Consider the following 87,060-nt stretch of genomic DNA (forward strand, 5'->3'; position numbering starts at 1 on the left):
CAAAGTCAGAAATCGAAGGAGACATTGGTGACTCTCACGTTGGGTTGCAAGCTCGCCTGATGTCTCAAGCATTACGAAAATTAACTTCCAATATTAACCGTACTAACACAGTAGTTATTTTCATTAATCAACTACGTGAAAAAGTCGGCGTAATGTTTGGTAGTCCAGAAACTACTCCTGGTGGTCGGGCTTTGAAGTTCTATTCAAGTGTTCGTCTACGAGTTAGTGGTGGAAAACAGTCTAAAGAAGGTCAAGAAGTTGTTGGTAAAGAAACCAAGATTAAAGTGGCCAAAAACAAGGTAGCTCCTCCATTTAAAGTAGTTCAAACTTTAATGAGCTTTGGTCATGGGATTGAACCAGTAGCTGACATGGTGAACTTAGCCGTTGAAAAAGATATCGTGAACAAATCAGGATCATGGTATTCATATGGCGAAGAACGTCTTGGTCAAGGACTTAACAAAACAGTAGCCAACTTAAAAGAAAAACCTGAAATGGTTGAAGAAATCACTCATAAAGTTCGAGTTGCTTATGGTATTGAAACCGAAGAACCAGAAAAGCCAACTAAAGATGAGCCTAAGAAAAAAGATACTAAAGAAGAATCTAAACCAGAAGCTGATGCTAAGGTTGAAGATCCAAAATTAGATATCTAATTTAAAATAACCTCTAACTGTTAAAATTACAGTTAGAGGTTATTTTTTACAATTTTATAAAATGATGCTGTTTCACTCGCCAAACTACTATGGCTACAATCACAGCCTTTACAATATCACCCGGAAAAAAGATTAAACAAGACCATAATGCTTTTTCAAGCGAAATGTGAGTAACTAATGATAATCCAATTCCTCCCATCAAATTCATTAATAGCATGCCACCGATTAAGTTGGCAACTATATAACCCATTAATTGATGCTTCCCATCGTTTAGCTGGACTAACGAACCAATCAAATATGTACAAAATGGCCAGCTAACTAAAAAACCAACCGTTGGACCAGCAAAAACAGCCATTCCACCACGAAATCCTGCTAAAAGCGGCATCCCAACTGCTACCAACAATAAAAAGATTATTACACTGATAGTGCCTAACTTTTTTCCCAATAAACAGCCTGCCAGCATGATTCCCATCGTTTGAAATGAGATTGGCACTGGAATTATCGGAACTGTAATGGGTGGTATTAAACCTAAAACAGCAATAATAGCAACCATCATTCCACAATAAGCAATTTCTTTTGTTTTCATTTTATTTTTCTTTCTCCTTTTAAATATATTTCTTAATTATCATTGAGAAGCAATCGTTTGCCAAATGATTTTTAACGAAATCCGATTAGAACAATGTTTTCAAATATACAAAATTGTAATCCTGTCACTTTTGTCATTTAATTGTTATCCTTTTCACCGCTAGGCAATATTGTTTGATACAATAAAGATAATTAAATAGCTGGGGTGCCAATAACGGCTGAGATTATACCCGTTGAACCTGATCTAGGTAATGCTAGCGTAGGTAATAAAGTGACATTCAGTTGTCTAATTACAACAAAAAACTTAGCCGTTTCCTTTTTAGGAGACGGCTTTTTATTTGGAGGAAGCTATTATGCCAAACATTGGAGTAAAAAACTTTTATTTTAAGTTTACATCCAATAAGAAACCAATTTTCAAAGATGTTAATGTTACTTTTCCAAGTAACAAATTGTCGCTTTTAACTGGTCCATCCGGATGTGGTAAATCTACTCTTTTAACTTTAGCGGCTGGATTGAGTGAGAAAGAAAATCAAAAGTGTGAAATTAAAGGGGAAATCATACTAGGATCAACTAATATCAAAAATGTTTCAGCCACAAAACGATCAAAATTAATTAGTATGATGTTTCAAGACCCAAATCAACAATTTGTCATGCAAAAAGTCGAAGAAGAAATCATCTTCGCTCTCGAAAATCTTCAAACACCTTCTCCTGAAATTCAAAAAAGAACTGATGAAGCACTTGCCTTTTGTGAAATTGAAAAATTGCGAAATCGTGAGATCATCACACTTTCAGGGGGTGAAAAACAAAAAGTAGTCCTTGCAACTCTAATTGCAATGAACTCAGATATTATTTTGTTAGATGAGCCATTTGCAAGTATTGATTTGGCTTCCAAACGCGATATCTTAAATAAATTAGTGCAATTAAAACAACAACAACATAAAACTATTGTAATTTCTGATCATGATTTGTCTGGTTATGCTGGGTTAGCAGATGATCTTTTTCAAGTCCATGAAGAACAAATTACAGAATTACCATTATCAGAAATGAACAGTCTCTTGAATAATTCTCATTCACCAAAAATTTCGTTTGCTCTTCCTAAGCAAAATAAGCCAAAAATTATTTCTTTAACAAATTATATTTTAAAAACTCCTGCCACTACACTATTAAATGCATCCAATTTTGCTTTTTATAATGGGTGCACGCTTCTGACAGGAGCAAGTGGAATTGGCAAATCATCCCTTTTTTATTCTATTAGTAAACTTAAAAAGTATCAGGGAATTATCACATTAGATGACAATAATATACAAAAAATTAAAAATAAAAAATATTATAAACAATTAGTGCTCGTGTTTCAAAATGCAGCAGACCAGTTTTTAGCAGTTACCATGCAAGAAGAATTAATGTTGGCACAGAAAAATGCATTAAGTGATTTTTGGACGAACGAAAAAATCAAACAAGCACTAGCTACCCTAAATTTAGATCATAAAATGGATCAGGTTGTTTATAGTTTGAGCGGCGGACAAAAGAAAAAATTACAAATCCTGTTAATGTTAATTAGAGATCCGCTAATTATGCTACTTGATGAACCATTTTCCGGTTTAGATGTTGCATCTATCAAACAAGTACAAAATCTAATTCAAACTAGTTTTCTAAATCGCGGTCATTCTACCATCGTAATTAGTCACCAAATCTATCAGTTTAATGACTTTTTTAATTATCACGTTAATTTCGCCAATCAAGAATTGCAGTATAAGGAGGACCTGGAATGAATCCAGCATTAAAGTTATTATTAGTTTTCATAATTGCATTTGAAATTTCTTTTTTAACCAACATTTGGCTTAATTTATTTTTAATTGCTGCATCCCTAATTTACCTTTTCTGGCACCGAGTTCATTTTAAAACGATTGCTATTTTTAGTCTGATTGCATTTGTCCCAGCCGTGGGAATCTTTCTCTCCCAACTATATTATGGCAGCCACGGACTTTATATGGGGATGGTCCTTTTTACTCGTCTTTATGCCTATGTCTACTTGGGACTAAGCTTTTCATTAACCACCTACATCGTTAGCTTAGCCCAAGCCCTAGAACAAAATTTTCATGTGCCCGCTAAATTTGTCTACGGCGTTCTCGCAGCTATCAATCTAGTCCCCCGTTTAAAATACGAAATTCAGATTATTCGCGCCAATGGAAATATGCGTGGTGAACAATTAAATCCATGGAAACCAACTTTATATTTTAAAGCGCTCTTAGTTGCCTTACAATGGTCAGGAGACCTGTCACAAGCTATGCAATCTCAAGGTTTTGTTGAAAATCAACCACGTACTTTCATTACCAAAGTCGTCATTAGTAAAAAGGACATGCTAATCTTTATTGGAATTCTAATAATTGTCCAGATTTTAGCATTTTCAATTTAAACGAGGTACAACAATGAATTATAAATATCCAGATCAAGAAGCATATCAATTTGTTTGTAAATCTTTGAAAAATCATGGAATTACCATCAGAACCATCTCACAACTTGCCTATAATTTGCAAAAACAATATAGTAACGTTCCTTCACTAACACAAATAGACGAAATTACTAAAACAGTCTTACACAAACGAGAGGTCTTAGATCATGCGTTAGTGGGTTTAGAGCTCGACACTTTAACTAATCAGCATCAATTACAAGAACCATTAGCTAGCATTATTCGTCATGATCTCGGTGTTTTCGGAGTTGATGAAGTTTTAGCGCTTCCAATTGCGACCGTTTATGGAACCATCGGTATGACTAATTTCAATGAAATTGATCTTAATAAACCAGGAATCATCAGAAAATTAGACCATGATTCTCAACATGTTACTACTTTTATTGATGATTTAGTGGGAGCACTAGTGGCAGCAGTATCTGCTAAACTAGCCCATGCTGATTCATAATTCTCTCCAACAAAAAATGACTTCTGAAAAAATCAGAAGTCATTTTTTTAAATTTATTTTTCAATCAAATGAGTTCGTTCTAACAATTTAGCAATTGCCATGGTCAAAACTCCACTAAAGAGAAAAACAGAAATCAAACTAACCACAAACAATGCTGCAATCATGCCAAAACTGAAACCAGCATAATCATGTTTAATTAGTTCCCAACCAAACGTTACCACCGTTGTTGTAATAACTGATAAAGTCATACCAAACCAGTTGTATTTTTTATAGCCAGTAAAAGCAAAACCTAGTTCAGATCCAAATCCTTGAACTAAACCAGAAATTAAAGTAGCTGCTCCCCAAATACCGCCAAGTAGCATTTCTACGACAGCCCCAAAGAATTCAGCTAATAATCCAGATCCAGGAATGCGAATTATCATTAATGCTAATGGTCCACCCATCGTCCAAAAACCAATCAAAATTGCATTGGTAAATGGAGCTAAGCCTAACGGTGTCAATATAGCAGTTAGTGCAGTATAAATTGGATCCATTACCCAAAATACTAACCCACATACAACTCCTATCAAAGTTACCATAATGATGCTTTTTAAATGCCAACTCTCAAGCCATTTTTTCATGTTTTTCTCCTCTAAAAATATAATTTTCCAAAATAAAAAGTACCCAACCATGAGCTGAGTACTTTAGAAAATCAATTTTATAATTGTGAAAAACACAATCGTTAATTATCTAAATTGGATAAGTTTCCTGCGATAGTTTTGACTATATCAGGTTCAATGGGTTTAATCTCAGCTCGTGGCACCCCAACTTAATATTTTTATAGTTCCATTATAACATACTAACAGAAGATAACAATCTTACTTATCATCTTTATCAAATACTTTACTGCCAATATAATAAACAATCGCAACGATTGCCATTGTAATAAAAGTTGCTCCAATCGTATCTTTAATTATATTTAGATTTTTAATCAAAAGATAGAAAATAACTCCAATAATTAGCGCTGCTAATGCGACCAAATTAAATCCATCATGATACCAAAGTTTACCATTGGCATCAGATAAATCAGCAACCGTGTAATGATTACGGTTCAAAATAAAATAATCAATTATCATAATTGCAATGATAGGTCCTAACAACATGCCAGTATAATCTAAAAAGGCAATAAACGAAGCTAAGAAACTCCCGCTAATCAAAGGAACTAATGTTAATAGCATTGATAAAATCGTAATAATCATCAAAGCATTGTTAAAGCTAACCTTATGAAAAACATTTTTAAATGCTGAAGCTCCTGCTTGAATGTTAACGGCATTGGCAGTCATACTCGTCAAAACAATAACAATCATAGCAATAAAGCCTAAACCTAATTTGTTAGCAATAATACTAGGATCAGAATTATTGGCATCATAAACACCAGAAGTCATTGCAACACTAATCGTGGTACAAATCCCAATTATAGTAAAACTTAGTAAGCCTAACATTGCACCCCAATAAGGAGCACTGATAGCGATATGTTTTTTACGGGTAAATCGAGTAAAATCTGCTCCACCCATAACCCAGCCTAAACTGGCAGCAGCAATCGTATCAACTCCAACTCCAAATGGCATCTTTTCATTAGCAGGCAAACGATAATGAGCTAAATCAGATAATGACACATTTTTGAAAACTACAATTGTTTCTAAAACCACAAAAATAATTACTAAGATAACTCCAATTCGTTCTACTAATTGAACCGAACGTTGACCCGCAATGATACTCAAAACATGTAACACACTCATCACTAAGATTCCGACAATAATCCCAAAGTTACCACCTGGATGACCAAACAATGCCCATCCAAAGAAACTATGGAAAATAAATGCCAAAGAAGTAGCAGCAATAAATGTATTAACTGCTGTCCAACCTAGAAATAATGTGATGTTAATCAATGTAGGAATAATACTCCCACGAATCCCAAATGATCCACGGGAAAGGACCGTGGTCGATGCACCAGTTTCGTAACCAGCATATCCCATCATGCTCAAGAAAATATAAGCAATCAGTCCTCCAACTAAAGTTGCACCAAGTCCGCCTATCAAACCACAAGCGGCAATTACTCCACCAATAAACCACGTTCCATTATTGGCATTAGCACCAAACCAAGTAGCAAACATATCCCAATAAGTCATATTTCGTTCGCTATCCGGGATAGGTTTAAAAGCATATTTACTATTATTCAATATAGTTTCCTCCAAAATATTAACATTTTGTTTCCGTTTTATATCAATAATCGTTTTTTTAAGTATAACAGAATTGTGCACAAGTTAAAAGTTGAAAAATAAACCTAATTTCTAAAGTCAGTTTCAACAATTATTTAGATTAGTAATGTTATAATTAAGCTGCTAAATTGTTTAGCATGTTCTTTGAAAATTACATTAGAAGGAGGTAACTCTCATGACGATTGAAGAACCGTTTTATAAGAGTCAAAGTATCGGGATGGTAAAGATTGGCATTCGAAATGATCGCGGTCAGATTATTGCTAACGTTATTGGTAATGATGTAATCGAGATTAATGATAAAGTTAGTCGTGCTATCGTAACTGGCCCTGACCGATTAGGTCGTTATGCAATTGGTTCCTATGTTTATTTTATTACCAAACGTAAAAATAAATATATTGCTATTTCCAATACCGAAGCTAATCAAAGTGTGACTGAATAAGAAAGTCCTAGAGTACAAGTTAATGTACTCTAGGACTTTTTTAATACTTGCGTTTAAATCCGTTTTTAACTTTTTCCCATTCACTACCAGTATTTTCAGCAACTTTTGTCAATAATTTTTGAAGTTGCAGTCGTTCTGTCTTCGATAATCCAGCTATAACTTGTTGGGCTGAATATTCATTTTCACATGCAATAAAGTTCGCTGCCTGTTCCCCTTTTTGAGTCAAATTAAACTGTTTTTGTCGTTTGTTATTTTCATTAAATTTGCCTACGATTAATTGTTCATCAAGCAGCTTTTGCATGGCACGCGATGCAGTAGTTTTGTCAACTTTTAATAATTCCGTCAATTCTGCCTGAGTGATGCCTGGATTTTCTGCAATTCGATTAACATACTGAAATTTTCCTTTAGTTAAACCAATCGTTTTAAATTCTTTATTAGCAATTGATGATAAACCGTGTTCAATTTCAGTAATTAGTTTTAAAATATCAACTTCTGCCATTTTATTTAATGCTCTTTTCCATTAAATAATCGGTTTGCGGATCATCACCGACCACAAATGTATGTTGACCGATGCGTTCAAACCCTTGAGTTTGGTAAAAGGCAATTGCTTTTGGATTGCCTTCCCACACTCCCAACCAAAGGTTATCTTTCTGTTTTTGTTTAGCAATTGATTCAGCAACTTCAATTAATTTTTTACCTAATCCATGACGTTTAAAAGCTGGCAAAATATAAATTCTTTCTACTTCCAAACTATTACTACTTACATTATCACTTTGTGCCTTATCAACGTTTAGTTTTAAATAACCAGCTAGTTGATGATCAATGTAGCCAAAATAGAAAAATGACTTGGGATTATTTAACTCTTTTGTTAATTTATGATTACTATATGCTTCATCAAGATATTTAGTTAAGTCCGCCTCCGTATTTGCAGCACCAAATGTATCAGCAAAGGTAAGTCGGCTAATTTTTTGTAATTCAGCTAATTGTGCTAATGAAATTTTTTTAATTTCAAGTTGCCCCATATTTATCACCTCTTAGATTCATTTTAATTTAAGTTAGGTTGCAAATGCAACAAAAGTTAAAATATATATAATCGATAAGTTAACCGATATTTAGTTAAATAACAATACTCTAATATATAAAATAATAAAAAAGAGCTCCATAATCATTAGAGATTACGAAACGCTTTTTATTATTAATTCAAATTAATCTTCCTTTTTCTTTTTGAAACCATTTAAACCAAAGATTCCTAAAACTGAAAGTAAGAGTGCACCAATCATCTCTAACAAACTATTATCCTTGTCTTGACCAGTTTGTGGCAAAGCAGTTGCTTTATTAGATGTAGAAGTGGTTGGAGCTGTTTCAGTCGTGGTAGTTTGAGCTTCATCGCTTGATGAATTAACGTGATGCGTATTTCCATTGTTTTCTGAAATCTCAGGTGTTACTTCATTAGATTGATTGTTAGTTTTAGTTGCAGGAAGATTGCTTCCATCATTAGGCGAAGTCGTTGGTTCAGTAGGAGACTGAGAACCATTGTTACCATTATCATCAGTCGGTTTAGTTGGTTCAGCTGGATTTTGAGAACCATTTCCGTTGTTATCAGTTGGAGGAACTACCGGATTATCCAATTGATGGTAAACGACTTGAATATTCTTGTTTGCTGGCATAAATTCACCACTGACCATAATCTGCTTGGTAGTATAACCTGCAATTATTGGGCTAGCAACGTTATATTTACTAGCAACTTTACCTTGAATCGTTTTTTCAGGAGCTAATTGATTACCATTTTGATCGACATAAGTGATGGTAACAGTTGAAACTACATCTTTTTTGTAAATCAAAGTTATTATTTGCTCATCTTTAGTATATTGACCACTAAGGTTCCCCATAGTTTTTTCATAGGTGTAGCCAGTAATTTCAACTGGATTAAGATGGTAATAACTGCCGATTTTACCAGTTAAGATTTGCATCGTCTTAATTTCATTACCTTGTTCATCAACATATTTAACCGTTACAGTTCCATTGATCACTGGGGTAGTTTTTGCTTGATAAACCAAGGTAATATTTTGCGCTGTATCAGTATATTGTCCTGTTAAATTACCTTCTGCTTTTACATAAGTATAGCCATCAAGCTGTTTGGGAGTGAATTGATAAGCAGTACCGATGGTTCCAGTTAGACTGGTGGAGTTGGCAACCAGATTTCCGTTCTCATCAACATAATTAATGTTAACGATCCCGTTAGTTACCGGAGTATTTTTTTGATAAACAAACGTTACTGTTTGAGCATCTTGTCCATAAATCCCGGTCGCATTCCCTTCTGTTTTTACGTAAGTATAACCAGTAATGTTAATGGGACTTTCTTTAAATTTACTACCAAAAGAACCACTGTTAGTTATCGGTTCGGCAATTTGATTGCCATTTTCATCAACGTAGTTTACGTTTACTACGCCAGTCCCAACCGGTGCGTTTTTCTTGTAAACCAAAGTAACATTTTGAGCCACTGGGGTAAATTGACCAGTTAAATTACCTTCATTTTTCTCAAAGGTATATCCAGTGATATCAGGAGGGGTAATCTCATAACTAGAGCCAATCTTTCCACTCATGGAAGTGTTACTTTGAATCGGATTACCATTTTCATCTACATAATGAACATTAACTACTCCCTTAGTATAAGGATTTACATATTGATAGAATAATGTCACCCACTGTGGATTGTATCCATAAATTCCGGTTAGATTATTAGATGCTCTGAGATAGTTATAGTTCTTAACTTGTTGAACCAAAATATCATAGTTAGCACCAATGTATCCGCTCATGGTTGCTGGAGGTAATATAAAGATCCCCATTGGATTTCCCTGATTGTTTACTTGTTCATACTGTACATTGATCACTCCAGTTGGAGTTTGATAGTAAGGCAAGTTGATGATTCCATTTTGCGTAAAAGTCCCAGAAACGGGTGATTCTCCACCATAGGTGTACTTGTGATCTTCAATTTGATATTCAGGATTTAAACTATAATCCGAACCATAAACACCAGTAATTGTGGTTGTTTTCAGGATTTGATTATCATGATGTTCATCAACGTAATTAATAGTCATAGTAACTTCGTCAGGGGCAACTGTGACATTTACACTTTGATTAGCATTGTTATTGAAAGTATATGATTTATCTCCACTAATATAATGATAACCATTAGGAATATTATTTACAGTGGAAACTTTATCCCCAAATTTTCCACTTAAGTTTGAAATTCCCACTTTGGTTCCATCAGCAGTTACATAGTTTACAGTGGCTGTTTCATCGTTAGCAAAGTATTTTACATCAATCGTTTGATCTTGGCCCGCAATAATTTTTTCATTAACTTCTCCAGGATTAGGAGTATACCCATTTACTTGGGGACTTATAACATCAACATTAGTATTATCAGTAGTATTCCAAGCATTCCATTTAATATTGCCTGTTAATGGGTCTCTACCACCAGTTCTAGTGAAAGTAGCTTTTTGAGTCTTATCTGCTAATCCAAGAACTGGATTTCCATTATCATATTCGTAATGAATTGTATAAGTAGTAGTAGTTTGATCCGTAACTAATTCATTTTCATAAACAACCACATTAATAGTTTTGTATGAAGTTAAATTCTTAGAATTAGTAGTTTTATAAGTAACTGTATAGGTTCCAGTTTGATGATTAACAAGGGCATTTTCTAATGAACTATCATTATAAATTTCAATTTTATCTTTATCATAACCATCTTGAACATCATTAACACTTACTCCGTCCATCAAGAAATTTGACAAATCATTAATATCAAATTCACTGACATTAATCTTTTTGTCATCAGCATTGATGGTTGGGAAAAAACCATGATTATTATTATTTTCATAGACAAACGATTGATCAATAGAATTATTAGAATCTGTCTTTTGATCATCATGATAGCCAAAATTAACACTGTAGGTTTCGGCTACATTTGGTGCAATGAAATTATCAGTAAATTGCATATATTGAATAGCTGGTCCATTTGGAAAAATAATACTCAATTTGGCATCATCATTATTAATTTGATTCAAATTAACTTTAACTCCAGGTAACAATTGATTTAATTCATCTAATGTAATCCATTTTCCAGCAGCTGTCCCTGCCCAACTTAAAGCATAAATAGAATCAGATTGGGGAAGGCCGAATCGAAGTCCATTCAGATCAAAAGAAGCACCAGAACCTTTAACTTCAACGGTCCATGTTCTCCCAGTTAAAGTATTAAAGGAATCTGATGGTGCACCATTAGTCGGATAAATCACATTACACCAACTGGGTTCATCACCTTTACTTGGATCATAAATAGTTAAAGAATAAGTCCCCCCAATAGAGTCATTTGCAGAAGCCCCAGTATATGGACTAACAGTCGCATAATTTAATCCTGAAAGCATTGATGGTGCTTGAGTTCGATTTGGAGAAACGTTATTAGGTACCGGAACATATCCATAATAAAATTTATTTAATTCATAAGAATTCTTATCCTGTTGAAAAAATTCAGAAAAATTAACTCCACATGTGTTAGGGGCAGATTGAAAAGGTACATTTAAAGTAAATGAAAAACTTCCAGTAGTAAGAGAAATTTGCTTGTCAAAAATGTAATCTGCTGTCCCATCATCTTTATTTACTGACCAATGACCATATTCGTCTCCACCAGTAACTAAAATTTTGTTCCAATTTATGGCTTGCTTCATTAAAGCATCACTACCAGCATCTTCACTGTTAGCAATGTTAAATTTTATTTGATCACCTGGATTAATATATGCATCTGTATTAGTTACAACGACATTAGTTATGACACTCAATGTTCCAAACTGATTAAAATTATTATTTTGTGGTTTAGCTAATTCATTGCTACTAATATCTATCCCATTAGGTAAATTATCATTTTGAGCTGCCAAAATAACATTTTTGTTCTTTTGATCATCAGTTGTCACATGTGTATTAGCAATTTGAGCATTGCTAGAATTAGGTTCTTTTATATTATTATTTGATGCTGCATCATTTTTTGAAACAGTAGTTTTAGAATCGTCTTTACTATCATCTGATAAGTCACTTGTAACATTGTTTTGCTTAACACTATCATCAATAGTATTAGATTGATTTATATCATTTTCTGAAGTAGAAGTTTTGTCATTTGTTGTGTTTTCTTTTTCTTGAGAAAAAATATTAGCATTATTGCTATTTTTAGATACATTAGTATTATCTTGTGTTTTGTTTTGATTAGGTGAAGCAACATTTGTTGTTTGCTGAGAATTATCAGTTTTACTTTGATTAGGAACTGATGAAGTATTAGATACATTATTATCTGTTTCTGGCTTATTTGTTACCACTGATTTTGTAAAGCCAGTATCACTATTTGGAGTAGTGGCGTTATTAGTTTTGTTTTGTTGTTCGTTAATATCAGAATGGGAAGTTGTGACAGGAGCATTATTCACATCTGGTTTATTATCAGTAGTTTGATTACTTGTATTTACTTTATTAACATCAGTAGCTTTGATATTATTTGTGTCTTGATTTGCAGATTCTTGTTCACCATTTTTTTCATTAGTAATTGTATCACTAGCATGAATATTGATATCGGTTCCGACAAATAACCCAGTTCCAAGCGAAAAAGTTGCAATAGCTGAAAAAAGCCAAATTTTACCAGCCTTATACATCTTAAAGTGCAACTTTGTTGGTTCGTTACTCTTAGTATTTAACATACCTACTCCTCCTAAAAATTCAAACAACATTTATTAGACTTAAAATATCACTTAAAAATCAAAATAGTCAAAGTCTGACTTGAACAAAAGATTTACTTATAGTGATGATATCGGTTTATTTACAATAACATTAACTATCTTTTTTTCAATTGCATTTAATTTATGAATCTTCAGATAGGTTAACGATACATATAAATATGGCAACTCATTATCTTTTAACTCCAAAAAAGATGTCTCAGAATTACTTTTATCAAATCCGAGGTTCCCAATTATCAAAGAAAAACCTTCATCGTTTGCAACTAGTTGTTTTATCAATGACAAATTGTTAATAGAATAGCCAATCGGTGGGTAAACATTATAATCTTTTTCTAATTTTTCAAATACTTTCCTTTGAAGCGTATTATTTGGCATACCAATGAATGGAATATGAGCAAGTTCTTTAAAATAAACTGAACTTTTGGCTGCCAAAGGATTATTGTTACTAATAACAATCTTAAATTTATATTTACCTATTACTTCAGAATGAAGTTCACTTTCTTGCAAAGGGGATATTGATTCTACAAGCGAAAGTGGAATAGTGCCATCTTTTAACTGTTTCAATAGTTTATAAGATGGAGACTCGACAGGATCGATTCTTATTGAGGTACTATCTAATTCAGAAACCAACTTAGAAAAATAAAACAATTTAATTAAAGGTGGCATACCAATGCTGACTTTTGAGTTATTTAATTTATCAATTGTTCCATCAATCAAATTCATTTGCTCTGTTATTATTTTTACATGTTTATGTAATTCTTCTCCCAATGCAGTTAGTTCAACTCCTGCAGGATTCGTTAAATGAACAAACAGCGGTGATCCACAATATTCTTCTAACCGTTTTATACCTTGTGAAACTGATGGTTGTGAAACTTTATAAAAATTTGCAACTTTACTGTAAGTTTTTAGTTCAATTAGTTTTTCAAAATACTTTAAATTTTGTAATTTCATAACATCTTTTTTCAAAATATTGGTTTGTCCTCAAAAAATCAAAGTAACAATATTAAACTCAAAGTATCAATACATACCCAAAATAGTCAAACTCTAGAACAGATAAACGATTTAGTTATAGTTGGATATTGAAAAATATATAATTTTATACTATCTAAAATATTTTGCAAAACATTTTTGAAAATCAAACAATAACTCAAAAGTCAACTTGGATATTTTCCCTTAATTAGTTACTGCTAATAAAATGAATAACTAATAATTACCATCAAACACATAAAAAGAAATTTAATTTATAATTTCAATTATTTATTTCTCAAAATTCCATAATGATTTTTCACCATTTAATGCTTTAACAACTTTACTTGCAGCACCATAAAATAGTCTACTCATACGTTCAACTATATTAATAGCAATATGAGGCGCTAAAAGTACATTTTTATTCTTTTAATCATCATCAGCTGAATAATCTTTTGGTTCATTTGTTTCTTTTTTTCGAACACAAAGAGAAAGACTATTTTTCCAAATTTTCATTAGTATAACATTAATATATAAATAAATCTTAAATTAAAATATAATTAAAAATAAATTGATTATAAAACCAAAAGGTCTCAATAAAGTTAGTTTTTGTCTAACTTTATTGAGACCTTTTGGGTATGAAAAAATATGATTTGAATTTTAAATTTTAAGTAACGATTGATTTGCTAACAGATACAAGTATTTTTCTGTTATTTTATCTTTTCTACCCAAAATATCCTGTAATGCTTTAGCATAAATATTAATTTGCCCTTCATATTGGGCTTTAATTTTTTCAATATCAGGACCGGGATTTTTAGGATTTACAAAACTCGTCTTATAATCAAAAATAATTGGTCCTTTGTCAGAATCATCCAAATATCCATCAATAATACCATGTACTAACAACTTTTGTTCAGAATCATTTTTAAATTCAGAAAATAATTGATTGGCATTAATAATTAATGAAAATGGTACTTCACGATGTAATCTCTCTGGATGAGTCAAAATTTGTTGACCAACATCAGTTTGATAAAATGCAACAATTGCATCAATATCAATCTTCTTAGCAACTTCTGGGGTTAATAATTTTTCATTAACTAACTTTGCAATTAACTCTTGGACAACATTACTATTCACTGGATGATAAACGTCAATTTTTTGTAAAACTAAATGAGTAGCCGTTCCAATATCGCTTGGACTTGGTGCCGCTACCGACTGCATAAATTTAGGCTGTGCAAACGTATCGTTATTATAACGGGTGTTTTTTAACACTAAATTATGAGTATCTGTCACACTTGCTAATTCAATATTATCAGGATCATCAAATTGTCGTTTGATTTCTGAAACTGACTGATAAGCAGTTGTTCGGGTTGCATCCGGATATTGATATTCAAAGTCCATAATTTTTTTAATGGATTCTGGATTAACTGACTCAGTTTTTAATTCATTTTTCGATTTAGTTGTATTACTTACAATTGTTTGCTGTAAATCATTTTTATCTAGAAATTCAATCTTAAAATCAGTATCATCGTTGTTTAAAAAATCAGTATCATTTGCTTGATTAAGTTCTTGATTAAAAAGTGGATGGCGTACGAGCGCTGGTCCAATCCAGTCCATAAAATTATTAGCCCCGCTTCGTAAAGATTCTTGCAAAACTAATGAATTACTTTGCGTTGCCTTATTCCAGCTTTCAACCATTTGCGTTTCACTATCTGTTTTACTGGTATGCTTCGCAATCCCGGTAATAATTAACTTTTGTTTAGCTCGAGTTAACGCTACGTATAGCTTCCGCATTTCTTCGGCTAGCATCCTTTTCTCTGCCAAATTAGAAATCGCTCGATATTGTAATGTTGGCATTTTTTCATGCCGTTTGACATTGTAGTATTGAATTCCAATTCCTAAGTCATCATCTAAATTAAAACTATTTCTCATATCCATGCGGTTAAAACCGTGAGTAGCGTCTAACAAAAAGACAACTGGATATTCCAAACCTTTACTTCCATGAATAGTTTTTACAGACACAGCATCTGGATTAGTTTCTACAGTTGCTTCCGCTAAATCTTCATCGCGGCCTTGCAACCGCTTTACAAATTGAACGAAAGCAAACAAACCTTTAAATCCATTTCGTTCGTATTCTTCCGCACGTTGATACAAAGCATGCAAATTAGCTTGGCGTTTTTTCCCTGCTGGCATCCCACCAACGTAATCCAAAAATCCAGTTTGATCATAAATATACCAAATTAATTCTGCTAGACTATGCATAACTGCATAATCCTTAAAATCTTGCAATTGAGTTAAAAATAAATCGACTTTTTGTAGCACAATGTTACCAAACTCAGTTGTTTCATGATCTCCGTAATGCTGTTTAAAATCCAAAACAGATTGGAAATAATTACCCATTCGTTGGGTAATCCGCAAATATGCCATCTGATTTTCATCCATTCCCACAATTGGTGAACGTAGTACTGCTGCCACTGGAATATCTTGAAATGGATTATCAATAATTTGCAGTAGCGAAATCATAATCTGAACTTCAGTTGTTTTAAAATAACTTTCTGATCCATCGATCGTAACTGGGATTTGATGATCTGCAAACAAATTTGAAATATCAAAGTTATTCCGCTTGGTAGAAGATAAAATGGCAATATCACCATATTGAATATCACGAGTTGTTTGCTTCTTACGATCATAAATTTGGAAATGATCTTGAATTAACTTATCAATTTTTTCGGCAACCATTTCAACCTGTTGCTGTTCATTATTCATTTGGTCACTGTTTTCCGTATCCAAATTTTGTTCATCATCTTTGTACAACATGATTTCCGTCTTCGAATCAATATCATCTGGATAATCACGTGCACCAAACTTCAAATTTGCATCGCCAGTATAATCAATTTCTCCCAAATTTTGATCCATAATCTGTGAAAAAACTAGGTTAGTAAAATCATCCACGTTTTTAACCGACCGGAAATTGTCAGGAAGAGTAATCAAAGTATTATTTTCGTCTTGCGGATACTTGGCAAATTTATCCATAAACATTTGAGGATCAGCTAACCGAAAACGATAGATAGATTGTTTCACATCACCCACCATAAACATATTTTCCTGTTTTGGATTTTTAATGGTCTTCAAAATGGCATCCTGCAAATGATTATTATCTTGATATTCATCTACCATGATTTCGTTTAAATATTGCTGAAAATCATGCCGAATATTTTGTCCCTCGTCACTATCACTAGTTAGAATCTGTAAGGCAAAATGTTCAATATCAATGAATTCATAAGCATGCTTTTTCTTTTTAGCAATTGCGTACTTTTGTCGAAAAGTTTGGACAACTTCGGTTAGTTTTTGGACCAATTTTTGCGCTGCTTCAATCGTATTGATGTTATCTTTTTCATCAGCAAAAAAATAATCATCTATTACTTTCTTTAAAATTGATTTAGCATTTTTACGAATATCAGTAATTTGTTTTTTAACTTCAAGCTGATCATCGTCTAAATCTTTTTTACTAATTGTCGGCATTCTTTTTTCCCATTGAAAGTCAACTATGCTGTGCCGAATATCATCCCAGGATAAATCCGAGGCAACTGTGGTTTTTAAATCCTGCAGACGTTTAATTTCTTTTTCTAAAAGTTCAACAATTTTAGCTATTCCAGCTTGATTAGCTTTATCCAGCATTTGTTCCCAAGTACTGAGCAATTGTTCAATTTTATTTTGAACTGCTGGCAACAAGTATTGACGATAGAGTTTACTGTGAGATAAATTACCGTCAATTTGATAAAAATTAACTAGGCGATTCAGCCATTGTTCTGGATTTTCATTTACATTGGCGAAGTCGTACAACTGCATTAAAACATCTGTAAGCCCGTCATCAGTCCGATCATTGGAAAAATTACGTGTTAATGCTGCAAAACTGCCATCCTGATCATCAGCATATAAATCTTCACGTACATCGCCCCACACATTATCTCGAATCATCCCTAATTCACTACGATCGGTTAGAATCCGAAAATCGGGATCTAGCCCAATTACATAATAATATTTTTTAACCAGCCACTGACAAAAAGCATCCATGGTTTCGATATGAGCCGTGGTTAATTTACGAATCTGTTGTAAATAAAATTGTTTTTGCTCTGGATCATGAGCTTCATTAACTGCTTCGTGCAAGGCGTCATTAATTCGATCCCGCATTTCTTTAGCAGCAGCATTGGTAAAGGTTACAATCAGCAACCGATCAACATCGATTCCATCATTAACTTTCCGCATTACTCGCTGGGTCAACACACTTGTTTTCCCAGAACCGGCTGAAGCTGAAACTAAGGTATTCCCTTGAAAATCTTCATTAATTGCTTGGGATTGTCCCGGCGTCCATTGTTTACTCATTTTTTTCACCTGCCTCCTTTCTTAATAAGTCCCAAATTTGTTGATCTGTTAATTTTTGAATTTCACGATAATTATTTTCTCTAAGCATTGGATCAAATTGCATTATTGCTTTATAAGGAGAATATTGAATTAGTGATTGTTTTTCGTATTTTGCCGGTGCTAACTGAATGTCGCCTGCAAAAATTCGTCTAGCTGCATTTTGAATCAAATGTTCTGTGTGGCGCAGCATCAAATGCAAATCATCTCGAGTAATTACTTTACTAGTGGCTTTCAAATCACCATTATTCTTAAAATCAAATGGATAAATTGCACTTATATCTCCATCGCCCATTTTTTCCAGCATCGATTTATCACTTACTAATAAACCGTTATATTTGTGCTTTTTTAAAAGTTCTCGTTCAATCTGTTTAGGTTCATTCCAATTCTTAACCTCACCTGGTTTCAAAATAGGATCAAAAATATGCAGATAAAGCGCTCCTGCTAGCTCGGCTTGCTCGCTATCACTCAAAGAAGTAATATTCTGCAAGACTGCATCTAAATAAGTCATCATCTGCATTGAAGTTCCATCATAAACTTCTGATAAATTAATATCCCGATTACCAGATTTATAATCTACAATTCCTAGATAATCAGTATCATCAACTTTCATTTCATCAATTCGGTCAATCCGTCCCTGGACATTAACTTGTTGACCTTTATCATTCAAATCAAAATGCAATGGTGCATATTTTTGCCCTGGGCCAAACGCAACTTCCGTTTTTTTCGGTCTCATGTTGACATGTTGTGCTTGGTTTCGCATTGTCAATGCCATTTGATTAACAGTTGCCACTAATTGACTCGTAATGTAACTCATACGTTGCGAACTTTTTAATATCTCATATTGATAGTTCACATCCGCTTCGATCATCTTAGAAGTGATTTCTGTAACCAACTCATGTACATCTTGATCGGTTAGGTCCGATAATTGAAGCTGCTGCTTATTAATTTCCTTTACAATTCGATCAAGTGCTTCATGATAAAACTGACCAGTATTAGCCGGACTAATCTCAAATTCATCCCGTTCACGCAATTTCAAGCCGTATTTTAGAAAATACTCATATGGATCAGTGTAAAATTCTTCCAGTTTGGAAATTGATGTCACAATGTCATTTCCATATAATCCAGAAATAATCTCTGGTCGCAGTTTTTTCGGACTATTTTGATAATCTAGACTACCTAAAAGATTCTTGGTTAAATCTCTGATTTGCCGATCCGAATGTTGTTCTAACTGTTGCTTAACCGTTTCCCAAGCGGAATTTAGCGGCTGTTTATTTTTCTTGCTAGCCAACGCTGCTTGAATCAAATACTTTAAAGATGTCCGATTAGAGCCTACATATTGACTAATATCCTTCTCTTCAGCAGTCGGACGCCCACTAAATTTTTCTGTTTTAATACCAAAATAATCCTGAATTCTTTTAACATACGGAGAAATCTGGTGAATTGTATCTGCACTATCGCCACCAAGGTTATAGGAAAAATAAAGTTCATCATCAGGATTTAAAAAGGTTAAGTAATCTTCGTATGGTTCCCCAACCATCATTGTTTCACTAGTATCAACCAAATACTGGTCGTCTTCTAAATTGGCATCCATCTGATCACGATCAGCATCATTAAATAAACTATTATTGTCGACTTTAGCCGGCATATTATTATCGTCGGCACCAATCACAAACGTAATCTTCTTATCATTTAGATGAATTCGTCCTGTTTCAGAAATCGTTACTTGGTCTAAGGTTGACGGAATTTGAGAATAGCTTGCTCCCACAAACCCGGCTTTCAATAAATCCAAAAAATCATCCATCACAAATTCATGATCACCTAAAACCGTTACATAATCATCTAATAATTGACAAAATTGATTCCAAACCTGTTCCGCTTGACCGGCTTCTTGTAGATTACCCGCTTCCGTTGCTTGAGATTGCCAATTTTTCAACTGGTCGGGAACTCCATTTTGTACCAAAAACTGATATAAGATTTTAACGGCTGCACGCCCTGTTTTGGCTTTATTTATTTTACGATAAAAAGGGGGCAAAGTATCTTTAACAAAATGACGAATCTGATTAATCTCAGCTGAGATTTTTTTGTTTTTGTCTACAACGATCCCAGTTTCTGTATCCAATGCTGCCGCATATAGCCAGTCTTCTTGCTGCAGCCAGCGCTTTCCTTGATACCCATTTTTTAACACTAAATTTTCACACAAGGCTAAATAACGTCGATATTTTTTAATCGGCATAAATTTGCCACTAGCGTTTCGAGGAATTAGTAATTCTGACTTCAACAAGCCCATGATATCGTCGTAACGATAATTTTGTGCACGATTAGGTCGATAAATCGAAAAAAGATCATCTAATAACTCGACTAGCGGATGATCATCCATGTGTTTTTGAATATCTGTAAAGTAAGGCAATTGTTGCATCGAAAATATCGGGTCAATGATATTTTCGTATTGGTCTAGATGCCTAGCCACTACCAAAAAATCAGAATAACGATAATTACCAGTTGCTACTAATTGTCTAATTTTAATGGCTACCTGCATTAATTCATCAAAACTTGTATTAGTCTCAGTCACATGAATGTTGGAATTTTGCTCTTTAAACGCTGGAATTGGAGTTCCAACTTCGTTACTAGCAATCCAATAATCTTCTAGCTGTTTTAAACCAGGGGTAAGTTCTCGAGGACCAGCATATTGATCTGTCAAGACCTGTGAATTTTTGCGAGCATATTGGTATAGATAATAATATAACTTCCCTGATTGATAGAAAAAGTCAGTTTCATTAGGAATTTCTTGATCATATTTATGATCCAAATTAAGATCCATCACCACATGAGATCGCTGAATCAGGGTTTGAATAATTTGTAGTTCTTGAGCACTAAAATTTTCAAAATTGCTAAAGTAAAAATGCATCTTGGAAATTTCTGCTGCTGGTAATTCTAATAAATATTGATTCAACATTTCAAAAGTTGCGGCGTTATAAATGTATTGACCATCCGTCTGCTGCAAAAACTCACGATAAATTAAACTAATATCGTGTAACTTGCTTCGAAGTTCTGGATTAATGACATTAGCTTCTAAATCCGCCATGCGATTCAAATCATCAGGGCTAACATTTCCTTGTTGTAATTCTGAGATTTGATCTGCAACTTGTTGGATAAATCCAGCTTGTTTGCCTTCACCACGATAAATAGTTAAATTTTCTTCGTTGTCTTCAATAATTTGATAAATAATCATATTGATAGCCGTTTGTGATAACTGTGGCAACTGATAATCGGGATGACTATGCATAAAATACCAAATCAAACGGGAAAAAGAAAAAATCTGTACCTGATTTTGTGCATAAGTCTTATTATCATTCACATTTAATCGTTTCAAAGTATTTAATTCAGACTCAAACTTTACGTTATTAGGAACTACGTAAAAAAATTTGTCATTTGGTTCCTGCTTAATCCCAGTTTGTAGATTATCAACTACTTTTTCAAAATGATTATCACTAGCTTTACCCAAGATAAATTGCAGTGTCATATTTTCTCCTAACTATCTTCTAAAAGCGCGACTGACTGATTGATAAATTTATTTTGTATAATAGATTGAAACACAAAATCAGATACTGTTTCATATGAAACATTTCCATTTGGGACTGGTTTCCCTTCATTAATAATGTAACCAGCTCCAATTTTCTTAACTACTAAATTAACTAACCGAAAAATTGTGTAGGGAATTTCTGCCTCATCAATAATCTTGATGGCATAGCGCTGCTCACGTAAATATTCGGCAACGTCTTTTATCCCCGGATAATCAAGTTTTCCAGTAACTTCATTATCAATGCCCGCAGTTGAAAGCATAATAAAGTGTTCAATTTTAATCTGTTGTTCTCGAACTGCATCAAATAATTCTTGGATTGCCAAATCAACATCCTGAGGTCCGATAAAAGAAACAATAATACTAGTTTTAGGGTCTAAATTAAGATAAGTTGCAGATGCTGTAAAATCTTTTTGGTTAATCTGGGTTACGTTATATTGCTGTTTTTCATTTAATTTTTCAACTGTCATATCAGCCGCAGGATTATTTCCTAAAATTAAAACCGATTTCTTCATTATAAAATAAACACCTCATTTAATAACTTTATTTTAACATTGAATTCTACAAAAAATATAAAGTTCGGGTTTGAAATATCATGTAGCTCGTTGTATTATTAATAAGTAATATATTTACACAATTACGAACAATACATATCTAAGGAGATTCGTATGACTGACAAAATTGCTTCATTTTTCCATTTTAAAGAATTAGGAACTAATTATCGCACTGAAATATTAGCCGGTATTACGACTTTCATCTCAATGGTTTACATTCTATTTGTAAACCCGAACGTTCTCGGTGCAACTGGAATGGACAAGGGAGCAGTCTTCACTGCCACAGCCTTTACTTCCGCTTTTGGATGTATGCTGATGGGGATTTTAGCTAACTATCCGTTTGCCCTGTCTGCTGGTCTAGGAATTAATGCCTTCTTTGCCTATTCAGTTTGTATTGGAATGAAAATTCCTTGGCAAACTGCCATGGCTGGAGTTTTCATCGCTTCAATCTTATTTATTATTTTAACAGCGATGAAACTACGAGAAAAAATCATTAATTCAATTCCTACTGATTTAAAAGCAGCCATTGGTGGCGGGATTGGTTTATTCATTGCCTTTTTGGGTTTCAATAATGGTGGAATTGTGGTTGCTAATAAAGCAACTTTAGTTAGCTTAGGTTCATTAACTACTCCAACTACCATGTTGACAATTTTTGGACTAATTGTCACTTTGTTCTTAATGAGTGCCAGAGTACCTGGTGCTATCTTTATCGGAATGGTTGCTTCTTCTGCCGTAGGAATGTTTACTGGGTTGATTAAATTACCTACTGCCGTTGTAGCAGGAATTCCTAGTATTAAATCAACTTTTCTAGTTAGTCTTTTCAACGTCGGAAAAATTGACACCCCTCAACTATTTGTAGTTGTATTAACCTTCTTATTGGTAACTTTCTTTGATACTGCTGGAACTTTGATTGGGTTGGCTGAACAAGCTGGTTACATGAAAGATAACAAAATGCCGCGAGTTGGTCGTGCTTTAGCTGCTGATTCAACCACTATGTTGCTAGGCTCATTACTGGGGACTTCTCCTACCAGCGTGTATGTTGAATCATCTGCAGGGATCGCCGTTGGTGGTCGTTCTGGTTTTACTGCAATAGTTACTGGAATTTTGTTCATTTTGGCAACTTTCTTCTCACCATTGCTAAGTGTAATTACCAGTCAAATTACTGCTCCAGCTTTGATTATCGTTGGAGTCTTAATGGCTAAGTCACTTGCCCAGATTAACTGGAACAAGTTTGAACTGGCTGCTCCTGCATTCTTAATTGCAATTGGAATGCCTTTAACTTATAGTATTTCGGATGGGATTGCACTTGGTTTCATTGCCTATCCAATTACGATGATTGCCGCTAAACGTGGTAAGGAAGTTGGCTGGATGATGTATGCTTTAGCCATCATCTTCATTATCTTCTTATGGGTTTTAAAAGATTAATTAATTTATAAAAATAGAGTCGTCTAATTTCTTCATTAGACGACTCTTTTATTTTGCAATATTATTCTTCTGGATTTAATTCTCCACCAGCAATCGCATCTAGCATTGGGCGAGATGGAATGAAATATAATGTTCCTGTTTTCAAGGTGGAAAAAGTTAGCAAAAAGTCATTCATATCAACCATTTGTTGTAACATACCTTTAGTAACACTCCAGTGTCTAGCATACCCCATAAAGTAAGTTCCAGTTTTATCACTTGCTGGATCTGAAAATGGTACATTCATTCGTACAATTTTATTTTCATCACCAGTATTAGAGGCCAAATTATGCGCATTTTCATATTTATCGTCATCATCTAACTCTAAATCAGAAAACTTCTTTCGACCAACTGCCTTATCTTGGTGCTCAACCGGCATTTTATTCCAAAAATCCATATCATGAATCCATTTTTGTGCAAATAAGTAGGAACCATTGATAAATTCTGGATCTTCGTCACCAATAATTGCATAGGGAGCTGCATCTTCAACTTGGGGAGCTTCCGTTCCATCAATATAACCAATAATCGCACGACCCTCGAGATAACGGAATCCTTTGACTTCGTCTAAAACATGCGTGAAATCCTTTAAAAATTCACGATATTGGGAAACAACTTCATACACCACTGCTTGATTTTTAGCACGAATGTGCAAAAAGAGATCCCCGTCAGTTGCTGGCATGGAATATTTGGGTCCTTTAACTCCTGCAAAATCTTCAAGTTCTTTCGGCTTCTTTGCTTTAGGAAAAAGATATTCCCAAGCTTGATTACTAAAACCAATCGCAACCCGCAAATCAGCTTTTGGTTGTCGAATCCGCATCGAACGAATGATTGCCTGGGAACGATCTGCAAATTCTTGAATGCCAGCTTGAGCTTTGGCTTGATCATCGCGATTTAAAGCTAGTGAAACAAAGTCAACATTTTCACCAACATCTTTCCAAACATCTTGAGCCTTTTCTGGTTCCATTTTTAGTGTCATTGCTATTTCCACCTCATTTTATTAATTATTCAATTATAATTATAACAAACAATTCTAAAGTTATTAAAAATTAATCTAATTAATACAACTAAAATATCATCATATTATTAGATTTATATATTAATTTTTTATTAACGGCATTTCCCTATATAGTACGGTTGGCTTTATATAATTTCCTTTTATAATAAACAGTTTGGCGACTAATCCCCAATAATTTAGAAATTTCACTATTACCAATTCCTTGTTCAAACATTTCAATCATTTTTTTAGCTAAAATTCTTCCTTGAGGATTATTAGAATTTAAAGAATATTTAGCAGTTCCACCTGTATATACTCCATTTTTTTTAGCAATTTCAATTCCTTGTCTTTGACGCTCTTTTATTTTTTGACGTTCAGCTTCTGCTTGGTACTTATAAATTTCAATAATTAAATTATTCAAAAGAGCCTTTAAGTTTGGATCAGCAACTCCATCAAATGACGGTAAAGATAAAACTCTAAAGGTAGCTTGTTTTTCTCTAACTTTATTCATAACACTAGTAATATCGTTATTATTACGACCTAATCGGTCTAAATCTAAAACTACAATTTCATCATTAATATGAATGATTTTTAATAATTTTTTTAATTCTGGCCTATCTAAATTTTTCCCTGAAATCTTTTCCTTGTAAATACACTCACAGCCATCTTGTTTTAAGGCCATAATTTGTCGATCTAAATTTTGACTTTCCGAACTTACTCGAGCATAACCAAATTTCATCTGAATAACTCCTAACAAAAAAATTTTTTTTACACCCATTTTTTACGCGCATTTAATTATACATGAAATGTTTATAAATATAGATGACATCTGAATTTAAAACCAAATTAAAAAGTGTACCCCATCTGTTTTATCAGGGTACACTTGATTTTTACATATATAAACTAGATTAATTACATAATAATATTGAATTTGTCATTTTGTCAAATGATATTTATTAGCTTTTAAAATAACAAAAAGATTAATTCTAATACGAAAAGAGGACTTACATATTGTAAGTCCTCTTTTCTATTCATAAATTATATTACTACAATTTATTATTTATCTTCCTTTTTCTTTCTGAATCCATCTAAGCCGAAGAATCCAAGAATTGAAAGTAAGATTGCACCAATGATACTCATCAAACTACCAGTAGCATCTTGTCCAGTTTGTGGTAAAGCAGCCTTCTTAGGTTCTTCAGCTGGCTTAGCAGCTGGGGCTGGAGTTTCTGCTTGAGCTGGTGCAGCTGGTTCTCCTGGAGTTTCTGGTTGAACCGGTGCAACTGGTGTACTTGGTTGTTCTGCAGGCTGTGCAGGAGTTTCAGGTGTGCTTGGAGTTACAGGAGTTGCTGGTTCTTCATTTTTAACGTAGTGAATTGGAGTATCTTCACCTAAATGATCATGATCAATTGGGTAAGGAGTTCCTGGAGTCAACTTATTACCATTCTTATCAACTGGTGTGTAACCAGGGATATCAGGAATAAGTGGATTACCAGCTTCACTAGGGTTATCTGGGTTATTTGGATAGATGATTGGAGTTGATCCTGGAACATCTGGCACCAAATGACCTAATGCATGGTAGAGAACTGTTACTTCAGAGTTAGATGCATCAGCATTGACTGTTTCAGCACCAACTTTAGGAGTGTCAGTATAGTAACCATTAATTACTGGAGAGTTAACGGCACTGAAGGTATCGTTAACTGGAGTCCAGTTACCATATGAAATGATTTTACCAGTTACTTCATCAAAGGTAGCATCACGACCAAATTTAGTTGATTCAACTACATCTTTAGCAACGGTATTACCTTGATCATCTTTGTAATGAATAGTTCTAGTAATATCTTTAACTAGGTCTTTTTCACCAGTTCCATCTGGATATTTAGGTCCAGTTGGATTATCTGGATCAACAGGTTGTCCTGGTGTACCTGGATTGTCAGGAGTTACTGAACTGGTCTTGTGTTTCAAGACAACCGTAAAGGTTGGATCATCAGTAGTAAATGTGTAATCACCTGGGTAACCGTCGGTTACTAATTCATAACCTTTAGCTTCCAAAGCAGCGATTTCATCTTTAGTACTGTAATCGGACTTAGTTCCAAACTTACCGTCTAAAGTATCACTCTTAATAATACTATCGTTGTTATCTTGATCAACATAGTCAACGTGGGCTTGTTCAGCATTGGCGTGGTAAGTAACAGTTACATTACTATCACTATCATCGGCAGTGGTAGCTGCTTGGCCAACAACTGCTTGATCAGGAGTAAAGCCGGCGATAGCTGGAGAATCAACTGCGGCATAGTTAGAATCAGTTGAAGTCCACTTACCAGTTTCAATGATCTTACCAGTTACTTCATCAAAAGTAATTTCTCTTGTGTACTTAACTTGTTCAGTAACATCTTTAGAAGCTTCGGTTCCATCTGCATATTGGTAGTGGATAGTTCTAGTAATGTTCTTAACTAAGTCTTGTTCACCAGTTCCATCAGGATACTTAGGTCCGTCTGGATTATTAGGATCAACAGGTTGTCCTGGTTTACCAGGATCATCTGGGTTAACAGTCTTGTGTTTGTGTTTCAAGACAACCGTAAAGGTTGGATCATCAGTAGTAAATGTGTAGTCACCTGGGTAACCGTCGGTTACTAATTCATAACCTTGAGCTTCCAAAGCAGCGATTTCATCTTTAGTACTGTAATCGGACTTAGTTCCAAACTTACCGTCTAAAGTATCACTCTTAATAATACTATCGTTGTTATCTTGATCAACATAGTTAACGTGGGCTTGTTCAGCATTGGCGTGGTAAGTAACAGTTACATTACTATCACTATCATCGGCTGTTGTAGCTGCTTGTCCAACGACTGTTTGATCAGGAGTAAAGCCAGCGATAGCTGGAGAATCAACTGCGGCATAGTTAGGATCAGTTGAAGTCCACTTACCAGTTTCAATAATCTTACCAGTTACTTCATCAAAAGTAATTTCTCTAGTGTACTTAACTTGTTCAGTAACATCTTTAGAAGCTTCGGTTCCATCTGCATATTGGTAGTGGATAGTTCTAGTAATGTTCTTAACTAAGTCTTGTTCACCAGTTCCATCAGGATACTTAGGTCCGTCTGGATTATTAGGATCAACAGGTTGTCCTGGTGTACCAGGATCATCAGGGTTAACTGTTTTGTGTTTGTGTTTCAAGACAACTGTAAAGGTTGGATCATCAGTAGTAAATGTGTAGTCACCTGGGTAACCGTCGGTTACTAATTCATAACCTTGAGCTTCCAAAGCAGCGATTTCATCTTTAGTACTGTAATCGGACTTAGTTCCAAACTTACCGTCTAAAGTATCACTCTTGATAATACTATCGTTGTTATCTTGATCAACATAGTTAACGTGGGCTTGTTCAGCATTGGCGTGGTAAGTAACCGTTACATTACTATCACTATCATCGGCAGTGGTGGCAGCTTGTCCAACGACTGCTTGATCAGGAGTAAAGCCAGCGATAGCTGGTGAATCAACTGCGGCATAGTCTGGATTAGTTGATGTCCACTTGCCAGTTTCAATGATCTTACCAGTTACTTCATCAAAAGTAATTTCTCTGGTGTACTTAACTTGTTCAGTAACATCTTTAGAAGCTTCGGTTCCATCTGCATATTGGTAGTGGATAGTTCTAGTAATGTTCTTAACTAAGTCTTGTTCACCAGTTCCATCAGGATACTTAGGTCCGTCTGGATTATTAGGATCAACAGGTTGTCCTGGTTTACCAGGATCATCTGGGTTAACAGTCTTGTGTTTGTGTTTCAAGACAACCGTAAAGGTTGGATCATCAGTAGTAAATGTGTAGTCACCTGGGTAACCGTCGGTTACTAATTCATAACCTTGAGCTTCCAAAGCAGCGATTTCATCTTTAGTACTGTAATCGGACTTAGTTCCAAACTTACCGTCTAAAGTATCACTCTTAATAATACTATCGTTGTTATCTTGATCAACATAGTTAACGTGGGCTTGTTCAGCATTGGCGTGGTAAGTAACAGTTACATTACTATCACTATCATCGGCTGTTGTAGCTGCTTGGCCAACAACTGCTTGATCAGGAGTAAAGCCAGCGATAGCTGGAGAATCAACTGCGGCATAGTTAGAATCAGTTGAAGTCCACTTACCAGTTTCAATGATCTTACCAGTTACTTCATCAAAAGTAATTTCTCTTGTGTACTTAACTTGTTCAGTAACATCTTTAGAAGCTTCGGTTCCATCTGCATATTGGTAGTGGATAGTTCTAGTAATGTTCTTAACTAAGTCTTGTTCACCAGTTCCATCAGGATACTTAGGTCCGTCTGGATTATTAGGATCAACAGGTTGTCCTGGTGTACCAGGATCATCTGGGTTAACAGTCTTGTGTTTGTGTTTCAAGACAACCGTAAAGGTTGGATCATCAGTAGTAAATGTGTAGTCACCTGGGTAACCGTCGGTTACTAATTCATAACCTTGAGCTTCCAAAGCAGCGATTTCATCTTTAGTACTGTAATCGGACTTAGTTCCAAACTTACCGTCTAAAGTATCACTCTTAATAATACTATCGTTGTTATCTTGATCAACATAGTTAACGTGGGCTTGTTCAGCATTGGCGTGGTAAGTAACAGTTACATTACTATCACTATCATCGGCTGTTGTAGCTGCTTGTCCAACGACTGTTTGATCAGGAGTAAAGCCAGCGATAGCTGGAGAATCAACTGCGGCATAGTTAGGATTAGTTGAAGTCCACTTACCAGTTTCAATGATCTTACCAGTTACTTCATCAAAAGTAATTTCTCTAGTGTACTTAACTTGTTCAGTAACATCTTTAGAAGCTTCGGTTCCATCTGCATATTGGTAGTGGATAGTTCTAGTAATGTTCTTAACTAAGTCTTGTTCACCAGTTCCATCAGGATACTTAGGTCCGTCTGGATTATTAGGATCAACAGGTTGTCCTGGTGTACCAGGATCATCAGGGTTAACTGTTTTGTGTTTGTGTTTCAAGACAACTGTAAAGGTTGGATCATCAGTAGTAAATGTGTAGTCACCTGGGTAACCGTCGGTTACTAATTCATAACCTTGAGCTTCCAAAGCAGCGATTTCATCTTTAGTACTGTAATCGGACTTAGTTCCAAACTTACCGTCTAAAGTATCACTCTTGATAATACTATCGTTGTTATCTTGATCAACATAGTTAACGTGGGCTTGTTCAGCATTGGCGTGGTAAGTAACCGTTACATTACTATCACTATCATCGGCAGTGGTGGCAGCTTGTCCAACGACTGCTTGATCAGGAGTAAAGCCAGCGATAGCTGGTGAATCAACTGCGGCATAGTCTGGATTAGTTGATGTCCACTTACCAGTTTCAATGATCTTACCAGTTACTTCATCAAAAGTAATTTCTCTAGTGTACTTAACTTGTTCAGTAACATCTTTAGAAGCTTGAGTTCCATCAGCATATTGATAATGAATTGTTCTAGTAATGTTCTTAGTCAAGTCTTGTTCGCCAGTTCCATCTGGATATTTAGGTCCATCTGGATTGTTAGGATCTACTGGTTGTCCTGGTGTACCAGGATTATCAGGGTTAACTGTTTTGTGTTTGTGTTTCAAGACAACTGTAAAGGTTGGATCTTCAGTAGTGTAAGTGTAACCATCAACTGGGTAACCGTCGGTTACTAATTCGTAACCTTGAGCTTCCAAAGCAGCAATTTCATCTTTAGTACTGTAGTCTGCCTTATCACCAAACTTACCATTTAAAGCATCACTGTGTAATACAGCATTGTTATCATCTTGATCAACATAGTTAACTGTTGCTTTTTCATTGTCAGCCACATAAGGAACTGGAGTATCTTTTCCTGGATCATTTGGATCAATTGGGTAAGGAGTTCCGGGTTTAATTGGATTACCGTCTGGATCTAATGGTGTATAACCAGGATAATTAGGAGTAATTGGTTCTCCAGCCTTGGTAGGATCATCTGGATCATTTGGATATGGTACTGGTGTTCCACCAGGAACTTCTGGAATCAAATTACCTAACTTGTTATAAATAACTAACTTAGTTTGATTTTTACCTTCAGTGACTTGTCCACTAGCTGTTTTCTGATCTGCATAATATCCAGTTACTACTGGAGAAATTGCGCTAACATTAACATCTTGGCCATCGTCAGGAATCCAATCTCCCCAAGTAGTTTCACCAGTTTCATCATTCTTGGTTCCATCACGATGGAAAGTAATTTGTTTTGTTACATCACTAACTGCATTACCGTTAGCATCTTTTAATACTGGTTGACCATCAGCGTATTGATAATGAATAGTTAAGGAACCGGTTCCTTTTTCACTAACTGGTTCGGAAACTCGTTTAACAACAACTGTATAAGCTAATGGTTTTCCACTATTGTAGTCTAAAGTAATTCCGTTATCAGGAACATCACTACTTACTAATGAATAACCATCTTTTTCCAAAGCTGCTAACTCATCTTTAGTTGAGTAGTCTTTATGTTCACCAATTTTACCATCTACATCATCTGTATGAAGAACTTTGTTTCCATCTTGATCTACATAAGTAATGGTAGCGGTTTGTTTGTCAACTACATATGGAATTGTTGTATCTTTTCCAGGATCATCAACTGGAACTGGAGAAGGATCACCAGGAGTTAATACTTTAGATGGATCATTAGGATCAATTGGAACATATCCTGGAATATCAGGAATAGTTGGTTGTTGTGCTTTAGTTGGATCATTAGGATCAATTTGATATGGTTCGTCATGTGAACCATTATCAATTGGATTTCCATCTTTATCAACTGGAACTAGTTTACCCAATGGAGCAACCTCAAATACAATATTACGTGATTGTGGAACATATATGGATCCTAAAGTATAATTTCCAAATCCTGGTCCATTAGTAATTACCCAAGTATATTGGCTAGTTGTTGGATCAAATTGATAATTAGCATCAATATGAATTATGGTAGGTCCATTATATGCAACTAAACCACCTTTACCATTATTTGCAGTTGGATCCCAAGTAGCACTTTTAACTGGTTGTCCATTAGCATCAAACAATTGAACGTCCATGCCACCATGATCATCAGTTTCAGTATAAGTCATGCTGTAACTCTGTTTATAGTGTTTAGTCCATTTAGTTCCTGGCACACCAAAGTTAGAAACAGTCCCTGAAGCATTAGCTGGTTTAGTAGAAATATAATAAGTAGTAGGGATTTCTGGAGGCATTCCAGTCACGTCATAGTGTTGTCCTGCCATTCCTTCATATGAATGTTCAGCCATTACTTCATTTGTGTTTTTATTAATCCAGGTAATCTTTTGCATAACTTTTTCAGGAACAAAAGTCGATGTCTGCCCAAATTTTGTATCAAAGTTTTTTTCAGGACTGTCGTAAGTCCATCCCTTATAGAAGTAATAACCGTCAGGATTTCCTGTCTTGGAATCATTTTCAATATCATCGGGGAAGTAGAAGCCAACATTTTCTTTATCCCATTTTGAATAGACTAAATTAGTAATATTTTTAGAATCGTAACTACTTCCAGAATTATTTAGAACTATGGTATCCAAGATATTGTTATTTTCATCTAATTCGTAATAATAAACAATTCCATCACCATTACGATCAGTTGAAACTATGATTGATTTAACTTTTGATTGTTCCCCATTAAAACGATTTACATCATAGTATCCAAAAGTATAATGTTGAGCATTTGGATCAGTCCAAGGAACACCAGCAGCAGCGTAATCTGGATCAGTAAATGTTACTTTCAATGGATCGGTAGCATCTACTGCTAAATTAGTTTCGGCTGCTTGGGTCTGACTTTGATTAGCATCTTCAGCTGCCTTTTGTGCATCATTTTCTGGTGCTACTTGGTTATCAGCAGCATTTTGAGTTTGATTGTTAGAATTTACATCAGCATCAGCAGTCTTATCTGGTTCAACTACTTGATTTTGTTGATCTGCATTATCTGATTTATTTTGATCTGTGTTTTTATCATCAGAATTTTGATCAGTAGCTGCTTTAGCATCAACTGCTTGGTTCTGATCTACATAACTATCATCAGCTTGGCTTTGATCGCTTGTTGACTTAGTTTGTTCAGTATTAGCTGCTTGGTTTTGATCAGCAGTTTTAGTTTCAGTATTTTGCTTACTATTATCTGCTTCAACGGCCTTGCTAGCATCAGCTTTTGGAGTGGCTGAAGTAATATCTTCTTGTTGCTTAGCATCATCAGTTTTATTTTGATTATTGTTAGTGTCATTATTTTGTTCAGGAGTGCTTACAGCACTCTTACTTTGATCTTGAGTAGCATCTGCTTGGGTAGTCGCTGCCTTTTGGTCATTTTTGTTACTTGTTGCTGCTTTAGTATCATCACTTGATTGTGAAATTACTGGAGCAGTTTTTGTTTCATTTGCTTGAACATTACTATCTTGGGCTTTATCTGTTGCACTATCACTAGTTGTACTAGTGGTATTTTGACTTTGAGTAGTACTTATTGCTGTATCAGCATGTACACTCTTCCCGTTTGATAGAAGTGTTCCACCGACAATTCCAGCTGTAAATGTGGTTACCGTAATGGCACCAAACAACCAGCGTTTGCCCGCTTTATACATTTTATAGTGGGTTTTATTTTCACTATTAAACATGTAAAGACCTACCTTCCATTAATTTTTTGAGTTACCAACAATTTATTTGAAAATATTTGTATAAATAATGAATTGAAACTTTATCTTTAAAAATATTAAAGAATTTACTTAAAAAGACGTAAAAAAAGGGTGTACCTAATCTGTACATTTATGATAAAAATCATCTTAAATATAACTATTAAAAATTAGTATTTTGGCGTTAACCCAATCATTTTAAGTGATAAGCTACATTGATTATCAACAAATTACTTTCCAAAACCCATTATATATGTTGATAGTATTATATGCAAAAATAATATATTTGTTTTTAATTAATAAATTGATTATTTAGTTAAATTTAACCACTTTTAAACATTAATTGTGATAAAAACATACTCTAAAAAGATGTTTTATGAGAAAACATTTATGAATTCAACAATTTAAAAATTAAATAGAAAAATACAAGCAAATTTTACATATTTATAAATTACTTTTTTAAAGTTCTTGACTTACTTTATTATTAAATTCAGTCAATTGATTAATAAGTACTTTGGCATGTTTATGCAAAATAATTCCAGCAGGAGTTAGGATAACTATATTATGTTTAGAATTATGAATGACTAATTCATGCCCTGTATCTTCCTCTAGTCGCCTAATACCCATTGAGATTGCTGGCTGACCAACATTAAAATAATCAGCAACACTACTAAAATTTTTTAATTCAATTAACTTTTCAAAGTATTCTAAATTTCTTACTCTCATTAATATCACCCCCTTTTTTCTACTTTCTACTTTAAGATATTAACCATTTGATTATATTTTATCAAGGTAGTAGTAACATGCATTTAAATCAATTAATAACATCAAAAGATAACAAATACAAAATGAAGTATTCCGTAAAAGATCTATTTTCTAACTTTACGGAATACTTCATTTTTATGTTTATAATTTTTTTAATTACAAATATCTGTTATCTTTTTTTCATATGTTCTTGTAATTGTTTAATGGTAATAATTGGAAGATTGTATTTAATTGCCATTAATTCCAAGTAGTCTTTGCGAGCCATACTACCATCCGGCATAATAATTTCACAAATTGCACCAACTTCTGGTTCATCAGCTAATTTAGCCAAATCAATTGCTGCTTCGGTATGTCCGTTACGAGCTAAAACACCACCATCATCGGCAACTAATGGAAACATATGTCCTGGATGCACAAAATCATTTGGCTTAGCATTTTTATCTGCTAATTTGTTAATGGTTGCAGTTCTGTCATAAGCAGAGACTCCAGTCGTAACGCCAGTAGATTCATAGTTACCATCTAAGGGAGTATAAAAAGAGGTTTTATTAATTTCGGTATTGTTTTCAACCATTGGTTTTAAATCTAGTTGATCAGCAATTGCTTTAGAAATTGGAGCACAAAGAAGTCCACGAGCATGTGTAATAATAAAATTAACACTCTCAGGCGTAATCGTGGCACCCAATCCGACTAAATCACCTTCATTTTCTCGATCTTCATCATCAGAGACAATTACTAATCCTCCATTTTTTAATCTTGTTATTACATCTTCCATCTTTGAATATTCCATAGTAGACTACTCCTTCGTATATAAATACAAATAATATTATTACCAATTAGATTACTTTTATATTCTACATTTAAAACGAACTATAATCAACACTAATTCTATAAACATACGTTTTTAATTAAAATATATTCATTTATATATTAAAAACAATGAAAAATACGCTTCAAAAACGAAATATGTGTTTTCATAAAAATAAAGAAGTCAGAATGACAAACTCATCATTCTAACTTCTTTATTAAAAAATTATTTAATCCTCTACTACATCTTCTTGGACATCTCGAATTTGTCTGCGTGAATAAGCAAAAACTGGAATCCCTATCAAGTAGCTGACTAACACAAAAATCAAGTATTGAATCCCAGCACAATAGGCAATCACTGACACTCCTATAATTGTAAACGTCGCAATCAACAATGATTTTAAATTATTTTTCAGACTAACTTTAAATAGATATAATGCGGAAAACAAATATGGCACAATAATTAATCCACCGACCATGGAAAGACAAAATTCAAAGGGATTTTTGAAAAAATGCATCGATATCATAATCAATTCAACTAAAATCACGGTTGCTAACAACGAATTAGTTGGTACTTTGGCACGATTTCGTTGTTTGAAAAACTGTGGAAAGGTGCCGCTTTCAGCCCCAATCGTTGGCATTTCAATTAAAACTACCATCCAACTGACCCAACTAGACAAAATAGCAATAATTGCACCAAAGGTCATAATTATCTTTCCAATCGGTCCCATCACGTACTGCATAATTGTTGAAGTGGAGATTCCAGCTAAATTACCGATTTCTCCATAACTCATTAATCCTAATGGCAAAATGGAAGTTAATGAAAATAATGCAATCGCAATTATAAAACCATTTTTGGTTGCTTTCCGTACTTCATGTTGACTTTTAGCTTTCCCTGCCAACACAATCCCGGATTCAATCCCAACAAATTCAAATAAAGTGGTTAACATTGCTCCCTTAACTTGGGAAAAGAGCGGTCCCCGCGATGAATCATGTAAATGACTAATCGTTTGATCAGCAAATGGATTCGTTGTAAAAGTTTTCCAATTCATCATGACAATCATGGTTACCACAAAAAAACCAATCACTAAAATTAAAATTATAATCCCTAGAATACTAGCAGTACTTGTCGAATTAATCCCTCTTAATAACAAAAGACTAATTAACCACAGCACAATTGATCCGGCCAAAATTGATAACCAACTATTGCTGCTAGTAAAGGTTTGCGGCCAAAAAGAACTTAAAATCGTCATCAATAAAATTGAATAACCTGCAACATCAAAAGCCTGGCAAATCCAATAACTCCAACTAACTAAAAAAGCAGCAAAATTACCAAATCCAGCTTCTGCATACTGGTATAAACCATTGGTAAATTGTGGTTCTTTTTCAGAAAGCAGCATAAAAGTCGTAACTAAGCTACCAATAATTAAGGTAGCGACTACCCAAGCAATAATTTGTGCAATCAGTCCGCCTTTAATCGCCATATTTTGCGGCAAATCATAAATTCCACCTCCACACATTGCGGAAACAATTAATGCCATTAAGGTAAATGAACCTACTCCCGGTTTTATAGACTTTTTCGGTTTCATGTTTTTAATTCTCCTCGCATTTTAATTACTCACAAAAAAAGAAGTAAACGCTACCAATTAGCAGCCATTTATTACTTCTAAATGCGGCATGATCTTCTTTAATCAGTAAACAATGGTTAAAAAAGACAAAAAACACCTTACCATAATTTTTAATTATTTGCCATTTTGCTTTACAAAAGCTGATCACTTGGATAATGATGTCCATGATGTTTTAAAACATGAGATCCATGATTGTAAGCCATCTCTACAATAGTAAGAATATGTGGATCTCTTAAACTATACAAAATTCTTTTTCCATCACGTTCTACAGATACTAACTGGTGCTTCTTCAATAATGATAGCTGATGTGAAACCGTCGATTGTTCTAAATCCAATTTTTTCACAATGGTGGAAACATCTAGCGCATTATTTTCTAATAGAAATAAGATTTTTAACCGCGTTTCATTACTTAACAATTTAAATATTTTACTAGTTTCTGCAATTTTATCCGCATTAATAATGCTTTCACCTCTTTTTAAAATAAATTCATAATAAAGTTGAATCCATGTTTAATCAAACCGCTATCAAACATTACATAAATTCCAATTACGATATAACAAATTTTCATTAAAATTTCGCCATATTTATCAATAATTAATTGAACTACTTCATTTTTTTCAATTAATTTCAACAATAACACAATTATTATAGTTAAAAATCCAATGTAGAATAATGTTTCCAAGAAAATTGGAAACGTTTCGCCTAATAGAACTGGTAGAAAAATTGAAAGATTACAACCAGCGCAAACTGATAAATAAGTTACTAAAACGATTATGATTGGCGACTTACTTTTAACATCAGCTTTTTCATCGTCATCACCCTTTAACGCTAAATAGATTGGAATAACCCCAAGTATCCCTAGAATCCATTCTGGTAAAAAACTTTCTAGTAATTTCCCTGCAAAGAAACTAAGACTTAGTAAAATGATATTTCCCAATAAATAGCCAATTATTACTTTAGATAATGGAAATAATTTTAGCAAAAATAAAAGCATAATAAAAAAATCTAGATTAACTGCTACAAACGTTAAAGTTAATAGTCCAATGTTCATTATATTAACCACCTTTCATATGAACATAATAACATATGTAACCAAAAAAATAAGCTGCTAATAATTAGCGGCTTATTTTTAGACTTAAATTAATTTGCTTTCTTTTAATAATTCCTCAATCCAAGTCCCCTTAACTTTCTTCAATAACAATTTTGCTCCTAATTTTTCTGTTATTGGTAAGTCCATTTCTTCCAATGTTTTTTGATCATTTAAATAGTACATGGCACTCATCAAAGTTCTAATATCAAAAACAGATGGATAGACTTCTGGAACAGTATGGTCAATCTTTAATAACTCATAAACAGCTTCGATAGCAGTTCGAACTGAATATTCTGTAGTAAAGACAACGTCTCTTGTACCTGAATCAGCAAAGTTACCAATGAATGCTAAATTAGTTGAACCTGCTGGGACAACATCTGGACGATCATCCGCAGTTCGCAACTGAAAATAACTAGTAATAAATGGCATGTAATCTGGAATTGCTTGAATATTCTTAATATCGGACATCTCTGCAATTTTATCTTCAGGAACTCCCAAATGATACAAAAGTTCTTCCGTCAATTCTTTTCCGGAACATTCAGGCATGCGCTTTTGGATATAATTACCTTTCGTATCTGAATATAAACCGTACAACCATAAAATTACTTCATCTTTTGGCTGACCTTTATAAGCAGGCTGGCGATGAATGGTAAAACTCATCCCCCAATTTGAATCGGTAATAGTAATAATTCCGCCAGTCTCACATTTATCATAATTAAATAACGGACGTTTAGTTAACTTTTCAATATAAGGAGCGATATCTTTGTTTTTCAAAGTTAATGTAGCACTGGTCTTCCATGCTTTTTCAGGAATAGTTTTACAAAAAACATCCGGATGTCCAAATCGACTATCTTGAGCAGCCAATTTTTCCCATAGTTTCCAACTTCCACCTAATGACTCGTTTGGAATTGGTGCTTCATCATGTGAGCCATAAGTAGTTGATTCTGTAATCGAACCATTAGTAACGAACACTAAATCCATTGGATCTACAGTAATGGATTTGCTTTTACCATTTTGAGTAAGATCAATCTTGTGAGCTGCAATTTGATCCCCATCATGTTTAACTTCTACATTTTCTACTTGAGTTTGATATTCAAAATTAACCTGATGATCTTTTAAGTAAGCTACTAAAGGTTCACTCATTGATTGATAATCATCATAACGGTTAAATTTCAAAGCAGTAAAATCAGTTAAACCATCTACGTGGTGAATAAAACGCATTAAATAACGACGCATTTCTGCTGCTGACTGCCATCTTTCAAAAGCAAACATAGTCTGCCAATCAGTCCAAAAGTTAGAAGCAAAAAAGTTGTCATCAAAAACATCTTCAATCGTTTTACCATCTAGTTTGCTTTCTGGAACCAACACTAAATCAATCATTTCTTTTAATGCTTTATAATCCAGAGTATATTCATTATCATTTTTAAGTTGTTGTCCGCGATTATGAATTAAACGACAGTTAGATTTGTTAGGATCTTCTTTATCTACATAATAATATTCATCTAAACAGCTTTTCCCTGGTTCATCTAAAGAAGGTACTGAACTATATAAATTCCACAAACACTCATAGTGATCTTCCATTTCTCGACCACCAGGTGATACATACCCGCCGTTAATATCTTTAAATGCTTCCAAAGATCCACTTGCCTGATCTTTTTCTTCAAAAATTGTGATATTTTTACCAGGCATATATCCATCTCGAATTAAAATCACTGCTGATGCTAATCCAGCTAAACCTGCACCCACAATGTAAGCATGACGCTTCTCCACCCCATCAGTTTTTTTAGGGTGTACCAAATTATAATAATTTCCTGTCGCATATTTAACCATTATTAATTGCCTCTTCTCAAAAGATTGTTCACTATTCCACAAACTAAACTTTAAAACAAAATCGCAATTAAAACAATTAAATAAATTGAAAAATAAGACATTTAAAGGAAAATTAATTAATAGGATAATTGCACACCTTATTTTATTAGTGGGGTGATGTTCCAATTATTTATTAGAATATAAAAAATCCCCGCCATTTAGCGAGGATTTATCCTCTTGCAACCAAACTTACTAATTGAATAATGCTCTTCCTTTTCAGTAATAAATCTACACCTCCTTCTTTAATATCTTGACTTTATTACTTAGAGTGTACTCTAAGTCAAGAAAAAAGAACTTTCATTAAAAATGAAAGTTCTTAAATCAATATAAATAGTTTCCTTAAAATATTAGTGCTTATATCTTTAAATTTAAAATAAGTTTAACTGTTAAATATCTATTATTCTTTATATAGGGATTAATATTTTTAGTTCTAAAAACAACTACGGTTAAATAAATATATTTTATCTTCATCTAAAAGTAACAATTCAATCAAGAATTAGTTTTAAGCGTTAATATTAATTATTAATTGAATTAGCTGGATTACCTACTACTAAATCATTATCAGGCACATTTTTAGTAACAATTGAACCTGCTCCCACAATTGCATTTTCACCAACTGTAACCCCTGGCAAAATGATTGATCCTGCACCTACCCAAGCATTCTTTTTAATATGAACTGACTTAGGAACAATATTTCTTCTTTGTTCGGGATCTTTGACATGGTTAACTGAAATTAAAGTTACTCGAGGACCAATTAAAACATGATCCTCAAGATAAATACCTCCAAGATCTACAAACATACAGTCAGCATTAACAAAAACATGATTACCTAAAAAAATATGTCCGCCAAAGTCAGTATTAAGCGGCTGACTTACCTCAGTTCCTTCTGGAACATCATAATTTAAAATTTCACTTAATATTTTCCTACGTTTAAGTTCATCAGGTTCCTGATTAAACTGAATTACTAACGAATTGGTGTAACGTTGAATTTTTTCTATTTCTCTAAATTCAGGATCATTAAAATTTAACACTTTACCTTCAAGGGCCCGATTAAAAATTTTATCTTTTTTTTGATTATTATTCATAATAGCTCCTTAAATGTTTATTGTATTAAATTCCTTGATCAGTTGGACGTACTAATATCTCATTAATATCAACATTGTCAGGCTGACTCATCATGAAGACGGCAATTTCTGCGATATCTTCTGGGTATAACCAGCCATTTTTAGTACTGTTATTAGCTGTTTCAATTTGTTCTCTAATCTTATCGTCATTAATAGTCGACATCAAGTTGGTATTTACCGCACCAGGTGAAACAATCCCAGTCTTAATTCCATTTTGATGCTGTTCTTGTCTTAAGCCTTCCATAATAGCACGCACTGCAAATTTAGAACCATTGTAAACAGCTGAACCAGGATAAACAACATGACCAGCTACTGAATCGGTTGCCATAATCAAACCGTTTCCTTGTTTCTTCATTTGTGGTACTGCTGCGACAATTCCATTTAATACACCCATAATATTAGTGTTTAAAATTGCTTGCCATTCTGCTAATTTTTTAGGATCATCAACCATTCCTTGTGGCATAATCCCAGCATTGTTATAAAGAACATCTAACTTGCCAAACTTTTCAATAGCTAGATCCACCAAAGCCTGTACATCTTCTGATTTAGTTACATCAGTCAATTTGTAAGCAAAGTTTTCTGGATGAGAAACTTCCATTGCCATCTTTTCTAATTTTGCTTGGTTACGCGAACCAACTACCACCTTAGCCCCTCTTTCAAGTGCTAATTTTGCGGTTGCTTCACCCATTCCTGATGATCCGCCTGTGATTACTACTACTTTATTTTTAATTGTCATTATAAATTCCCCTTTCAATTTGACTAAGCTAAATATAAACCTTAACGTTAAGGTTAAGTCAAGAAAGGAGCTTATAATTTATGAAAATTAAAGAAGTTAGTGAAATAACGGGTTTAACCGCAGTAACTCTTCGTTATTATGAAAAAAGCGGACTGATTGCACCAATTCAAAGAAAAAATGGAATTCGTAATTACACTGAAACAGACTTAGAAGCCATCAACTTTATCAAATGCATGAGAAGAGCAGGTCTTTCTGTTAAATCATTAGTTGAATATATGGATTTATTTAATCGTAATGAGGATACGACCAGTCTTAGAAGACAAATTTTAGCCACAGAACAACAAAAGTTAAAAAAGCAAATTAAAATCATGCAAAAATCTGTAAACATTATTGATCATAAGTTAGAATTATATGATCAAGGAGCCTTCAAAAACGTTCATTAAAATTAATTAGTTAAAACTTCTTTTTTAGTAATCATTATTTACCTTCTAATAATTTAATTATAAATAAAAAAATAACTGTCTAATAGACAGTTATTTTTAGTATAAATGGGCAGCCAAGGAATTGAACCTCAATCTTTCGGACAAAGGATCCGCTGCTCTAGCATTTGAGCTAGCCGCCCAGAACCCTACTTAATTATTCTAACATCTTATTAAAAAATTTCAACAATTGATTGGATAAACAACGTGAAAAGTTTCCAAAACCATTTTAGCGGTTTTTGGTTCAAACTGCTGTCCCATCTCTTGATATTCCTTAACAAAAAAATCTTGATGAACTTTTCTCCAATAACTTAGAGTTCGATCACCCTCACCTTCTTGATAAGCATGTTTTTCATTAACATCTAAATAATTACAGATTTTAACATCATCATTCTGAATGATACAAAATGGATCATCATTTCCATCTAAAATTACATCATATGCATTTTTAATAGGTAATGGTTCATCAGTTTCATACAAATCTAAGGCACTAGTAGTTGCAGTCTTAGTCCCAGTCAAAACCAAATGCGCTAATTTATCGGATTCAACGCCATATTGATAACTAGCTTGTAACTTGGCATCACTTGAAATTGCATGAGATGCTTTGGCTTGTTCAAAATACTCTAAAGGCGTCATCAGAAAATCCTTTGCATTGTTATTAGTGTCCTGCAGTCATCTTTATTCCAATAATACCAATAATTAACAATGCAATAAATACCCAAGTTATCATGGGAATTTGATCTTTGAAAAAGATTACTCCAACAATGATAGAACCAACAGCGCCAATCCCCGTCCAAACTGGATAGGCAATACTTAAAGGCAAATGTTTAACTGCTAAAGCTAGAAATCCAAAACTTAATATCATTCCTAAAATAGTAGTAATACTAAAAAATAAATTTGTAAAACCGTTACTTAATTTCATTGTAGTTGCCCAAACAACCTCAAATATTCCTGCAATTATCAAATAGATCCACGTCATTTTATTTATTCTCCTTAAAAAAATAAAAGCATCTATAAAGTTCTTCATTGACCTAATGAACTCCATAAATGCTTTCTCGCCCGGTGGCGATTAATATTAAATTATTTTAAATTGATAATACTAAATTAAATAATCAATGTCAATTAACTTTTGATTTCATCTAAATCTAGACCAAGTGCATTAGCCACTCTTGTGCCATAATCTGGATCAGCTTGATAAAATTGTCTTGTTTCTAAAACTTGAATCTCATGATTATCAACCGACCCAAGTCCTTTTTTAATCGTAGCAATTAATCGATCTTGTTCTTCTTTACTATACAAGCGATACAGATCTCCAGCTTGTGTGTAGAAGTCCTGGTCATAGGGTTTATAAGTGCCAGTTTCTCCATGAAGTTGGGCTGGTTTTACAGCTGCATTAGGATCTTCGACTGGACCGCCTTTACTATTAGGTTCGTAATTAACACCATTTCCTTGATGATCAGCCATTGCCCCATCTCGTTCATAAGTATGAACTTCATTTTTAGGCCGATTAACTTCTAATTGTTCAAAATTGGCACCTAAACGATATCGTTGCGCATCTTTATATCCAAATAATCGTCCTTGCAATAGTTTGTCTGGAGAAGCTTCAATTCCTGGGACTAAATTGGCAGGTGAAAAAGCGATTTCTTCCACTTCGTCAAAATAATTAGTTGGATTTTCATTTAAAGTAAATTCTCCAACTTCTTGTAGTGGATAATCATGATGAGAAACAACTTTGGTAACATCAAAAATATCATCGTGATAATCAAGTCCAGCTTGATAAGGAATGATTTGTACACAAACTTTCCAAGTTGGATAATTATGATTTTTGATTGCATCATATAAATCATGTAGTAAGTAATCTGTGTCTTCAGAAGCTGCTTTTGCAGCAACTTCATCAGTCATATTTTTGACTCCCTGCTGACTAATAAAGTGATATTTAACCCAAACCGCTTCACCATCTTTGTTAACCCATTTATATGTGTGACTGCCATATCCATTCATGTTTCGATAACTAGCTGGATTACCACGGTCACCCATTAAGTAAGTAACTTGATGTACTGATTCGGGTGAATGTGACCAAAAATCCCATTGCATTTCATCATCACGCATATGTGTTTGTGGATCTCGCTTTTGCGAATGAATGAAATCAGGAAACTTCAACGGATCATTAATAAAGAAGACCGGGGTATTATTTCCAACAATGTCATAATTACCATCACGAGTGTAAAACTTAAGTGCATATCCACGAACATCGCGAATTGTATCAGGATATCCAGCTTCTCCAGCAACTTGAGAAAAACGAGCTGCCATTGGTGTTTCTTTTCCAACATCATTAAATAAGTCCGCCTTGGTGTACTTGCTCATATCATGAGTAAGTTTAAAGACTCCCTTGGCTCCTGCACCTTTCGCGTGAACAACTCTTTCTGGAATTCGTTCCCGGTTAAAATGTGCTAGCTTTTCTAAAAGTTGATAATCCTGCATCAAAACAGGTCCACGAACTCCAGCAGTTTGAGAATGTTCATTATTAGCCCATGGTTGTCCGGCTTTAGTGGTTAATTTTTTTGTCATAGTAGTTGCTCTATCTGTCGTTATATTAATTGCATGCAATTTACAACTTCATTACATATCTGTTTATAGTCAATGTCAATATAAAGGCTCATATGAAAATAAAAGTTTTTGGAGGTTGCTTTGGATAATACTTAAACTGACTTGTTCCAGCAATATCCCATTTTTTTAAATAACGATATAAAAAAGAAGATAAATTCATTATGACTTTATCTTCTTCGTTTTTAACCTTTAATTTTTCGATAACTCTTCAATAATGCTTCTCTTAATGCAGGGTCATGAGCATAAATATATGTTCCATAAACTCCTCGTTTCATTAATACATTTAATGAGTTTAAAATAATTTGCTTTTTGATTCGATCAAATTCTTTCGGATTAGAAATATCTTTACGACGTTTGATAACTTCTGTATTAGTTTGTTTACTCAAATCAACCTTAATTTTATGATCTTCGGGATCTAAATAAATTGGCGGACCGATAATCAAACCTACATAATTTAAATCAAATCCCTGACAAGTATAAATAGAACCAACTTCATCAATACTCTTAGGAATTTCAGCCCAAGGGGTACTAGTATAATTATATTGATCCCACGGCATTTTAAAACCACCGCTTTCATAAATATAATGTTTACCACCATCGAGCGTTGAAGGATAACCAGTAGTTGAAACAATTCGCGATAATCCCACTTCATGATTTCGTTTTACGATTTCTTTTCGCATTGATTCAGCATCCGCATAAATCCGAAAGTCATAACCATCGTCTGCATCCTTCGGAATTGATAATAAATTACCCTCACTAAATTCATTCATCCAATGAACTAAATCAGGTTTAGCCGTAATCCTAAATTGATGTGTTAAATGATAACTTTCGTGAAAATATGGCTTTAAAATTTGATCAAGACACTTTTGATCCCAATAATTTTTCGTTTGAATCACTTGATGCATATCAAAAACTAAAATCACAACTTTACTAAGTTTAATAATCTCTTCTAATTGATTTTCACCATAGAAATTATTGTAATGATCTGGTTCTGACAATAACAAATGAGCTTCATCGACAATTACGACATCCGCTTTCTCATCCTTTTTCTTTAACTGATTAATAAAAGAAGTTGGACGCATAAAGTTTTTCTTTAGAATGTTATTTTCAGTACCAGCAATATTCTTATAAACTTTCAAAACTTCCGGATGATTAACTAAAAAGTAATTTTTCGTCCCGAATAGCCTATTATTTTTATCGTGAGCGGCTTGTTGTATATCAAAAAATAACTGACTCAAAATAACGCTTTTTCCAGTTCCGCAATCACCATAAATCGTAAAAATAGATGGTTTTGGCTGGTCAATTCGTTGATTAATAAATTTTTGAATTCTTTTAATTAATTGCTTTTGTTCGTCAGTTAAATTATGGAGATTTGGAGCCACTTTCTGTACTGCATCATTCTTGATTTCCACTTAGTTCACTCCTTCTAGCTTGAAAATGCCAGTTAATAAAGGCTAAAATCGTAATTCCTATTGCAATGATAAATAAGATTGTATAGTCAACGTGTCCTCCAAGCATCGTTTGATGCACAATTTCACCTGCAGAATGAGCTTGATTTTGATGAATTGCCAAAACTGAAGCTAAAATACTTGTTCCTAAAGAACCAGCATATTGCTGCAACATGTTAAAAATTGAATTAATATCAGCCGAAGCTTTGAGTGGTGCATTAGCTTGGGCATTTGAAATTGTATTTGAAAATGCCATGTTGATTCCAAGTCGTAATAATGTAAATAAAATAGTTAATTTAACGGGAGTAGCCCATGAACTAGAAATACTAAATAAAAATGTAGCAAAAGTTAAAACCAACATTCCTGTCAAAATTGGCTTAAAGGCACCCCACCGATCGTAGACCATGCCCGAGATTGGTGAAGTTATTCCACCCACAATCGATCCGGGTAATAAAATCAAACCTGCTGTTAAAGGCGTAACGTGTAAAACAATTTCTGCATAAATTGGAATTACAAAGGAAATTCCAATATTAATGAACATTAATAACATATAAGTAATTGCATCCATCGATACTGCTGGAATTTTCATCGGACTAAATGAAATCAGTTGCGAAACTCCATGATTATTGACATATAAAAAGAGTCCCAGCGTAATCAATCCAATTATAATCGGAGCAATACAACTAACTAAGCTGGTGTCTTTGGTACCAAAACGATTGGCAGCCCATACGAAAGAAAAAAATGTAATTGACATTAATGCCAAAGCGATAAAATCAAAATGTTTTTTAATTCCAAGCGGTTTAATATTGATATTTTTAATTCCAATCCAAAATGTAATTAAAGCAATGGGAAGCACCGCAACAAAAATAAAACGCCATGATAAGAGTGAAGACATTGCCCCACCATATGTGGGTCCTAAAGCTGGTGCTAGGGAAATTACCATTGAGGCAATCCCCACGTATGTTCCAGTTTTACGTCTTGGAACTGTGATGAAAATCACTTGATACATCATTGGCATCGACAAACCAGTTGCTCCAGCTTGTATCAAACGTCCGATTAGTAAAATCGCAAAATTAGGAGCAATCATACTCAAAAAATCACCAATGATAAATAACAATGCAGCAGCCATAAAGACTTTTTTTATTGGAAATTTTTTCAGTAAAAAGGCAGTAGTCGACATTGTAATCGTGGTTAATAATAAATATCCCGTGGTAATCCATTGAATTGTATCAAGTGGAACATTAAAAATTTTCGCTAATTCGGGAAAAGTAACATTCATGGATGTTTCCAATAAAACTCCAACGAATGATAATAAAGCTGTCGCCAAAATTGCTAGTTTACTTTGAGTAGAAACCTGTTCATTTTCATTCAAAACTAGAATCCTCCTGTAATCTAAAAAAGACGCAACATAGCGTCATCATAATATTTTAAAGATGTCATTTTGCTTAATTATAACATTTTTAATCAATTCTTGATTATTAGCTTTGGATGAAATTTACTCAATTTTTTTGAAAAATTTCTCAATTATCTATCGCAAGTAATTAAGAAGTTTGTTTTTATCCATAATTATCTCTTCGTGATATTATAAAGTTTTCTTTATTAGGAACAATTAATTATAAGGATTGTTTTTGCAAACTATAGTATATATACTTAATTAAGATATTTTTATATTAGTCACTAATTAAGGGAGAAATGAATTGAAAAGTAAGAAGCTTCTTATATCAGGTATTGTTGGTATTCTTGTAATTATTTGTGGAATTTTGATTTACGCTCATCATGATAGTACAGATAAAAATAAAGCCAACCATGATGTTAAAACTGAGAAAAAAACGAAAAAAGTTAATAAACACAAAAATTCTAAAAAAACAGATGATAAAGTTAACAAAAATGATTTAGATTCAAATAATGATGATAATTCATCAAGTTCTGATACAAATAATACTGAAAAAACAAAAACTGAACCAAGTAGTAAGAATAGTTCTAGCAAAAAAGAAAATAATTCTACCAAAAGTTCTAGTGTGACTGTAAATAATAATGGGAATTCTAAAAATTCAACAAATGGAAGTGCAAGTACTCCCGTTAATAATAAAACAAGTTCTACTTCACAAACTTATAATAAAAATAATGTAAATTCGCAAAGTACTAATTCAAGTTCAGAATCTAGTCAACCTGCCGCTAGTGCTCAGACCACTTCAAATGCTCAAAATGGAAACGTGGTTAATAACTCTAGTGAAGCAATTAATGTTTTAAAAAATTCACTTGGATATGATGATGATGTTTATTATGATCTTATATCTAGTTCAAATGGTGTATATGAAATACAAACAACTTCAAAAAGCATTCATAGTCAGGGTGGTAGTGGAACATTAGATAATTATCTTGTTAATAGTGATGGAACATATGAGTTAAAATCTTAAAAACAAAATATTATTCAAGAAGAAAAATTTATAAAAACAAACCGCCATCAAATTAATGATGACGGCTGTTTTTTAATTGAGCTCATTTTCTGAAAAATATCTTTAATTAATTTTGACTAAATTTCTTTTAAAATTATTTCCTTCAGCTATTTTTGTTATTTTATCCAATACTGTATTAAGAGATATTTCATCATAGTTAATTGATTCTACTATATTCCACTGATTAGATAATTTATCCCAAATGTATTCTTTTTCTGAAATAGGTATATTTACTGAATCTATACCGTATAAAGTTATATTTCTTAGAATAAATGGAAATATATTTGTGTTTAAATTTGATCCAGATACATTACCACAAATACTTATTGCACCATTGTATTTGATCTGTGGAAAAATATTTTCAATAGTTTTTTCTCCGATTGTGTCAATTACTAAGTCATATTTTTGATGATCTAGTAATTTATTCGTTCTAAGTGATTCATTTGTTATAACGTTTGTGGCACCTAATTTTTTCAACTCTTTTTCTTTGTTTAAAGACCTTGTAGCTAATGTTATATTTTTATATCCAAGCTTATTTAAAATCCTTACCGCAATACTTGCTACGCCACCTGAACCACCAGTTATTAAAATTTTTTTATCTTTATTTGGATTGTTTTTTATAAGTTTATTTATTGATAATCCTGCTGTTAATCCTGCCGTTCCATATAGCATAACTTCCCTAGGATTTAAATTACTAGGTATTTTGATAATCCAATTATCAGGAACAATAGTATATTCTTCTAAACCACCGTCAATGATTGTACCTAATCCATATCCAGTTACTAAAACTATATCTCCTTTTTTGAATTTGTTACTTTTTGATTCTGTGATTATTCCACTCAAATCAACCCCTGGAACAATTGGATAATTTTTAATTACCCCAGAATTTAGTTTAGTAGCTAACATATCTTTATAATTTAAATCAGAATACATATTTTGGATTATAACTTCATGATCATTCAATGGTCTCAATTTTTTGTTAGTTAATTTAACATCTATTGAATTACTTATTTTGTTTATAACAATTGCTTTATTTTTTTCCATAAAATATCCTTTTTTATTTTAAGAATTATCTATTCAATTAGCTTATAATATATAAATTTCACAAAGAAAAACATTATGAATATTCAGTTAAATAGGTTTAACTTTTCCCCATTTTACACAAATTTCCAAAAATAAAATCCTCGCAAATGTTGATTTACGAGGATTTTAAATTTTTTCTGATAATTATTTTTGAATAGTTGAATCAGATTCATTGTTAAACTTCATTAATAATGTTGAAAAATTTTAATTGTTTAATTTAACTATTAATGTCTAAAATGACGTGGTTTTCTAAGTTCATGCCAAGCAAATGCAATCCCTGCAATTGCTACTATGATAATTCCACTTACTATCCAAGGGATGACACTATGATGAGTTTTCTTTTGATCCTTTTTCTTAGTGCTATCACTATTCTTATCATCATTTTTATCTTTGTTTTTGTCTTTTTTATTGTTAGTTTTATTCTTCTTATCTACATTAGAATCTAAATTTTTATCTTGTTTATCATTAGATTTATTTGTATTACTTGCACTTACATTAGCTTTATTTTCATTATTATTCTTAGTCACGTTTTTAGCGTCAGAATTTGCAGTTACTTCATTTGTCTTAGTCGAACTTGAATTTTTGTTAGTTCCATTAGTAGCATTCTTATTCGTGCCAGATTTCGAATTATTAGAATTATTATCTTTATTTGTTCCGCTCGTAGAATTAGAAGTAGTGTTTTTATTAGAATTATTACTGCTTCCGTTTTTAGCTGGAGTTGTAGCTGTTCCTTTATTTCCAGTAGTACTAGTTGAACCATTAGAACTATTGCCAGATGATTTATAAACGATTGTCATACTTTCATTATGCGTGGCAGGATCACTACCACCAAAGACCATTTGGGGACCATAACTATCATTTTGACCATTTTCAATTTTAGAATAAGTGTATCCAGAAATGTTAGGAACTGATGCTACATATGTGCTTCCGGACTTACCAGTTGCTGTAGTAGATTGTCTAATCGTTTTCCCGTTTTGATCAACATAATTAACTGTAATTACGCCTTGATCATTGTTCTGTGAAGTTTGAGTATTTTGTGCATTAACATGTGTCAAGTTAGGTGCAATAATCCCAACTCCTAATAATGATGAACTAACTAAAAATATTGATGCCATTTTCTTAATATTCATGTTTTATACTCCATTCACTTGTTATTAAAGTAATCTAAGGTTCAATTCAAGTATAACATTTCACAATCAAAACAACCGTTAATCAGTAACAAATAACCATCCAAAGATTAGTTTGGATGGTTATTTTAATTTCTATTAATTATGACACCATTCGTCTATCAAACCATTTTGCTAGCAGTGACAAACTATAATTGACGATAAAGTATAACGCTGCTATCAAAACAAACATCGGAATCATGTAGTTTGGATTTTGTCCGTAAATTACTTGAGAACGAAACATCATTTCTGGAAGTACAATGGCAGTTGCCAAAGAAGTATCTTTTACTAAAGAAATAAACTGCGAAATCAAAGGTGGAATGGAACGTTTCAATGCTTGTGGTAATTCGATATACCATAATGTTTGCAAATTTGTCATTCCAGTTGAGAGTGCCCCTTCTTTTTGTCCTTGCCCAATTGACAACAAGCCGCCTCGAATAATTTCAGCAACCATCGTTGCCTCAAAAACAGACATAGCAACCACAGTGGCTGCAAAAGCATTTAACTCAACTCCCAATTTTGGCAGTGCAAAGTACGTAAAAAATATCAACAATAGTAATGGTAAATTTCTAATCGTATTAACTATAAATCGAACTGTACGGGAAAAATAAGGGATATCTTCATACAAAATAACCCCTAAAATTAATCCCACGAAAAAACTAATAATGATTGAAATCAGCGATACAATAATCGTGATTCCTAGTCCTCCCAATAGATAGTGTAGGTTGATTGAACTAAAGGCTCCACTCATTGTAATCTCCCCTTTCCTAATCTATCTTCGATTTGACGCATTACTGTTGATAACGGACCCGTAATCATTAGGTAAAAAATTCCCACAATAATATACGTATTAAACGGATCAAGATTTGCACCAGAGATTACATTCGCCTGATACATTAAATCAAATCCAGCCACAAATGATAGAATTGACGAATTTTTAACTAAATTAATAAACTGATTTCCTAACGAAGGGATCGCCAGTTTAAAACCTTGTGGCAACACAATATGAATCATAGCTTGCGTATAAGTTAAACCGTTTGCACGTGCCCCTTCCATTTGTCCTTCATCGACCGAATTAATCCCACCACGAATACATTCAGCAACGAAAGCAGAGGTGTATAAAATCAGTCCGATTGTTCCAGCCCAGAAACCAGAAATTTTAAAGTCTTTGGCGACCACAACATAGAAAAATAGTGTAATTACCAATAAAGGAATGTTTCTAAAGAATTCAACAAAGGCATTTCCAATAAATCTTAAAATCTTATTAGGTGCCAATTCCATAAGGGCAAAAATAGTTCCTAACAATAATGAACCGACTAACCCAATTAAGGATGACAAAATTGTAATCCAAAATCCATTTAAAATGGTCTGCCAGTTTTGCATAAAAATATTGATCATTTTGTCAAATCCCTCCAGTCTAGTCCAGGAATATTTGAGAACCATTTTTTAATCAAGCGGTTATAAGTGCCATTTTTGATAATTTCAGCCAAAGCCTTGTTAACTGCATTGTTTAACTGGGTCTGCCCTTTATCAACGCCTAATCCATAAGGCTGGTTGGTAAACGGTTTACCAACCACTTCAACGTTATTACTTTGCTGAGTAAAACCGTACAAAATTGCATTATCAGTGGTCATCGCCTGTCCTTGACCAGACTCCAAAGCACTAAACGCCTGTGAATTATCAGGCATCGCAATTAAATGAGCTTTAGGAGCAAATTTCTTGGTAGTATCCAAGGCGGTCGTTCCCATCACACCAATAATCGTAAATTTAGGATTATTTAAATCTTTAATACTCTTAATTCCCGAATTCTTTTTAACTAAAATTGATTGACCCGCAGGAAAATAAGGCTTAGAAAAATCAACGATTTTAGCACGTTCCGGTGTAATAGTCATGGAAGCGGCCACAGCATCAACCTGCTTATTTTTCAACAGTTGAATCTTCGAATTAGTAGTAACGGGGGTAAATTCTGACTTGATGTTCGTATGATTATCTTTTGCAATCTGCTTCGTAATGGCACGAGCAATATCTACGTCAAAACCTTCACTCTGACCAGTTTTCGGACTAATCAAACCAAATAAACGAGTATCACTTTTAACTCCCCAACGCATCACGTGTGTTTGTTTGATTTGTGATAAAGCATCGGTTTCCTTATTTTGCCGTTCACGAGCATTAATCCCTAGCATTAATCCACCAATCAAGATAATCACAAGAATTACAGAGGCAAACAAACCCATTCGTTTTAACTTTGCTTTACTCATAATGATTCACCTCATTTCTTAATGATGTTCAACTTGTGATAGAAATTGACGTGCTCGTTCTGTTTTAGGACGTTTGAAGAATTCATCGGTTGAAGAGTCTTCTAAAATTTTTCCATCAGCCATGAAAATCACACGATCAGCAACTGCCTTAGCGAAATCCATCTCATGAGTAACTACTAAGGTAGTCATGTCAGAATTCATCGCAATATCACGCATAACATTTAATACACTACCAACCATTTCGGGATCTAAAGCAGAAGTAGGTTCATCAAACAACAATACTCGTGGATCCATTGCCAAAGAACGAGCGATGGCAATCCGCTGTTTTTGTCCACCCGACAATTGAGCTGGATATTTTGCTCCTTGATTTGATAAATCAACTTTAGCTAACAATTCATCAGCAATTTTACGATTTTTATCTTTAGGACGTTTCAACACAATCTGTGGCGCCAACATAATATTTTCTAAAATCGTCTTATTGTTATACAAATTAAAATGTTGAAATACCATTCCAACATCCGTTCTTAATTTATTGACATTAGTATCTTTACTAGAAAGATCCATACCATCTACCACTAATTTTCCTTTTTGAATATCTTCCAAACCATTGATAGTTCGTAGTAAAGTCGACTTCCCAGAACCTGATGGTCCAATCAGAACCACAGTTTCTCCAGCATTAATTTTCAAATTAATGTCATAAAGAGCGTGAAAATCACCGTAATATTTTTCAACATCTTGAAATTTAATAATTTCCGCCATAAAATGTACCTCCTGTCTTTCTTAAAAATGCGTATTATAGGTTAACTGCAACTCTATAGTACAATCAAAGAAAGCACCATACTTCCTGTCACGTTATGTGACATCAGCCACAAATTTTAATTTCAAGCTAGCTAAATTAATTGCTTCAGAAAGGAACTTTTAAATGAAAAATAATACTAAAATTCGCTGTGCCTGGGCGAATACCGATGACGAGTTAATGCAGCACTATCACGACGAAATATGGGGCAAACCAGTCTACGACAACCAAAAATTATTTGAACTTTTATCACTAGAACTCATGCAGTCGGGACTAAGCTGGAAAACAATTCTGCATAAACAACAAAACTTTGAAAAAGCCTTTTATAATTTTGATTATCATCAGGTTACAAAGATGGAGAAGCAAATTCCTGATTTACTTCAGAATGCTGGTATTATTAGAAACAAACGTAAAATTAATGCTATTATTCAAAATGCAAAAATGATGGAAAAACTTGAAAAACAAGACACTAATTTCTCTGAACTAATGTGGCAGTTTGTAAAATACGAACCCATCATTAATTCAATTACAGATCATGCTGATGTTCCAAGTACCACTAAACTTGCAACTAAAATTAGTAAACAGTTAAAGTCAATAGGCTTTAGTTTTACTGGACCAGTTGTAGTTTATTCATTGATGCAGGCAAGCGGAATGGTTAATGACCATGAAAATGATTGTTTTGCAAAGTAAATTACTATGTCTTTAGTGCTACAATTAAAGTCATTAATTAATCACACCAAGGAGTGCTATTTTTGGAAAATTATAATGAAAATGACCTTGCCAAAATTTTTAAAGCTCTGTCAGATCCAAATCGTATTAAGATTTTAAAAATCTTAATTGAAAATCAAACTGAAATGACATGTGGAGAAGTTAGTTCGCACCTTAACCTCTCGCTTTCAACAGTTTCTTACCATTTTAAAATTCTACGTCATGCTGGATTAACTAAAATGCGTAAAGACGGTCATGAAAAGTACCTATCAGTTAATCAACCTTTACTAAATAAATTAAATTTAACCCCAGTAATTAATAAAGATTTCACGTTGAAATAATCGTGAAATCTTTTTTTAAACTTGCATCTTTTCATGAAATAGAATACTCTTAATTTAATTTCGATATATATCGAAATAAGTTTGAAGGAGGCTTTTATTTTGCAACGGAAAAAGAAATGGACTAAGAAAAAACTTTTAATTATTATTTCAGTTTTAATTGCTACTTTTATGACATCCGTAGAGACCACAATTGTGACTACTGCCCTACCGTCAATTTTAAGTAGTCTCCATGGCTTAGCACTTCAAAGCTGGGTCTTTGCCACCTATTTACTAACAACAACTTTGAGTACTCCAATTTACGGAAAACTCAGTGATCGAATCGGTAGAAACCCCATTTTTCTTTTTGGTTTAGCTGTTTTCACTCTAGGTTCAATGGCGTGTGGATTAGCAACTAATATTGAATTTTTGATTGCGGCTCGTGCTTTACAAGGATTTGGTGCTGGAGCAATTATGCCAATCACATTTACGCTGATTGCAGATACTTTTCCTTTAGAAGAACGCTCCAATATGATGGCTTGGAATAATACTGCTTGGGGAATTTCAGCTTTGATTGGACCAATTATCGGCGGCTTTATCGTTGATCAATTAAGCTGGCACTGGATATTCTTTATTAATGTTCCTTTAGGCATAATTGTCTTTATTCTGATTTACTTTGGCTATCGTGATCCAGTTCAACAAACAACTGCACTTAAAATGGACTACTTCGGTAGCACATGGTTAGCTTTGTTTTTAATTTCACTCTTAGTAACTTTACAACTATTAAGTGATCCTAAAGTTAGCTATTCATTTTTATTCATCGGTTTGATAATTATTGTAGTATCTTTAATTTTATTTATTCGTACAGAAAAAAATGCTAGCGATCCTGTTATACCGCTCAAGTTATTTAAATCATGGACTTTTTCTGCCCAGATACTGACTGCTTTGCTTTTGAGCGGCATTCAATTTGGTTTCCAAATTTACTTCCCAATGTGGCTTCAATCAATCTACAAAGTATCTGCCACTATTGCTGGTTTAGCAATTACTCCTGGACCAGTTGCCTGGTTAATCACATCGTTTTTTGTCGGAGCTTTGATTAAACATTTTGCTCCTAAATTTATCACGATTCCAATCGTAATCATTCAATTTGCCTTTTATCTCATCTTGGTATGTAGTTCAGTATCATTACCAATCATTTGGTTCTACGTTATTGCTGGAATAACTGGTGCCGGTTTAGGTGTCATAATCACTATGAATACCGTCGTTGCTCAAGCAATTGTACCTAAAGAAAATGTTGGAGTAGCTTCATCGATGATTACTTTAGGTCGGACTCTCGGACAAACTGTAATGACTGGGATTTTTGGATTTGTATTTAATCTGACTCTCAATCTTGAACATCATCACCATCCAGAAATTAACTCCAAATTATTAAATAGTGTAATTTCTTCTAAAAATGCTTCATCCATCCACTTATCAGGCGAAATAGTTAAAGAAATTAATCAAATTTTATTGACAGCCTTTCACAACGTCTTTTATTTAACGCTAGCATTATTTGTTATTATCATTATTGTAAATATATGCGATAAATTAAATAAACCAATTGTTATGAAGAGTAAATAAACTCTGTAAGATAAAAAAGTCCACGTAAAAATTAATTTACGTGGACTCTTTATATATTTACACTAATATCTAACTACATTTTTTACTTTTTAAAACTATAATCCCTGCTACCGTAGCTCCTAAAGTAACTTTTAGCCAGTTAGTTTTATTCGATTTTTGTTTTTTCATATATAACTCTTCTTATAGTAATGGTGATAATAAACGACTAAAGTGTTGCTTAAAGTTTAACCAAGCTGATTGATCGGCAAAAATTTCCTTCGTCTGTAACGTACTATCATCAATATTCTGTTGGAATATTTCTTCCATTTTATTAGCTAAGCCTTTATCGTAAACAAATGCATTACATTCAAAATTAAGTCCAAAACTACGATAATCAAAGTTCGCAGATCCAACTGAAACTAATTTATCATCAACCACAATTGTTTTAGCATGCATAAATCCATTGTTGTAAGCATAAACTTTTACACCTAACTCGGTTAATTGTTGTGTGTAATATTGAGTTGCTCGGTAAACAAACGGATGATCTGGCATATCTGGAGTAATAATCTCTACATCTACACCAGAATTAACAGCTACCTTAATTGCATCTAAGACAGATTGATCAGGAATTAAATAAGGAGTAGTAATTTTAAGTGATTTAGTCGCCATTTCAATTAACTTAATGTATCCCATTTTGATTTGTTCCATTGAAGAATCTGGACCACTAGAAACAATCTGCATAATAGCATTTCCATTTGTTTTAATTGGAGGATAATATTTAGCACTTTCTTTGGGATCATTTGGATCAATTCGTGACTTAATATCTGTTCCGTTCCAATCCAATAAAAATCTAGATTGCAATCCATACACTCCATCACCATGAATACGAATCATACAATCACGCCAGTTACCAAATTTAGGTACCCATCCCATATATTGATCACCAATATTCAATCCGCCAATATAACCGTATTTACCATCAATCGTTACTAATTTATGATGATCACGGAAATTAACTCTCATATCAAGCACATTAAATTTGTTGTGTAAAAATGGAAAAGCACGTCCACCAGCATCAATCAATGGTTTGAAAAATTTCTCATTAGTTCCCATTGAACCCCAAGCATCATAAATAACTCGCACATCAACTCCTTGTTTGGCTTTTTCAACCAAAACATCTAAGGCTTGATGTCCAATTTTATCAGCATAAAAAGTATAAAATTCGATATTAATCGAACTTTTAGCATTTCTAAAATCTTCAAATAACTGTTTGATAAAAGTATCTCCACCAGTATAAGTTTCAACTTCATTATGACCTAAAAGTGGAGCAGTATCTGAATTCATAAACATTTCTACTAATCCAGCAGATTCATTAACTAATTTGTTATTTGGATCAACTTTTTCGTCAAAATGACCTAATAATGATTTTTGCCGATTAATTTCAGAGGTTACTTGCTTTTTAGAACTACCTGATAATCGCAATAAACTGCTTTTTGGCAACCGGCGTCCAAAAAATGCATAAAACAAAAAACCAAGGACTGGTATAAAAATCAACACCAATAACCAAGCCCAAGTAGCCGCAATATTTCTCGGCTGCCTAAAGACAGTGATGATTGCTGCTGCAGCATTGATAATGATAATCGCTAAAATGATTGTTAAAATGATCTCCATTTTCTTCCTCCTCGGATTGTCTGTGTTGTATTAATAATAACTGATTTTAGTTAATTATGGGGAATTATTAGAATGATTTTTTTATTTAATTAGTTAAAAAATGAGGTTGTCAACAAATATTTTAAGTTTTAACATATGTGAATAGCTTTAAATAAATTTAATATTAATCAAGGTGATAATTTATTGACTAAAATAATTTTAGCAATTTTTATTTTTGTAATGACATTAATTTTTGTGATTTGGCAACCTAGAAAATTATCAATTGGATGGCCCACTACTATTGGTGCCATCACCGCTTTAGCATTAGGAATAGTTAATTTAAACGACGTTAATACTGTTATTGGAATTGTCTGGAATGCTACTTTAGCATTCGTCGCCATTATCATTATTTCACTTACTTTAGATGAAATCGGTTTTTTTAAATGGGCTGCTTTGCATCTTGCTCGGTTAGCTAACGGAAATGGAAATTGGCTCTTCACAGTAATAATTATTTTTGGCTCGCTGGTAGCTGCTTTTTTTGCCAACGATGGGGCTGCTTTGATTTTAACTCCCATCGTAATTGAAATTATGCGAGCTCTACAATTTGATAAAAAAGATACTTTCCCTTTTATCATTGCTTGTGGGTTCATAGCAGATGCAACTTCATTACCATTTGTAATAAGTAATCTGATTAATATCATTTCTGCTAACTTTTTTAATATTAGCTTTGGTAAATACGCTTTTGTTATGATAATTCCAGATTTATTTGCGTTAATTAGCAGTCTTGGAATTTTATACTGGTATTTCAGAAAAAATATTCCTAAACATTACAAAATTGATTTGATTAATAATCCAGCTGACGCTATTGTTAGTAAAAAATTATTTAAATTATCATGGTTGGTTTTGTTTATTTTATTAATCGGTTACTTCATAAGTGGACCATTAAACATTCCCGTTTCTCTTGTGGCACTGCCAATTGCATTGATATTTTTATTTATTTGTCATAAAAATCCCAAAATCAATGCTAAAAAAGTAATTAAAGGTGCTCCTTGGAACATTGTTATTTTTTCGATAGGAATGTATGTAGTAGTTTATGGTTTACAAAATATTGGTTTAATCAATATTTTGAGTACTATCATTAAATATCTCGCCAGCTTAGGAACAATAACAGCTAACTTAGGAATGGGATTTTTGGCAGCCTTACTCTCGTCAGTTATGAATAATTTGCCTGCCACGATGATTGATGCACTTTCAATCAAAGCAGCAGGACAAACTGGAATAATGCATCAAACGTTAGTATATGCTAATATTATCGGTTCAAATCTTGGTCCTAAATTAACCCCAATCGGTTCTTTAGCAACGTTAGTATGGCTCCAAGTTTTAAATAAACAAGGCATCAAAATTGGCTGGAAAAAATATTGTCAAATTGGTTTTGTGATTACTTTCCCCGTTCTTTTATTTACATTATTAGGACTATCATTATCGTTATTTATTTTTAAATGAGTTTTTCAGAAAGGGGTTATAGTTTTATGAAAAAAATTTATTTTCTCTGTACAGGCAACTCGTGCCGAAGCCAAATGGCAGAAGGCTTTTCTAAAAAATATTTTCCTAACAATTGGGAAATTAGAAGTGCAGGAGTAGAAACTCATGGACTAAATAAAAATGCAGTTAAAGTCATGGAAGAATGTGGGATTGATATCTCAAAAAATAAATCAAAGTTAATTGACTTAAATTATTTAAATCACTGTGATTTGGTAGTTACACTTTGTGGCGATGCTAAAGATAAATGCCCAATGACGCCACAAAGTGTTAAAAGAATCCATTGGCCTTTAAAAGATCCTGCTCAAGTTACTGTTAATAATCAGGAAATTTTGAAATCTTTTAGAAACTCTCGAAATGAAATAAATGATTTAGTAAAAAAGTTAGCTATTAAATTAAATACGCATAAATAAAAAATGATCCGTCAAAATTTAATTTGATGGATCATTTTTTATTCTGTAACTTGTATTAAAGTCAAATTACCATTAAATTGATAATTTGTGATTGGAGATGGCATGATAAAAGTATCACCTTTTTTAATTTGATATTCCTGTTTGTCATATGATAGCGTACCAGAACCTTCAATCACAACATTAATCGAATAATGATGATTGTGAATGTTAGTTTTTCCATCAACATTAATTCTTTTAAGCGTAAAATACTTTGAACGTAAAATACTGGTGATAGCTTGATTCTGCGTATCTTTGATTGGGTTGGTCATATCCTGACTAGGAGCAATATTAGGAAAATTAGTAACTGCAATCGCATCTTTAATATTTAAAGGACGCTGCTTCCCAGTTTCTGGATCAACTCGATCAAAATCATAAAAACGTAGCGTATTATCAGAACTCTGTTCAATTTCTAACGCTACGATTCCCGCTCCTAAAGCATGCAAGGTTCCTGCCGGTACATAAATTACATCACCTGGTTTAACTGAAATAGTCTTCAGAATTTTTTCTAATTGATGCTGTTTAATTGCATCTTTCATCTCGGTTGCAGTTTGAGCATTATGACCATAATAAGCCACCGAATCAGGCTTAGCATCCAAAATATACCAACATTCGGTTTTACCATTTGGCTCTGCAAAATATTTGTGGGCATTTTCATCATTAGGATGGACTTGAATGGAAAGATTTTCTTTAGCATCCAGCATTTTAACTAATAACGGAAATGTTTGACTTGAACGATGATTATTAAACAACTCTGGTTCATCATTCCAAACCTGTTTTAAAGTTTCACCTTTAAATTTACCACTGCTGATTTGAGATAAATCATTTCCATATACCGACGCCAGCCAGGCTTCACCAACATGATCTGTCTTGATTGGCAAATTAAATTCTTTCAGGTTCGTTCCGCCCCACATCTTTTGATGAAGAATTGGCTTTAAAAAAAGTGGTTCAATTTTATTTTCTGAACTCATGATTACAGACCTCTTGACTAATTAAATTTTCAAGCAAGACAAGTTTAACATGTAATCGCTTACATAGGTCTGTTTTAGCTTACTACAATAACTTTGTTTATTGTAATGAATCCCATGGTTCTAATACAATCGGAGCTTGTTTTAATACTTTCTGTTGTTTTTCTTTTAAATAGCTCTTTTTAACTACAACTTCATAAGTAAAGTCATCCATCCAGCTATCTGACATTACGAAATAACCTTTATCACCGATTTTTTCACCCCAACTATTTTCTACTTTCCATTTAGTTGGCTGATTGTTAATTAAGTCCACGCCTGTCAAAGTCATGGCATGCGTAACTTCCGCTTCATGATATTCAAGTCGCTCAGCCTTCGTCATCTGGGTATCGACTCCAAACAACTTATCCTGCAAATATAACTCACTATCCAAATATCCCTTTTGACGATCCATTTGTTGCAGCACATCGTTTCCAAACCACACTGTGTCGCCATCTTTAATTTGTTTAATTGCAGCTTCTTTCAATTCTGTCATTGGTGCATTCAAAAATTCAATCTGCATCCCGCCAACCACGTTATTTTGACTAGGCAATGAATACATTTCATCCATTTTCTTGTCGGGAGCATTGGTTAAGACAACAAAATCATTTAAATCAACCCCAATATACTTATCATAAAACTCTTTTGGAGTGAGTCCTTGATCTAAATGATATTGATGTTTATCATCCCGATATTCCAAGTCGAATTTTTCAGGTGGAACACCAACTGATTCAGCCGTAACCCGATAAATTTCCTGCATCATGGTTGATTTAGTCTTTAAAATTTCAGCATCCGTCGCTTGACCGTTCACTAAATTACGAAGTTTCATCCCATCGCGACGCATCTTACGATTCAAAAACATATCAAAATCACTTGTATTTTCGGTCACAGCTGTTTCTGGGAATGTTTCACGTGGAACAACACCATATTTTTGGACTAACGCAGCTGCCATTGCCCACTGTCCGCCGTCTTCACCTGGCCTGCTCAAATAAAAAGCAACATCACGGTCACTAGTTGGCCGTCCCGCTAAAGCAATCATCCGGTCGTAAAACATATTAGCTCGTTCAATTTTATCCCAAAAGAATAAATAACTTTGAGATAATTCAAAATCTTTTTTGTCATATTTAACTGCAAAACGATGTCGCAAAGTATTTAAAATTGAAAACAACCAGCAGCGTCCGCTATGCTTTTGATTAGAAACTTTGCCAGTATCAATTTCATTAGAAAAAGTATGATTTAGTTTACTAAAAACTTTAGCATTCGTAGCGGTTTTATTAATCCCATTGCTTAAAACAGCGTTGGTCACAATTTCTTGATCGGAACGTTTTTCTAAAGCATTTTTCATTTCTTGAATATCTGTTTGCGTAATTGGCTGATTTAATTCTGTCATAATCTAACTCCTTTTTGGTTTAACTGCTATTTTAGGCATTTATGCTCATAAAAACAAATAAAATCCAGCAACTTACATTGCTGGATTTTTTTAATTATTTTTAATAATCACGATCATTAACATTATCACGTTTTTGTTTGTCAGTACTCCATGGGAAAGTCTTAACAACTCCAATCACATGATCTTTAGGTACAAAGCCCCAGTATCGACTATCGTTAGAAACACTTCGGTGATCTCCTAAGACAAAGTATTGACCTTGTTTAACTTTCACAGCTCCCTTGTTCTTAGGCCAGTTATTTGAAAGTGAGTTAATATTCCAATTCCCAGGCTGATTATTATACTCGGTTCCCTGCTTTTGTTGGCTGCTGCTGATATAACTTTGATCAACTTTTTTACCATTAACCAACAAATCACCATTTTTAAATTCTACCGTATCACCTGGAAAAGCAACTACCCGCTTAACGTAGTCAGTTCCAGCGTTACCTAAAATTCGTTTCATTGGACTGTCATTTGATGGTGCATCGGGATCAAGTCCTGTGGCATTGAACACAATCACACTGCCATGCTTAATTTTAGATTGACGCCAGACCATAATTCGTTCGTTATTCTCTAAGTTAGGCTCCATTGATGGCCCATCAACTCGTGCCATGGTGAAAACAAATTGTTTAATCAACAAAGCAACTGCTAAGCCAATCACAATCGGAATTACCCAGCCTAAAATTCCTTTTAAGGTTTTCATTTATTCTCCTCATTTCTGTTTCATTATTCTTTAATTTTACCACTAATGAGAGAAATTCCGCTGTAAAAACTTTTCTTTTTGTGTATAAACCGTTTCATTCATAAATCCACTGGGACCATGTGGAATATCTTTGCTAATATGTAATTCAACATTTTCACTGCCAATTTTTTCTGCGACTTTAGCAGCTAAATTAACAGTTTGAATATAAGGAACTACACGATCTCCAGTTCCAGCATACATTAAAACCGGAACCATGACTTGATTAAGGTATGTAGCAGGATTAGCCATGGCATTTAACTGGGGAACGTCACTAGGACGATGAAACCCTAGCATCGCTCCTTCAAATGAGTCGGATTCTCCAGTTTCAGTGAATTTTGGTGTTTGTCCCAAAACTTCAAATTCTGGTTTCATCATAGCTAAATCGTAAGGTCCGTATGAAGCTATCACACCATTTACTTGACTTGAATAATTAAAATTTCCACCAAAATCGGTTTGTAACTCTCCGTCAGCTTCGGAAGCTGCTACTAACATCGCTAATTGTGCTCCAGATGATTCTCCCATCATAAACACATTACGTGGATCAAAATGATACTGAGTGGCATTCACCTTTACCCAGCGAACAACTGCTTTTAATTCATAAATTGGCGTTGTAAATGGTGCCATATAACTCAATGAGTAATTTGGACTTACGACTGCATAACCATGTTTTAATAAAGCTAATGCTCCATCTAGCTTACTGGAACTTTTACTTCCAAAATACATCCCACCACCATGTACATCAATAATAACTGGATAAGTTTCCTGATGCTGATTAGGCAAATAAATATCTAATAAGTGCCGTTTTCCATCTGCATATGGAATATCCAGGTATTTACGTTGGACGAACTCGTCAGAAGCAGGCATGAAATGAGTTTCTCGTTCAATAAATTTAACCATGATTATCTCCAATTATTTATTAATTGATTCATAAATAAAATAACAAAGAATTATATCACTTTAATTTTGAAGAAATTACCTTTCTTTGATTATTTCTTTTACTTTCTAATTCTTCTAGTTTTTTTAGTTTTATATAAAACGAACTAAATATATAAATTCCAATCATCACATTAATGCATAATAAAAAGATTAATAGAAAAAACAACGGTAAATTATTAAATAATTTAATTATAATATGATTAAAATTTGATAATCTTAAAGCCAGACATAAGACTAATGAAAATAGAAGTATAATTATTGATATAATAGAATTTTTCATACTAGAAAAGAAAAATAAAAACTTATAATTAGATGCTAATGCTGTTCTTCTCTCATCAATCTTATAAGTATCCCATCTGTCCTGCTTAAGTTCCAAACAGATCATCCTAACATTTTCTGCCTCTTTTTCTGATAATCCTTTGAAAACACTTTCAGAAGTTTTTTTATTATATATTCTTTCAATGTACATAATTGCATTGTTTTTAAAATCTAAATAATAAGAAATTGAATTTATTTTTCTATTATTAAACAATTTAATAAATTTATAAAAATAATTATTATTTTCATCTTTTTTTATTTTTACATAATCAACTCCATTTTTATTATTTTTACCATAGTACATTTCACAAATTCCTAGAGCTTCTCTAACTTTCAATAATTGCTTTTCACTTATCTTTTTTGCAGGTAATGTAGCAATTTTATCAACATCAGTTATCCAATTAGATTCTTGATCAATACTTTTATGATTTTCAGTAAACCACTTATCCTTTTCCAATTTATTCTTATTGTTATTATAAATACTTGTTAACACAGCAACAAATATTGATGCAAAAGCTCCAGCAATAGCTGCAATAACAGTAGGATTGATTGATTCCATCATTCCATCTCCAGTTAAATTTATTAAATAAAGCTTATAATAAAATTATTAATTAACATATTTTTACAAAGTTCATAAAATTAAATTCTATATAATTTCACTATTATCATTATAATTAATCATTTTCAAAACTAATTTGTAAATTATAAAGAAGATGCCCTATTTGTATAATTTTAAGTCATTATCAATTCAAAAAATTTTAACTTATCATTTTTTCATTTAAATATATCTATTTTTATCATTTACAGGAATAAGTAATTTAATTTTTTCTAAAATTAATTTCTTAGGTATTTTTATTTCTAAAAGAATAAATGAATACACAAATAAATTTAACTGTTTAGAATATATTGTAATATCTATATCAGTATATGACTTAGACAAATCGTTACCATGAACAAAATGATTTCTAAATATATTTATATTAGTAATAAAATTATTATCATTTTCTGATAAGTATTTACTCTTAGTATTTCTATCATATTTTGTCAAATTTGATAGTTCATTACTTTTCTTATTATCTTTATTTGAAACACCTAAAATATTATTTCTTATATCAATGGGAATAAATGAAAGTAAATGTTGTAATTGATGAGTCAAATTAGATTTACTTTCAATATCATGAAAATAAACTTCTATTCCATTTGTAAAATTTATTAAACTTGAAAATGATGGTAATGAATTATTTAATTCAAGAATCAATGGATTTAAAAGGGATTTAAGCTTTTCTTCTTTTTCAAAAAAAGTTTTAAATATATTAGCAATATTGCTTTTTAGATTATACAAAGATAAAGGTTCTGTAAAATAATTAAAATTTTGATTATTTTTAATTGATGTTGTTTCTAATATCTTTTTAGAACATGTTGGTAAAGTTATATTAATGCATTTCATTTGAATCGGAGAAAAAATTAAAAGTCCAAGTAGACTACATAAATTTCTTGATAAATCTAATGTTTCTCTCTCAGAATTAGCTATATCTGAAGATATAATATTTATAACTCTATTAAATTTTTCACTTTTTTCTTTATTACTATTAACATTTGAAATACAATTTATAAAACTAACTTCAATATCATGAGTATTAAAATTAACCTTAAACTTTGGTAATAGATTAACTTTATCATAAGGAATTATTGTTTCCCAATCATTAATTTTATCAAAAGAAAAATTTATTGAATATGGATGATTAATATTAGAAACTTTCTCTTCAAAACATGCTTCAAAAATTGTTAATGTTAAATTAAACAATCCATCAGACCCAAAATGCATTTTACTAATACTTGGAATAAAACGATCCCCTATAAAGTATATTCCATTATCTAAAACTCCATATAAAGTATAATCATTTGAATTTTTATTATTAACTACAATATCTAATGTTTCAATATCAAGAAAACCAAATAAATTTACAGTTATTAACCCATCTTTTATTTTTAAATGACCTGGTATTTTTATATTATTCTCATTGGTTCCAAATAAACCATCAATATCAATATTGTTTCTAATATTATATGGCTCCATAATTACCCCCATTGACTTCATATTCCATTCTATCTTTAAATTCAGATAATCGATCAGCGTGTTCATCAAATCCCATCATTTCAAACTGATTAATAACACTTGTTACCATCGAATTTCCCATGATTAACTGTTTTAACAGTTCTAGATAATAATTACTCATTAATTTGTCATACATTTTTCGCGGAGTATCTTGAGAAATGCTATTCAATTGCTGAATATAAAAACGTGCATTTTGAAAATCTTTTCGTTCAAATGATAAAACAATACAGTTATTTAAAAAGATAGCCAAATCACTTTTATAAGTATCAATTTGACTCAAAATTTTAGTCTTTCTAAATAACGTATTGAAAGTTGCTCGAATATACTCACTACTAAAAATCTGCAGACAATTCGAAAATAGAAACATCTCAAAGTGTCCCCATTGTTGAATTCCCTCTAAATAATTCTTGATTAACCCAATATCTTCACCAACATCAAAAACCGGTTTTTCATGTGATTTGTTCAAAAATAATTTCAATTCAATTGATAAGCAGCAAAAAAAGAAGTCATTATAATCTTTATATTTAGCTTGAAAATTTAAAATTCTCTTTTGAATTTCAAAATCTCTTTCTTGATAAATGTTTTCCTGAAAGTATTGTAAAGCCTGTTCTTTTTCAGTTTGCGTACTGTTATTAAGATAGAAAGTGTATTCCTGCACAGTAACGTTCATTCTTTTTAAATACTTAAACAAAATATCGCTTGCGACCCTTGATTTATTATTCTCAAATGATGATAAAGTGGTGCGACTAGAAATATCTCTAGATAACTGCAGTTGGGACATTCCTCTTTCTTGACGCAGCTTTTTTATTAGTTCACCGTTAGTCATTTTAGCATCCTCAATTCATAGTGACGAAATACTTTACATAAGCGTACTACAAGTCAAAACCGAATGTACAATACTCTGTAATCAATTCTTTTTACAGAAAGCGGGTATCAATATGAATTTTACATTATTACGGCAAAATAAATTTAGAAATTTCTTTTTTGCTGACATTATTTCTGGTTTTGGAGTGGGAATGGCAACAGTCGGGGCTAACTGGTATGTTTTACAACAAACTCATTCTGATAGTATCGTAGGAATCTTTTTAGCTATTAATGTACTCGCAGGCTTCCTAATCTCACCAATTGCTGGTTGGATAACCGATAAATTTATGCGTAGAAACGTGATTATTGCTACGTTTGCTTTCCGTGCCATTCCAATTGCATTAATTGCTCTTTGGCTGTATCTATTTAAATTTAATCTTATCGCCATGTATCTGTTAGCGATTGTCACAGGAGCTGGTTGGGTTGCTTATATGTCATCATCTCGAAGTTATGTTCAGGCAATCGTGCCAGATAATTTACTTGGAATGGCGAACTCTTTTATTGAAATCTCGTTGCAAGTCGGCATGTTTCTCGCTGGAGCTGCTTCTGGAGTCGTAATTAATTATGTTGGTTTTATTCCAATTTTGATTTTAAATGTTATTTTATTCTCAATTGCTATTATTTTGATGTTTACTAGTCCGGTAGATCATCAAACAATTGCAAAAACTGAAAATAATGTCAAAGAAAATTCCGTTTTTCGTTATGTATTGGAACACAAATTAATCTTAATTTTAGGATTAATCTCAATTCTTCCTTTGATTGTGACGCAACTATTTAATGTTTCAATGCCAGGATATGTCAGCAATATTTTAAATGATAATAGTATTGCCTATGGAATTACGGACATGTGTTATGGCATCGGTGGTCTAGCTGCTGGACTATTATCTGCCTGGCTTTTAAATAAATTCAACAAACAACATTTGTTGATAGCATTCTTTACTATCGCTAGTATCGCACTGTTTAGTTTATTTATTCTAAAATCAACTCTGCTTACTTACTCATTTGCATTTTTAATCGGTCTTTCTAATTCATCATTGCGAGTAACTATCAATACTATTTTAATGCGAGTTGTAAAAAAATCTTATATGGGTCGGACTACCTCAATGTGGACTGGTGGTGCACAATTTATCGAAATATTTTCGTCAACTTTTATTGGTCGCTTAAATGATGTTTGGGGCTCTAACTATGGATTCTTGTGCATGTTCATTATTATGGTAATCGGATTGGTAAGTAGTTTATTTGTAAAAGAATGATATTACTAAAAAAATAAGATGCTAATATAGCATCTTATTTTGTGAAAATTTTTTATCCTTAAAAATTAATAATAACTAATATATACAGATTCTAAGATTTCTGTTGCTTTCTTATGCCTCTAAAAGTATCAACAATAAAACTAAGAAAGAAAAATACAAGTATAAAAATTTTCCTTTCTAAAATAACTTTAGACATGAATGAAGGAACAACAAATGATATTAAAATACAAGCAATTAAAAAATACCAAACAGTTATAAAAGTTTTATTCCATGATTCTTTTATTATATCTTTCATAATTATTCTCCTATTAACTAACAATTCACGGTAATAGCAACGGAGTTATAAATGCTTCAAGTATAGCTGCTAAAAACAGTATTGGTAGAGCATAAATTAAATATATCTTCATAGAAGATATGAAAACTTCTTTAAAATAAACATTCTTTTTTCTTTTGTATATTTTCTGACAAATAGTCTTATTAATCCGAAACAAAGCAACACAGGTAATACAAAATCCCAATGCTTCAGGTATCCCATGTACAATTGTTCCCAATAAAACCATAAATAAGGTAAGCTTCTTAATTACAAATGGTAAATAGTAAATAAAACCAATCGAAAATGCTGTTAATGCATAGTCAATAAAATACAAAAATGGAATAGGTATAAATGCCATAATTAAACTTTGAAATGGTACTTTCACGCAGTTATTAATTGCGATATCAATAAATTTACCCATTTTTGAAGGATGCGAATGATATTTTTGATTTAAACCATAAAAGATTGATTTAAAATCAGGATGAAATAACAAAAGAGTCACAAAAGTTATTAAAATAATTGCTAAAAATGTAAAAATGAACTTGTTTAATAATTTAATATTTAGGGGATTATCTTTAACAAGCGAAGATAATCTTCTTTTTAGATACATTAATTTTCTCCCATTTTTTATTTAAAATAACTGGATCAATTACACTTCCAAAAATAAATAGCGCATAAATATTACAATCAAAATGATTTATTACTAAATATATACCACTATTCTATAGGCTGTTTTTTAATTGAAGAAAAGAACGCCTTTAATGGTTTAGCATCTGAATAATTAAAAATATTATTACAATAAACTTTTGCCGTAGCTAAATACATTACAAGCACCGCAATGATACTTATTCCTACCGCAATCCATCCCTCAACATATGAAGCAGCATAACTCGCTATCCGAATTGGCATGATTTCTTGAGACATAAAGGGAAGATAAGAAAATATTATTGAAAGAGAGTTATTAGGAGCATCCTGAGTTAAAAAACTAATAAAATAAGGAATTACCATCCCAGATGCAACAATCGTGGTGGCTTGCGAAATATCCTCCGATCTTGACACAAATGATGCTAACATTGTCGCCAATAAAACATACAGAAAGACAGAGCATAACATTAACATAACCGTAATGCAGACGTATTGAGAAGTAATTCCTTGAACTCTAAAAATAGCTATCCACTTCTGTTTTCCTAATAATGTTAGAATAATTTTCCCTATAATCACTAATCCTGCATAAATTGATAGTTGAAAAGTAATCAAATACAATATTCCTAACATTTTCCCTGCAAAATGTTCTTTTGGTGGAATAGCTGCCACAATACTTTCTAAAATATGGTCGCCTTTTTCACGTCCTATCTCAACTCCAGCAATGCTAATATAACTAGTCAATAATAAAAACACTAAGAAAGTTGCTCCTTCACTAAAAAGCTGAGTGCTAGAATAACCATTATATAGTGATTGTTCTTTTTTAGTACTTGAATTATAAGTAACATCCTTTAAATTAATATTTTTAAATAAATCTTTAACTTGAGCATTTGATAATCCTAATTTTTGTGCTGTCATCATTGAGTGCACTGAATTAACATCGGCTTGTAATTCTCTAATTGGCATTGATGCTTGAGAATGATTATTGTAAATAAACTTAGCGTTTTTAAAATCAGTTTTAATGTATAAAATGCCATCTATAGGACCATCAATCATTGATCTTTTAGCCATTTTAAAATCAGTTGTTTTAGCAATTTTATAATTTTTACTTTTTTTAGCCACTAAAGTTTGCTTGACACCTCGTGGAGCTACCACAGCGATAATTGGCTGCTTATCTTTATGCTGTTGTGCTACATATTGATTAAAAAAGAATACACCTACTAATAATAATATCGGTGCAATAATCATCCAATAATAAGTTGGTTTTGTTACCCGAGTTAGGAAAACGTTTTTAGCAACTACTAAAATTTTATGCATTCAGTCCACCAGCCTCTTTTTCAATTACGTTTTTAAAAATTTCATCCATACTAGGATTAAATAATCGATAGCCTGATAATTCAGGATTTGTTAGAGCTTTCTTCAATGCCTGACGTGCATTTCTTTCATTATTAAATATAATTTTATACCCAGGATAATCATGATTATAACTTAAAAAGCCATTCAAATTTTTGATTTCTGCTGGAGTATACCCTCCTTCAATATATAAATTAGTTTTGCCAAAGGAAGATTTAATGGAATATAAATCACCTTGAAGGACTGGATTACCATTCACTAATAAAATTAAATTGTCAGATAATCTTTCAACATTACGCATATCGTGTGATGAAAAAATAATTGCAGTTCCTTGTTCTTTAAGTTCTTGAATTGTAGTAATTAATATCTCGGTATTAATTGGATCCAACCCAGAAAATGGTTCATCCAAAATTAATAACTTTGGTTTATGGATAAAAGAGGCAATTAACTGGATCTTTTGTTGATTTCCTTTAGAAAGAGACTTTATTTTAGACTTTTTATCGCCTTTAACTGCTAATTTGTCTAACCAATAAGGCAATTCTTTTAAAACATCTTTTTTACTATAGCTATGTAGTTCAGCAAAATAAACAACTTGTTGCTGAATGGTCATGTCTGCATATAAACCACGTTCTTCTGGCATATATCCAATTCGATTCAAATCGTGATTAGATAATGTATGGCTTTCAAATTTAATGTCACCTTGATCAGGTTTCAAAAAATTCAAAATCATTTTAAACGTTGTGGATTTTCCAGCTCCATTTTGACCAATTAATCCTAAAGTTTGGCCTTTTCTCAATTCAAAAGATAAATTTTTTAATGCAGTAACGGTTGCAAAGGATTTTGTTATATTCCTAATCTCAAGCATTTTTAATTCTCCTTGAAGTTAGCAAAAATATAATTACCAACAATTTACTATTTTAGTATTTTTATCATAAAATATAATGACCATTAAATCAATGTTTTATTATAAAGTATATATATTTAATCTTTATTTGATGATATTATTATATTTAACAAATATTAAAATATGAAATGTTGTTAAATTCATTTAATTTTATGGAGGTTATAATTATGATTAAATCTAGAAGAATTAGAATCATAGTAATATTAATGTTTATTTTTGTGGATATTATTGGATTAATAAAAAATCCTTCTTTAATGCCTATGACACTGTATTTAATATCATTAGGAATATTTGTATTTTTATTAATTAAGGAACTTTACTTGAAATTCAAAGAATAATAATTTTCAAAAATTAATTTTGTATAGAAATTTTTTAGATTATTAAACTACTATAAGACAAAAAGGTCACTCATGAATTAAAACATGAGCGACCTTTTTAATTTTCTATTTAATTAATCCTGCTTAGGAAAACCATCGAAATCAACATTTGCATTATCAAATACATTCGTTTTTGTTCCAAAGTCAGAAGCTTCAGCAGCACCAAAGCCAGTATATAACAATGGATGAGCCAAATTTTGAATCTTAACTGCTTCAAGTGCCAAGCCTAAGTTATTAAAGTTCTTGGGTTTGAAACAACGAACCAATACATATACTTGCTGGTTAACTGCCAAAGCAGCAGGTTTACCGTCTACTTGTAAAACTTCATTGGCAGGCAAACCCGCTACAGGCGCGTCAGAGTTCGCACCATAAATGGTTGGTGCATATGGAACCTTTGAAATATAAGTGGCACGCGTATCATCATGAATGGCGCTATGATAAAAATGATTCTCAAGGTATTTTACTAATGTTTCATCTCCGCTAACCACTTTTGGATCAGATAAAGTAATCGTATAAGCTGGAGTATGATCCATACCAATCCGACTAACTACTTTTTCTACCAAGGAATTAAATTGTACAAATCCAGTTACAACTGCTTCTGAACCTGGCTTTACATTTGCTTCATTTAAAGAATCTACCATAATAAAAACTTCCTTCCCCGTTGCCATATATTATCTATCGCGCTCATTTTAACATTAAATTTATATTTTTTGACACAGTTTAGCTAAAAAGATGGTTAAAATCAATAGATCGGCTGAGCCGCCAAGACTTAAATTTTGTTTACCAAACTCCTGACACATTTTTTGTAGTTCCTGTAAATCCAATTTTCCGGTTGAATGTTTCACGTGTAACATTTTTTGGACTTGTTGATGAACTTGATCAACGATTGCAACGCTACCAGCCCGTTTAATCAGATTACTATCAATGTTATTAGCCACAATATTTAATAAAGCAGTGATAATTCGTTCATTTTCCGTTCCTGTACTGTTTAATAATGCTGGTAACCCAGCTTCAATTACCGTTTTGAAACCAGTTTCAGCTTCTCCACGAATACCCGTAGTACCATACTGCAGAAATTGTTTTTCACCAGCCGTTAACTCTGCTTTATTCTGAATTTGACTCAAATCATGCTTAACCAGTCCAGCTGTCATCTGCTGTTCTACCTGCATAATCTGTCCGAGTGTCACATGCCGCGTTTGAGAGGTTGCATAACCGACTGCTGTTACCATAATGCCTAACGCAAAAATTGCCCCTTTATGAGTATTTACATTATTAGTAACCTGATACATTACCTTTTCAGCTTTAATTCCCAAGGGACGAATTTTAGCAAACAATTCTGTCAAATCATTGCCAGCATATTCATGTCCTGCTGCAAAACACTGTTGTAAATATGGTTGCATCGTCGTTGCACTATCAATAAAATTAAAAACATTCATATCGACATGACCAGCATTGTCAATTGGATCAACCAAACCAGGTTTCGGATTGGTAACCACTTCATAAAGCATTGCTTGAATCGCTGCTAAAACTACTTCATGCTGTCGCCGTATCGCTATTGGTAACTCTAAAACATTATCCTTCATTGCTGAATTCCTCATTGTATACTTGATTAATATATGCTTGCAGTTCTGCAACCGAATGAGTTCGGTTACGTCCACATTCCTTGGCATCGCGGTTACAAATAAAGCATTTTCGACTCGGACAATTTAACTGTTTGCGTGAATAATGCGCATTTTCAGCATCCATCACATCAATATCAAAAAGACGCCCCAACAAAGTGTGGTCTTCAAACTCAGCCGCTAATTGTTTTACCTGCATCCCAGATAATTGAACTACATAAAAATTTTCCGGACCTGTCAACTGATTTTGCTGAATTATTTTTAGCAACTTTCCGTTAGCTTGTAAAATAGTTTCAATTTGATTAATGCCAGCTTTAAATAACTTTACAATCTTGTCATTCGTCTTAATCGGTCCTGGAATATTAAGTTTAACAGCAACCAACGTATCATTGGGATACTGCTGCAATAATTGTCGTTGCAGCTCCGCCCGCTGGTCTTTATTTTGCAAAACATCCGCAATCGTCTGCTCGCTGCCGTTTTTAAAAATATCAGCTTTCATTATTTACCTCTCAAAAAAAGCCCCTACCTCATTGCAAGATAGAAGCTTTTTTATTTTCTAATTAATCTTTAACTTGTTTAATAGTATCAATCACAGTACCATCACGATATTCAACAATACCAACTGTGTTATCTTCAAACTTCAATGGTTCTTCTTTACCAACGATTTTTTCAGCTTTTTCAGCTAATTCATCAATTGTGCAAAGATCAATTCCAGGAACATTCTTAAGTTGATCAATCAACTCAGGACGGTTAGGGTTAACGGCAATTCCGCGTTCCGTAACCAACACATCAATTGAAGCACCTGGAGTAACAGCAGTTCCAACGCTCTTAACTACTGAAGGAATCCGACCACGTACTAATGGTGCACAAATGATAGTTAACTTAGCAGTTCCGGCATCTTGGTGTCCACCAACAGCACCACGAATCATACCATCTGCACCAGTTAAGACGTTAACGTTGAAATCAGTATCAATTTCAAGCGCACTAAGGATTGCAACATCTAATTGGTCAACCATGGCACCTTTATTATCAGGATCAGCGTACCATGAAGCACTAATTTCTTGTTGGTTTTTATTATCTTTCATTGATTGAGCAGCGGCTTTATCAAAGTCTTGCACATCCATTAATTTATTAATTAAACCTTCTTCAAGCAAGTCCACCATTGGCTTAGTGATACCACCAAGACCAAATGAAGCATGAATGTTTTGTTCAATCATAGCTTTTCTTAAGTATCTAGTAACAGCTAGTGCAGCTCCACCAGAACCAGTTTGGAATGAAAATCCTTCTTTAAAGTAAGAAGAGTTGGTGATTACATCACTAACCAAGTTAGCAATTTTCAAGTTCTTAGGATCGGTAGTAAATCTAGTAGCACCAGAACCAATCTTGTCAGGATCTCCAACTTTATCAACTTCAACTACGTAATCAACCATTGTTTGGTTAATTGGAGCTGGAGTATTAGGGTAGTCAACTAAGTTATCAGTTAATAAAACTACTTTGTCGGCATAATTAGCATCCATTAAGGCATAACCTAATGAACCAAAGGCTTCTTCACCATACATTCCATTAGCGTTACCGCAACGATCAGCATTGGGAACACCTAAAAATGCAACATCAATCTTAATATCGCCTTCTTCAATAGCACGAGCACGGCCACCATGGGAACGGAAAATAACTGGATCTTTTAAGATTCCATGAGAAACTTCTTCTCCAAGTGAACCACGCATCCCAGAAGTAGTGATGTTCGTAACAGTACCATTTTTAATAGCTTCAATGGCAACATCATTCATCGCACCAGTTAAAGATGATGGTGCTAAAGTTAAGTTTTTAATTCCCAAGTCCATAATAATTTTCATAACTTGGTTAAAGACAAAGTCACCATTTCTAAAGTGGTGATGGAATGAAATTGTCATTCCGTCTTTGACATTATCCTGAACGATTTTTTTCAAATCATTGGTAACTTTATCATCACCATTAGAAACTCTAACCTTAGGAGCGGTTCTTTGTACAATTGGATGACCAATCACAGTAGTTTCAAAAGGTTTTAAGTTAAGTTTATCCATTAGAGTTTCAGGTAATACACGACCTAATTTATTTTCCAATGTAATGACCCTCCTTGTCTACGAGTCCTGATGCTTGAGCTAATTTCATAACACGTTCAGCACGCATTACAACTGGACGGTCAACCATTTGACCATTCATTGCAATAACACCTGAACCTGCTTGATGAGCTCTTTCGATAGCAGCAATTACGTTTTGAGCATTCTTAATTGCTTCTTTTGATGGTTCAAAAACTTTATCAATCACTGGAATTTGACGAGGATTAATAACTGACTTACCGTCATAACCCAATTCGTGAATGTATTCAGTTTCATCAATCAAACCTTGGGTATTGTCAACATCAGTGTAAACAGTATCAAAAGCAGCAATATTAGCAGCACGTGCAGCATTGATAATCATGTTACGAGCAAATTCTAATTCTTTACCATTAGGATAACGATGAGTTTGCATATCAGTAGTATAATCTTCAGCTGATAAAGCAACCCCAATCATCCGATCAGATGATTTTGCAATTTCTGGAACGTTTAAGACCCCTTCGGCACTTTCGATGGCAGCCATCAAATGAGTTGTACCAACAGGAATCCCAAATTCTTTTTCAGCTGCGACAACGAGGTTTTCCATTTCTTTAACCATGTCGGCGTTTTCAGTTTTAGGAATTCTGATAACATCAATTCCAGCTTTAACCATGGCTTTAACATCTGCTTCAAAGAAGTCGGTGTCTAGACCATTAGTTCTAACCACTAACTCGGCATCGCCATAATCAACAGTCGTTAATGCTTCATAAACTAAGTTTCTAGCAGAATCTTTTTCAGCAAGTGAAACTGAATCTTCCAAATCAAACATGATTGAGTCTGCACCATAAATACCGGCATCTTTAATCATACCAGCGTTATTACCAGGAACAAACATCATGGTTCTACGTAAACGATCTTTTTTAAAAGCCATTAGAGTGCCTCCCATGCTGGTTCTTCGCTATTTCCAAGTGCTCGTTGAATGGCAGTAACGGCACGCGCCTTAATTACACAATCCAAAGCTCCTTGATCAACAGCCTTAATATTTACATTATCTAATTGGAAATCACTAGCTACTTTTTTAATAGTAGCAATAATATCATCACCAAAACGTTCCTTAACGTCAGAAGTTAAATCGATGTTGACACCGTCAGTACCTTTACTAACAGTAATTTGAATATCTGATGATTCAAGAGTGCCATCCATGGCAGTTTTCTTAATTTCCATCAATTTTCATTCCTTTCTTAATCCGATCCTGTAGTTCGCCTAAATGATTTTCAATAAAATCGTAGGTGGAAGTTGGAACAATGTTCCTTATACTACTAATATTATCATTTTTTATTGCTAATCGAACAGTTCGTGCTGAAATAATGTCTCCGCTTCCATTTTCTTTTCGCGGAATTACCTCTACTTTAACTTCTGGAGGCAGAACATCTTTCAATACATCATTATAAACGTCTGTTGTTTTTGATTCAGGCTCAGTGCCTAAAAAACGAGTCGTAATATTAAGATTTTTTGCAATCCATTCCTTAAATACTAAAGCATCAATCGTCGTTTGATAAACTACTTTACTCTTATCCGATTTTAAGAAATAAGAAGGAAAAGTTGCATAACTAACTAAATAGTCGCCTCCAGATACTACTTCGACATTTTCTAAATCTTTTGTGCCCGCTTTGACTAATTCCAGTCGTTCTTTGGAATTAAACAAAGATTTGTCAGTACTTACCACAAAAACGTAGACATGTTTGCTACGTTTAGCGGCTGCTTCTACCAAGTAACGATGACCGAGTGTAAATGGATTTGCATTCATCACAATGGCAGAAATATCATCACCATTTAAATGTGGAATTGCAGCCAGGTAATCTTTGATATTATAGTTTCCGGTTTCTAAAAAGGCTGCATTTTCACTTTGGACGATTTCACTAAATCCGACATGTTGGAAACTTTTGGAATATTGAGGCTTCGTAAACACAAATACATGGAAAACACCCAATTGACCCAATCTAGTTAATAAGGTAGATACAACTTTATTGAAATAAACCCCATTACTAGTGTCTTTATGGCAAACTCCAATATACTTCAAAATGTTTTCCGAATAAGAACCAGTTCCAACTAACTTGTCACCCTCAAAGAGACCAATTGTCCCATCTAGCGGATCAACTTCTGCGCCGGAAAAATTAGCAATTCCTAATGATTCTAAAAAGTTTTTCCACTCTTCAAATTCATCTGGATTAGCTAAATTAATGTCTCTAATCTGTGCATCCATGCCTAATCACCTAACAATCTATTTTTTTAAATTGATGATTGAATCTGTAACAGTTTCAACGACACCTTTATCAAAAACTCCGGGAACAATTTCATCTGGAGTTGGATTAGGTATCATTCCAGCAAGAGCATCAGCAACTACTTCCTCAATGTGGAAAGTAACCTTTTTAATACCGCTCTCAAGCAATCCTTTGAATAATCCAGGGAAAACCAAGATGTTGTTAACTTGGTTAGGATACTTACTTGATCCAGTAGCAACAACTGCAGCACCAGCAGCTTTCGCCTTTTCAGGATCAATTTCTGGAACTGGGTTAGCTAAGGCGAAGATGATTGGATCTTTTGCCATCCGTTTTACTTGAGCTTCACTTAAAACGTCTGCTACTGAAAGACCAATGAAAACATCTTGTCCGTCAATAACTTCATCTAAAGTATCGCCTTTAGCACCTTTAAACTTCATTGCTAAGCCTGTTTGATATTCGTTGTAGTTAGAATCATAAGGTTTTACGGTTCCGTCAATATCAACTAAAGTTACATTTTCAAGCCCAGCTGCATACAATAATTTACCAGTTGCAATTCCTGAAGCTCCAGCTCCATTAATCAAAACTTTTAAATCTTTCAAATCTTTGTGAACTACTTTAGCAGCATTGATTAAGGCAGCTAAAATTACGATAGCAGTTCCTTCTTGATCATCGTGATAAACAGGAATATCAAGTTGTTCACTCAAAATGTCTTCAATTTTGAAACACTTTGGTGCGGCAATATCTTCCAAGTGAATCCCAGCAAAACTTTTTGAAACAGCTTTAATATTAGCGGCAATTTCTTCAGCATTCCCTTGATCAACAGCAACTGGAAGGGCATTAACATCTGCTAAATCTTTATATAACAATGCCTTCCCTTCTACAATTGGTAATCCAGCTGCTGGACCAATGTTTCCTAATCCTAAGACAGCAGATCCATCAGTTACTAATCCAACTAGTTTTCCACTCATCGTGTAAACATCTTTGAGTTCTGGATTTTTTTCGATTGCTTTAGCTACTTTAGCAACTCCTGGGGTATAAGCCAATCCCAGTTCGGTTTTGTTATCAACTGGAAATTCACTTTCAATTCCAAGGACACCGGTATGTTTCTTATGAATTTCAAAAACATTTTCTTCGGCCATCATAATCCCTCCATTATCTTGTAATCGCTTTATTCAATACTCTGTTATTATACTCACTTTATAGTGCCTTTTTCAAAGACAATCGATTAAAGTTTTTCCAAAAAATTAAGTAATACTCGATTGAATTCTTGCGGCTGCTCTGCCATAACCAAATGACCAGCATTATCAACGACTTCTACAGATACTTGCTTTGACATTTTAGCAGTAACCGTCCCAAATTCAGGGTTAAAATAAGGTGAATTTTTGCCACAAATAATCAATAATGGGCAACTTAAGTGTAAGATAATATCACGCCAATCCTGGGTAGCATGATCGATTAATAAAGGATAATTCAACTCTGCATCATATGGATATTCCTGTTTTAAAGCTTGTAATTTAGCAAATAATTGATTGTCAAAATTTTTATGTGTCACTTTTCCAAAAGGAAATTTGAGTACCTCGTGAAAATCATCCCAGCTAATATCTTTAAACCCAAATTTCCAAGTGTCGTCATTAATCATCTTTGGACTTTGATCAACATCAATAATGGCCTTAATATGTTGATCCCCATATAGGGAAACATAAGCAAACATGGTAGCAGCTCCCATGGAATTTCCCATTAAGATTGGATTTTTTAAAGTCAATTTTTCAATTAATTCTCGTAAATCCTGAGCATGACGAGACATCCGCAATCCTTTACTAGTACGCTCCGATTGGCCCTGATTTCGTGCATCCATATTAATCACGCGATAATGATGACTAACCAGCATCTCAATAGTTGCTTCCCAGTATTCTTTATAAGCTCCGATGCCTGATAAAATTACGATTGGCTGATCATCAGGTTTACCAAAATCATCATAGACAAGCTCAACTCCATCATTTGTATAAAACTTCATATAATAATTCTCCTCCAGCTAAAAGATTTGTTTAATCACATTCATAGTTTTGAAATAAACTTGTTGCGATGCTTTTTCAATGTATTGTGCATCACGTGCTCGAAAATCAAAGGTATAAAATTGCAATGCATTTACATATCCATCAATCCGCTTCCCTCCGACCTTAATCGAAGTAATTTGGTTCTTACGCGTATGCGTGATTGGCGAAACAGCAACTAATCCTGTCTTTTTGCTGTAATCCTGATTACTTAGTACTAATGCTGGACGGCGTTTTTTGATTTCTATGCCGCTTTGCGGATCAAAATCAAGGTACATCAAATCCTTTTTATCAGGAATATATTCTTTAGTCATCTAATTTTTCCCTTCCAATTAACCCACCAATATCAACTTCAGTTTGTGCAAAGTCAATATCATCATAAGCAGGGTCGGAAAAAATATCTCTATGAACGGGGGTAAAAATAATATCACCCTCATTGGTTTGTGAAACATAAAATTCACCATTTGGATCGATGCGAATCTCGCTAGTAACAGGTAATTCAATTTGATCACCATGTTTAGTTGCTCTTACAATTTTTTTAGTCATAATTTCCTCCATAAACTCATTATAATATAAAAAAATCGTGTAATGTTTCTACACGATTTTTTTGAATACTATTTAGTTTTTGCAATCTTACCTTGTTGAATATAAACTCCTAAAATTGCAATGTCAGATGGATTAACTCCGCTAATTCGCGAAGCTTGGGCAATGGTTTGCGGCTGAATTTCTTTTAATTTTTGTTTTCCTTCAGTCGCAATTCCGTCAATCGCATCATAATCAATATTTTCTGGAATCTTCTTAGATTCCATCCGTTTCATTTTTGCAACTTTGGCTTCTTCTTTTTTAATGTAGCCGGCATATTTTACCCGAATTGAAACTTGTTCAATCACGCGTGGATCCAACTTATTTTCAGTTGCCGGAATAAATTCTAGCAATTTGTCATAATCAACATAGGGCCGACGTAAAAATTGAGCTGCCAAAATACCATCTTGCAACGGTTTATCTCCATGTGATTCAACAAACTGATTAATCTTATCGCTTGGCTTAATTCGCAAGTTTTCCAAACGCGTAATTTCGTTTTCAATTGATTGACGCTTCTTTTCAAATTCAGCATATCGTTCATCCGAAATCAATCCAATTTCATGACCAATTGGGGTTAAACGCATATCAGCATTATCATTTCTTAATAACAACCGATATTCCGCCCGACTAGTCAAAAGTCGGTATGGTTCGTTAGTTCCTTTGGTAACCAAATCATCCAACAATACACCGATATAAGCATCTGAACGTTTTAAAATTACTGGATCTTTATGTTGCACTTTCCGTGCAGCATTAATTCCAGCAATCAGTCCTTGTCCAGCAGCCTCTTCATAACCTGATGTTCCATTCGTTTGCCCGGCAGTAAAGAGTCCTTCTACTATTTTGCTTTCCATGCTGGGTTTCATTTGTTGCGGTGGAATAATGTCATACTCAATAGCATAACCCGGACGCATCATCTGCGCATTTTCCAACCCTTTAACTGAATGCAGCATTTCCTGTTGAATTTCTTCTGGCATTGAATTAGACATTCCATCAACGTACCATTCATCATTTCCTCTTCCTTCAGGTTCTAGGAACACTTGATGACGATCTTTGTCTGCAAAACGCACTACTTTATCTTCTAGAGAAGGACAATAACGAGGCCCAATTCCATCAATAATACCATTAAACAATGGTGACCGATCTAGATTATCTCGAATTAAACTATGTGTTTTCGGATTAGTATACGTCAACCAACAAGAAACTTGATCACTCAATGATAAATAATCACTATATGGCGTAGTGTAACTGAAATGACGAGGTTGTGCATCGCCTGGTTGTTCCTCAGTTTCTGCATAATTAATCGTATTTCCATTAATTCGTGGTGGTGTTCCGGTTTTAAATCGTTCTAAATTAAATCCCTTTTTCTCCAAGTTTTTTGATAATTTGATGGAGGGAAGCGAGTTGTTAGGGCCAGATGAATAACGCAATTCACCAATATAAATTTGCCCTCGGGCAGAAGTTCCCGTTGCCATTACAACTGTTTTAGAATGATAAGTGGCACCAGTATTAGTCACTACTCCTTCTATCTTGTGATTTTTAACTAATAAATCATCCACGATAGCTTGACGCAAATCCAAATTAGGTTCTTTTTCAATTGTGTTTTTCATTTCCTGATGATAAGCATGTTTATCGGCTTGAGCTCGTAATGCTTGTACTGCCGGACCTTTTCCAGTATTTAACATTCTCATTTGAATATAAGTTTTGTCGATATTTTTACCCATTTCACCACCCAGGGCATCAATTTCTCGAACAACCGTTCCTTTTGCAGGACCTCCAACCGATGGATTACATGGCATAAATGCAACCATTTCCAAACTAATCGTTAATAACAACGTTTTTTGTCCCATCCGTGCTGCTGCAAGAGCGGCTTCGGATCCAGCATGACCTGCACCAACCACAATTACATCGTAGTCGCCAGCATCATAGGTATGCTTAACCTCGGTTTCTTTTAATACATCATTTTTATTTTCAGTCATTTTTCCTCCAAATGTTTCATGTGAAACAATTGTTATTTTCCAATACAGAATTTTTCAAACAGCTGATCCATTAATTCATCATCGTAACTATCCCCAGTAATTTCACCCAAATAATCCCAAGCACTATGAAGATCGATTTGCACAATATCAACTGGCAGACCATTTTCAATACCATCAATCACCGTCTGTACGGAATCCAACGCCTGTTGCAACAAACTAGTGTGTCGTGCATTCGTAACCATCACGTCGTTTTGGGTACTCGCAATTCCTTTCGTGAAAAATAACTCAGAAATTGTATTTTCTAGCGATTTAGTTCCATTTTCAGCAATTGCCGAAGTTTTAATAATCTCGCTAGCTCCATAATTTTGTTTTAATTCAGTGATATCTAAATGTTCATCTAAATCCGTCTTGTTTAATAAAATAATTCGTTTGTTATCTTGAGTTAATTCCAATAACTCACGATCTTCATCAGTTAATGGCTCATTGGCATTTAAAACTAACAAAACTAAATCAGCTTGTTTGATTGCATCACGAGAACGACCAACTCCGATTTTTTCAACTTTATCTTCGGTATTACGAATCCCAGCAGTATCAACTAAATGAAGCGGAACCCCTGCAACATTGACATATTCATCCAGTACATCGCGAGTTGTACCTGGAACATCCGTTACAATTGCTTTTTCTTCATGTAATAAGCGGTTCAACAAACTAGATTTTCCAACATTAGGACGACCAACAATTGCCGTATTAAGACCGTCACGCAGGACTTTTCCCTGCTGAGCTGTATCTAATAAATGATTAATGTCAGTTTTGATTTCTTGTGCTTCATCCAACATCAGCTTCGACGTTACTTCTTCAGCACCATCATATTCTGGATAATCAATATTAACTTCGACATTAGCTAACACATCAACAATTTTTTGTCGTAATTTTTTGATTACAGCCGATAAATTGCCGTCCAATTGATTTAAAGCGGCTTTGCGAGCTTCATCAGTTTTCGCATCAATTAAATCCATCACCGCTTCTGACTGTGATAAATCAATACGACCATTTAAAAAAGCCCTTTTGGTAAACTCACCAGGTTCAGCCATTCGTGCACCATTTCGTAACACAATTTGCAACACTTTATTGGTCACTTGAATCCCACCATGACAGTTAATTTCAATAATATCTTCTTTGGTATAAGTTTTAGGAGCACGCATTACCGATACCATCACTTCATCAACTTCGCTGTTATCATTTGAGGGATCGATAATATGTCCATAATTGATGGTATCAGTCGGAACTTGTGCAAGTTGTTTCCCACGATAAATTTTTTGTGCAATCTTTAGCGCATCGTTGCCGCTAATTCTCACAATTGAAATTCCACCAACCCCTGCTGGAGTTGAAACTGCTGCAATTGTGTCGTAATCAGTCGTTATTAATGTCATCTTTTTACCCCTTTCTTAATTTGATTAATCGCATAAAAAAAGTACCTACCCCACGTATCTTTCAATACAGGGACAAAGTACTTTCACTACTTTATCTATTCAGTTACTTTCATTGTTTTCATAATATGATGAAAGGTTACCTTTGTCAATTGAAACTACCGCGGTGCAATCACAACTTCCCGATTTGGTTCAGTTCCAACTGAATAAGTAATCAAATCCTCATAATCTTCCATTGCGGCATGAATTTGCTTGCGTTCAAAAGCAGGCATTGAATCAAGATGGACTGGTTGGTTGGTAACTTCGACATCACGTGCCGTCTTGCGTGTTAAATCAGCTAAGATTTTACGCCGTCTTTCTCGATAATTAGCAGTATCTAAAACAACCTCGACGTAATTAACGCCGTGATTATTTAAATAAAATTCGCATAATTGTTGTAAAGAGTTGATAGTGCGTCCATGTCGTCCAATTAACAACCCTTCCTTATTAGTCTCGCAGTTAATATAAACATGCTTGTTGTTAGGCATATCCACTTGAAGGGTTGCATCGATTCCCATTTGTTCCAAGACCGCTTGCAAATATTTAGCTAGGTCTTTGACTACTGCAAAATTACGTTCAAAGCGGTCTTCACTAGACATTTCATTTGGTTTTGAGCTATTACTAGCCTTTGGTTTACTTAAAGTTTTTTTTGTTTTAGTTAAATTGGTTTTAGGGGCTGATTTGGCTTCTTTTGTAGCTGCTTTATCTGACTTTGAAGTTGTCTGTTCACTTGTTTTTGCAATTACTGGCTTTTTACTGATTTCAACGATTGCCGGCTTTTTAAAGAACCCGAAAAATCCTTTACTTGGTTGTTTAATCACGTTAATTTCAGCTTCATTACGGGTAATGTTTAATTGTTTTAGTCCATTTTCAATGGCGGTTTCTAGAGTTGCGCCTTCATATTTTGGCATAATTTAATTCTCCTAGTTAATTACTAACCTAATTAGCATAGCACAAAATAAGACTGACAATAAAGGCTTTTAGGCTACTTATAACATTAAATTTTCCCAAAGAAAAAAGTCGCCAGTAAAATACTGACGACTTTTTAAATTGATTTCTAAATTAATGTTTACGATGACTCTTTTTAGCACGACGAATAGCCTTTTCAACTGCTCTTTCATGTTCTTTTTTAGCACGTAATTTTTCTTCTCGTTCGCGTTTCATCTTCCAAGGATTCTGAATAACCAATGTTTGTACTACTTGGAATGCATTAGTAACCACCCAATATAGTGACAAAGCTGATGGAACATTTAAAGCAGTAAAGAAAATTACGATTGGCATAAAGACCGTCATCATCATTGCCATCCCATTTGTTTCTGGTTGAGATTTCATCGATAACCATGAACTAAAGAAAGTAAATAGCGCTGCTAGAATTGGCAAAACGAAGTACGGATCACGACTACCAAGTTGTAGCCATAAGAAATGACCGGTCTTCAATGCCGGTGTCCGCCAAATGGCCTGATACAAAGCAAAAATGATAGGCAATTGCACAATCATAGGTAGCAAACTTGCAAATGGATGCACTCCGGCTTCCTTGTACAACTTTTTCTGTTCGGCTTGCAGTTTCATCATTGTATCAGTATCTCTTGATGAGTATTTCTTTTGCAGAGCCTTTAATTGCGGCTGAATCTCAGTCGTTTTCTTCATGCTCTTAGTTTGATAAATCATCAAAGGCAAAATAATAATTCTTACAATAATGGTAAATATAATAATTCCAATTCCATAATTATTATCAAATGCTTTTGAGAGCCAAATAATTGCACGAGAAAAGTTATAAACGATTAAGCCATCCCAAATACCAGTACTATGGCTGGTAATAGGTGCATTACTACATGCTGTCAAAACGAATACCAAACTGACAGCCATGAGTGCAGTGGCAATTTTTTTAAACTTTTTCACTTTTATTCCTCACTATAATCTGAATCTAACAACTTAGCTAGTTTTAAAACATGAATCAAACTAGCTTTTACTTCTTTCATTGATAAACCATCAGCACGAGGTCTAGCAATCACTAAAATATCAACATCTTGTCTTAAATTCGGTTTTAATTCCGTCATAGACTGTCTAATCCGTCGTTTTACCCAATTACGATGAACTGCATTTCCAATTTTTTTACCAACAGAAACACCAATCCGAAAATGAGGCTGATCAGGTTTCTCCATTTTGTAGATCACAAATTGGCGATTAGCGACCGAATCATGCTTTTCAAAAACTTGTTGAAATTCAGCTTCTTTTTTAATCCGATAAGACTTTCTCATTATTACATTACTCTCCAAATGCACACATTTGCATAATAAAAAAGGCCACCGAATGGTCAGTGGTCTATGCAGACAATACTTTTCTACCTTTTTGACGGCGACGAGCTAATACTTTACGTCCGCCTTTAGTTTGCATACGTGCACGGAAACCATGGACACGGTTACGGTGACGTTTCTTTGGTTGGTAAGTTCTCTTCATTACGAGCCCTCCTTAATATTTTAGATTAATCTTTTTAATCGATTTTATAATACTTCAATGGTATTTCTTTCTAATAATATCACAAAACAGTCTAAGAGCAAATAGCAAATTTTAATAACAAAAGTAACTATCTGTGGATTATAAAAAAGTTTCATGAAGATAAGTTGTGAATTACTGTGGATAACCCTAAAAGAAAATAACAGACTTTTAACCAGTTTATACACAAGATAACAACATGTAATTATTTTTATCCACAGCCTGTTAATAAGTGATAATAATTCGTGTAATCCCCGGCGTTACGCTGAAAAATTATCCACAAATTTTGTTAACATCTAAATACATTAAGCAAAACTAAAAGTTATTAACAAGCATGTTGATAACTTTTTAACTGCCTGTGAAACATTTATACACAGGTTGCTTTTGCTTGTGGAAAACTTAATTCTTAAATGCTAAAATATTGCTATGTTTTAAGTAGGAGGTTCGTATCTC

At 33.4% G+C, this 87,060-nt stretch carries 76 protein-coding genes, 1 tRNA gene and 2 riboswitches (1 of these 79 only partly in view); of the genes, 15 read left to right on the forward strand and 62 right to left on the reverse strand.

All coding sequences use genetic code 11. The features are described from left to right. Window positions 1-650 carry the 3' portion of a recombinase RecA gene (gene recA / locus AC0GLR_RS06955; protein ID WP_495604723.1) on the forward strand. It extends 472 nt beyond the left edge of the window, so the window shows 650 of its 1,122 coding nt (coding positions 473-1,122); its start codon lies beyond the left edge, outside the window; its stop codon occupies window positions 648-650. 46 nt (window positions 651-696) lie between these two features. On the opposite strand, the gene AC0GLR_RS06960 is transcribed toward recA, so the two are convergent. Next, a complete protein-coding gene (locus AC0GLR_RS06960) occupies window positions 697-1,236 on the reverse strand; it encodes a biotin transporter BioY (RefSeq protein ID WP_495604724.1) in 540 nt (179 codons plus the stop codon). Between the two features lie 190 nt (window positions 1,237-1,426). Then, window positions 1,427-1,518: riboswitch (TPP riboswitch) on the forward strand. A gap of 70 nt (window positions 1,519-1,588) precedes the next feature. Between AC0GLR_RS06960 and AC0GLR_RS06965 the strand changes: the two genes are divergently transcribed. The 3 genes from AC0GLR_RS06965 to AC0GLR_RS06975 are packed head-to-tail and all read left to right on the forward strand — an operon-like array spanning window position 1,589 to window position 4,150. Next, entirely contained in the window at window positions 1,589-3,004 is a 1,416-nt protein-coding gene (locus tag AC0GLR_RS06965) for an ATP-binding cassette domain-containing protein (RefSeq protein WP_495604725.1), read from the forward strand. Then, window positions 3,001-3,648 carry an energy-coupling factor transporter transmembrane component T family protein gene (locus AC0GLR_RS06970; RefSeq protein ID WP_495604726.1) on the forward strand — a complete coding sequence of 216 codons (648 nt, stop codon included), beginning with the start codon at window positions 3,001-3,003 and terminating at the stop codon, window positions 3,646-3,648. Before AC0GLR_RS06965 ends, AC0GLR_RS06970 begins: the two co-directional genes overlap by 4 nt. Before the next feature lie 13 nt (window positions 3,649-3,661). After that, on the forward strand, window positions 3,662-4,150 hold the full coding sequence (locus AC0GLR_RS06975) for a phosphatidylglycerophosphatase A family protein (protein ID WP_495604727.1): 489 nt from the start codon (window positions 3,662-3,664) through the stop codon (window positions 4,148-4,150). 53 nt (window positions 4,151-4,203) lie between these two features. On the opposite strand, the gene AC0GLR_RS06980 is transcribed toward AC0GLR_RS06975, so the two are convergent. Both AC0GLR_RS06980 and AC0GLR_RS06985 read right to left on the reverse strand, forming a co-directional pair. After that, window positions 4,204-4,770, reverse strand: coding sequence for an ECF transporter S component (locus AC0GLR_RS06980; RefSeq protein ID WP_495604728.1), 567 nt, complete (start codon window positions 4,768-4,770; stop codon window positions 4,204-4,206). A 107-nt stretch (window positions 4,771-4,877) separates the two neighbouring features. Beyond that, a riboswitch (TPP riboswitch) is annotated at window positions 4,878-4,966 on the reverse strand. 41 nt (window positions 4,967-5,007) lie between these two features. Further along, complete coding sequence (locus tag AC0GLR_RS06985) at window positions 5,008-6,369, reverse strand: cytosine permease (protein WP_495604729.1); 1,362 nt, start codon at window positions 6,367-6,369, stop codon at window positions 5,008-5,010. Between the two features lie 214 nt (window positions 6,370-6,583). Between AC0GLR_RS06985 and AC0GLR_RS06990 the strand changes: the two genes are divergently transcribed. Next, entirely contained in the window at window positions 6,584-6,847 is a 264-nt protein-coding gene (locus AC0GLR_RS06990) for a hypothetical protein (protein WP_495604730.1), read from the forward strand. A 40-nt stretch (window positions 6,848-6,887) separates the two neighbouring features. Here the strand turns inward: AC0GLR_RS06990 and AC0GLR_RS06995 are convergent, their stop codons facing one another. The 7 genes from AC0GLR_RS06995 to AC0GLR_RS07025 all read right to left on the reverse strand — a co-directional run bounded on the left by AC0GLR_RS06995 (window position 6,888) and on the right by AC0GLR_RS07025 (window position 22,101). Beyond that, the gene (locus tag AC0GLR_RS06995) at window positions 6,888-7,346 is read right to left on the reverse strand and encodes a MarR family winged helix-turn-helix transcriptional regulator (protein WP_495604731.1); all 459 of its coding nucleotides are present in this window, start codon (window positions 7,344-7,346) and stop codon (window positions 6,888-6,890) included. Window position 7,347: 1 nt separating this feature from the next. Continuing rightward, window positions 7,348-7,869: a GNAT family N-acetyltransferase gene (locus AC0GLR_RS07000; protein ID WP_495604732.1), complete on the reverse strand. Its 522-nt coding sequence runs from the start codon at window positions 7,867-7,869 to the stop codon at window positions 7,348-7,350. A 183-nt stretch (window positions 7,870-8,052) separates the two neighbouring features. Next, window positions 8,053-12,585, reverse strand: coding sequence for a MucBP domain-containing protein (locus AC0GLR_RS07005; RefSeq protein WP_495604733.1), 4,533 nt, complete (start codon window positions 12,583-12,585; stop codon window positions 8,053-8,055). A gap of 96 nt (window positions 12,586-12,681) precedes the next feature. Next, on the reverse strand, window positions 12,682-13,587 hold the full coding sequence (locus tag AC0GLR_RS07010) for a LysR family transcriptional regulator (protein WP_495604734.1): 906 nt from the start codon (window positions 13,585-13,587) through the stop codon (window positions 12,682-12,684). Between the two features lie 660 nt (window positions 13,588-14,247). Next, on the reverse strand, window positions 14,248-17,970 hold the full coding sequence (gene addA / locus AC0GLR_RS07015) for a helicase-exonuclease AddAB subunit AddA (RefSeq protein WP_495604735.1): 3,723 nt from the start codon (window positions 17,968-17,970) through the stop codon (window positions 14,248-14,250). Then, entirely contained in the window at window positions 17,963-21,529 is a 3,567-nt protein-coding gene (locus AC0GLR_RS07020; RefSeq protein ID WP_495604736.1) for a PD-(D/E)XK nuclease family protein, read from the reverse strand. The genes addA and AC0GLR_RS07020 overlap by 8 nt, the downstream gene beginning before the upstream one ends. A gap of 8 nt (window positions 21,530-21,537) precedes the next feature. Next, window positions 21,538-22,101, reverse strand: coding sequence for an NAD(P)H-binding protein (locus AC0GLR_RS07025; protein ID WP_495604737.1), 564 nt, complete (start codon window positions 22,099-22,101; stop codon window positions 21,538-21,540). 153 nt (window positions 22,102-22,254) lie between these two features. Between AC0GLR_RS07025 and AC0GLR_RS07030 the strand changes: the two genes are divergently transcribed. Beyond that, complete coding sequence (locus AC0GLR_RS07030; RefSeq protein WP_495604738.1) at window positions 22,255-23,565, forward strand: NCS2 family permease; 1,311 nt, start codon at window positions 22,255-22,257, stop codon at window positions 23,563-23,565. A 61-nt stretch (window positions 23,566-23,626) separates the two neighbouring features. On the opposite strand, the gene AC0GLR_RS07035 is transcribed toward AC0GLR_RS07030, so the two are convergent. The 11 genes from AC0GLR_RS07035 to AC0GLR_RS07085 all read right to left on the reverse strand — a co-directional run bounded on the left by AC0GLR_RS07035 (window position 23,627) and on the right by AC0GLR_RS07085 (window position 41,263). Then, a complete protein-coding gene (locus tag AC0GLR_RS07035) occupies window positions 23,627-24,577 on the reverse strand; it encodes a Dyp-type peroxidase (protein WP_495604739.1) in 951 nt (316 codons plus the stop codon). 145 nt (window positions 24,578-24,722) lie between these two features. Continuing rightward, entirely contained in the window at window positions 24,723-25,334 is a 612-nt protein-coding gene (locus AC0GLR_RS07040) for a recombinase family protein (RefSeq protein ID WP_495604740.1), read from the reverse strand. 317 nt (window positions 25,335-25,651) lie between these two features. Next, window positions 25,652-33,232: a mucin-binding protein gene (locus AC0GLR_RS07045; protein ID WP_495604741.1), complete on the reverse strand. Its 7,581-nt coding sequence runs from the start codon at window positions 33,230-33,232 to the stop codon at window positions 25,652-25,654. Window positions 33,233-33,706: 474 nt separating this feature from the next. Next, a complete protein-coding gene (locus AC0GLR_RS07050) occupies window positions 33,707-33,973 on the reverse strand; it encodes a LysR family transcriptional regulator (protein ID WP_495604742.1) in 267 nt (88 codons plus the stop codon). A gap of 208 nt (window positions 33,974-34,181) precedes the next feature. Next, window positions 34,182-34,799: a 3,4-dihydroxy-2-butanone-4-phosphate synthase gene (gene ribB / locus AC0GLR_RS07055; RefSeq protein WP_495604743.1), complete on the reverse strand. Its 618-nt coding sequence runs from the start codon at window positions 34,797-34,799 to the stop codon at window positions 34,182-34,184. Window positions 34,800-35,046: 247 nt separating this feature from the next. After that, a complete protein-coding gene (locus AC0GLR_RS07060) occupies window positions 35,047-36,405 on the reverse strand; it encodes an amino acid permease (RefSeq protein ID WP_495604744.1) in 1,359 nt (452 codons plus the stop codon). Window positions 36,406-36,575: 170 nt separating this feature from the next. Then, entirely contained in the window at window positions 36,576-36,860 is a 285-nt protein-coding gene (locus tag AC0GLR_RS07065) for an ArsR/SmtB family transcription factor (RefSeq protein WP_495604745.1), read from the reverse strand. A 59-nt stretch (window positions 36,861-36,919) separates the two neighbouring features. Further along, window positions 36,920-37,495, reverse strand: a complete 576-nt coding sequence (locus AC0GLR_RS07070; protein ID WP_495604746.1) for a cadmium resistance transporter — start codon at window positions 37,493-37,495, stop codon at window positions 36,920-36,922. An 84-nt stretch (window positions 37,496-37,579) separates the two neighbouring features. Beyond that, the gene (locus AC0GLR_RS07075) at window positions 37,580-39,364 is read right to left on the reverse strand and encodes an oleate hydratase (RefSeq protein WP_495604747.1); all 1,785 of its coding nucleotides are present in this window, start codon (window positions 39,362-39,364) and stop codon (window positions 37,580-37,582) included. A 554-nt stretch (window positions 39,365-39,918) separates the two neighbouring features. Further along, the gene (locus AC0GLR_RS07080; RefSeq protein WP_495604748.1) at window positions 39,919-40,488 is read right to left on the reverse strand and encodes a DapH/DapD/GlmU-related protein; all 570 of its coding nucleotides are present in this window, start codon (window positions 40,486-40,488) and stop codon (window positions 39,919-39,921) included. Between the two features lie 25 nt (window positions 40,489-40,513). After that, window positions 40,514-41,263, reverse strand: coding sequence for an SDR family oxidoreductase (locus AC0GLR_RS07085; protein ID WP_495604749.1), 750 nt, complete (start codon window positions 41,261-41,263; stop codon window positions 40,514-40,516). An 80-nt stretch (window positions 41,264-41,343) separates the two neighbouring features. Here AC0GLR_RS07085 and AC0GLR_RS07090 point away from each other — a divergent pair, with 80 nt between their 5' ends. Further along, window positions 41,344-41,706 (forward strand): MerR family transcriptional regulator, encoded by a 363-nt coding sequence (locus AC0GLR_RS07090; RefSeq protein WP_495604750.1) that lies wholly within the window; start codon window positions 41,344-41,346, stop codon window positions 41,704-41,706. A 106-nt stretch (window positions 41,707-41,812) separates the two neighbouring features. On the opposite strand, the gene AC0GLR_RS07095 is transcribed toward AC0GLR_RS07090, so the two are convergent. The 6 genes from AC0GLR_RS07095 to AC0GLR_RS07120 all read right to left on the reverse strand — a co-directional run bounded on the left by AC0GLR_RS07095 (window position 41,813) and on the right by AC0GLR_RS07120 (window position 47,169). Continuing rightward, window positions 41,813-41,885 (reverse strand) — tRNA-Lys (locus tag AC0GLR_RS07095). A gap of 40 nt (window positions 41,886-41,925) precedes the next feature. Then, window positions 41,926-42,378 carry an ASCH domain-containing protein gene (locus AC0GLR_RS07100; RefSeq protein ID WP_495604751.1) on the reverse strand — a complete coding sequence of 151 codons (453 nt, stop codon included), beginning with the start codon at window positions 42,376-42,378 and terminating at the stop codon, window positions 41,926-41,928. 22 nt (window positions 42,379-42,400) lie between these two features. Continuing rightward, window positions 42,401-42,721: a DMT family transporter gene (locus tag AC0GLR_RS07105; protein ID WP_495604752.1), complete on the reverse strand. Its 321-nt coding sequence runs from the start codon at window positions 42,719-42,721 to the stop codon at window positions 42,401-42,403. 143 nt (window positions 42,722-42,864) lie between these two features. Then, window positions 42,865-44,310, reverse strand: coding sequence for a catalase (locus tag AC0GLR_RS07110; protein ID WP_495604753.1), 1,446 nt, complete (start codon window positions 44,308-44,310; stop codon window positions 42,865-42,867). Between the two features lie 221 nt (window positions 44,311-44,531). Beyond that, complete coding sequence (locus AC0GLR_RS07115; protein WP_495605434.1) at window positions 44,532-45,755, reverse strand: DUF2075 domain-containing protein; 1,224 nt, start codon at window positions 45,753-45,755, stop codon at window positions 44,532-44,534. Continuing rightward, entirely contained in the window at window positions 45,745-47,169 is a 1,425-nt protein-coding gene (locus AC0GLR_RS07120) for an MFS transporter (protein ID WP_495604754.1), read from the reverse strand. Before AC0GLR_RS07120 ends, AC0GLR_RS07115 begins: the two co-directional genes overlap by 11 nt. A gap of 325 nt (window positions 47,170-47,494) precedes the next feature. Between AC0GLR_RS07120 and AC0GLR_RS07125 the strand changes: the two genes are divergently transcribed. Then, on the forward strand, window positions 47,495-48,214 hold the full coding sequence (locus tag AC0GLR_RS07125) for a hypothetical protein (protein ID WP_495604755.1): 720 nt from the start codon (window positions 47,495-47,497) through the stop codon (window positions 48,212-48,214). 102 nt (window positions 48,215-48,316) lie between these two features. On the opposite strand, the gene AC0GLR_RS07130 is transcribed toward AC0GLR_RS07125, so the two are convergent. The 6 genes from AC0GLR_RS07130 to AC0GLR_RS07155 all read right to left on the reverse strand — a co-directional run bounded on the left by AC0GLR_RS07130 (window position 48,317) and on the right by AC0GLR_RS07155 (window position 53,519). After that, the gene (locus AC0GLR_RS07130) at window positions 48,317-49,297 is read right to left on the reverse strand and encodes a YhdH/YhfP family quinone oxidoreductase (protein WP_495604756.1); all 981 of its coding nucleotides are present in this window, start codon (window positions 49,295-49,297) and stop codon (window positions 48,317-48,319) included. 263 nt (window positions 49,298-49,560) lie between these two features. Further along, window positions 49,561-50,466: a MucBP domain-containing protein gene (locus tag AC0GLR_RS07135; RefSeq protein ID WP_495604757.1), complete on the reverse strand. Its 906-nt coding sequence runs from the start codon at window positions 50,464-50,466 to the stop codon at window positions 49,561-49,563. A 139-nt stretch (window positions 50,467-50,605) separates the two neighbouring features. After that, the gene (locus tag AC0GLR_RS07140; RefSeq protein ID WP_495604758.1) at window positions 50,606-51,253 is read right to left on the reverse strand and encodes an amino acid ABC transporter permease; all 648 of its coding nucleotides are present in this window, start codon (window positions 51,251-51,253) and stop codon (window positions 50,606-50,608) included. Continuing rightward, window positions 51,250-51,900, reverse strand: a complete 651-nt coding sequence (locus AC0GLR_RS07145) for an amino acid ABC transporter permease (RefSeq protein WP_495604759.1) — start codon at window positions 51,898-51,900, stop codon at window positions 51,250-51,252. Before AC0GLR_RS07145 ends, AC0GLR_RS07140 begins: the two co-directional genes overlap by 4 nt. Next, window positions 51,897-52,760 carry a transporter substrate-binding domain-containing protein gene (locus AC0GLR_RS07150; RefSeq protein WP_495604760.1) on the reverse strand — a complete coding sequence of 288 codons (864 nt, stop codon included), beginning with the start codon at window positions 52,758-52,760 and terminating at the stop codon, window positions 51,897-51,899. Before AC0GLR_RS07150 ends, AC0GLR_RS07145 begins: the two co-directional genes overlap by 4 nt. Window positions 52,761-52,778: 18 nt before the next feature. Continuing rightward, window positions 52,779-53,519 carry an amino acid ABC transporter ATP-binding protein gene (locus AC0GLR_RS07155; protein WP_495604761.1) on the reverse strand — a complete coding sequence of 247 codons (741 nt, stop codon included), beginning with the start codon at window positions 53,517-53,519 and terminating at the stop codon, window positions 52,779-52,781. 163 nt (window positions 53,520-53,682) lie between these two features. Here AC0GLR_RS07155 and AC0GLR_RS07160 point away from each other — a divergent pair, with 163 nt between their 5' ends. The 3 genes from AC0GLR_RS07160 (at window position 53,683) to AC0GLR_RS07170 (ending at window position 56,201) form a co-directional block, all read left to right on the forward strand. Further along, complete coding sequence (locus tag AC0GLR_RS07160) at window positions 53,683-54,246, forward strand: DNA-3-methyladenine glycosylase I (RefSeq protein ID WP_495604762.1); 564 nt, start codon at window positions 53,683-53,685, stop codon at window positions 54,244-54,246. 62 nt (window positions 54,247-54,308) lie between these two features. Beyond that, a complete protein-coding gene (locus AC0GLR_RS07165; RefSeq protein ID WP_495604763.1) occupies window positions 54,309-54,605 on the forward strand; it encodes an ArsR/SmtB family transcription factor in 297 nt (98 codons plus the stop codon). A 168-nt stretch (window positions 54,606-54,773) separates the two neighbouring features. Next, window positions 54,774-56,201, forward strand: coding sequence for an MFS transporter (locus AC0GLR_RS07170; RefSeq protein WP_495605435.1), 1,428 nt, complete (start codon window positions 54,774-54,776; stop codon window positions 56,199-56,201). A 180-nt stretch (window positions 56,202-56,381) separates the two neighbouring features. On the opposite strand, the gene cls is transcribed toward AC0GLR_RS07170, so the two are convergent. Further along, the gene (gene cls, locus AC0GLR_RS07175; RefSeq protein ID WP_495604764.1) at window positions 56,382-57,851 is read right to left on the reverse strand and encodes a cardiolipin synthase; all 1,470 of its coding nucleotides are present in this window, start codon (window positions 57,849-57,851) and stop codon (window positions 56,382-56,384) included. Window positions 57,852-58,070: 219 nt separating this feature from the next. On the opposite strand from cls, the gene AC0GLR_RS07180 reads away from it, so the two are divergent. Both AC0GLR_RS07180 and arsC read left to right on the forward strand, forming a co-directional pair. Continuing rightward, complete coding sequence (locus AC0GLR_RS07180; protein WP_495605436.1) at window positions 58,071-59,333, forward strand: arsenic transporter; 1,263 nt, start codon at window positions 58,071-58,073, stop codon at window positions 59,331-59,333. Between the two features lie 26 nt (window positions 59,334-59,359). Then, window positions 59,360-59,782: an arsenate reductase (thioredoxin) gene (gene arsC / locus AC0GLR_RS07185; RefSeq protein ID WP_495604765.1), complete on the forward strand. Its 423-nt coding sequence runs from the start codon at window positions 59,360-59,362 to the stop codon at window positions 59,780-59,782. 38 nt (window positions 59,783-59,820) lie between these two features. Here the strand turns inward: arsC and AC0GLR_RS07190 are convergent, their stop codons facing one another. The 7 genes from AC0GLR_RS07190 to AC0GLR_RS07220 all read right to left on the reverse strand — a co-directional run bounded on the left by AC0GLR_RS07190 (window position 59,821) and on the right by AC0GLR_RS07220 (window position 67,186). Next, entirely contained in the window at window positions 59,821-60,789 is a 969-nt protein-coding gene (locus AC0GLR_RS07190; RefSeq protein WP_495604766.1) for a type I phosphomannose isomerase catalytic subunit, read from the reverse strand. Between the two features lie 97 nt (window positions 60,790-60,886). Beyond that, the gene (locus AC0GLR_RS07195) at window positions 60,887-62,212 is read right to left on the reverse strand and encodes a C1 family peptidase (RefSeq protein WP_495604767.1); all 1,326 of its coding nucleotides are present in this window, start codon (window positions 62,210-62,212) and stop codon (window positions 60,887-60,889) included. Between the two features lie 100 nt (window positions 62,213-62,312). Beyond that, window positions 62,313-62,951 (reverse strand): signal peptidase I, encoded by a 639-nt coding sequence (gene lepB / locus AC0GLR_RS07200; protein WP_495604768.1) that lies wholly within the window; start codon window positions 62,949-62,951, stop codon window positions 62,313-62,315. A 42-nt stretch (window positions 62,952-62,993) separates the two neighbouring features. Next, window positions 62,994-63,887: an alpha/beta hydrolase fold domain-containing protein gene (locus tag AC0GLR_RS07205; RefSeq protein WP_495604769.1), complete on the reverse strand. Its 894-nt coding sequence runs from the start codon at window positions 63,885-63,887 to the stop codon at window positions 62,994-62,996. A 55-nt stretch (window positions 63,888-63,942) separates the two neighbouring features. After that, entirely contained in the window at window positions 63,943-64,803 is an 861-nt protein-coding gene (locus AC0GLR_RS07210) for a hypothetical protein (protein WP_495604770.1), read from the reverse strand. A 219-nt stretch (window positions 64,804-65,022) separates the two neighbouring features. Continuing rightward, the gene (locus AC0GLR_RS07215; protein WP_495604771.1) at window positions 65,023-66,321 is read right to left on the reverse strand and encodes a hypothetical protein; all 1,299 of its coding nucleotides are present in this window, start codon (window positions 66,319-66,321) and stop codon (window positions 65,023-65,025) included. Then, complete coding sequence (locus AC0GLR_RS07220) at window positions 66,308-67,186, reverse strand: Rgg/GadR/MutR family transcriptional regulator (protein WP_495604772.1); 879 nt, start codon at window positions 67,184-67,186, stop codon at window positions 66,308-66,310. The genes AC0GLR_RS07215 and AC0GLR_RS07220 overlap by 14 nt, the downstream gene beginning before the upstream one ends. Window positions 67,187-67,298: 112 nt before the next feature. Between AC0GLR_RS07220 and AC0GLR_RS07225 the strand changes: the two genes are divergently transcribed. Beyond that, the gene (locus tag AC0GLR_RS07225) at window positions 67,299-68,477 is read left to right on the forward strand and encodes an MFS transporter (protein ID WP_495604773.1); all 1,179 of its coding nucleotides are present in this window, start codon (window positions 67,299-67,301) and stop codon (window positions 68,475-68,477) included. 91 nt (window positions 68,478-68,568) lie between these two features. Here the strand turns inward: AC0GLR_RS07225 and AC0GLR_RS07230 are convergent, their stop codons facing one another. From AC0GLR_RS07230 to AC0GLR_RS07245, 4 genes are all read right to left on the reverse strand, one after another. Further along, on the reverse strand, window positions 68,569-68,772 hold the full coding sequence (locus AC0GLR_RS07230) for a hypothetical protein (RefSeq protein WP_495604774.1): 204 nt from the start codon (window positions 68,770-68,772) through the stop codon (window positions 68,569-68,571). A gap of 25 nt (window positions 68,773-68,797) precedes the next feature. Beyond that, on the reverse strand, window positions 68,798-69,400 hold the full coding sequence (locus AC0GLR_RS07235; protein WP_495604775.1) for a stage II sporulation protein M: 603 nt from the start codon (window positions 69,398-69,400) through the stop codon (window positions 68,798-68,800). A 107-nt stretch (window positions 69,401-69,507) separates the two neighbouring features. Further along, window positions 69,508-70,749, reverse strand: coding sequence for an ABC transporter permease (locus AC0GLR_RS07240; protein WP_495604776.1), 1,242 nt, complete (start codon window positions 70,747-70,749; stop codon window positions 69,508-69,510). Further along, window positions 70,742-71,650: an ABC transporter ATP-binding protein gene (locus AC0GLR_RS07245; protein WP_495604777.1), complete on the reverse strand. Its 909-nt coding sequence runs from the start codon at window positions 71,648-71,650 to the stop codon at window positions 70,742-70,744. Before AC0GLR_RS07245 ends, AC0GLR_RS07240 begins: the two co-directional genes overlap by 8 nt. Window positions 71,651-71,856: 206 nt before the next feature. On the opposite strand from AC0GLR_RS07245, the gene AC0GLR_RS07250 reads away from it, so the two are divergent. Beyond that, window positions 71,857-72,027 carry a hypothetical protein gene (locus AC0GLR_RS07250; RefSeq protein ID WP_495604778.1) on the forward strand — a complete coding sequence of 57 codons (171 nt, stop codon included), beginning with the start codon at window positions 71,857-71,859 and terminating at the stop codon, window positions 72,025-72,027. Between the two features lie 113 nt (window positions 72,028-72,140). On the opposite strand, the gene AC0GLR_RS07255 is transcribed toward AC0GLR_RS07250, so the two are convergent. The 17 genes from AC0GLR_RS07255 to rpmH all read right to left on the reverse strand — a co-directional run bounded on the left by AC0GLR_RS07255 (window position 72,141) and on the right by rpmH (window position 86,571). Continuing rightward, window positions 72,141-72,707 carry a hypothetical protein gene (locus tag AC0GLR_RS07255; protein ID WP_495604779.1) on the reverse strand — a complete coding sequence of 189 codons (567 nt, stop codon included), beginning with the start codon at window positions 72,705-72,707 and terminating at the stop codon, window positions 72,141-72,143. Between the two features lie 60 nt (window positions 72,708-72,767). Beyond that, complete coding sequence (gene citG, locus AC0GLR_RS07260) at window positions 72,768-73,649, reverse strand: triphosphoribosyl-dephospho-CoA synthase CitG (RefSeq protein ID WP_495604780.1); 882 nt, start codon at window positions 73,647-73,649, stop codon at window positions 72,768-72,770. Beyond that, a complete protein-coding gene (gene citX, locus AC0GLR_RS07265) occupies window positions 73,639-74,184 on the reverse strand; it encodes a citrate lyase holo-[acyl-carrier protein] synthase (RefSeq protein ID WP_495604781.1) in 546 nt (181 codons plus the stop codon). The genes citG and citX overlap by 11 nt, the downstream gene beginning before the upstream one ends. 61 nt (window positions 74,185-74,245) lie before the next feature. After that, entirely contained in the window at window positions 74,246-75,784 is a 1,539-nt protein-coding gene (gene citF / locus AC0GLR_RS07270) for a citrate lyase subunit alpha (RefSeq protein WP_495604782.1), read from the reverse strand. Beyond that, window positions 75,774-76,688, reverse strand: a complete 915-nt coding sequence (gene citE / locus AC0GLR_RS07275; protein WP_495604783.1) for a citrate (pro-3S)-lyase subunit beta — start codon at window positions 76,686-76,688, stop codon at window positions 75,774-75,776. The genes citF and citE overlap by 11 nt, the downstream gene beginning before the upstream one ends. Then, on the reverse strand, window positions 76,688-76,981 hold the full coding sequence (citD, locus tag AC0GLR_RS07280; RefSeq protein WP_495604784.1) for a citrate lyase acyl carrier protein: 294 nt from the start codon (window positions 76,979-76,981) through the stop codon (window positions 76,688-76,690). Before citD ends, citE begins: the two co-directional genes overlap by 1 nt. After that, window positions 76,971-78,020, reverse strand: coding sequence for a [citrate (pro-3S)-lyase] ligase (gene citC, locus AC0GLR_RS07285; protein WP_495604785.1), 1,050 nt, complete (start codon window positions 78,018-78,020; stop codon window positions 76,971-76,973). The genes citD and citC overlap by 11 nt, the downstream gene beginning before the upstream one ends. An 18-nt stretch (window positions 78,021-78,038) precedes the next feature. Next, a complete protein-coding gene (locus tag AC0GLR_RS07290) occupies window positions 78,039-79,178 on the reverse strand; it encodes an NAD(P)-dependent malic enzyme (RefSeq protein ID WP_495604786.1) in 1,140 nt (379 codons plus the stop codon). An 86-nt stretch (window positions 79,179-79,264) separates the two neighbouring features. Further along, window positions 79,265-80,053, reverse strand: a complete 789-nt coding sequence (locus tag AC0GLR_RS07295; protein WP_495604787.1) for an alpha/beta fold hydrolase — start codon at window positions 80,051-80,053, stop codon at window positions 79,265-79,267. An 18-nt stretch (window positions 80,054-80,071) separates the two neighbouring features. Next, window positions 80,072-80,404, reverse strand: coding sequence for a type II toxin-antitoxin system PemK/MazF family toxin (locus AC0GLR_RS07300; RefSeq protein WP_495604788.1), 333 nt, complete (start codon window positions 80,402-80,404; stop codon window positions 80,072-80,074). Beyond that, entirely contained in the window at window positions 80,397-80,636 is a 240-nt protein-coding gene (locus AC0GLR_RS07305) for an AbrB family toxin-antitoxin system antitoxin (RefSeq protein WP_495604789.1), read from the reverse strand. The genes AC0GLR_RS07300 and AC0GLR_RS07305 overlap by 8 nt, the downstream gene beginning before the upstream one ends. A gap of 68 nt (window positions 80,637-80,704) precedes the next feature. Further along, complete coding sequence (gene mnmG / locus AC0GLR_RS07310) at window positions 80,705-82,648, reverse strand: tRNA uridine-5-carboxymethylaminomethyl(34) synthesis enzyme MnmG (RefSeq protein ID WP_495604790.1); 1,944 nt, start codon at window positions 82,646-82,648, stop codon at window positions 80,705-80,707. 32 nt (window positions 82,649-82,680) lie between these two features. After that, on the reverse strand, window positions 82,681-84,078 hold the full coding sequence (mnmE, locus tag AC0GLR_RS07315) for a tRNA uridine-5-carboxymethylaminomethyl(34) synthesis GTPase MnmE (RefSeq protein WP_495604791.1): 1,398 nt from the start codon (window positions 84,076-84,078) through the stop codon (window positions 82,681-82,683). Window positions 84,079-84,233: 155 nt separating this feature from the next. Next, on the reverse strand, window positions 84,234-85,025 hold the full coding sequence (jag, locus tag AC0GLR_RS07320; RefSeq protein WP_495604792.1) for an RNA-binding cell elongation regulator Jag/EloR: 792 nt from the start codon (window positions 85,023-85,025) through the stop codon (window positions 84,234-84,236). A gap of 151 nt (window positions 85,026-85,176) precedes the next feature. Further along, window positions 85,177-86,013, reverse strand: coding sequence for a YidC/Oxa1 family membrane protein insertase (locus AC0GLR_RS07325; RefSeq protein ID WP_495604793.1), 837 nt, complete (start codon window positions 86,011-86,013; stop codon window positions 85,177-85,179). Between the two features lie 2 nt (window positions 86,014-86,015). Continuing rightward, on the reverse strand, window positions 86,016-86,372 hold the full coding sequence (gene rnpA / locus AC0GLR_RS07330) for a ribonuclease P protein component (RefSeq protein ID WP_495604794.1): 357 nt from the start codon (window positions 86,370-86,372) through the stop codon (window positions 86,016-86,018). Between the two features lie 64 nt (window positions 86,373-86,436). Beyond that, window positions 86,437-86,571, reverse strand: a complete 135-nt coding sequence (gene rpmH / locus AC0GLR_RS07335; protein WP_014082553.1) for a 50S ribosomal protein L34 — start codon at window positions 86,569-86,571, stop codon at window positions 86,437-86,439. Window positions 86,572-87,060: the final 489 nt, after the last annotated feature.

The organism is Fructilactobacillus sp. YLN 2412, assembly GCF_059488745.1.

Coding starts and splice junctions, on each gene's coding strand:
- AC0GLR_RS06960 (WP_495604724.1), bottom strand. CDS start 1,236: ATGAAAACAAAAGAAATTGCTTATTGTGGAATGATGGTTGCTATTATT.
- AC0GLR_RS06965 (WP_495604725.1), top strand. CDS start 1,589: ATGCCAAACATTGGAGTAAAAAACTTTTATTTTAAGTTTACATCCAAT.
- AC0GLR_RS06970 (WP_495604726.1), top strand. CDS start 3,001: ATGAATCCAGCATTAAAGTTATTATTAGTTTTCATAATTGCATTTGAA.
- AC0GLR_RS06975 (WP_495604727.1), top strand. CDS start 3,662: ATGAATTATAAATATCCAGATCAAGAAGCATATCAATTTGTTTGTAAA.
- AC0GLR_RS06980 (WP_495604728.1), bottom strand. CDS start 4,770: ATGAAAAAATGGCTTGAGAGTTGGCATTTAAAAAGCATCATTATGGTA.
- AC0GLR_RS06990 (WP_495604730.1), top strand. CDS start 6,584: ATGACGATTGAAGAACCGTTTTATAAGAGTCAAAGTATCGGGATGGTA.
- AC0GLR_RS06995 (WP_495604731.1), bottom strand. CDS start 7,346: ATGGCAGAAGTTGATATTTTAAAACTAATTACTGAAATTGAACACGGT.
- AC0GLR_RS07000 (WP_495604732.1), bottom strand. CDS start 7,869: ATGGGGCAACTTGAAATTAAAAAAATTTCATTAGCACAATTAGCTGAA.
- AC0GLR_RS07005 (WP_495604733.1), bottom strand. CDS start 12,585: ATGTTAAATACTAAGAGTAACGAACCAACAAAGTTGCACTTTAAGATG.
- addA (WP_495604735.1), bottom strand. CDS start 17,970: ATGAGTAAACAATGGACGCCGGGACAATCCCAAGCAATTAATGAAGAT.
- AC0GLR_RS07020 (WP_495604736.1), bottom strand. CDS start 21,529: ATGACACTGCAATTTATCTTGGGTAAAGCTAGTGATAATCATTTTGAA.
- AC0GLR_RS07025 (WP_495604737.1), bottom strand. CDS start 22,101: ATGAAGAAATCGGTTTTAATTTTAGGAAATAATCCTGCGGCTGATATG.
- AC0GLR_RS07030 (WP_495604738.1), top strand. CDS start 22,255: ATGACTGACAAAATTGCTTCATTTTTCCATTTTAAAGAATTAGGAACT.
- AC0GLR_RS07035 (WP_495604739.1), bottom strand. CDS start 24,577: ATGACACTAAAAATGGAACCAGAAAAGGCTCAAGATGTTTGGAAAGAT.
- AC0GLR_RS07040 (WP_495604740.1), bottom strand. CDS start 25,334: ATGAAATTTGGTTATGCTCGAGTAAGTTCGGAAAGTCAAAATTTAGAT.
- AC0GLR_RS07045 (WP_495604741.1), bottom strand. CDS start 33,232: ATGTTTAATAGTGAAAATAAAACCCACTATAAAATGTATAAAGCGGGC.
- AC0GLR_RS07050 (WP_495604742.1), bottom strand. CDS start 33,973: ATGAGAGTAAGAAATTTAGAATACTTTGAAAAGTTAATTGAATTAAAA.
- ribB (WP_495604743.1), bottom strand. CDS start 34,799: ATGGAATATTCAAAGATGGAAGATGTAATAACAAGATTAAAAAATGGA.
- AC0GLR_RS07060 (WP_495604744.1), bottom strand. CDS start 36,405: ATGAAACCGAAAAAGTCTATAAAACCGGGAGTAGGTTCATTTACCTTA.
- AC0GLR_RS07070 (WP_495604746.1), bottom strand. CDS start 37,495: ATGAACATTGGACTATTAACTTTAACGTTTGTAGCAGTTAATCTAGAT.
- AC0GLR_RS07075 (WP_495604747.1), bottom strand. CDS start 39,364: ATGGTTAAATATGCGACAGGAAATTATTATAATTTGGTACACCCTAAA.
- AC0GLR_RS07080 (WP_495604748.1), bottom strand. CDS start 40,488: ATGAATAATAATCAAAAAAAAGATAAAATTTTTAATCGGGCCCTTGAA.
- AC0GLR_RS07085 (WP_495604749.1), bottom strand. CDS start 41,263: ATGACAATTAAAAATAAAGTAGTAGTAATCACAGGCGGATCATCAGGA.
- AC0GLR_RS07090 (WP_495604750.1), top strand. CDS start 41,344: ATGAAAATTAAAGAAGTTAGTGAAATAACGGGTTTAACCGCAGTAACT.
- AC0GLR_RS07100 (WP_495604751.1), bottom strand. CDS start 42,378: ATGACGCCTTTAGAGTATTTTGAACAAGCCAAAGCATCTCATGCAATT.
- AC0GLR_RS07105 (WP_495604752.1), bottom strand. CDS start 42,721: ATGACGTGGATCTATTTGATAATTGCAGGAATATTTGAGGTTGTTTGG.
- AC0GLR_RS07110 (WP_495604753.1), bottom strand. CDS start 44,310: ATGACAAAAAAATTAACCACTAAAGCCGGACAACCATGGGCTAATAAT.
- AC0GLR_RS07130 (WP_495604756.1), bottom strand. CDS start 49,297: ATGGAAAAAAATAAAGCAATTGTTATAAACAAAATAAGTAATTCAATA.
- AC0GLR_RS07135 (WP_495604757.1), bottom strand. CDS start 50,466: ATGAATATTAAGAAAATGGCATCAATATTTTTAGTTAGTTCATCATTA.
- AC0GLR_RS07140 (WP_495604758.1), bottom strand. CDS start 51,253: ATGAGTGGAGCCTTTAGTTCAATCAACCTACACTATCTATTGGGAGGA.
- AC0GLR_RS07145 (WP_495604759.1), bottom strand. CDS start 51,900: ATGATCAATATTTTTATGCAAAACTGGCAGACCATTTTAAATGGATTT.
- AC0GLR_RS07150 (WP_495604760.1), bottom strand. CDS start 52,760: ATGAGTAAAGCAAAGTTAAAACGAATGGGTTTGTTTGCCTCTGTAATT.
- AC0GLR_RS07155 (WP_495604761.1), bottom strand. CDS start 53,519: ATGGCGGAAATTATTAAATTTCAAGATGTTGAAAAATATTACGGTGAT.
- AC0GLR_RS07160 (WP_495604762.1), top strand. CDS start 53,683: ATGAAAAATAATACTAAAATTCGCTGTGCCTGGGCGAATACCGATGAC.
- AC0GLR_RS07170 (WP_495605435.1), top strand. CDS start 54,774: ATGACATCCGTAGAGACCACAATTGTGACTACTGCCCTACCGTCAATT.
- cls (WP_495604764.1), bottom strand. CDS start 57,851: ATGGAGATCATTTTAACAATCATTTTAGCGATTATCATTATCAATGCT.
- AC0GLR_RS07180 (WP_495605436.1), top strand. CDS start 58,071: ATGACATTAATTTTTGTGATTTGGCAACCTAGAAAATTATCAATTGGA.
- arsC (WP_495604765.1), top strand. CDS start 59,360: ATGAAAAAAATTTATTTTCTCTGTACAGGCAACTCGTGCCGAAGCCAA.
- AC0GLR_RS07190 (WP_495604766.1), bottom strand. CDS start 60,789: ATGAGTTCAGAAAATAAAATTGAACCACTTTTTTTAAAGCCAATTCTT.
- AC0GLR_RS07195 (WP_495604767.1), bottom strand. CDS start 62,212: ATGACAGAATTAAATCAGCCAATTACGCAAACAGATATTCAAGAAATG.
- lepB (WP_495604768.1), bottom strand. CDS start 62,951: ATGAAAACCTTAAAAGGAATTTTAGGCTGGGTAATTCCGATTGTGATT.
- AC0GLR_RS07205 (WP_495604769.1), bottom strand. CDS start 63,887: ATGGTTAAATTTATTGAACGAGAAACTCATTTCATGCCTGCTTCTGAC.
- AC0GLR_RS07210 (WP_495604770.1), bottom strand. CDS start 64,803: ATGGAATCAATCAATCCTACTGTTATTGCAGCTATTGCTGGAGCTTTT.
- AC0GLR_RS07215 (WP_495604771.1), bottom strand. CDS start 66,321: ATGGAGCCATATAATATTAGAAACAATATTGATATTGATGGTTTATTT.
- AC0GLR_RS07220 (WP_495604772.1), bottom strand. CDS start 67,186: ATGACTAACGGTGAACTAATAAAAAAGCTGCGTCAAGAAAGAGGAATG.
- AC0GLR_RS07225 (WP_495604773.1), top strand. CDS start 67,299: ATGAATTTTACATTATTACGGCAAAATAAATTTAGAAATTTCTTTTTT.
- AC0GLR_RS07230 (WP_495604774.1), bottom strand. CDS start 68,772: ATGAAAGATATAATAAAAGAATCATGGAATAAAACTTTTATAACTGTT.
- AC0GLR_RS07235 (WP_495604775.1), bottom strand. CDS start 69,400: ATGTATCTAAAAAGAAGATTATCTTCGCTTGTTAAAGATAATCCCCTA.
- AC0GLR_RS07240 (WP_495604776.1), bottom strand. CDS start 70,749: ATGCATAAAATTTTAGTAGTTGCTAAAAACGTTTTCCTAACTCGGGTA.
- AC0GLR_RS07245 (WP_495604777.1), bottom strand. CDS start 71,650: ATGCTTGAGATTAGGAATATAACAAAATCCTTTGCAACCGTTACTGCA.
- AC0GLR_RS07250 (WP_495604778.1), top strand. CDS start 71,857: ATGATTAAATCTAGAAGAATTAGAATCATAGTAATATTAATGTTTATT.
- AC0GLR_RS07255 (WP_495604779.1), bottom strand. CDS start 72,707: ATGGTAGATTCTTTAAATGAAGCAAATGTAAAGCCAGGTTCAGAAGCA.
- citG (WP_495604780.1), bottom strand. CDS start 73,649: ATGAAGGATAATGTTTTAGAGTTACCAATAGCGATACGGCGACAGCAT.
- citX (WP_495604781.1), bottom strand. CDS start 74,184: ATGAAAGCTGATATTTTTAAAAACGGCAGCGAGCAGACGATTGCGGAT.
- citE (WP_495604783.1), bottom strand. CDS start 76,688: ATGGCTTTTAAAAAAGATCGTTTACGTAGAACCATGATGTTTGTTCCT.
- citD (WP_495604784.1), bottom strand. CDS start 76,981: ATGGAAATTAAGAAAACTGCCATGGATGGCACTCTTGAATCATCAGAT.
- citC (WP_495604785.1), bottom strand. CDS start 78,020: ATGGATGCACAGATTAGAGACATTAATTTAGCTAATCCAGATGAATTT.
- AC0GLR_RS07290 (WP_495604786.1), bottom strand. CDS start 79,178: ATGGCCGAAGAAAATGTTTTTGAAATTCATAAGAAACATACCGGTGTC.
- AC0GLR_RS07295 (WP_495604787.1), bottom strand. CDS start 80,053: ATGAAGTTTTATACAAATGATGGAGTTGAGCTTGTCTATGATGATTTT.
- AC0GLR_RS07300 (WP_495604788.1), bottom strand. CDS start 80,404: ATGACTAAAGAATATATTCCTGATAAAAAGGATTTGATGTACCTTGAT.
- AC0GLR_RS07305 (WP_495604789.1), bottom strand. CDS start 80,636: ATGACTAAAAAAATTGTAAGAGCAACTAAACATGGTGATCAAATTGAA.
- mnmG (WP_495604790.1), bottom strand. CDS start 82,648: ATGACTGAAAATAAAAATGATGTATTAAAAGAAACCGAGGTTAAGCAT.
- mnmE (WP_495604791.1), bottom strand. CDS start 84,078: ATGACATTAATAACGACTGATTACGACACAATTGCAGCAGTTTCAACT.
- jag (WP_495604792.1), bottom strand. CDS start 85,025: ATGCCAAAATATGAAGGCGCAACTCTAGAAACCGCCATTGAAAATGGA.
- rnpA (WP_495604794.1), bottom strand. CDS start 86,372: ATGAGAAAGTCTTATCGGATTAAAAAAGAAGCTGAATTTCAACAAGTT.
- rpmH (WP_014082553.1), bottom strand. CDS start 86,571: ATGAAGAGAACTTACCAACCAAAGAAACGTCACCGTAACCGTGTCCAT.